This is a genomic window from Azospirillum endophyticum (assembly GCF_016595245.1).
GTDB classification, from domain to species: Bacteria; Pseudomonadota; Alphaproteobacteria; order Azospirillales; family Azospirillaceae; genus Azospirillum; species Azospirillum endophyticum.
Genome location: NZ_JAENHM010000073.1, coordinates 1 through 109,357 on the forward strand (window position 1 = coordinate 1; position 109,357 = coordinate 109,357).

Consider the following 109,357-nt stretch of genomic DNA (forward strand, 5'->3'; position numbering starts at 1 on the left):
TGCCGGGCGACAACGTCGCCATGGAAGTGACGCTGATCGCCCCGATCGCCATGGACGAAGGCCTGCGTTTCGCCATCCGCGAGGGTGGCCGCACCGTCGGTGCCGGCGTCGTTGCCAAGATCGTCGAGTGATGAAGCGTCCGGCGCCGTCCGCGAGGCCGGGGCCGGAAGGAAGGGTAGGGCGGCGGGGTGATCCCGCCGCCGGTCGTGAATGAGACGGGCCGCCTTTCTCGTGCAAGCGGGAAGGCGGCCCGCCCGGTTCTAGCCATCGGGCGTCGGCATTCGGGACCGTCCGCCTGTCGATCCAGCTTCCTCCGAGTGGGAGGGAGAATCAGGATTGACATGCGGGCGCCGAGCGCCTAGAGAATACGCCCTCTGGATTTTGGGTTGGTGGTAGGCAACTTCGGCCTAGACGCAGCCCGAGACGAACGGCTCAGGCGCGCCTCCCAAGGGAGGCGCGCCGTCTGCTGAACGGAACATCCCTTTCGCGCAGTCCGCGCGGGGGATGTTCTTTTTCGTATCGGCTCGTCGCATCGGTCACAGTGTCGCCCGTCGATCCCGCCTCGGTGGTTCGGCGCGCGGCCTTGCGCTGTCGGCGATGCCCCGAAGCAAGCTCGTGGAGTTCCGGTGACGCGTCCGCGTCATCGCTAGAAGGTGCAAGGGACGTTTGGACATGGACAGCCAGAACATCCGCATCCGTCTGAAGGCGTTCGATCATCGCGTGCTCGACCAGTCGACCAGCGAGATCGTCAACACCGCCAAGCGGACCGGCGCGCGCGTGCGGGGCCCGATTCCCCTGCCGACGCACATCGAAAAGTTCACCGTGAACCGTTCGCCGCACATCGACAAGAAGTCGCGCGAGCAGTTCGAGATCCGCACCCACAAGCGCCTGCTCGACATCGTCGATCCGACGCCGCAGACCGTGGATGCGCTGATGAAGCTCGACCTCGCCGCCGGCGTCGATGTCGAGATCAAGCTCTGATTTTGGTTGGTAAGGGACCTCTCCGGTAATCGGATGTCCCTGGTCAGGAGATAAAGAACAATGCGATCCGGTTTGATCGCGCAGAAGGTCGGCATGACCCGCGTCTTTACGGACGACGGCCAGCATGTTCCGGTCACTGTGCTGAAAGTCGACAGCTGCCAGGTCGTCGCCGTTCGTACCGAGGAAAAGGATGGCTACACCGCCGTCCAGCTCGGCGCGGGCGCCATCAAGGTCAAGAACGTCAACAAGCCTGAGCGCGGGCATTTCGCCAAGGCGCGCGTGGAACCGAAGCGCAAGCTGGTCGAGTTCCGCGTCGATGCCGATGCCCTGATCGAGGTCGGTGCCGAGCTTTCGGTGTCGCACTTCGTTGCCGGCCAGTTCGTCGACGTCACCGGCACCTCCATCGGCAAGGGCTTTGCCGGTGCGATGAAGCGGTGGAACTTCGGTGGTCTGCGCGCCACGCACGGCGTGTCGGTGTCGCACCGTTCGCACGGTTCGACGGGTAACCGTCAGGATCCCGGCAAGGTCTTCAAGAACAAGAAGATGGCCGGTCACCTCGGTGACGAGCGGGTCACGGTCCTGAACCTCCAGGTCGTCTCCGTCGACGAAGCCCGTGGCCTGATCCTGCTCAAGGGTGCCGTCCCCGGTGCCGAGGGCGGTTGGCTGCGCATCCGTGACGCCGTCAAGAAGAAGGCTCCGGAAGGCCTGCCCTTCCCGGCCGGCATCAAGACTGCTCCGGCGGCGGAAGCCCCGGCCGAGACGCAGGAGTGAGCGCCATGAAGGCCACGATCAAGAATCTGAACAACGAAGCCGTCGGCGAGATTGAGCTGTCGGACGCCGTGTTCGGTCTGCCGGCCCGCACCGACCTGCTGGCCCGCATGGTGAACTGGCAGCTGGCCAAGCGCCGCTCCGGCAACCACAAGACCAAGGGCATCAGCGAGATCAGCGGCACGACCAAGAAGCCCTATGGGCAGAAGGGCACCGGCCGCGCTCGTCAGGGCTCCATCCGTTCGCCGCAGTTCCGCGGCGGTGCGACCATCTTCGGGCCGGTGGTGCGTTCGCACGCCCACGACCTGACCAAGAAGGTCCGCAAGCTGGCGCTCAAGACCGCCCTGTCGGCCAAGGCCGCCGAGGGCAAGCTGATCGTCCTGGAGGCCGCGGCCGCCGAGACGCACAAGACCAAGGAACTGGCGGCCCGTCTCGCCACCCTCGGCCTGACTTCGGCGCTGATCATCGATGGCTCGAACCTGGACGACAACTTCGCCAAGGCTTCGCGCAACATCCCGCTGATCGACGTGCTGCCGGAGCAGGGTGCGAACGTCTACGACATTCTCCGCCGCGACACGCTGGTCCTGACCCGCAACGCGGTCGAGCAACTGGAGGCTCGCCTGAAATGAGCAAGCAGTCGAAACCTGCGGTGAGCCAGGAGCGGATGTACGACCTGATCCTCGCTCCCGTCATCACCGAGAAGTCGACGTTGGTGTCGGAGCATAACCAGGTCACGTTCCGCGTGCCGCTCACGGCCTCCAAGCCGGAGATCAAGGCCGCCGTTGAAGGTCTCTTCAACGTCAAGGTGACCGCGGTCAACACCCTGGTTTCCAAGGGCAAGACCAAGCGGTTCCGCGGCACCATCGGCCGTCGCTCGGACTTCAAGAAGGCCGTCGTCACCCTCGCCGAGGGTAACAAGATCGACGTGACCACGGGCATCTGAGCGGGAGTGTGATCCGATGGCTCTGAAGCAATACCGCCCGATTACTCCCTCGCTCCGCCAGCTGGTCATCGTTGACCGCTCGGAGCTGTGGAAGGGCAAGCCGGTCAAGACCCTCACCGAGGGCTTGACCAAGTCTGGTGGCCGCAACAACACCGGCCGCATCACTGCGCGCCGGATGGGTGGCGGTCACAAGCGCACCTACCGTCTGGTGGACTTCAAGCGTCGCAAGTTCGACGTTCCGGCCACCGTCGAGCGGCTGGAATACGATCCGAACCGCACGGCCTTCATCGCGCTGATCAAGTACCAGGATGGGACGCTGTCCTACATCCTGGCGCCGCAGCGCCTGAAGGTCGGCGACACGGTCGTGTCCGGCGAGAAGGTCGACGTGAAGCCCGGCAACGCGATGCCGCTGAAGAACATCCCGGTCGGCTCGATCGTGCACAACGTCGAGCTGAAGGCCGGCAAGGGTGGTCAGGTGGCTCGTTCCGCCGGCACCTACCTGCAGCTGGTCGGCCGTGATGGCGGCTACGCCCAGCTCAAGCTGCCCTCGGGCGAGCTGCGCATGGTCCGTGGCGAGTGCATGGCCACCCTGGGTGCCGTGTCCAACCCGGACCAGATGAACACCAACCTGGGCAAGGCCGGCCGCAACCGCTGGCTGGGCAAGCGTCCGTCGGTCCGTGGCGTCGCCATGAACCCGATCGACCACCCACACGGTGGTGGTGAGGGTCGCACCTCGGGCGGCCGTCATCCGGTCACGCCGTGGGGCAAGCCGACCAAGGGCAAGAAGACTCGTCACAACAAGAAGACGGATGGCCTGATCCTGCGCCGCCGTCATTCGAAGTAAGGAGGTCGAACGATGGCACGCTCCGTTTGGAAGGGCCCGTTCGTCGACGGCTATCTGCTGAAGAAGGCGGACAAGAGCCGGGCTTCGGGCCGCAACGAGATCATCAAGATCTGGTCGCGTCGTTCGACCATCCTGCCGCAGTTCGTCGGTCTGACGTTCGGCGTCTACAACGGCCACAAGTTCCTGCCGGTTCTGGTTACCGAGCACATGATCGGTCACAAGTTCGGCGAGTTCGCTCCGACGCGGACCTTCTATGGCCACGCGGCGGACAAGAAGGCGAAGAGGAAGTAAGCCATGGGCAAGTCTGCCAATCCCAGCCGGATCGCGGAGAACGAGGCTCTGGCCCGCAATCCGATGATCCGCACCAGCCCGCGGAAGCTCAACCTCGTCGCCCAGCTGATCCGGAACATGGATGCCAGCCGCGCCGTGGCCGAGCTGACCTTCTCCAAGCGCCGCGTCGCCGGCGAGGTGAAGAAGGTTCTGCAGGCCGCGATCGCGAACGCCGAGAACAACCACCAGCTCGACGTCGACCGTCTGTACGTGTCGTCGGCGACGGTCGGTCGCGCTCTGGTGATGAAGCGTTTCCACGCCCGTGCCCGCGGTCGCGGCGCCCGGGTCGAGAAGCTGTTCAGCAACCTGACGATCATCGTTCGCGAGCGTGACGCCGCCGTTGCCGAAGGGGCCGAGTAATGGGTCAGAAAATCAATCCGATCGGGCTGCGCCTCGGCATCAATCGGACCTGGGACAGCCGGTGGTTCGCCAAGCGCGACTACGCCAACCTGCTGCACCAGGACCTGAAGCTGCGCGGCTACCTGCAGGGTCGCCTGCAGCAGGCCGGCTGCTCGCGCGTCGTCATCGAACGTCCGGCCAAGAAGGCCCGCATCACCATCCACTCGGCTCGTCCGGGCGTGGTGATCGGCAAGAAGGGCGCGGACATCGAGAAGCTGCGTCTCGAGCTGTCGAAGATGACCGGCAGCGAGGTGAGCCTGAACATCGTCGAAATCCGCAAGCCGGAAATCGACGCTCGCCTCATCGCCGAGAACATCGCCAGCCAGCTGGAGCGCCGCGTGGCGTTCCGCCGCGCCATGAAGCGCGCCGTGCAGTCCGCCATGCGTCTGGGCGCCCAGGGCATCCGGATCAACTGCTCCGGCCGTCTCGGCGGCGCGGAGATCGCCCGCATGGAGTGGTACCGCGAGGGCCGCGTTCCGCTGCACACCCTGCGCGCCGACATCGATTACGGTGTGGGTACCGCCAAGACCACCTACGGCACCTGCGGTGTCAAGGTGTGGGTGTTCAAGGGCGAGGTCATGGCTCACGACCCGATGGCGCAGGACAAGCGCATGGGCACCGAGCCGGTGTCGACCGACGGCGAGCCGCGCCGCGATCGTCACGATCGCCGCGACCGTCGCGAGCGCTCCGAGCGCTCCGAACGCGAGTAAAGGGGCCGAGCGATGCTTTCTCCCAAGCGCACGAAATACCGCAAGGCCCACAAGGGCCGCATCCATGGCAACGCCAAGGGCGGTACCGATCTGAACTTCGGCTCCTTCGGCCTCAAGGCCCTGGAGCCGGAGCGCATCACCGCCCGGCAGATCGAGGCGGCCCGCCGCGCGATCACCCGCGCGATGAAGCGTCAGGGCCGCGTCTGGATCCGTATTTTCCCGGATCTCCCCGTCTCCACCAAGCCCGCCGAAGTCCGCATGGGCTCCGGTAAGGGTTCGCCGGAGTACTGGGCGGCCCGCGTCAAGCCGGGTCGCATCCTGTTTGAGCTGGACGGCGTGCCGGCCGATGTGGCAAAAACCGCCTTCGCTCTGGCGGCCGCGAAGCTGCCGATCAAGGTGAAGCTGGTGACCCGCCTGGGCGGTGTCGAGGAGACCGCGGCATGAAGGCCGTAGACATTCGTACGAAGAGCGCGGATGAGCTGAACGATCAGCTCATCCAGCTCAAGAAGGAACAGTTCAACCTGCGTTTCCAGAAGGCCTCCGGCCAGCTGGAGAATACCGCGCGGGTGACCACGGTGCGTCGCGACATCGCCCGCATCAAGACCATCCTCGGCGAGCGCGCCCGCTCCGCCGACGCCGGCAAGTAAGGGGGATCATCCATGCCTCGCCGCGTTCTGCAGGGCACGGTGGTCAGCGACAAGTGCGACAAGACCGTTACGGTTCTTGTCGAGCGCCGTGTCATGCACCCCGTGTACAAGAAGTTCATTCGTCAGTCGAAGAAGTACGCCGCCCACGACGAGGGCAACCAGTACAAGGTCGGCGATACCGTTTCGATCATCGAATGCCGTCCGATCTCGAAGTCCAAGCGCTGGACGGTCGTGACGGAGTCCGCCGCCGACAGCGGCGCCGCGTGATAACGAAAGGTCATAAACCATGATCCAGATGCAAACCAACCTGGAAGTCGCCGATAACAGCGGGGCGCGCCGGGTGCAGTGCATCAAGGTGCTTGGCGGGTCCAAGCGGAAGGTTGCGACCGTGGGCGACGTCATCGTCGTCTCGGTCAAGGAAGCCATTCCGAAGGGCCGCGTCAAAAAGGGCGACGTGCATCGTGCCGTCATCGTCCGCACCGCGAAGGAACTGCGTCGGGAGGACGGGTCGGCGATCCGTTTCGACCGGAACGCCGCCGTGCTCATCAACAAGCAGGGTGAGCCGATCGGCACCCGTATTTTCGGGCCGGTCACTCGTGAGCTTCGCGGCAAGAAGTTCATGAAGATCATCTCGCTGGCGCCGGAGGTGCTGTGATGGCCGCCAAGATCAAGACAAAGGACAAGGTCGTCGTCCTGACCGGCCGTGACAAGGGCAAGACCGGCGAAGTTCTGAAGGTTTTCCCCAAGGAGAACCGTGCCGTTGTGCAGGGCGTGAACGTGGTGAAGAAGCACCAGCGTGCCAGCGCCCGTTCGCAGGGTGGCATCATCGAGATGGAGGCGCCGATCAACGTCTCGAATCTCGCTCACGTCGACCCCAAGGATGGCAAGCCGACCCGCGTCGGCTTCAAGATCCTTGAGGATGGCCGCAAGGTGCGTGTCGCCAAGCGGTCCGGCGAAGTCATTGACCTGTGAGGGCCCGGGCATGACCGCACGTCTCAAAGAAGTTTACGATTCCAAGATCCGCGCCGCTCTGAAGTCGGAATTCGGCTACAAGAACGACATGGAAGTTCCGCGGATCGAGAAGATCGTGGTCAACATGGGTGTCGGCGAGGCTGTCGCCGACTCCAAGAAGATCCAGCTCGCCGTGGCCGAGATGGCCGCCATCACCGGCCAGCGGCCGGTGGTGACCAAGTCGCGCAAGTCGATCGCCCAGTTCAAGCTGCGCGAAGGCATGTCGATCGGCTGCAAGGTCACGCTGCGTCGCGACCGCATGTACGAGTTCCTGGACCGTCTGGTGACGATCGCGTTGCCGCGCGTCCGTGACTTCCGCGGTATCCCGGGGAACAGCTTCGATGGCCGTGGCAACTATGCCATGGGCGTCAAGGAGCAGATCATTTTCCCGGAAATCGATTACGACAAGATCGATCAGATCCGCGGCATGGACATCATCATCGTCACCTCGGCGAAGACGGATCAGGAAGCCAAGGCTCTCCTGAAGGCCTTCGACATGCCGTTCGTGAGCTGAGGCTGGAGCACGACCATGGCTAAGACCAGTGCCATCGAAAAGAACAAGCGTCGCGCCAAGCTGGCCAAGCAGTACGCCAACAAGCGTGCGCGCCTGAAGGCCATCGCGAACGACAAGGCCCTCCCCCCGGAAGAGCAATTCGCCGCCCGCCTCAAGCTGGCCGAACTGCCGCGCAACTCCTCGAAGGTGCGCGTCCGGAACCGCTGCGAAATGACCGGGCGTCCGCGCGCGTTCTATCGCAAGTTCAAGCTGTCCCGCGTCACCCTCCGCGAACTGGCCTCGACCGGCCAGATTCCGGGGATGACGAAGTCGAGCTGGTAAGGAGGGTCCGAGAATGTCTTTGAGCGATCCGCTCGGCGATATGCTGACCCGCATCCGCAACGGTCAGCACGCCCGCATGTCTGTTGTGGTTTCCCCGGCGTCCAAGCTGCGCGTCAACGTCCTGGACGTGCTGAAGCGTGAAGGCTTCATCCGCGGCTGGTCCGAGGAAGAGCTGCGCCCCGGCGTCAAGAACCTGAAGATCGAGCTGAAGTATCACGAAGGCGAGCCTGTCATTAAGCAGATCGCCCGTGTGTCCAAGCCCGGCCGTCGCGTCTACTCGAAGATCGCCGACCTGCCCCGCGTCTACAACGGGCTTGGTCTGTCGATCCTGTCGACCCCGCGCGGCGTGATGTCGGACAACGAGGCCCGCGCCGCCAACGTCGGCGGCGAAGTCCTCTGCCGCGTGTTCTAAGGGGGATTGGCAGATGTCGCGCATTGGCAAGCATCCCGTGCCGGTTCCGGCTGGCGTCGACGTGAAGGTCGACGGCCAGCAGGTGACGGCAAAGGGCAAGCTGGGGCAACTCAGCATGACCCTGATCGACGACATCACCGCTGCGCTGGAAGACGGCAAGGTGGTGGTGAAGCCGGCAAATGACAGCAAGCGCGCCCGCGTCATGTGGGCGACCTCGCGCACCCTGATCAACAACATGGTCACCGGTGTCAGCCAGGGCTACACGATCAACCTCGAGATCAACGGCGTCGGTTACCGCGCGTCCGTGCAGGGCAAGGAGCTGGTCATGCAGCTCGGCTTCTCGCACGACGTGAAGTACCCGATCCCGGAAGGCATCACGATCAAGTGCGACAAGCCGACGGCCATCTCGGTCAGCGGCTACGACAAGCACAAGGTCGGCCAGGTTGCCGCCGAGATCCGCGGTTGGAAGAAGCCGGAGCCCTACAAGGGCAAGGGCATCAAGTACGAGACCGAAACCGTCCTGCGCAAGGAAGGTAAGAAGAAGTAACCGCCATGCTGAAGCCAAAGCAACTCCACGAGCGCCGCAAGCAGCGCGTGCGCGCGCAGATTGCCAAGAAGGCCGGCGGGCGCGTTCGCCTCTCGGTCTTCCGGTCCAATCTGCACATCTACGCCCAGATCATCGACGACGAAAACGGCAAGACGCTCGCGTCCGCCTCGTCGCTCGAGAAGGAGCTGCGCGAGCAGCTCAAGCACGGCGGCAACGTCGATGCTGCCAAGCGCATCGGCGAGCTGATCGCCGAGCGCGCCAAGGCCGCTGGGGTTACCGAGGTCGTGTTCGACCGCGGTGGGTACATTTACCATGGCCGGGTCAAGGCCCTGGCCGACGCCGCCCGTGAGGGCGGGCTGTCGTTCTAAGGAGGCCCGGATATGGCACGTGAACGTGGGGAGCGGGACAACCGCGACCGGCAGCCGCGCGAGCGGGAAGAAAGCGAGCTGATCGAAAAGCTCGTCGGCATCAACCGCGTCGCCAAGGTGGTCAAGGGTGGTCGTCGCTTCGGCTTCGCCGCTCTGGTCGTCGTCGGTGACGGCAAGGGTCGCGTCGGCGTCGGCTCGGGCAAGGCCCGCGAGGTCCCGGAAGCCATCCGCAAGGCGACCGATCAGGCCAAGCGCGGCATGATCCGCGTCCCGCTGCGCGAAGGCCGTACGCTGCATCACGACACCAACGGCCACTTCGGTGCCGGCAAGGTCGTGCTGCGGGCGGCCCCGGCCGGTACCGGCATCATCGCCGGCGGTCCGATGCGCGCGATCTTCGAGGCTCTCGGCGTCGCTGACGTCGTGACCAAGTCGATCGGCACGTCGAACCCGCACAACATGATCAAGGCGACCTTCGACGCCCTGACCCAGGTCACCAGCCCGCGTTCCGTCGCGGCGCGCCGTGGTCGTCGCGTGAGCGACATCCTCGGTCGTCGCGAGGCCGGCGCCGGTCAGGAGGCCTGATCATGAGCGAGAAGAAGACCGTCGTCGTGACCCAGATCGGCAGCCCGATCGGCCGCAAGCACGACCAGCGCGAAACGCTGGTCGGTCTGGGTCTCAACAAGCTGCACCGGACCCGCGAGCTGGAGGATACTCCGGCCGTGCGGGGCATGATCGCCAAGGTCGCGCACCTGGTCCGCGTCGAGAACGAGGGCTGAGATCATGACCAAGCTGAATGACCTGCGTGACAACGCCGGTGCCCGCAAGGCGCGCATGCGCGTCGGTCGCGGTATCGGTTCGGGCAAGGGCAAGACCGCTGGCCGCGGCGTGAAGGGTCAGACCTCGCGCACCGGTGTGGCGATCAACGGCTTCGAAGGCGGGCAGATGCCTCTGCACCGCCGCCTGCCGAAGCGCGGTTTCCGGAACATCTTCGCCAAGGAATACTCGGTGGTCAATCTGGGCATGATCCAGAAGGCCATCGACCTCGGCAAGCTGAATGCCTCGGAGACCATCGATGCCGCGGCGCTCAACGCCGCCGGCGTCACCGGCAAGGTGAAGAAGGACGGTGTCCGTCTGCTGGGCAAGGGCGAGCTGACCGCGAAGGTTTCCTTCACGGTCGCCGGCGCGTCCAAGTCGGCGATCGAGGCCGTCGAGAAGGCGGGTGGCAGCGTCACGCTGACCGCTCCCGCCGCCGAAGCCGCCGAGTAAAGTTCCGCGTCAAGCCCGCGCTTGCGCGCGGGCTTTCGTGGCACTACAAAAAGCGATGTCGCGAGGGGCGGCCTGCGTCATGCAGTGCCGCCCCGTTCGCGCTTACGGGACAGGGATTGGACCATGGCATCAGCGGCCGAGCAGCTTGCCGCCAACATCAATTTCGGGGCTTTCTCCAAGGCGACCGAGCTGAAAAAGCGGATTTGGTTCACCTTGGCGGCCCTGATCGTCTATCGGCTGGGCACCTACATCCCGATTCCGGGCATCGATCCGCACATCCTGCAAGACGTGTTCAAGCAGCAGGGCAGCGGCATCCTCGGCATGTTCGACATGCTGGCCGGCGGTGCGCTCCACCGCATGACCATCTTCGCGCTCAACATCATGCCGTACATCTCGGCATCCATCATCGTGCAGCTGCTGACCGCCGTGTCGCCGCAGATGGAGGCCATGAAGAAGGAAGGCGAAGCCGGGCGCAAGAAGCTGAACCAGTACACCCGGTTCGGCACGGTGGCGCTCGCCACGGTCCAGGCCTACGGCCTCGCGGTCGGTCTCGAATCGATGCGCGGCTCCACGGGTGCCGCGGTGGTCGACCCCGGCCTGTTCTTCCGCATCGCCACCGTCATCACGCTGGTCGGCGGCACCATGTTCCTGATGTGGCTGGGCGAGCAGATCACCGCCCGCGGCATCGGCAACGGCACCTCGCTGATCATTTTCGCCGGCATCGTCGCGGAGCTGCCGCGCGCGCTGGTCAACACGCTGGAACTCGGCCGCCAGGGCGCCCTGTCCACCATCTTCATCGTCCTGATGCTGGTGATGGCGGTCGGCGTGGTGTTCTTCATCGTCTTCATGGAACGCGCCCAGCGCCGCCTGCTGGTCCAGTATCCGAAGCGACAGGTCGGCAACCGGGTGTTCGGCGGCGAAGCGTCGCACCTGCCGCTGAAGATGAACACCGCCGGCGTCATCCCGCCGATCTTCGCGTCGTCGCTGCTGCTGCTGCCGCTGACCGCGGTCGGCTTCGCCGGCGGCGAAGGACCGGGTTGGCTGCAGGCGGTGTCGCGCTACGTCGCGCACGGCACGCCGCTCTACATGCTGCTGTACGCCTCGCTGATCGTGTTCTTCTGCTTCTTCTACACCGCCATCGTCTTCAACCCGACCGAGACGGCCGACAACCTGCGCAAGTACGGCGGCTTCATCCCCGGCATCCGTCCGGGCAAGAACACCGCCGATCACATCGACTACGTGCTGACCCGGCTGACGGTCATCGGCTCCGGCTACCTTGTGGCGGTTTGTCTCCTCCCCGAAATCCTGATATCCCAGCAATCGGTTCCGTTTTATTTTGGCGGCACCAGCCTGCTGATCGTGGTCACCGTCACGATGGACACGGTCGCGCAGATTCATTCCCATCTGCTGGCCCACCAGTATGAGGGATTGATCAAGAAATCGAAGCTTCGGGGGAGAAAGTAATGAACCTCATACTGCTCGGTCCGCCGGGCGCCGGGAAGGGGACCCAGGCGCGCCGTCTGGAAGACACTCGTGGTCTGGTGCAGTTGTCGACCGGCGACATGCTCCGCGCCATGGTGGCGGAAGGCGGACCGCTCGGGCAGCAGGCGAAGGAGATCATGGCCGCCGGCAAGCTGATGCCGGACGAGCTGATGGTCAGCATGATCGCCGAACGCATTTCGAAGCCCGACGTGAAGAACGGCTTCATCCTCGACGGGTTCCCGCGCACCGTCGCCCAGGCGCAGGCGCTGGACCGGATGCTCGACGAGAAGGGCCTGAAGCTCGACCATGTGATCGAGATGCGGGTGGTCGACGACGTGCTGGTGGAGCGCATCACCGGCCGCTACACCTGCGCCAAATGCGGCAAGGGCTATCACGACAGTTTCGAGAAGCCGAAGGTGGACGGCGTCTGCGACGTCTGCGGCAGCACCGAATTCAAGCGGCGCGCCGACGACAATGCCGAGACGGTGACCACCCGCCTTGGCCAATATCATCAGCAGACGGCTCCCATCCTGCCCTATTACCAAGGGCGCGGGGTGCTGAAGGTGGTGGACGGCATGGCCGACATCGATGAGGTGACCAAGCAGATCGAGGCGATCCTCACCAGCTGAGGGACGCCTTCGCGCGCATGGAAAAAGGCCGCAGCCTCCTTCGAGGATGCGGCCTTTTTCTTGCTGGTCGGCCGAAGCGAAGCCGAGCGTCCGGTTCGGCCGCCGGGGTCAGGCGCTCGGTGTCCCGGAGGAGGGCGGGGCGCCCGCAGGTATGGCGGGATGACCGGAGGCGGGGTGGTCTGACATGGTGCGGTAGCGCGCCAGGATCCAGCCGAGATGGGCGGTGACGGCGTTGGCCGCCGCGTCGGGATCGCGGCGTGCGATGGCCTGCGCGATGGCGCGGTGATGTTCGATCATCAAGGCCTCATGGTTCTCCATGAAGGGCTCGGTATGCTTCATCTCGACCATGTTGCCGAGGATGTCGCGGATCGTCGACAGCAGGTGCAGATAGACCGGGCTGCCCGACGCCTGGGCCACGGCGACATGGAAGTCCATGTCGTCGGCCGCGCGGCCGCCGTCGCGATCGGTCTCGCTCATCGCCGCCAGGATGCGGCCGATGGTGTCGATCTGTTCCTGCGTCGCCCGTTCGGCGGCGCGGCGGGCGGCCCAGCTTTCGAGCGCCATGCGGATTTCGACGAGGTCGCACAGATTCTGGTGGGTGCTGCGCACCATGGCGGTCAAGGCGCCGTCCATCATGCCGGCCGACGACACCACCCGGGTGCCGCCGCCTTGAACCGCAGTCAGGAAGCCCTGGGTCTTCAGCTTCTGCAGGGCGGCGCGGACGGACACGCGGCTGACATGCAGCTGTTCGGCCAGCTGGCGCTCGCCCGGCAGACGCTCCCCCGGCACCAGCTCGCCGCGGGCGATGCGGTCGAGAAGCTGTTGCGCCACCCACTCCGAAATGCGCTGCGAGGAGGAGGGGACGTGAGCGCTGTCGTCGGTGCCGGGCACGGGTTGTTCCCCTTTGAGCGGAAAGCGGTTCATCGATGGCTGGTCATACCGGTAGCGATCCCGGCCCGTGCGGTCAATGGGCCACGGGCATGCCGCGGCGCCTTGCCCGCGGGACGGAAATAGAGGCGCCCGATCGTGCCGTTCCGCAGGCTTAACGGCTGCCGCGCCGGGCCAGCAGGATGCCGACCAGGATCACCGCGGCGCCCACCGCCTGCAGGGGCCCCAAAGGTTCGCTCAGCAGGACCCAAGCGAGGATGGCCGCCGCCGCCGGCTGCAGGAGCAGGCTGACCGATGAGAAGGACGTGGGCAGATGGGCCAGCGCGTAGGCGATCAGGCTCTGTCCGCCGGCATGGCTGAACAGGGCGAGGCCGGCCAGAACCGCCCATCCGGTACCGCTCGCCGGCAGCATCGCCTCGCCGTCGGCGAGGCCCAGGGGCAAGAGCAGGACGGCGGTGATGGCGCCGCTCCAGGTCATGATGGTCGCGGTCGAGAATTCTGCGCGCAGGCGTCCGACCGACAGGATGTAGCCGGCATAGAAGGCCGCCGTCAGCAGACCCAGCGCGTCGCCGAACAGGTGGTCGGCGCTGAGCTGGAAGCTCTGGCCCATCAGTACGATGGCGCCGGCCAGCGCCAGCAGCATGCCCAGGACGAAGCGGCCGGTGATCCGTTCCTTGAACAGGAACCATGCGGCCGGGGCGACGAACAGCGGCGCGAAGTTCGCCAGCAGGGTGGAGTTGGCGACCGAGGTGTAGCGGATCGAGGTGTGCCAGATCGCGAGGTCGCCGGCGAAGAACAGCCCGGCCAGCGACAGGCGGCCATAGTCGGCGAACGAAGAGGGACGCCGGCTGGCTCGTCCGCTCCGCTGCCGCGACTCTCCGGCCATCCACAGCGCCAGGACCGGTGTCGCCAGCGCCGTACGCCAGAATCCGGTGGCGACCGGCCCGACTTCGGACAGGCGGACGAAGATAGGAGCGAAGGCGATGCCCAAAGCGCCGACCAGCAGCGCGATCAGGGCGATGCGCTGCGTCCGGTGCGCATGGTCGATGGGGAAGGCACTGGCGTCTGGCATGTGCCGCTTATATCCGCCGGCCGTCTGGCGGGCCAGCCGGGCGCGCGTCATGGCTGCCGTGCGCGCCAGGATTTTCCGTCTACGTTGTCGCCGGCCTCACCGGGGGCGGATGCGGCGCAGCGACACCGACTCGTCGTCTTCCGATCCGAAGTCGTCGTAATGGACCGGGCAGCGGCCATCCTTGCGCGGCCTGTCCTTCACCGTGGCGGGATACCACTCGCCCTTCCATTCCACCGACACGCGCATGCCGGGCTGGCAAAGCGAAGCGCCCGCCGGGTAACCACCGGTGGCATTGGCGGGAGCGGGCGCCATCGCGGCTCCCGGCGGCAGGGGGCTCAGCATCGGTGCCGCCGCGGGAGCCGCAGCCGGCTTCTCCTGGTCGCAGAAGGCGGTGCAGACGCGTTTGGCGATCACCTGCCCACCGCAGCTTCCGCCGAAGCAGTCGCGATAGTCGGACTCGCACCGCGCTTCGCAGCTGCTGTTGCCGCAGGAGTAGGAGCGGTCGAAATCGCCGACCGACTTCTTGATCGGCTTCTTTTCGGCTTGCTGCCGGTTGACATAGGCCTGGTATTCGTAGAGCGCGCGGGACCGCGCCTCGTTCACGCAGGCCTGCTGCGACATTCCGCAATTCTGCCGGCAGTAGTTGCGGTTCTGCTGGCACTGGTTGACGCACAGCCGACCCTCCGCCGACGTCGGCGGGACGAGGCTGTATTGGGTCTCGTAGACGGGACCGCAGGCGCTGAGCAGCGCCATCACGGCAAGGCAGAGGGTGAGCAGGCGGAGCATGCGGCGTGTCTTCCGGGTGGGGTCGCGCGGGAGAAGGAACCGAAGGGTAGCAGCTTGCCGTTCGAGCTACCACCATCGGCCGCGCTTCCGCCCGGCGTGGCGGTTGCGTTAGGGTGGCACATGGTTGCCTCACCCCCCGAACATCACCGCCATTCAGCGACGGACGCCACAGAGGGGCCCGCGGAACACCGCCAGCCGGTCACCGCTCCCGCACCGGCTCCGCGCGTCGCGACTCCGCTGCTGGGACCCGACGATCCGCCGCCGGCGACGACGCTGAACCAGGATGCCGACGGGCCGCTGCTTCTGGTCTGCGACCATGCCTCGCGTGCGATCCCCCGGCTGCTGGGCGATCTCGGCCTGCCGGAAGAGCAGCTCTGCCGCCACATCGCCTACGACATCGGCGCCGCGGAGGTGACGCGGCGGCTGGCTGACCGCTTCGGCGCTGCCGCGGTGCTGTCGGGCTTCTCGCGGCTGGTGATCGACCCGAACCGGGACCTGGACGATCCCACCGCCATTCCGGTGGTCAGCGACGACGTCGTGATCCCCGGCAACCGCGCGCTCGATGCGGAGGCGCAGGCGCAGCGGGTGGAGGCGCTGTTCAAGCCCTACCACGCCGCGGTGGCGGCGGCCGTGTCGGCGATCCGCGCCCGCGGTCAGGTGCCGGTGATGGTGTCGGTGCACAGCTTCACCCCGGCCATGCGCGGGGTGGCGCGCCCCTGGCACATCGGCGTGCTGTGGGACAACGATCCGCGCCTGCCGGTGCCGCTGATCGAGGCGCTGAAGACCGATGGACGCTGGTGCGTCGGCGACAACCAGCCCTATTCCGGCCGCGGCACGCTGGGCGGCACGGTAGAGACCCACGCGACCCCCGCCGGCTATCCCAACGTCCTGCTGGAGGTGCGGCAGGACCTGATCGCCACGCCGGAAGGCGCCGCTCTGTGGGCGCAGGTGATCGGCGACGCGCTGGAGCCGCTGCTGGCCCTGCCGTCGCTGGCGACCATCCGCCATTATCCCCGGGCCTGAACACCGAATGGAAAGCGCCGTGACCGAACCGTCCTTCACCTTGGGCCTGGAAGAGGAATACCTGCTGATCGACCGCGGCACGCGCGACATCGTGCCCAGCCCGCCGGACGAGATGCTGGAAGCCTGCCAGGAGCAGGCGCCCGGCCGTATCCAGCCGGAATTCCTGCGCTGCCAGATCGAGGTTGGGACGCCCGTCTGCAAGACGCTGGACGAGGCGCGGGCCGAGCTTGCCGCCCTGCGGGCCACCGTGGCGGGGGTGGCCGACCGCTACGGGCTGGCGCCGATCGCCGCTTCCACCCATCCCTTCGCGGCGTGGGAGCCGCAGAAGCACACCAACCGCGACCGCTACAACATGCTGGCCCGCGACCTGGGCGCCCCGGCGCGCCGGCTGATGATCTGCGGCATGCATGTCCATGTCGGGATCGAGGATGACGATCTGCGCATCGACCTGATGAACCAGGTCCGTTATTTCCTGCCGCATCTGCTGGCGCTGTCGACCTCCTCGCCCTTCTGGCGCGGGCGCGACATGGAGCGCCGGTCCTACCGGCTTAGCGTGTGGCACGAGCTGCCGCGCACCGGCATGCCTGCCGGTTTCCAGAGCTTCGGCGAATACCAGAGCCATGTCGCGGTGCTGGTGAACGCCGGGGTGATCGAGGACGCCAGCAAGCTGTGGTGGGACATCCGCCCGTCCTCGCGCTTCCCGACGCTGGAGATGCGCATCACCGACATCTGCACCCGGCTGGACGATGCGGTGACGGTGGCCGCGCTCTATCGCTGCCTGCTGCGCATGCTGTGGCGGCTGAAGCTGCGCAATGTCACCTGGCGGCCCTACAAGAACTTGCTGATCGAGGAGAACCGCTGGCGGGCCCAGCGCTACGGCCTCGACAGCGGGCTGGTCGATTTCGGCCAGGGCCGCATCGTGCCCTATGCCGACCTGCTGGACGAGATCATCGACCTGACCCGCGAGGATGCCCTGCATTTCGGCTGTACCGCCGAGGTCGGACGGGCGCGCGAGATCGTCGAGCGTGGCACCAGCGCTCATCGGCAGATCGAAATCTTCCAACAGGCGCTTGCCGGCGGAGCCGGCGAGGACGAGGCGCTTCGCCGGGTGGTGGACTGGTTGGCGGAAGAGACGATGGTCGGGGTGCGCGACGAGCCGGCGGCGGTCGAAGGTCCTTGACCCCGCCGGCCGCCACCGTCAACGGAATGGCGCCTCGAAGAGATGGGCCTCGCCCTGGACGAGGATTCGCACCCGGCTGCCCGGCCGCGGCAGGTCGAGGCCGGAGTGGCGCAGAAGCAGCGGACCGGGTTGGCCCGGCGCGTCTCCCAGCGAGACGGCGACCTTGCACACCGCTCCGCCGAACTCGACGTCGGTGACGCGCCCCCAGCCTTCGGGACCGCCGCCCTGGCCGCGGGGCGGAAGGTCGGCGTCCTCCACCACCAGTCGGAGCTGTTCCGGGCGCAGCATGATCTCGGCCGCGCCCTGCCGGGCGCCGGAGGCGACCGCCAGCCGGCCGAGGCTGCAGGTCGCCCAGCCGTTCTCGACCTCCGCCGACAGGATGACGGCATCGCCCAGGAAGGTGGCCGTCTCGCGGTCCCGCGGCCGGCGATACAGCTCCTGGGGTGGGCCGACCTGGGCGAGGCGGCCTTCGCGCATCACCGCCACCTGATCGGCGAAGGACAGCGCCTCGCCCTGGTCATGCGTGACGAGGATGGTGGCGATGCCGGCCTCGCGCAGCACGCGGGCGACGGTGCGGCGCATCGACTCGCGCAGGCCGGTGTCGAGCGCCGAGAAGGGCTCGTCCAGCAGCATCAGTGTCGGCTTGCGGGCGAGCGCGCGGGCGAGCGCCACGCGCTGCTGCTGGCCGCCCGACAGCTCGTGCGGCCGGCGCTCCAGCATCTGCCGATCGAGTTCGACCGCCTCCAGCAGATCCAGGATGCGGCTCCGGCGGTTCGCGTCATGGCGGTCGAGCCCGAAGCCGATGTTGTCGGCGATGCTGAGATGCGGAAACAGGGCGCCGTCCTGCGGCACATAGCCGATGCCGCGGCGGTGGGCCGGCACCACGCCGCCTCCCTCCCTGCCATTTCCCATGCCGCCGCTCTCCACCAGCGGGCGCCCATCAAGGATGATCCGGCCGTGGTCGGCGGTCTCGAAACCGGCGATGATGCGTAGAAGCGTGGTCTTTCCCGAACCGGAGCGGCCGACGATGGCGGTACGGCTGCCGGCGGACACCGACAGGTCGACGTCCTCCAGGGCCACCGCGTTGCCGTATCGTTTTCCTAGTCCCTGAACCTGAAGGAAGCTCATCGTCCGGCGGCCCGCTTGGATTGGATGTGGAGGAGGACGGTCATCGGCAGCGAGGCCGCCACCATCATCAGGGCGTAGGGCGCCGCGCCCGCATAGTCGATCTCGCTGGTCAGCGCCCAGAATTCGGTGGCCAGCGTGCGCGTGCCGCTGGGGGCCAGCATCAGGGTCGCCGTCAGCTCGTTGGTGATGCCGAGGGCGACCATCGCCATGCTGGCGGCCGCACCGGGCGCGGCCAGCCGGAAGGTGATCTGGCGCGCCGCCTGCAATGGCGTCCGGCCGAGCGCCATCGCCGCCCGCTCCAACTCGACCGGCGCCTGGGCGATGCTGGCCCGCAGCCCCACCAGCGCCCGCGGCAGGAACAGCAGCATGTAGGCCAGCAGCACGGTGCCGACCGTCTGGTAGAGCGGCAGGGCGACCCGCACGGTGATCGTCACCAGCGCCAGGGCGACGACCACGCCCGGCAGCGAGCCGACATAGTAATGGCAGGCTTCCAGCACCCGCTGGAGCCGGCCGGGCGCGCGCACGGAAAGCCAGGCCATCGGCGCGGCGGCGAGGGTGGTCAGCAGCGCGCCGGACAGCGCCAGCGCCACGGTCTGAAGGACGGCGCCGCCGATCTCGTCGGCCTGCCACACCCGGGCGCCGCCGATGGCGATCCAGCGGCCGAGCGTCAGCAGCGGCACACCCAGCGAAAGTGCCGCGAACAGCAAGGGAATCAGCAGGCAGGGCAGGGCGGCCCGGCCGAGGCGCACCGACGGAGCCTGGCGCGCGGCGCCGCTGCCGACGCGAGCGTAGCGCTCCCGGCCGCGCAGAAGGACCTCGCCGCCCATCAGCCCCATGCAGAGCGCCACCAGCACACCGGCCAGCATGTTCGCCGCCGGACCGTTGTAGGCCGATTGGAACTGGTCGACGATCGCCGTCGTGAAGGTGTCGAACTGGATCATCACATAGAGGCCGTATTCGGCCAGCAGATGCAGGCCGATCAGCAGCGACCCGCCGCAGACGGCCAGCCGCAGCTGGGGCAGCACCACCGTCAGGAAGACCCGCCAGGGCCCACGGCCCAGCGAGGCGGCGACGTCCTCCATCGTCGGATCGAGCCGGCGCAGCTGTGCCGCCACCGGAAGGTAGAGGAACGGCGAATAGGCAAGGACCGAGACCAGCACCGCGGCAGCCAGCCCGTGCATGCCGGGGGCGACGGTCACCCAGGCATAGCTGTGGACGAAGGCGGGAACCGCCAGCGGCGCCACCGCCAGCCAAGCCCAGAACCGCCGGCCGGGCAGGTCGGAGCGTTCGGTCAGCCAAGCCAGCGCCACCGCCACCACGACCGACAGCGGCAGGGTCAGCGAAACCAGCAGCAGCGTGTTCACCAGCAGCTCGCCGACCTTGCGGCGGAAGACCAGCTCGACGACCGTGTCCCATCCGGTCTGGATGGTGATCCAGACGACGAAGGCGAGCGGCATCAGGGCAAGCGCCGCAACCAGCGCCGTCACGGCAAGGACGGGCAGCGGCGCGCGAGCGCTTCCCGGCACGGTGGCGAAGGGCGCCGCCACGCGCAAGGCGGATCGGCCGTGGTCAGGTGGAGAGTGCGGGCAGGGCGGATGAAGAGCGATGACGATGAACTCCGGGTCCGTTCCCTTGGGCTCCACCCACTTGGGCGGAATCGGACCGACGTCGCCCGCGGCCCGATGCCGCAGGCGACGGCAGAAGGGATTACAGCAGGCCGGCCGCCGTCATCAAGTCGGTGACGGCCTTATTGTTGAGCGCCTCCGGCTTGACCTTCGGCGCCTGGAGCTTGTCGAGCGGTTCCAGCTTGGCATTGGAAGCGATGCCGCCGGCGACGGCGTATTCATAGGAATCGCCGTCGCGCAGGACTTCCTGCCCGCCCTTGCCGGTCAGGAACTTCACGAAAGCCTCGGCCTCGCGCTTGTTCTTGCTCGATGCCAGGACGCCGGCGCCGGAGATGCTGACGAAGGCGCCCGGATCGCCGTTGCGGAAATAATGCAGGGCGACGTTCTTGCTGTTCTCGCCGCCGGTCCGGGCCTGATCGCCGATGTAATAATAATGGTAGATCACGGCGCCCTCGACCTCGCCGGCATTCACCGCCTTCATGGCGACGCTGTTGCCGCGGTAGGGCTTGGCGTTCTCCTTCATCGCCTTCAGCCAAGAGGCGGTGGCGGCCTCGCCCTTGAGCTGGAGGAGAGCCCCGACGATCGCCTGGAAATCGGCCCCGGCGGGCGAGGCGGCCCAGCGGCCCTTCCAGCTCGGATCGGCCAGATCGAGCAGCGACTTCGGCAGCTTGTCCTGGGTCAGCTTGCCGGTGTTGTAGGCGAAGACGGTCGAACGGGCGGCGATGCCGACCCAATGGCCGTTGGCCGGGCGGAAGCTTTCGGGCACCGGAGCCAGCGTCTCGGCGCCGAGCGGCGCGAACAGCCCGGCACTGTCCACCAGCGCCATCGCCGGCGAATTTTCGGTCAGGAACACGTCGGCGGGGGAGGCGGCTCCCTCCTGCACGATCTGGTTGCCCAGCTCCATGTCGCTGCCGTTGCGCACGGTCACCTTGATGCCGGTCTCGCGGGTGAAACGCTCCACCCATTCCTTGGTCAGGCTGGCGTGCTGGGCGTTGTAGACCGTGATGCCATCGGCGCCCGGCGCGGTCTGGGCCAGTGCCGGGCCGGTCAGAGCCGCGGCCGGCAAAGCGGCCAGCGCGGTGGCGAGGGCGAGCGAACGGACGAACTGGAATCGGGTGATGGTCATTCCAACCTCTTCTGCAAACGGCACCGCCTGTCGGGCGGCACCGATCCGCCTTTTATTCTCTTCGGAAACTTGTTGCAACTTGTTCTCATTCGCGGATTTTCTCCTGCCATTCTTCCTCCCTACCGCCTTGACGTTCACGTCAGGTCTCCATACGCTTCCGCACCGTCGATGCCGCTGGAATGCGGGTTGAACAGGGCTGGCAAACAAGACGCCGAAAAGCGCGGGAGGGCCGCTCGACCATAGGCGGCCCTCTTTTAAAAATTTCGGCATCAATCCGAAGGGGAGGGGGGAGCATGGCCGGCGCCAAGTTCCTGAAGTTCGATACGCAGAGCCTGCATGCGGGGCAGAAGCCCGATCCGGCGACCGGGGCGCGGGCGGTTCCGATCCACCTGACCTCCTCCTACGTCTTCAGCGACGTCGATCAGGCGGCCGCGCTGTTCAACCTGGAACGGCCGGGGCACATCTATTCGCGCATCTCCAACCCCACCGTCGCGGTGCTGGAGGAGCGGCTGGCGACGCTGGAAGGCGGGGTGGGTGCCGTCTGCACCGCCAGCGGCCAGGCGGCGCTGTCGCTGGCGATCATGACGCTGATGGGGGCGGGCGGGCACATCGTCGCCTCCTCCTCGATCTATGGCGGCAGCCGCAACCTGCTGGCCTACACGCTGCCGCGCTTCGGCATCACCACCAGCTTCGTTCATCCGCGCGACCTCGACGGCATCCGCGCGGCGATCCGCCCCGAAACCCGGCTGGTCTTCGGCGAGGTGCTGGGCAATCCGGGGTTGGAGGTGCTGGACGTGCCGAAGGTCGCGGCCATCGCGCATGAGGCCGGCATCCCGCTGCTGATCGATTCGACCTTCACCACCCCCTATCTCTGCCGGCCGTTCGAGCATGGCGCCGACCTGGTCATGCATTCCTGCACCAAGTGGCTGGGCGGGCACGGCACCGCCATCGGCGGGGTGGTGATCGACGGCGGCAGTTTCGACTGGGAGGCGTCCGGCCGGTTCCCGACCCTGACGGAGCCCTATGCCGGCTATCACGGCATCGATTTCGCCGAGGAATACGGCCCCGCCGCCTTCATCGCCCGCGCCCGTGCCGAGGGACTGCGCGATTTCGGCGCCTGCATGAGCCCGATGAACGCCTTCCAGATCCTGCAGGGGGTGGAAACGCTGCCGCTGCGGATGAAGTGCCATATCCACAACGCCCGCAAGGTCGTCGGTTTCCTGGAAGGAGAGCTGTGTGCCGGGAAGGGGGCGGTCGCCTGGGTCTCCTATCCGGAGCTGGTGGACCATCCCGACCATGCGCTGGCCGCCCGGCTGCTGCCGCATGGCGCCGGCTCGATCATCTCCTTCGGCATCCGCGGCAGCGGGCAGGGCGGCAGCCGCGAGGCCGGGCGCCGCTTCATCGAGTCGTTGAGCCTGTTCTCGCATCTCGCCAATGTCGGCGACGCCAAGTCGCTGGTGATCCACCCCGCCAGCACCACCCATGCCCAGCTGGACGCCGAGGCGCTCGCCGCCGCCGGGGTGGGGGAGGACATGATCCGCCTGTCCATCGGGCTGGAGGATTGCGAAGACCTGATCGACGACCTGAAGCAGGCGCTGCGCGCCGCCACCAAGGGCTGAGGGCCGCGCCATGCAGCTGACCGTCAACGGAACCCCCGTCTTCGTCCACACCGGCGGCCGGGAGATCGACCCCGCGCGCCCCGCGATCGTTCTGATCCACGGCGCCGGCATGGACCACAGCGTGTGGAGCCTGCAAAGCCGCTATCTCGCCCATCATGGCCGCTCGGTGCTGGCGGTCGACCTGCCGGGCCATGGCCGCTCCGGCGGCGAAGCGCTGGGCAGCATCGCCGCCATCGCCGACTGGGTGATCGCCCTGCTGGACGCCGCCGGGCTGGAGCGGGCGGCGCTGGTCGGCCATTCGATGGGCGCGCTGGTGGCGCTGGACGCCGCCGCCCGCCATGGCGGGCGCATCGGGGCGATCGCCCTGCTGGGCGTGGCGGAGCGGATGCCGGTCCATCCCGACCTGCTGGCCGCCGCCCATGCCGGCGAACCGTCGGCCATCGAGATGGTGGTCGGCTGGGGCTTCGGCCCGCGTGGCCATGGCGGCGCCCAGGGTGGCGGCTGCCCGACGCCGGGGCTTGCGCTGATCCCCGGCGGACGCCGGCTGATGGCGTCGGTGCGGCCGGGCGTGCTGGGCGTCGACCTCGCCGCCTGCAACGACTATGCGCAAGGGGCGGAGGCCGCCGCGGCGGTCTCCTGCCCGGCGCTGTTCCTGCTGGGGGCGCTCGACAAGATGACGCCGGCGAAGGCTGGGCGGTCGCTGGCGGCCTGCGTCAAGATTTCGCAGGTCGTCGTCCTGCCGCAAACCGGACATATGGTGATGACCGAAGCCCCCGACGCAGTGCTGGAAGCCTTGGAATCCTTCCTTTCCTTGCGTCGGGGATAGGGCTTTCCACGCCGTAGCCTTCGGCTGATGGTCGGGTTGTTCCTGACATGAGCCATCGACCACCCCTGAATAGTCTGCCCGGCGGAATCGAAGCCATCCCGCCGATCGCGGCGGAGCCGGGGAGGGATCATTTTGCAGAATGGCGAGCATGGCGCCGCCGAGCGTGGGGGCGACGGAATTGGACCGGCGGCCCTTGCTTCCGGCAGGACAGGGGCCAGCCAAGCGCGCTGCCGCAACTTGGCGGATGCGGTGCCGGTCGGCGGACCGCGGGCCGAGGCCCTGCGGCTGTCGGAGGTACGCAACGAAGCGATTCTCGACAGCGTCGCCGACGCGATCCTGACGATCAACGAGGCGGGCGTGCTGCTCGGCTTCAACCGCGCGGCGGAGGCGATGTTCGGCGTTCCGTCCGAGGAACTGCTGTGGCGTCCGCTCGACCGCCTGATCCCGCTGGCCGACCTGCGGGAGGAGGGCGGCGTCCGGCTGGAGTTCGCATCCGGCCAGACGACGGCGCTGGTGGCCCGCGACCGGGCGGCGGAGGCGGAGCGTGCCGACGGTACCCGCTTTCCGGTGGAACTGTCGGTCAGCGTCAGCGAGGTCGCGGGGCGGCGGCTCTACACCGCCATCCTCCGTGACGTGTCCGGGCGCCGCCGGGTGGAGGCCGAACTGCTGGCCGCCAAGGAAGCCGCGGAAGCGGCCGACCGTGCCAGGTCGATCTTCGTCGCGACCATGAGCCATGAGCTGCGCACCCCCCTGAATGCGGTGATCGGTTTCTCCCAACTGCTGGAGGCCCGCGCCGGGCAGGTCGGAGGAGAGGGGCAAACACAGGGGGACGAGCGGCTGCGCAGCTGTGTCGGCGCGATCCGTCAGGCCGGCGAACGGCTTCTGGCGATCATCGACGACATTCTCGACATGGCGCGCGTCGATACCGGCGGGCTGTCGCTGACCGATGGGGCGGTGGATCCGTCGGTCCTTGCGGAACGGGCCGTGGCGGACCTGCGGTTCCATTCCACCCGCCAGGGGGTGACGGTGGAAGTGGTGGCCTGCCGCCGGTCCGCGGCGACGAGCGGCGCCTGGGTCAGGCGCTGGGCAACCTGCTGTCCAACGCCATCAAGTTCAGTCCCCCAGGGTCTGCCGTGACCTTGGCGGCGGGGCTCGCCGCGGACGGCTGGCTCGAACTGTCGGTCCGCGACCACGGCGTCGGCATGCGGCCGGAGGACATCGCGACGGCCTTGTCTCCCTTCGCCCAACTCGATCAGGGTGTCACCCGCCGCCATGAGGGTGTCGGGCTCGGCCTGCCGCTGGCGGTCCGTCTGGTGGAGGCCCATGGCGGCACGCTCGTGCTGGACAGCGCGCCGGACCAGGGCTGCACCGCCACGATCCGCTTGCCGCCGTCGCGCATCATGACCATCGAAGAGCTTCTGGCGGTGATGTGCTGATCTGGCCTGCGCCGCCCGGATGTGCCAGAAGCTGTCGCAGAGAGTCCGCCGGTGTGCGGACGGCTTCGGAAAGGCAGGTGTGTGATGGCGGATCAGGATAAGCCGAGGGAAACGCAGAGGGATGCGGTCGTGCTGGTCAGCGGCGGGCTCGATTCCACGACGGTGCTCGCCATCGCCAAGGCGGAGGGCTACCGCGTCAATGCCCTGAGCTTCCGCTACGGCCAGCGTCATGCGGTGGAACTGGAGGCGGCGCGGCGGGTGGTCGCGGCGATGGGGGTGGAGCGGCATGTGATCGCCGACATCGACCTGCGCGCCTTCGGCGGCTCCGCCCTGACCGACGCCATCGACGTGCCGAAGCACGGCAACGCGGCCGAGCTGGGGGAGGGCATTCCGGTCACCTATGTCCCGGCGCGCAACACCGTTTTCCTGTCCTTCGCGCTGGCCTGGGCGGAGACGCTGGGGGCGTCCGACCTGTTCATCGGCGTCAATGCGCTGGATTACTCCGGCTATCCCGACTGCCGCCCCGAATACATCGCCGCCTTCGAGACGCTGGCGAACCTTGCCACCAAGGCGGGGGTGGAAGGGTCCAGCCGGTTCAAAATCCATGCGCCGCTGATGACCCTGGACAAGGCCGCCATCGTCCGCCGCGGGCTGGACCTGGGGGTGGATTACGGCCTCACCCATTCCTGCTACGACCCGACGCCAGAGGGGCTGTCCTGCGGCGCCTGCGACAGCTGTTTGTTGCGCCTGAAGGGCTTCGCCGAAGCCGGAACGACTGACCCGATTCGTTACGGTGCCGCATCGAAATCGTAACGGACGGGATCGTTTCGGAATCCGTAAGTACGTCCATGGCGTCTCTTCACAGGTGGCAAGTGGGGAGGTTCGGGCCGGTCTAAGCGGACGGTGCCTGCTTGCGACAACGCTGCGCGGATCGACCACCGATTGTCGAGCCTGTGAGGAAATCGGACTCTTATGAAAAAGCCCTGATTTGGCAGGCGCTCACATCTCCCACTCGTCATCCCCGCGGAGGCGGGGAACCAGGATTTCCAACACAAGTGCTTGTGAGGGCTGGATTCCCGCCTTCGCGGGAATGACGTCCGAGAAAAGCGCGCGATACGATCCAACGCGGCGTTGCTCGAACTTGGGACTTTCTCGGCAAGTCGCCGATTTCTTCACAGGCTCAGTCGCAGGATTCGCTCTTGCTGAACAAGATAAAATTTTATATAAAAGCATATCGATTTGTCCGGAATGATCAGGGAGCGGATCATGGCCGTCGCCGCCTGGATGGGACAGCGCCTGAACACCGCCGCGTGGGCGGCGCGTCGCGAGCGTCGCCTTGCGACCGCCCGCAAACGTGGCCGGTCCCGCGACATCGCCCGCCTGATGCTGGTCGCTTCCGTCCTCGTGCTGGGCGTTCTCGCGGTGGAGATCGGGCGCAAGGCCGTCACCATCCTCAGCCACAGCGCCGGCCAGAACTCGGTCGAGATCACCGGCTGAAGGAGCGATCAGGGAAGCGCTAGAGGATGCCGGTCAGGGCAGCACCACCACATAGCGCTTGGTGGTCGCCGCCACCACCGTCCAGCTTCCCTGGAAACCGGGTTCGATGACGAAACGGTCTCCCGCCTTCAAGGTCCATGACCGGCCGTCCTCATGGGCGACGACGCTTTCGCCCTCCAGGATCTCGCAATATTCCCACTCGTCATAGACGATGCGCCAGGAACCCGGCGTCGATGCCCAAATGCCGGCGAAGCGCTTGCCGTCGGCCGATTCGTAGCCGTTCCAGGTGGTGAAGACCGGCGCCCCCGACAGGATGCGGTCGGCCGCCGGGGCGCCGGTTTCCGGCGTGACGCCGTCGAGGTCGGGCAGGGGAAACAGGGTCATCGTCAAGGTTCCTCACCAATCCGCCAGCAGGGCCGGCAGGTCGCGGATCGACTCCAGCCGGCGATAATGCTCGTCCGGCACCTCCGCCTCCTCATGCGCCCAGGTGATGGCGTAGGGAATGTGGACGGCATGGGCGCCGGTCGCCAGCACCGGCAGGATATCGGAGCGTACCGAATTGCCGACCATCAGGAAACGCGCCGGGTCGATGCCATGGCGCTCCATCACCCGGCGGTAAGTGCCCGGATCCTTCTCGCTGACGATCTCCACCGCATGGAACAGCTCCGACAGGCCGGAGCGGGCGATCTTGCTTTCCTGGTCGAACAGGTCGCCCTTGGTGATCAGCACCAGCCGGTGACGGCCGGCCAGCGTCTCCACCACCTCGGCCACGCCGGGCAGCAACTCCACCGGATGCTCCAGCATCGCCTTGCCGAAGTCGATCAGGCTCTGCAGGTCGCGGGCCGCGACATGGCCGTCGGTGACGGCGATCGCCGTCTCGATCATCGACAGCACGAAGCCCTTGATGCCATAGCCATAGACGCGGAGGTTCGCCCGCTCGGCCTCCAACAGGCGGCGGTCCAGGTCCGTCGGGTCGGCGGCATGGGCGAGCAGGGCGCGGAAGCGGTCCTGCGTCATCGAGAACAGCGATTCATTGTGCCAGAGCGTGTCGTCGCCATCGAAGCCGATGGTGTCGAAGCCGTGTCGGCTGCCCTGATCACCGGCGTCGGGTATACCGCTCATATGCCTGTCCGCCCTTCCGCCCGATTGATCCGTAAGTAAAACAATATATCCCCCAAGTCAGGTTATCTTGTCCAGGGGATGCCGGAGTGGAAGTCCTTTATTGTCAGTCTAGCGAACCGTAAGTATCCGCAATGACGTTTCTGCCACAGATCGGTGACATTCCACGGCGAGTTCTTCGCTGCCTGCAAAGCGGGCATGTTGCCGTCGGGGGTGGCAACATGGCTCAAAGAAGCATAATTATATTTCCACACAAGGGGGACGTGATCGCCGACCGGCGGACCCTCCATAACAAGACATCTCAGGAATCTCCATCATGGCAACCCTTCTGCATTCGGCCGAAGCCGGCCGCACCTCCTCCCCCTTCGCCCATGTCGTCGAAATGGCGTCGAACCTGCTGGGCCTGTGGCGCCAGCGCGTCGTGACCCGCCGCGAGCTGGGTTATCTGGACGACCGCATGCTCCAGGACATCGGCTTCAACCGTCTGGATGCCGAGCGCGAGATGTCGAAGCCGTTCTGGCGCGAATGACCGCGTGTACGCCGATCGGCGAACGCACCGAGAAAGGCCGCTTCCGTTGATCGGAAGCGGCCTTTTTCTTGGGTGAACACTTGAGTTGCCTAAAAAATGGGCCTGCATGAAAATGCGGCCGATGTGAAAACGAGAAAGCCCGCCGCCGGGGTGAACCGGCAGGCGGGCTTTTTCTTGGCGGAACCGGGGAAGGGCGGGGCATCGCCCCGCCGCATCCTCAGATGCAGTAATGCTTGAGCGGCTCGAAGCCGTTGAAGCAGACCGCCGAATAGGTCGTCGTATAGGCGCCCGTGGCGTGGATGCGCACGCGGTCGCCACATTTCAGGTCCGTCGGCATCTTGTAGTCGGCGCGCTCGTAGAGCACGTCGGCCGAGTCGCAGGTCGGGCCGGCCAGGATCACCGCCTCGCGGTCGCTCTCCAGATCATCGCCCAGCACCTCGATCGGATACTGGATGGCCTCGTCCATCGTCTCGGCCAGACCGCCGAACTTGCCGATGTCCAGGTAGACCCAGCGCTTGGGATCCTCGGCCGACTTGCGCGACACCAGGACCACTTCGCTCTCGATGATGCCGGCGCTGCCGACCATGCCGCGGCCGGGCTCGACGATGGTCTCCGGCAGATGGTTGCCGAAGTGATTGCGCAGCGAGTCGAAGATCGCCTGACCATAGGCCGTGCATTCCGGCACGTCGGTGCGGTAGCGGGTGGGGAAGCCGCCGCCCAGATTGATCATGCCGAGGTCGACGCCCAGCACCTCAAGCTCGCGGAACAGCTGCGCCACCTGGAAGATGGCGTGGTCCCACTGCATCAGGTCCTTCTGCTGCGAGCCGACATGGAAGGACACGCCATAGGGCTGCACGTCCATGTCGCGAGCCTTCAGCAGCAGCGCGCGGGCCATCGCCAGATCGCAGCCGAACTTGCGCGACAGCGGCCATTCGGCGCCCTCGCCCGACGTCAGGATGCGGCAGAAGACGCGGGCGCCGGGGGCAGCGCGCTCGATCTTCTCCAGTTCCGGCTCGCTGTCGAAGGCGAACAGGCGCACGCCCAGCTCGAAGGCGCGGCGGATGTCGCTTTCCTTCTTGATGGTGTTGCCGAAGGAGATGCGGTCCGGCGTGGCGCCGGCGGCCAGCGCCATCTGGATTTCCGGGACCGAGGCGCAGTCGAAGGCGGAGCCGAGACGGGCCAGCAGGCTGAGGATTTCCGCCGCCGGGTTCGCCTTCACCGCATAGAAGATGCGGGCGTCGGGCAGGGCGTCGTGCAGATCGTTGTAGTTCTGCTCGACGACATCCAGGTCGATGACGAGGCAAGGGGTCTGCGGGCGCTGCTCTTCGAAAAAGCGCGCAATCTTCTGGGTCATCTCAGTCTCCTGGGACGCAAGATGATGGAACGGAACGGGTGAAGTCGGGGGCACGGAGCGGCCGGGCGGGCCGATCAGCAACTGAAAAAGCTGATCAGGCGCTCAGGCCGCCGATACTGGATTGCCCCGTACAGAACCCTGTTCTGTCCGTATGGTCCAGGAGCGGCAGATTTCGGAGACGGGTGAGCACGCGCCCACCCACAACAACATCAACCATCGTAACCTCCAAGTCGCCGCCTTGTTTAAGGGACGGTCGGGGATCACGCGTTACGTCGTTGCATAACCACATCTCGGAGACGCCGAGGGGCGGGCCAGCGGCACGTGCGCTTGCGAGTTCGCGTTACATAGATCCAACGTGATCGAATGCAAAGTGAAAAATGCGGTCCGCCCCAAAAAAGTGGCAGGCCGTTTGGGAGGCAGAAAAACCGGAGCGATTTCATGGGCTTGACCACGGTTCTGACTGCGGAGGAGATTGGGCTGCGGCTGCTGGCGGCGGCCTTCTGTGGTGTGTTGCTCGGACTCGACCGCGAGATGCGCGGCAAGGCGGCGGGGCTGCGCACGCATACGCTGATATCCATCAGCTGCGCGCTCACCACGCTGGTTGCATTGGAGCTTTATGTCGGGCTGCAGGCGACCGGGGACGAGCGGCCGAGCGACCCGGTGCGGGTGATCCAGGGCGTGGCGCAGGCGGTCGGCTTCATCAGCGCCGGCGTGATGTTCCGGTCGGGCGACAGCGTGCGCGGGGCGACCACCGCGGCGGTCATCTGGGTGGCCGGGGCGCTGGGGATCGCCTGCGGCGCCGGATATTTCATGCTGGCGGGCATGACGCTCGGCCTGTGCCTGATCGTGACGATCCTGTTCACCGTCCTGCTGGACCGCTTCCCGCAGCTGGGAAAGGATGACGAGGACAGCAGGGCGCGGGAACGCCGCCGCGCCTCCCGCCACTCTTCTCCACGGGGCCGGATCAGGCGGATCGCCCGCTCGTCGCGGGAATGACCAGCAGCCGGTGCGCCAGCAGCGCGCCGAAGCCGACCAGCCCGATCGCCCCCATCATCGGCAGGGCGGTACCGTCGTTCAGGTGGCCGACGACGATGCCGATCGCCGCAGCGATGGACATCTGGGCGAAGCCCAGCAGCGAGGAGGCCAGCCCGGCCATGGTGGCATAGGGGCCGACGGCGTTGGCGGTGGCGTTGGGCAGGGTCAGCCCGGTGCCCAGGATGAACAGGAAGACCGGCACCACGATGGCCAGCAGATGCAGCACCCCGGCCAGCGCCAGCGCCCCTCCCGCCAGCCCGCCGGCCAGCGACAGCAGCGTGCCGATCCGGATCATCCGCGCGCCGCCCAGCCGCGGCGTCAGCCGCCCGGCCAGGAAGGTGCCCAGCATGTAGCCCAGCACCACCGCGCCGAAGCTGGCGCCATACTGCGCCGGGGTCAGGTGCAGCCGCTCGATCAGCACGAAGGACGAGCCGGAGATGAAGGAGAAGATGCCGCTGTAGGAAAAGGCGACCACCAGCACATAGCCGACGAAGCCGCGGTTGCGCAGCAGAAGCAGGTAGTTGGCCACCAGCCGGGCGGGCCGCAGCGCCTCCTCGTCGCGGTGCGCGTTGGTCTCGCCCAGCATCGACCACACGGCGGCCAGGATGCCGCAGGCGAAGATGGTCAGCAGCACGAAGTTGGCGCGCCAGCCGAACCATTCCGTCAGCACGCCGCCCAGCATCGGACCCACCGCCGGGGCCAGCGCCATCGCCATCGACATATAGGCCAGAACCGTCGCCGCCCGGTCCCGGCCGAAGACGTCGCGCACCACGGCACGCGCCACCACGGGTCCGCAGCAGGCCCCCAGCGCCTGGAAGAAGCGGGCGGCGATCAGCGCCTCGATGCTGCTGGTCATGGCGCAGACCGCGCTGGCCGCCAGATAGATCGCCACCCCCACCAGCAGGGTCGGACGCCGGCCGAACCGGTCGGACATCGGGCCATAGACCAGTTGCGACACCGCGAAGCCGACCAGGAAGATTGACAGCGTCATCTGCACCGTGGCGACGTCGGTGCCGAACACCCGCACCAGCGTCGGCAGCGACGGCAGATACAGGTCGGTGGACAGCGGGCCGAAGGCGACCAGGGCCGTCAGCAGGACGCGGATGGTCAGGGAGTCGGGGCGGGGCATTGATGACTTTGGAGCGAAGCGGAGACGGGACGGCACTGTATCAGATGAAACCACTGCCGCCAGCGCGGATCGCGCGCGGCTTCCCGAGCCGCGGCACCCTGCACCCGATCACTTTGCCGGCAGCACCATGCGGATGCAGCGCGACAGAACCGTGTTGCCGGTCATCTCGCGGTAGTTCTGGATGATGATCGGCTCGGCCGCCTTGCATTGCTCCAGGCTGGCGAATTCCAGCGTGGTCGGGCCGCCCTGGTTCAGCATGAACAGAAGCATCAGAACGCGTTCCATCCCTTTGGCCCCCCACCGGCCCTTCCGGTCAGCCGGCCGCCAGCACGGCGCGGGCGGCGGCGGCATCCTGCACGATCTGGTCCTTCAGCGCGGCGAAGCTCGGGAACTTCATCTCCGGCCGCAGGAAATCGATCATCTGTACCCTGAGATGCAGGTCGTAGAGGTCGAGGTCGACGTCGAACAGGTGGGCCTCCAGCCGGGCGACCGTGCCGTCGACGGTGGGGCGGGCGCCGAGATTGGCCACGCCCGGCAGCCAGACGGTCTCGCCGCCGCGGTCGACGCCGGCGCGCACCGCATAGACGCCGAAGGCCGGGCGCAGATACTCGCCCAGCTCGATGTTCGCGGTCGGGAAGCCGATGGTGCGGCCGCGCTGGTCGCCGTGGACGACGCGCCCCTCGATCTCCCAGGAATGGCCCAGCACATGGGCGGCCTCGCGCGGACGGCCGGCGGTCAGCGCGTCGCGCGCACGGGTGGAGGAGTAGACGCCGCCCTGCTCGTCGGACACCGGCCCGACCTCGGTCACGCCGAAGCCCCGGGCGCGGCCCGCCTGCAGCAGGAAGGCCGGGTCGCCCGAGCGCTTGTGGCCGAACAGGAAGTCGTAGCCGCAGACGACATGCCGCACGCCGAGCCCACCCACCAGGATCTCGTCGACGAAGGCCTGCGCGGTCTTGTGGCGGAAGCCGTCGTCGAAATGGCAGACGATCAGCTGGTCTACGCCCAGCGCCTCGATATGGCGGGTCTTGACCCGGAAGGGGGTCAGGCGGAAAGGCGGGTCGTCGGGGCGGAAAACGCTGCGCGGGTGCGGCTCGAAGGTGACGACGGCCGATGGAACGCCCATCTCGGCCGCGAGGCGCTGGGCGGTGCCGATGACCGTCTGATGCCCGCGATGGACGCCGTCGAAATTGCCGAGCGCCACGACGGCGCCCCGCTCTTCGGCCGGCAGGTCGGCGGTGTGTCTGTACAGTCGCATGCGCGCCCCGGTGCTGTGGGCGGACCCCGGCGGGCCCGCTTGCTCGGGCGTCTATATAGACCGACGCCGGCGTGCGGTAAACGCGCCGGCGTCGTTTTGCGGTTCGAAGCCGGACTTCAGCCGCGGGAGGGGACCATCAGCAGCGCTTCGCCCTCGACCACCACGGTCTCGCCGACGGTGCAGACGGTCTTGATGACGCAGCGGCGCTTTTCCGGGATCAGTTCGGTGATGGTGGCGCGGGCGGTGACGGTGTCGCCGGCACGGACCGGGGCCTTGAACTTCAGCGTCTGGCTCATGTAGATGCAGCCCGGCCCCGGCAGCTTGGTGCCCAGAACGGCCGAGATGAAGCCGACCGTCAGCATGCCGTGGGCGATGCGGCCCTGGAACATGGTGGTGGCGGCATATTCCTGGTTGATGTGGACCGGGTTGGTGTCGCCTGAAATGCCCGCGAACAGGACGATGTCGGCTTCCGTCACCGTCTTGGCGAAGCTGGCCGTCATGCCGACGGACAGGTCTTCGATGCAGTAGCCCTCGGTATCCTTGCGGACCTGACGCACGTCGTCCATCGCAGCAATCCCTCTTTCTCTCGGTGCCTGTTCCGGCGTCTGGCGCCCGGGCGCCGCGCCGTTCGCTGCAGTGCATCGTGTGCGCCGCAGCGAGGGGAATGGCACCACGTCTCCTCCAAAAATGCAAAAAAATCTCTAACGGCCCCTGCAAGTCGGCGAAAGCGGCGGTCGCTCTTGTCGGGAGGCTTCGCCGCAATGAAAGCAATGGGACGAAAGCAGATTACTTCGAGACCAAGGTATAGAAGTAAGAATGATGCCGGATCAGTGGTTTACCAAAAATCTGAGGGGCGATGTCCAGGGGGCGCGCCATTTGCGTGACTTTCAGCGGCCGGGCGTGGCCGCGGCGAAGAAGTCCGCTTCATTTCAATGGCCTGACCCTCCAATGACTGTGGGTTCGGCGGCGTCGTGGAATTCCGGCAGCGGGCGCGGCGAATCGGAAACCGACTTCGCCGCGCCGCAACATTACTTGCCGGAGCCGGAGTGCGACACTGTGTCGCTTCTGCTGCTTCCAGCACTGCCGCCATTCCTGCGGGCATCGCCCTGGGCGACCTGGCTGTCGGGAGTGAGCTGGTCGACCTTCTCCTCCACTTTCTCGCGGGCGGTGTCGGTCGGCTGCTCCGACGGCTTGACCTCCACCTTCACCGGTGCGGTGCCGTCTTCGATCATGTCCAGCTTCTTGGCGGCGGATCGCGACAGGTCGATCACGCGGCCATCGACATAGGGACCGCGGTCGTTGACGATGACGTCGACGCTCTTGCCGTTCTCCTGGTTCGTCACGGTCGCCTTGGCACCGAGCGGCAGAGCGCGCGACGCGGCGGTCGGCTTGTTCTGGTTCATCGTTTCGCCGTTGGCCGTGGTGCGGCCATGGAACTTCTGGCTGTAGAAAGACGCTTCCCCCTTGTGGACGAGGATCTCCTCGCCATCCTCATGCTCGACATGCACGGGCGGAACCTTGGCCTTTCCATTCGCCAGCACCGGGACGGCAGTCCCGCTCAGGGTCGCGGCAGCAAGCGCCAGGACGATGATACGTGTTGTCTTCATCGGTACACCTCCAACGGCGGACCAACGGCATTCAAGGAAAAGAGTTCCCTCGCAAAGCCGATACAAGATACCGTCACTATTTCTGGTTTCCGATATCTTGACGAATTCGGAATGGGTGGTTCCTCCGGGCATTGGTCCGGTCTACAATGCAACGATCAGGGGAGAAAGCATGGCTGATGATGCCGCTTGGACTGCATCCGAATTCGCGGTGTCCGGATCCATGATGGACCTTGCCGCCGGCGGCGCCACAAGCGATGCCGCCGCTCCGGCCACCGTTCCGGTGGAGATGCGCCATGTGGCGATGGGCGACGGGGTGCGGCTGCGCGTCGCCATCTGGCCGCTGCCGGAGCGGGTTCGCGGCACGGCGCTGGTGCTGACCGGCCGGGCGGAGTTCATCGAGAAATATACCGAAACCATCGAGGCGCTGGCAGCCCGCGGTTTCCGGGTGGTGGCTGTCGATTGGCGCAACCAGGGTCTCTCCGACCGGCCGCTGCCCAACCGCCAGATCCATCATCTGACCGACTTCGCGACGCTGGTGGACGATCTCGACGAAATCCACCGGCGGGTGGTGGCGCCGGTCGCGGCGGAGACGGGAGGGCCGGTGATCCTGCTGGCCCATTCGATGGGCGGGCTGGTGGCGACGATGGCGCTGGCCCGCCATGCCGACGATGATCCCGACCGTTACGCCGCCGTCCTGCTGTCGGCGCCGATGTATGCCATCCACAGCGGGCCGCTGCCACGCTGGCTGGTGCGGGTGCTGGCCAGTCTCGGCGTCGGCTGCGGCTGGGGCGCGCGCTATGCGCTGTGGCAGGGCGATTACGATCCGGCGGATGGGCGCTTCAGCCCGGACAACAAGATCACCGCCGATCCGCGGCGGTATGCCGCCTACCACGGTCCCTTTGCCGAGCGGCCGGAGTTGCGCGTCGGTGGGGTCAGCTTCGCCTGGGTCGCCGCGGCCCTGGATGCGGAGGACGCGCTGCGCCGGGGCCTGCCGCTGGAGCGCGTGCGCACGCCGGTCCTGCTGCTGATCGCGCCTGACGACCGGGTGGTGCGGGCGGAGGCGCACCGTTCGGTGGCCGCCCGGCTGGGCAACGCCCAGCTCGTGGAGTATCCCGGGGCGCGGCACGAGGTGCTGATGGAATGCGACGCCATCCGTGACCGGGTTTGGGCGGACATCGACGCCTTCCTCGCCAAGACCCTTGCGCCGGCCGGCGGCTCCATTGTCGGATAGATTGGGCGTGGGATAGATCGGATCGCGTGAAATCGGAATCGGCTTGAAGCGTGACTCCGATCTGCAACCACAGGCCTTCTGGACCAAAGGTGCCCAGCAGCATGACCGATTTCTGGACGGCGTCCGGCTTCCACCTGTTGACGCGCGACGCCGACGACCATCTGGCGGTGACGCCCGATTTCCTGCGCGCCTACCTGCTCCGGCCCGAGATGCGCCCGCCGGAAGAGGCCTGCGACGCCGAGCGCACGCTGCACGCCGCCCTGCTGGACGATCCGGCCCGAACCGTGCCGGCGCCGCTGCTCGACGCCATCGCCGATCCGGACGCGCGGGAGAATTTCCAGGTCTGGCTGGCCTTCCGCGACCGGCTGCTGGCCGCCGGAACGTTGGAGGGGTGCTATATCCGCCTGTTCCGCGAGGGTGCCCGCGGGGTGCCCGGCCTGTTCGTCGACCAACTGGTCCATGCCATCCTGCGCGGCATCCTCGACGACACTCCGTCCGGTCTGCGTGCACGGGCCGGCGAACTGTTCTTCCGCGAGCAGACGGTGTCGGTCGAGGACGGCCGCGTCCGCCTCGCCGATGCCGAGACGGTCGAGACGATGGCGGCATCCGGCGGCTTCGGCTCGCTGGGCCGTCTGGTGGTGGAGTCCGGCACCGCGCCCCGTTCGGTCGAGCTGGACATCCTGGACGAGACCAACCACCCGCTCTATTGGGGCCGCGACGCCCGGCACGACACGGTGCTGGACATCACCTTCGCCTCGGCCGGACTGGACGCGCTGGCCCGCGTCCTGGAGGCGTGGGTGGCGCATTTCCTGGACGTGACGGTGTCGATCCAGCCGGTGCAGACCATCCGCGACGACCGCTGGGTCTGGCATGTCGGGCTCGACGGCTCCGCCACCGCGATCCTCAACGATCTCTACAACGGGGTGGAGGTCGGCGAGGACCGGCTGGCCCGCATCCTCGCCCTGTTCCGCCTCGACTTCGCCGATCCCGCCGCCATGCGCCCCGACCTCGCCGGCCGGCCGGTCTATCTCGGGCTGGCGATGACGGAAGGGCGGCGGCTGAAGCTGAAGCCGCAGAACCTGCTGGTCAACCTGCCGCTGGCTTCGGTGGCGTAAGACCAATGCGGCGGCGCGACAGGACGCCGAAGCTCTTGATCCTGACAGGTCGGGATCAAGAGCCTATGCGGAGCGCGCCGCTCATTCTCCCAGCAGCGCCCCCACCGGCTTCAGCGGTTCGTGCGCGTCGAACAGGATCTTCAGGATCGCCAGGATCGGCACGGCCAGCAATGCGCCGGGGATGCCCCACAGCCAGCCCCAGAACAGGATCGACACGAACACCGCGATGGGGTTCAGCGACAGCCGCCGGCCGACGATCATCGGGGTGAGGAAGTTGCCCTCGATCGTGGTCAGCGCCACGAAGGATAGCGGCGGCAGGATGATGGTGCCGATGCCGTCGAAGGTCAGGACCGACACCAGGAAGAACACGCCGGTCATCACCGCCGGGCCGATGAAGGGGATGTAGTTGGCCAGCGCCACCATCACCCCCCACAGCGCCGGGTTGGGCAGTCCCCAAAGCCACATCACCAGCCCGGTCGCCAGCCCCAGGATCGCGTTGATGAGGGTGATGGTCAGCAGATAGGCGGCGATGTTCTGCTGCAATGTCGCCGCGACCATGGCGTAATGCACGCGGTCGTCGACGTTGCGCATGGTGCCGATCAGCGCTTCCAGCGAATTCCGGCCGCGGGCGAGGAAGAAGTAGAGCAGAACCAGCAGGATCACGACATTCGCCAGGACCGTCTCGACCTGGCTGACCGCCTGTTCCATCAGCGTCGGGCCGCGAACCACCACTTCACGCACCGGTCCGGCCGCGTTGCCGGATTCCTTGGTGATCTGCTCGATCTGGCGCGACGCCTCGCGGGCGCGGTCGATGCCGGCGCGGATGTCGCCCAGCTTGAACTCCAGCTCATGCATGACCCGCGGCATGCGGTTGACCCACTCCGCCGCCGGGCCCGACAAGGTGTAGACCGCCAGCAGCACGCCGCCGAACAGCGTGATCACCATGATGGCGGCGCCGATCCCCTCCGGCACGCGGGCGCGGTAGAGCGCGCGGACCAGCGGCCGCAGCAGGAAGCTGAGGATCAGCGCCAGCATGATCGGCAGCAGCACGTCGCGTCCGAAATACAGGGCGAACAGCACGGCGATCACGAACAGCCCGACGACGGCGATGGTCAGCGGGTCGCGGCGATGGCCGGGTGGGGGCAGCGGCTCGGTCACTGGTGGCGGTGTTCCGGGCAGCGGAGCTTCCGGGGCGGGAGGGAGCGCAGGGGGAATCGAGGCGAACTGGCTGCGGTCTGTCATCGCGGTGGCCGGATCTCCGAAGGACGACGCTTGACGGTAGCGCCCGACCCTCCGATCTAGGGGAATGCTTTTCGGACCGTGCCGCTCGCGGTCCCCGCCCGTCCTTGCCGGAGACCCAGTCGCGATGCGCAGCCCGTTTCCCCTGATGAACGTTTCCACCGCCCTTTTGGTTCTGGGCCTGCTGACCGCCGGGCTTCCGCTGCGCACGGCGGCGGCGGCCGACGATGTGATCGGCCGCTTCTCCAACGACTGGACCGGCAACGGCCTGCAGGTCCAGGCGATCGAGGACCCCAAGGTGAAGGGCATCACCTGCCATCTGGTCGATTTCGACCGCAGCCTGATCGACCGGTTGAGCAAGGGCAACTGGTTCGAGGATCCGTCCAACGCCTCCATCGCCTGCCGCCAGACCGGGGCGGTCACCGTCGGCGACATCGAACTGTCGCAGAAGGGGGAGGAGGTCTTCTCCGAACGGAAGAGCCTGATCTTCAAGTCGATCGCCATTCGCCGCATCTACGACCGGCCGAACGACACGCTGGTTTATGTGGTGTACAGCCGACAGGTGAAGGAGGCTTCGGCGAAGACCTCGATCTCCACCGTGCCGCTGTTCGGCGCCAACGCGACCTGGACGAAGGGCAAACCGGCGGTCAAGTGAGGGCGTTGGCGACTTGGGAGGGTCGCCGCTTTGGGGGCAAGATCAATACGGATGTCACGGATTTAGACACGGATTGCACGGATTTTTCTGATCTTTCGGACGCTCCGGCTTGTTCCGCAAGCCCAGGCATCAAGGATGCCGCATCCGCGAAATCCGTGTTTTATCCGTAAAACCCGTGTCGACCTTGCCCGCACCCGCAGGATGCAGCAAGGATCGACCAACCTCACCCGACGATCCGCCCCAGCCGCACCGCGGTCTGGCCGGATTTCACGCGGCGGGCGGGCATGATCAGGACGCAGTCGTCATGGGGAGTCTGGATCGCGCGGCCGTCGTCCCAGCCGATGACGGTGCCGGCGCGGCCGATCACCTCCATGCCGACGAACGGGGCGGTGAAGCGGAAGCGCTCGCTCGACGCGGTGATGGCGTCGGTGACCTCGACCACCCGCTGCGGATCGGCGCGCGGGCGCAGGCGCGGACCGGTGGCCGGCAGGCCGATCATCTCCAGGCCGAGAAGCAGGCGCAGGCAGCATTCCAGCGCCACCGTCGCCGTCTCGGTCCGCCAATGCTGGCCGCATTCGACCAGGATGGCGGTGCGCGACCCTTCCGGCTCGGCGAAGCCGCCGTAATCGATCAGCCGCTTGCCCCCGGCATGCCCGCCATCCGCCACCACCCAGGCCGGATAGCGGAGGCCGAGCGCGAGGTCGCGCCCGCGCGTGGTCCGGCCGCACAGGGTCAGGGGCGCGGTGTCCGCCGTCATCGAATGGAGGTCGAGCAGCAGGTCCGCCGATTCATAGACCGGGCGCAGGATGCGGGCGCGCCGCAGCTCCGCGCTGTCGCGGCGGCCGTCGAGAAGGTCGGGCGACCACAGCCGGTTGAAATCCTCGTCCAGATAGCGCGAGGCATAGGGGTTCTGGCGGTCGAAGGTGGCGTAGGCCGCCGTGTTGGCGAAGACGAAGGTCAGCCTTCCGCGTGCCGGCCGCAGGTCCTTCCGCAGCAACGCGTCGAGTGCGATGGCGCCGCACAACTCGTTGCCATGGACGAGCGCGTTCAGCACCACATGCGGCCCCGGCTCGGCCGCCGACAGGCTGGTGACATGGTCGATGCCGGTGTTGCCGCGCCGGTAGGGCGCGATGTCCGGCGGGGTGAGTTCGACGGGGGCGAAGAGCGGGTCGGTCAAGCGGCAAGCTCGCCAGCGGTGGGCGCTCCGGACAGTATGGCGAACCAAGCGACTCCATGCCAGTGCGGGCCGGGCGGATGGGACGGATTTTTTGGCTGATCCGCCTCAGGGCAATGTTGCGGCGGCATGGCAGGATCATGATGAATTGCCGTCGACGGGGACTTGACGCCTGGGTTATAGGATCTGTCGGATCAATCTAGTCGGCGGTCTAACTTGCGGTTGTCACTGTCAGGTCGTCTGGTCGGAGCCGGTCGATGAGCTTCGTGATCGATGACGTTCTTGTCCGCAACGACCCGGCCGGCCTGCGCCTGCCGGTGCTGTTCGATTCTCCACACAGCGGCAGCGTCTATCCCGCCGATTTCCGGGTGATCTGCCCGCATCCCCTGCTGCGCCAGGGCGAGGACACCCATGTGGAAGAGCTGTTCGCCACGGCTCCCGACCATGGCGCCACCCTGCTGTGCGCGCTGTTCCCCCGCACCTGCATCGACGTGAACCGCGCGGTCGACGACATCGACCCGGCGATGATCGACGGCGACTGGCCGCTGCCGTTGCGCCCGACCCCGCGCAGCACGCTAGGCATGGGGCTGATCCGCAGCATGCTGCGGCCGGGTGTGCCGCTCTATGACGGGAAACTGCCGGCGGCGGCGGTGGCCGACCGCATCGACCGCTATTACCGCCCCTACCATGCCCAGATGCGACTGACGCTGGATGGGCTGGCGGAGCGGTTCGGCGCGGTGTGGCACGTCAACTGCCATTCGATGCCGTCGTCGCTGCGGCCGGACGGGCGTGACCCGCTGGCGGTGGATTTCGTCATCGGCGACCGCGACGGCACCACCAGCGAGTCGGGATTCGTCCGGCTGGTGGCGGAGACGCTGCGCGGCTTCGGCCATCGCGTGGCGATCAACGATCCGTACAAGGGGGTTGAACTGCTGGCGCGCTATGGCGAGCCGGCCCGCGGCCGTCATTCGATCCAGCTGGAGATCAACCGGCGCCTCTACATGAACGAGGAGACGCTGGAGCGCCATGACGGTTTCGCCCGGCTGAAGGGCGAGATCGACATGCTGATACACCGCATCGCCGACTATGCCGGCCAGCGCGTCCTGCGGCGCGCGGCCGAATAGGCGGCCCGCCGCCGCATCCGCGGCAATGGCGGTGGGCGGCGGGTCCGCAGGACACCGGCGTCAGGCTTCCGCAGGACACCGGCGTCAGGCTTGCGTCACCCGCTGGCGCGCGATGTCCAGGAAATGCGCCATCTGCTTTTCCACCCGGTGGTCGGAGATGTCGACCCCGCGGGCATGCAGGTCGGCGCACAGCCTGTCCCGGATGTCGTGCGGGCCGGGTGTGGCGATGTCGGTGTCCACGATCTGGCGGGCATAGGCCTCGGCCTCAGCCCCGGACAGCCCCATCAGGTCGGCGGCCCATTCGCCGGCCAGCCGATCGCGCCGGGCGCGGATGCGGAAGAGCAGGTCCTCGTCGTGCTGGAACTTGTTCTCGAAGGCCTTTTCGCGGTCGTCGAAGGTCGTCATGGTGACCCAGGCTCCTTATTGGTTTCGCTCCCGTTTGGATGATTATATAGCCTGGGAGCGGTTGCCGTCACCGTCCCGCCGCGTCGCAGCCGCGGATATTCTGCAGAGTTCGCTCACGGTGCCGGGACAGCCTTGGGCACCACGAAAGACGCAACGAAGGACAGGCCATCGTATGTGCAGCGTGATCCTCCTGCGGCGACCGGACGCAACCTGGCCGCTGGTCGTCGCCGGAAACCGTGACGAGATGACCGGGCGTCCCTGGCTTCCTCCGGCCCGTCACTGGCCCGACCGGCCCAACGTGGTCGCCGGGCTGGACGAGCTTGCCGGCGGCTCCTGGATGGGGCTCAACGACGAGGGGGTGGTGGCGGTCGTCCTCAACCGCTTCGGCACGCTGGGACCGGAGGCCGGCAAGCGGTCGCGCGGCGAACTGGTGCTGGACGCGCTCGACCATGCCGACGCCGCCGACGCGGCGCGCAGTTTCGCCGATCTCGACATCCGCGCCTATCGTCCCTTCAATCTGGTGATCGCCGACAACCGCGACGCCTATCTGGTGGTCCACCGCGGCGCCAACCCGCGCCATCGGCCGGAGGTGTCGTCGATTCCCGCCGGCGTCCATATGCTGACCGCCTTCGAAATGGACGACCCGCAGGACCCGCGCACCGCCTTCTACCGGCCGCTGTTCGCCCATGCGACACCGCCGGCCACCGACGCCCCCGACGCGGAGTCCTTCGCCTGGGGCGGCTGGCCGGAGCTGATGGGAAGCCGCATCTGGGAGGGTACGCGGGACGAGCGCGGCGCCATGGACTTCCTGCTGCCGAGCGGCTTCGGCACGTCGTCCAGTTCGCTGCTGGCGGTGCCCAGGGTCGAAAGGCCGGACCTGAACCCGATCTGGCACTTCGCCCCCGGCCGTCCGCACGCCGTGCCTTATGCGCCGGTCGAACTGTGAGGGGAAGGCGATTGCCGGGTCTGTTGCGTATCGGTGGGCAAGATTGACACGGATGTCACGGATTTAGACACGGATTATACGGATTTCTCTAGGCTTGGCATCGCTTCGGCCTTTTGTGAAATAGCCGCTTCGGGACGCCACATCCGTGAAATCCGTGTCTAAATCCGTGTCTAAATCCGTGACATCCGTGGAGATCTTGTCCCCAAAGCCGTGCCCCACGGGATCCGCGACCGCACAATCCTGCCCTCCCGCCCCCGTCGTTGTGTTCGTGCACCCGGCTTGCTATATCACTCAGGCACATTCCTGGGCCGGCAAGCTCGCTTGACCGGTCCTTACGTATTTGGACGAAGACGCGATGACACGACGCCGGCGCATCTACGAAGGCAAGGCCAAGGTACTCTTCGAAGGGCCGGAGCCGGGCACCCTGGTGCAGTACTTCAAGGACGATGCCACCGCCTTCAACAACCAGAAGAAGGGCGTCATCACCGGCAAGGGGGTGCTGAACAACCGCATCTCCGAATATCTGATGAGCCGCCTGTCCGAGATCGGCGTGCCTACGCACTTCATGCGCCGCCTGAACATGCGCGAGCAGCTGGTGCGCGAGGTGGAGATCATCCCGATCGAAGTGGTGGTGCGCAACGTCGCCGCCGGGTCGCTGTCGCAACGCTTCGGCATTCCCGAAGGCACACCGCTGCCGCGTTCGATCATCGAGTATTACTACAAGTCGGACGAGCTGAACGACCCGATGGTCTCGGAGGAGCACATCACCGCCTTCGGCTGGGCGGCTCCGCAGGATCTCGACGACATGGTCGCGCTGTCCTTGCGCGTGAACGACTATCTGTCCGGTCTCTTCCTCGGCATCGGGCTCAAGCTGGTGGACTTCAAGCTGGAGTTCGGCCGGCTCTGGGAGAACGAGGAGATGCGGATCGTCCTGGCGGACGAGATCAGCCCCGACAATTGCCGGCTGTGGGACGTCAAGACCAACGAGAAGCTGGACAAGGACCGTTTCCGCCAGGATCTGGGCCGTGTCGAGGAAGCCTATCAGGAGGTCGCGCGGCGCCTCGGCATCCTGCCGGAAGGCGGTCCGAGCGACGTCAAGGGCCCCAAGACCATCCAGTAACCATTTGCCATCCCCCTTCCACCAACACTCCAAAGCGAGCGGACATCCGATGAAGGCCAAGGTTCACGTCACCCTCAAGCGCGGCGTTCTCGACCCCCAGGGCAAGGCCATCGCGCACGCGCTGCACACGCTGGGCTTCGACGGCGTCGAGGACGTCCGCGCCGGCAAGGTGATCGAGCTGCAGCTCAAGAGCACCGACGAGGCGGCCGCCCGCAAGGAAGTGGAAGCGATGTGCAGCAAGCTGCTCGCCAACACCGTGATCGAGGACTACGCCATCGAGCTGGTGGCCTGATCCAGCGGTATTCAGGGCGGTCTTCAGGGATGAGAGCGGCCGGTGAGCGTGCATGAGCGTTGAACATCTGGCCGCGCTCGATCCCATTTTCGCCGAATGCCTGCGCGTCGGCGGCCCGGTGATCCGTGACTTCACCCGGCCGACCGGCTTCGTCGGCCTGCTGCGCATGGTGATGGAGCAGCAGCTCTCCACCAAGGTGGCGCTGGCGCTGTGGGCCAAGCTGCAGGACCGGCTGGGCGGCGCCGTCACCCCCGACGCGATCCTCGCGCTCGATGACGAGACGTTGCGCGCCTGCGGCTTCTCCCGGCAGAAGATCGGCTATGCCCGCGGCCTCGCCGAGGCGGCAGCGAGCGGCCGGCTCGATTTCGACATCATCCATGGCCTGCCCGACGAGGAGGCGATCGCGCAGCTCGTCGCGCTGAAGGGCATCGGCCGCTGGAGTGCGGAGGTCTATCTGATGACCACGCTCGACCGGCCGGACATCTGGCCGATCGGCGACCTGGCGATCCAACTGGGCGTCCAGCGGCTGAAGGGCTGGGCGGACAAGCCGACGGCGAAGCAGCTGATCGACGTCGCCGAACCCTGGCGGCCGCACCGTTCGCTCGCGGCGCGGCTGGTCTGGCACCATTACGTGGCGCTGCAGGAGCAGGCGAGGGCGGCGAGAGGCTTGCCGCCGTCGCGGTGACGTCTCCGCCTCACCCCGCCAGAACCGGCAACCGCCACCCGGCCAGCGCGATCTCCACCGGCAGGCGCGCCAGCACATCGCCATCCCCTTGCACGGCGTCGGCGAACAGCCCGTCGCCTGCCGGGCCGTCGATCCGCACACGCTTCGCCGTCACCACCCGGTAATCCGGAAAGCGCGCCAGCCGCCCGGCGGTGACGCCCCAGACATAGCGCAGCGCGTTCAGCCGTCCGCCGCGCGGAAACAGGCAGACATGCAGCAGCGGTTCGGTCAGCCGCGCATCGGGCGCGCAGATGAAGCGGCCGCCGTAGAAATGCCCCTTGGCGACGATGACCGACGCCACCTCCTGCGGCTCTGCGTCGTCCAGCGTGACGCAGTAGCGGTGGTCCGGCCGGGTCGCCAGCTGCACCAGCGTTTCCGCCACATAGGCGCCCTTGCCGATCAGCCGCTTCACCCTGGGATCGACCCGCTCGACCACGCGCGCGTCCAGCCCGGCCCCGGCCATCAGCGAGAAGACCCGCCCATTCGCCAGTGCCGGCCAGATCATCGTCCGCCGTCCGCCGGCGATCGCCGCGGCGAGGCGCTCCGCGTCCATCGTCAGGTCCAGTTCGGCGGCGAGCACGTTGGCGGTGCCCATCGGCACGATGCCGAGCGGCAGCGGCCTGCCGGACTTGGCATGGTTCGCAAGACCGTTGATGACCTCGTTGATGGTGCCGTCGCCACCGGCCGCGACCACGGCGTCGATGCCGTCCGGATCGGCCTCGCGGGCGAAGGTCTCCGCATCGCCGCGCTTGCCGGTCGGTTTGACGGCGACGCTCACCCCGCGCGCCTCCAGCGCCGCTACCACCGCGCGCAGCCGCCGTGCCCGCCGCCCGCCGGCCGTCGGGTTGTGGATCACCAGAATCCGCCGCACATCGAGCGCCGCATCGTTGACGCCATCGCCATCGTCGCCCGTACCTACCACCGGGCTCTCGTCCATCACCACCGTGTCGCGCACCGATTCGCTCTCCCTGGTCGGCGCTTGGAGCGCCTTCTGTTGCAGAATCGTGAAGGGCTCGCGGCGGTTCTGTTGCAGTAAAACTGCAACGTCATGACGATAGCCCAAATAGCTGTGACGAATAGGTGCGGGCGTTCCAAATCGTTGTCAAGATGCTGTCCTTTCCTTTATACGGCAGTTGTCTTGATGGCCATCGGCCATGGCGACGACGGAGCTGAAGATGGACGCCGTCCCAGCGGTCAAGCGCTACCGCAGCATTTGGATATCCGACGTTCATCTGGGAACGCGCGGCTGTCAGGCGGAGCTGCTTCTCGATTTCCTGAAGCATACCGAATCGGATCACCTGTTCCTGGTCGGCGACATCGTCGACGGCTGGCGGCTGAAGAAGAGCTGGCATTGGCCGCAGGCCCACAACGACGTGGTGCAGAAGATCATGCGCCGCGCCCGCAAGGGGGTGGAGGTCTATTACATCCCCGGCAACCATGACGAGGCGGCGCGCGATTACGTCGGGCTGCAGTTCGGCGGCGTGCATGTGGTGGACGAATGGGTCCACACCACCGCCGACGGCCGGCGCCTGCTGATCACCCACGGCGACAAGTTCGACGCGGTGGTGCGCTATGCCAAGTGGCTGGCCCTGTTGGGCGACCACGCCTACGTCACGCTGCTGCACGTCAACACCCTGTTCAACTGGGTGCGGCGCAAGCTGGGTTTCAATTACTGGTCGCTGTCGGCCTACGTGAAGCACAAGGCCAAGACCGCGGTCGAGTTCATCGGCAAGTACGAAGAGGCGTTGGGCGAGGAAGCCCGTCGCCGCAAGGTTGACGGCGTCGTCTGCGGCCACATCCACACCGCCGAGATGCGTGATATCGAAGGAATCCTCTATTGCAACGACGGCGATTGGGTCGAGTCCTGCACCGCCTTGGTCGAGCACGACAGTGGCGTTCTGGAGATCATCCACTGGACGGAGGTCATGGCGCAGCGGCTTCCGGTCCCCGGTCCCAATGCGGACAAGGTCACGGCGAAGGAACGGGAAGCGGCGTGAACATCCTGATCGTCAGCGACGCCTGGCACCCGCAGGTGAACGGCGTCGTGCGCACCATCGGCACCGTCCGCAACGAGCTGGAGGAGATGGGGCACAGCGTCGAGGTGATCGGCCCCGACCGCTTCCGCACCCTGCCGATGCCGAGCTACCCGGAAATCCGGCTGGCGGTCGGGGCGAAGCGGCGGCTGTGGGCGATGATCGAGGGGATGCGGCCCGACTGCATCCACATCGCCACCGAAGGGCCTCTCGGCTTTGCCGCGCGATCCTATTGCCTGAAGCATGGCAAGCCCTTCACCACCGCCTATCACACGCGCTTTCCCGAATATGTGCGCGACCGCGCGCCGATTCCGCTGGCGCTGTCCTATGCGGTGGTTCGCCGATTCCACAAGCCGTCCTCGGCGGTGATGGTGGCGACCCAGACCATCGAGGACGCGCTGAAGGGCCGCGGATTCGGCAACATCCGCCGCTGGACCCGCGGCGTCGACACCGAGTTGTTCCACCCCCGCGACAAGGGCTTTCTCGATCTGCCGCGCCCGGTGTCGATGTATGTCGGCCGCGTGGCGGTGGAGAAGAACCTGGAGGATTTCCTGCGCCTCGACCTGCCCGGCACCAAGGTGGTGGTCGGCGACGGTCCGGCGCGGGAGGAGTTGCAGCGCAAATACCCGGCCGTCCACTGGGTCGGCGCCAAGCATGGCGAGGAGCTGGCGAAGCATTACGCCGCCGCCGACGTCTTCGTCTTCCCGTCGCGCACCGACACCTTCGGGTTGGTGCTGCTGGAGGCGCTGGCATCCGGCGTGCCGGTGGCGGCCTATCCGGTGCCGGGACCGCTGGACGTGGTCGACGGCTCCGGCGCCGGCTGCCTGGACGAGGATCTGAAGCGTGCGGTCGAAGGCGCGCTGGCCATCCCGGGGCAAGCCTGCCGCGACTATGCGCTGGGCTATTCCTGGCGCCGATCGGCCGAGCAGTTCCTGTCGAACCTGCGACCCTTCACGCAATAGGCGGCGTCTCGGCGTGCCGGTCCCCGGCGCGCCGATGTCGCGCGCCGGTCCTGACGCGCTGGCGCAGCAGCAGCCGCGTCCGCGTCCGCGCATCGTCCACCAGCGGCACGATGGCCAGCAGCACCAGGAAGCAAGCCAGCGGCACCGTGCTGATATAGCCCACATATTTGAATCCGGCCGCGCCGATGGCGCCGCCGCCGCAGAAGGCGGTCAGCAAAGCGAACAGGACGCCCAGCCGCGGCCAGTTGGCACGTACCGGCTGGTATCGCGCCGATTCCTTGCCGAGGTTGATGTAGACCAGCTTGCCCACCTCGATCCCGATGTCGGTGACGACGCCGGTCATGTGGGTGGTGCGGATCTCCGCGTTGGAGACCTTGGTGATGATGGCGTTTTGCAGCCCCATGATGAAGCACAGCAGCAGGACCGTCGCCGGCGTGAACAGGGCCCGGTGTTCGTCCAGGCTGTTGCCCAGCAGCCCGAAGCCCAGCAGCAGCAGCGCCTCCCAGAACAGCGGGTAGGCATAGGCGCTGTGCATCCGGTGGTGTCGGCCCCAATTGATGAGGATGGTCGAATAGGCCGCCCCCGACACGAAGGACACCACCGACGCCACCCCCGTCGCCAGCGCCACGAGATTCCCCAGCACCAGATTGTCGGCGATGGACGAGACGATGCCGGACATGTGCGAGGTGTATTGCAGCACCGCCAGCAACCCGCCCGCATTGATCGCCCCGGCGACGAAGGCCAGCGACACGCCGAGATGGATGTTGGCGCGTCTGGTTCGCTTGGCCTCCGAGAGTGCACGGAGATATGAGACCGGCATGCTGCACCGCGAGGCAGGGGGAACGGCGCAGGATAGCGGATCGACGGGGTGGGGGACAATGCGGCGGGATGGCGGCTGGGATGCCGTGAGGGAGGGGATGGGGACGGCCGGTTCCGGTGTTCGTTCCTCTTGGCCCGGCTCCGGCGTCATGGTTCCATGTCCATCATCCCGCCATCCGTCCGAGGTTTCCGGCCATGACCTCCGTCCTGACACCCGAGTTCCTCATCACCTCCCTGATCGTCGTCGCCTCGCCCGGCACCGGGGTGCTGCTCACGCTGGCGGCGGGCCTGTCGCGGGGCGCGCGGGCCAGCGCGGTGACGGCCTTCGGCTGCACGCTGGGGATCGTGCCGCACATGGCGGCGGCGGTGCTGGGGCTCGCCGCCCTGCTGCATGCCAGCGCCGTGGCCTTCCAGGGGCTGAAGATCCTGGGCGTGCTCTATCTGCTCTACATGGCCTGGGCGACGCTGAAGGAGCGGGGGGCGCTGAGCGTCGAGGCGGATGGCACGCAGCAGACGACCGGGCGGATGATCCTGCGGGCGGTGCTGGTCAATGTGCTGAACCCGAAGCTGTCGATCTTCTTCCTGGCCTTCCTGCCGCAGTTCGTCAGCGACGCCGATCCGCGGCCGCTCGTCCGGATGCTGGAACTCGGCGGCGTGTTCATGGCGCTGACCTTCGTGGTCTTCGTCGTCTACGGCCTGTTCGCCGCGGCGGTGCGCGATCAGGTGGTCTCGCGCCCACGGGTGATGGCCTGGATGCGCCGCAGCTTCGCCGCCGCCTTCGCCGCGCTCGGCGCCAAGCTGGCGCTGGCGGAACGGTGAGGTGGGATTTGGCGGGGATGAAGATCGGGACTATCATCGGGCGTGACCATGGTCAGGGCTGCCGACATGAACGCGAACGCTCTCGATGAAACCAAGGACCGGCCCGTCGAACTGATTGCGCAGGCTGAAGCGGGAAAGATTGTCGTGGATCATGAGGCGGGGGCAGCCCGTTGCGCAATCGACTGCGATGCGCCCTGCTCGCCGCCCGATTTCCCTGGCTGAACTTCAGGCGGTTACCAACCTCATGCCGATGTCGGTGGAAGGCGCCGGGGACGTCGTCCGTGCCATGCGTGACGGCGACCGTTATTGAACGGCCATCTCGACACGTCGTTTGCAGAGGCCAGCCCGATGACCCGCGCACGTCCGTCGCACCGGCCCCTGTTACGGAATGGTTGCCGCGTGCTAAGGTGCCGCCGGGCGCGTGGCCGGTGTTCCGTATCAGGGGACCGGCACCGCGCCCGTTGTCGTAAGTCTCCTGTTCCGGACCTTGATGCTGCATTCCCTCTACCGCGGCCTGACGACCGTTGCCGGACCGGCGGTGCGCCTCTATCTCGACCGTCGCCGCGCCGTCGGCAAGGAAGACCCCGCGCGCCAGGCGGAGCGGTTCGGCACGCCGTCGCGCGCCCGGCCCGCCGGCCCGCTGGTCTGGATCCATGCGGCCAGCGTGGGGGAGGCGAACTCGGTCCTGGTGCTGGTCGGCCGGCTGCTGGACGGCGCGCCCGACCTGACCGTGCTGATGACCACCGGCACCGTCACCTCGGCCGAACTGATGGGGCGGCGGCTGCCGGAGCGCGCCATCCACCAATATGTGCCGGTCGATCTGCCGGGTGCCGTCGATTGCTTCCTCGACCATTGGCGGCCTGACGCGGTGCTGTGGACGGAGTCGGAGATCTGGCCGAACCTGCTGGCCGGCATCCGCGCCCGCTCGATCCCCGCCGCCCTGGTCAATGCCCGCATGTCCGAACGCAGCTTCTCGCGCTGGCGCAACGCGCCGGGCCTGATCGGCGGCCTGCTGTCCACCTTCCAGATCACGCTGGCCCAGACCGAAGGCGATGCGGACCGGCTGCGCCGGCTGGGAGCCCCCGGCGTCGCCAGCGTCGGCAACCTGAAATTCTCCGCCGAACCGCCCCCCGCCGCGGCCGACGCGATGGAGCCGCTGCGTGCCGCGCTGGCCGGCCGGCCGGTCTGGCTGCTCGCCAGCTGCCATCCGGGAGAGGACGAGATCGCCGCGAAGGTCCATGCCGCGCTGGCGCCGGTCCTGCCCGGCCTGCTGACGGTCGTGGCGCCACGTCATGCGCATCGCGGTGATGCCGTCGCGGAGCTGATGCGGGCGCATGGGCTGCCGGTGCTTCAGCGCACGACCGGGCATCGGCTGCCGGGGCCGGAGCATGCCGTCTACGTCGCCGACACCATGGGAGAGCTGGGGCTGTTCTACCGCGCCGCGCCGGTGGTGTGCATGGGCGGCTCCTTCATCCCCCATGGCGGGCAGAACCCGGTGGAACCGGCGCAGCTGGGCTGCGCGGTGCTCTATGGCCCGCACATGTTCAATTTCGGCGAGATCACCCACATGCTGGAGGCCGCCGGCGGCGCCCTTCCGGTCGCCGACGGCGACGCGCTTGCCCGTGAGACCCGCCGGCTGCTGACCGACGGGCGGGCGCGCGACCGCATCGTCGCGGGTGCCGCACGGGTGACGTCGGACAACCGGCGGATCATCGACCGGGCTTTGGCGGCGCTGGCTCCGGTGCTGGGTGCCGCCGGCATCCGGACCGCCGCCTGAGGGAACGTGCCGCTGTGAAGACTCCCGCCTTCTGGTACCGGCCGCCCGGTCTGGCCTCCACCCTGCTGGCGCCGCTGGGAGCGCTCTATGGGCTGGCGGGGCGGCGGCGCATCGCCGGGACCGTTCCGCACCGGGTCGCGGTGCCGGTGGTCTGCGTCGGCAATCTGGTGGCGGGCGGCGCCGGCAAGACGCCGGTCGGGCTGGCGCTGATCGCGGCCTTGCAGGCCCGCGGCGTCGCCGTCCACGCGCTGACCCGCGGACATGGCGGGCGGGAGGCGGGTCCCCTGGCGGTCGATCCCGGCCGCCACGGCGCCGCCGACGTCGGTGACGAGGCGATCCTCCTGGCCGGGGCTGCGCCCTGCTGGGTGGCGCGCGACCGGGTGGCGGGGGCGGAACGCGCGGTTGCCGCCGGGGCCGGCGCCATCGTCATGGATGACGGGTTCCAGAACCCGGCCCTGCACAAGGATCTGGCGCTGGTCGTCGCCGACGGCGCGGTCGGCTTCGGCAACGGCCGGCTGATACCCGCCGGACCGTTGCGCGAGCAGGTGGCCGACGGCCTCGCCCGCGCCGACGCGCTGGTGATCCTCGGCGAGGATCGCCACGGTCTGGCGGCGCTGGCCGGCGGGGTTCCGGTGCTGGCGGCCCGGCTGGAGCCCGATCCCGCCGCCGCGGCCCGGCTCGCCGGCCGGGAAGTCCTGGCCTTCGCCGGGATCGGCCGGCCGGAGAAGTTCTTCGCGACGCTGAAGGCGCTCGGCGCCCGCGTGGTGGAGCGTGTCCCCTTCGCCGACCACCATCCCTACCGCCCGGCCGAGGTGGCGGCCCTGATCGACCGCGCCGCGGCGTCGGGGGCTATGCCGGTCACCACCGCCAAGGATGCCGTGCGCCTGCCGGCCGATCTGCGGACGAAGGTCGCCGTCCTGCCGGTGTCGGTGCGCTGGGGGGACGAGGAAGCGCTCGCCGCGCTGCTGACGCATCTGTTGCTGAAAGGAAGCCCCGATGGCCAAGCCGCGTAGTCCGCTGCAGCGATGGCTGACGCGCCGGATCGGGTATCCGCTGGAGGCGGTGCTGGTCCTTGGTGTCTGCCGGCTGTTCCGGGCGCTGCCGCTCGACCGCGCCTCGGCGCTCGGCGGCTGGATCGGGCGCACGGTCGGGCCGTGGCTGCCCAACAGCGCCCGTGCCCGGCGCAACCTGACCCGCGCCTTTCCGGAGAAGGGCAGTGCGGAGATCGAGGCGATCGTTCGCGGGATGTGGGACAATCTCGGCCGGACCATCGCCGAATACCCGCATCTGGAGCAGATCGGCCGCGAGCGGGTCGAGGTGGTCGGCGCCGAACACGTCGACAGGCTGCGCGAGGACGGCAAGGCCGGCATCATCGTTACCGGCCATCTGGCGAACTGGGAGGTGCAGCCGGTCGCCGCCCGCCTGCATGGGCTGGAAGTGGGCGTGGTCTACCGCGCGCCCAACAACCCAATTGTTGGCGAACTGCTGCTGAAGCTGCGCGGGGTGGCGTTGGGAACCCAGATCCCCAAGGGACCGGACGGCGCGCGCATGCTGCTGCGCCATCTGACCAGGGGCGGCCATGTCGGCATGCTGATCGACCAGAAGATGAACGACGGCATACCGGTGCCCTTCTTCGGCCGCGATGCGATGACCGCTCCGGCGGCGGCCGTCCTCGGCATCAAGCTGAACCTGCCGCTTTGCCCCACACGGACCGAACGGCTCGACGGCGCCCGTTTCCGCCTCACCGTCCTCCCGCCGGAGGAATACCCGACCAGCGGCGACCGCAATGCGGATGCGCGAATTCTGATGGAACGGCTGAACCGCCTGTTGGAGGATTGGATCCGCGACAAGCCGGCGCAATGGCTGTGGATCCACCGCCGATGGCCTGACTGAGCGCTCACCGTACCGTCCGAAGGCGCGCCCCGCGATGACCCTGCCGCTCGACCCCCATCTGCTGCAACTCTATGTGATCGCCGTCTGCGTCCTGGTCCTGGCGCCGGGGCCGGATTCGCTGCTGGTGCTGACCCGCAGCATCGCCGACGGCCGGCAGGCCGGGGTGGTGGCGACGCTGGGGATCTGTGTTGGCAACACCGTTCATTCGCTGCTGGCCGCAGCCGGGATCTCCGCGCTGATCGCGGCGTCGGCGTCGCTGTTCGACCTGCTGCGTTATGCGGGGGGCGCCTATCTGGCCTGGATCGGCCTGCGGTCCCTGTGGGGGGTCTGGGCCGGCCGCGGTGCCGAACCCGCTGAGGCGATCGAGGCGGCGGCACCGGCGCCGGCGGCCCGCGTCTTCCTCCAGGCGCTGCTGACCAACCTGCTGAACCCGAAGATCATCCTGTTCCAGTTGGCCTTCGTGCCGCAGTTCATCGCCCCGGACCTGGGCCATGTGGCCCTGCAGACCTTCATCCTCGGCAACATCATCTCGGTGCTGGGCGGCCTCTATCTGGTCGGCATCGCCGCGCTCAGCGCCGGGGCCGCGCGGCGGGTGTTGTCCAGCCCGCGGGTGCGGACGGCGCTGGATGGCATCGCCGGAGTGCTGTTCCTGGGTTTCGCGGTGCGGCTGCTGCTGACCGACCGCAAGTTCGCGTGAGGCCGGGGGCTTTCCCCGACCTCACCGCAAACCGTCACCACAGATCGTCCTCGTCCTCCGCCCCGGTGTCGACGTCGAAGGTGGCCGTCTGCCGGACGACCGGATGGCGGCCCTTCCATTCCTCGAAATCCGCCACCAGCGCCGGGCGGATGCCGAGCGCCAGCACCGGGCAGCCGCCGCCGCGGCCGGCGTCCAGGCGGTAGAGCAGCTTCTTCATCCAGGTGGTGCTGGCGCCGTACTTGTTCTGGAAGTTCTTCATCTCCACCCGCCGCGCCACCTCGGTGAACAGCGGGATCAGTTCCGCGCTGCGGGTCAGCAGGACGCCGGCATTGATGATGCCGCATTCGTAGAAGGTGCGGGCGGCATAGAGGTCGCGATCGAAGGTCTGGTCCTTGCTGTTCCATTCCAGGTCGAAGGACACGCGCTCCTTCACGAAGTCGATCTTGTGCCCGTCGATGAAGCCGTTGACCTTGTACAGCTCCTCGCGCTGGCGCTGCTCCGTCACGGTCTGGCCGCGGTTCTTGCCGGCGACGCGGCGCTTCTCCTCGTGCGTCACGATCATCTTGGTGATGAACAGGTCGCCGCGGATTCGCGTCTCGTTCCAGCCCAGCGGGTTCAGCATCCGCTCCATCGTCTTGGCGATCTGCGACTTGTTGCCGCCCGACGCCACGATGTCCTCGGTGCGGATGCGGAACTCCATCAGCTTTTCGGTGATCTCGCGGAACTCGGGCGTGCAGGCATGGGCCAGGATGCGCGCCGCGTTGCGGTAGCTGTGCACCTCGTACAGGTCGAGGAAGCCCGGCGGGAACAGGTCGCCCAGGTCGGGATCGCGCGCCTCGATCAGCGGGGCCTTGTCGTGGATGCAGGCAAGCAGGTTCATGACGGCACATGCGCGATGGAAAGCGGCGCCACCATGGCGTCTGCAGTCCGGCAAATCCATCCTTTCCGGCCGAGGATGCCATCGGGGGCCGAACTGGCGGCCATTCCTGCACCTATGGTAAGGTCGCCCGCGCGCCGGGGTGGAAAATGCGCGGCCAGTTCGCCGGGGGACCGTGATGAGCGACGAATTCCTGTTCGCGGAGGAGGAGCCCGCCGCCGAGGTGGCGGCCGAGGCTGCCGGACCGGTCGAACCCTGGCTGATCCTGATCGTCGACGACGACCCCGCCATCCACGCCACCACCAAGATGGTCCTGCGCGGCTTCACCTTCGAAGGGCGCCCGGCGCAGTTCCTGTCGGCGGCCACCGCAGCCGAGGCACGCGGCGTGTTGCGGGACAACCCGATGATCGCGGTGATCCTCCTGGACGTCGTGATGGAATCCGACGATGCCGGCCTGCGCCTGGTCCGCTATATCCGCAGCGAGCTGAACAACCGCCGTGCCCGCATCATCCTGCGCACCGGCCAGCCGGGGCAGGCGCCCGAGCGCGACGTCATCCTCAGCTACGACATCAACGACTACAAATCGAAGACGGAACTGACGGCGCAGAAGCTGTTCACCTCCGTCGTCGCCGCCCTGCGCGGCTATCAGGACATCACCGCCATCGAGGACCACCGCGAGGGGCTGGAGCGCATCCTGGATTCCTCGTCCACCCTGCTGGGCAAGCGGACGATGGCGGAGTTCGTGCACCATGCCGTGGAGCAGATCGTCGGCGTCTGCCCGCCGGGCGACGGGGTGGCGCTGGTCAGCCGCCTGCGCGACGGGCCGTGGCCGGCGACGCCGCTGGTGCTGGGCGGCGCCGGCTGCCATGTCGGGATGGACGGGACGCCGCTGCTGCTGGCTCTGCCGCCGGACGCCGTGCAGGCGGTGACGTCGGCGCTGGCCGATGGCCGCAACCGGTACGAGCGCGGCCACAGCGTGCTGGTCTTCCGCTCCGCCACCCGTCGCCACGACACCGTGGTCTATCTCGGCCATGGCCGGGCGCTGACGGCGGACGAACGGCGGCTGCTGGAAGTGTTCTGCGCCAAGGTCGCCATCGGCTTCGACAATGTCCACCTGTACGAGGAACTGACCGAGCTGAACCGCAGCCTGGAACGGCAGGTGACGGAGCGCACGCAGGATCTGGTGGCGGCGCGCGAGGCGGCGGAGGCGGCGCGGTCGGAGGCGGAAGCGGCCAACCAGGCGAAGTCGCTGTTCCTGGCGACCATGAGCCACGAGATCCGCACGCCGATGAACGGCATCCAGGGCATGCTGGAACTGCTGGAGCACACCAGCCTGACCGGCGACCAGCGCGAACTGGTCAGCGTGGTGCGGGAATCGGCGGGTGCGCTGCTGACCATCATCAACGACATCCTCGACTTCTCGAAGATCGAGGCCGGCCGGCTCGACCTGGAGCGGGTGCCGGTCTCGCTCGCCAACGTGGTGGAGGGGGTGGCCGACACGCTGGCGCCCGGTGCACGGGCCAAGGGGTTGTCGCTGGTCACCTACATCGACCCCGATCTGCCGGCGGAGGTGATGGGCGATCCGGTGCGCATCCGGCAGGTGCTGTTCAACATCGCCGGCAACGCGGTGAAGTTCACCCAATCCGGTTCGGTGACCGTGCGGGTGGAACTGGCGCGTTTCGACGGCGACCGCCTGACCATCCGCGTCGCGGTGACCGACACCGGCATCGGCATCTCGAAGGAAAACCAGGGCTGCCTGTTCCGCCCCTTCACCCAGGCGGAGGTGTCGACCACCCGCCGTTTCGGCGGCACCGGGCTGGGGCTGTCGATCTGCCGGCGCTTGGCCGAACTGATGGGCGGCGATATCGGCGTCAGCAGCGAATTGAATGCCGGTTCCACCTTCTGGTTCACCTTCGCCGCCGATCTGGTTCCGGCGGCGGAGGAGCCGGTCCCGGCGCAGCGGGCGCCCCTGGAGGGGGTGACCGTGCTGCTGCTGGCGGCGGACGCGGAGGAGCGGGGCTTTCTCGCCCGCTACCTCAACGCCGATGGCGCCCAGGTGGTGGAGGCGACCGATGCCGGCGCGGCCTTGCGCACCCTGCTGCCGACCGCAGCCTGCGATGTGCTGGTCTCCACGCTCGACACCGACATCGCGGCGCTGGACAGCGATCCGCGCGGGCGGGTGCGCGGGCGGGTGCTGGTTGGCGGCGACGCGGCGAAGCTGGGGGGGGCCAGTGCCGGAAGCCTCGTCCTGGGCCGGCCGCTGCGCAGGAGCGGGCTGGTCCGCGCCGTGCTCGCAGCGGCCGGGCGGGTGGCGGCCGGGGAGGGAGGACGGAGCGACCTGCGGCCCGACCCGGAACCCTCCGCCCCGGCGGCCGGCCGCCGACGCCTGCCGACCGTGGAGGAGGCGCGGACACAAGGCCGCCTGATCCTCGTGGCGGAAGACCATCCGACCAACCGGCAGGTCATCCAGCGCCAGCTGACCCTGCTCGGCCATGTGATGGAAACGGCGGAGGATGGCGTCCAGGCGCTGGCCCTGTGGCGGGCCGGTGGCCATGGCCTGCTGCTGACCGACTGCCAGATGCCGGAGATGGACGGCATGGAACTGGCCCGCAGCATCCGTGCGGCGGAAGCGGCCGGCGGAGGTCCCCGCCTGCCCATCGTCGCCATCACCGCCAACGCGACGGAGAACGAGGCCCAGCTCTGCCTGCTCGCCGGCATGGACGACACGCTGGCCAAGCCGGTCAGCCTCGCCGACCTGCGCCGGGTGATCGACCGCTTCCTGCCTTTGCCGGACGGCGAAGTCTGGGAGGGGGAGGAGCCCGGCGAACCGCAGCGGGACGCCCGGGACGACGCTGCGCCGGTGACCGTCGAGTTGCAGCAACCTGACGCTCAACCAAATCTTCAACCCGCTCCCGTCATTGCCGACCTGCCGCCGCTCGACATCGAGGCGCTGACCACGTTGTTCGACGGCGACGGCGAGTTCGTCCGGCATCTGCTGGGCGAGTTCGTCACCTCCAACAGCACCTCGCATCGCTGGCTGACCGATGCGCTGGCCGGGGAGATTTGGGACGAGGTCCGGCAGGCGGCCCACAAGCTGGCGGGCTCCTCGCGCACCGTCGGCGCCCGCGACCTGGCCGCTGCCGCCGATGCGGTGGAACTGGCGGTGATCGACCGCCGGCTGGAAGGAATCGTCCCCCTGGTCGCCCGTGTCGGCGTCGAGCTGGACCGGGTCATCGCCCATATCGAGGCGGTCTGAACCCGCACCCGCGCAGGCTGTAGCGAAACCGACATGAGCGTCGCCTTGTCGCCTTTGCGACAAGTGCGCGGCTTGTCCTGCCTTTCAGGAAAATTCAATGATTTCTGCGAGTTAGGAGGATTCTTCCGGCTGGCACGCCGCTTGCTGTCCTGGGGATATCCCGGCCCGGTGCCGGCCCCAACCCACATGCACGCCACAGCGAGAGCGGAAGCCAAGGAGAACGGGATGCACATCGTCGTCTGTATCAAACAGGTGCCCGACAGCGCCCAGATCCGCATCCATCCCGTCACCAACACCATCATGCGGCAGGGCGTGCCCGCCATCATCAACCCGTTCGACCTGTTCTCGCTGGAAGAGGCGTTGCGGCTGAAGGACAGGGTGGGCGCCCGCGTCACCGTGCTGACCATGGGGCCGCCGATGGCGGAGACCTCGCTGCGCAAGGCGCTGTCGCTGGGGGCGGACGACGCGGTGCTGCTGACCGACCGCAAGTTCGCGGGATCCGACACGCTGGCGACCTCCTACGCCCTGACCTCGGCCATCCGGAAGCTGGCGGAGGAGGAGCCGGTCGACATCGTCTTCTGCGGCAAGCAGACGGTGGACGGCGACACCGCCCAGGTCGGCCCCGGCATCGCCACCCGCCTCGGCTTCGAACAGCTGACCTACATCACCAAGATCGAGGATCTGGACACGGCGTCCAACGAAATCGTGGTGCAGCGCCGGTCCGAGGGCGGCGTTCAGGTGCTGAAGACCAAGCTGCCCTGCATGATCACCATGCTGGAAGGCACCAACACCATCCGCTTCGGCAAGATGGACGACCTGTTCCGTGCCGCCCGCTACGAGCTGAAGACCTGGAGCCGCGACTTCACCGGTGCCGAGGAGGGCCGCGTCGGCTTGAAGGGCTCGCCGACCGTGGTGTCGAAGGTGTTCGTGCCGAAGCCGCGCGCCGAGAAGGCGAAGATGATCCAGGCCGACACCGATACCCCCGATGCGCAGGCCGCCGCCGCCATCGACGCCATCTTCGGCGCCCAGCCCAAGCTGGCCGACGACCTGCTCGCCCGCGCCGCGGCCGGGCTTTGACGATCCATCCGCGGGAGATCCGACGATGAGCGAACCGAGCAAGCCCCAGGGCCGCAAGTTCCAGCTTCCCGAACACCTGAAGGTTTACCAGAACGTCTGGGTGATCGTGGAGCAGGAGCGCGGCATCGTCCACTCCGTGTCGCTGGAACTGCTGGGTGAAGCCCGCAAGCTGGCCGACAAGCTGGGGGTGGAGGTTGGTGCGGTGGTTCTGGGCGCCGAAAGCCCCGACCTGAACCGCATCTGCGGCGATGCCATCGGCTACGGCGCCGACATCGTCTACAAGGTGACCGATCCGGCGCTGGCCGACTACCGAACCGATCCCTATTGCCGGGTCATGACCGAGGTGGTGAACACCCACAAGCCGGAGATCGTGCTGCTGGGCGCCACCACGCTGGGCCGCGACCTGGCCGGCGCCATCGCCACCACGCTGGCGACCGGCCTGACCGCCGACTGCACCGAACTGGACATCTACGCCGACAACCGCTCGCTGGCCGCCACCCGGCCGACCTTCGGCGGCACGCTGCTCTGCACCATCCAGACCTTGGCCTACCGGCCGCAGATGGCGACGGTGCGCCCGCGCGTCATGGCGATGCCGGATCGCGACGATGCCCGCACCGGCCGGGTCGTCGAAATCCGGCCGGTCCTCCGCGAAGAGGACATCGTTACCAAGGTCCTGAACTTCATCGCCGACCGCGAGCAGAACGAGGCGCAGCTGGCCTTCGCCGACATCATCGTGTCGGCCGGCAAGGGGCTCGGCAAGGTCGAGAACATGAAGCTGGTCTTCGACCTCGCCCGGGTCCTGGGGGCCGAGGTCGGGGTGACCCGCCCGCTGGTCCAGGCCGGCTGGGCGACCAACGACCGTCAGGTCGGGCAGACCGGCAAGACCGTCCGTCCGAAGCTGTACATCGCCGCCGGCATCTCCGGCGCCATCCAGCATCGGGTCGGCATGGAGAAATCCGACCTCATCCTGGCGATCAACACCGATCCCAACGCGACGATCTTCGACTTCGCCCATCTCGGGCTGGTCGGCGACGCGCTGAAGATCCTGCCGGCGCTGACCGATGCCTTCGGCCGCCGCCTGTCCGTCAACCGCATGGCCGGCTGACCGCCGGACGAGAAAGGAGCCTGTCGAGATGGTCGAAAAGTTCGACGCCATCGTCATCGGTGCCGGCCCGTCCGGCAACGCCGCAACCTATACCCTGGCCAAGCAGGGCCTGAAGGTCCTGCAACTGGAGCGCGGCGAATATCCCGGCGCCAAGAACGTCCAGGGCGGCATCATGTACGCCCATGAACTGGAGAAGATCATTCCGGATTTCCGGGAGGATTGCCCGACCGAGCGCCACATCATCGAGCAGCGGGTCTGGCTGCTGGGCGACGACAGCTATGTCGGCACCAACTACCGTTCGGAATCCTTCAACAGCGACAAGCCGAACCGCTACACCATCATCCGCGCCAACATCGACAAATGGTGGGGCGAGCAGATCCGCAAGGTCGGCGGTCTCCAGATCTGCGAGACCACGGTGACGGAACTGATCCGCGACCCGTCGGGCAAGGTGATCGGCGTCCGCACCGACCGCGAGGGCGGGGAAATCCTGGCGGATGTCGTCATCATGGCCGACGGCGTCAACGCGCTGCTTGCCAAGCGCGCCAACCTTCAGACCGAAGCGGCGCCGGAGAATGTGGCGCTGGCGGTCAAGGAAATCCTTTTCATCGATCCGGAACTGATCCAGCAGCGCTTCGGCATCAAGGAGGACGAAGGCGTCGTCATCGAGATCATGGGCAAGGTGACCAAGGGGATGGTCGGCACCGCCTTCCTCTACACCAACAAGGAATCGCTGACGATCGGGATCGGCTGCCTGATCTCCGACTTCAAGAACGGCGATTGTCCGCCCTACCGGATGCTGGAGGATTTGAAGAACCACCCCGTCATCAAGCCGCTGATCGAAGGGGCGGAGATGAAGGAATATGCCGCCCACATGATCCCGGAGGGCGGTTACAAGGCGGTTCCGCAGCTCTACGGCGACGGCTGGATGGTGGTCGGCGACGCCGCCCACTTCAACAACGCCGCCCACCGCGAGGGCTCCAACCTCGCCATGGCCTCGGGCCGCATGGCGGCGGAGACGGTGCTCGAACTGAAGGCCGCCGGCAAGGGCTTCACCGCGTCTAATCTCGCGGCCTACAAGAAGAAGCTCGACGACAGCTTCATCATGAAGGACCTCAAGAAGTATCGCGAGCTGCCCGGCATCATGCACGGCAACAAGCAGTTCTTCGGCACCTATCCCGACGAGATCACCGCGGCGGCCCACAATTGGTTCACCGTGGACAGCGTCGACAAGAAGTCGAAGGAGAAGCAGATCATGAAGTCCTTCATCAAGCGGCGCTCGGTGATGGGACTGGTCGGTGATGCAATCAAGCTGGTGAGGGCCGTACGATGAGCATCGTGGTGAAGGTCGAAGAGAAGCTCTATCAGAACCGCTACATCGTCGACGAAAGCCGGCCGCACATCCAGATCAAGAGCGAGGAGGCCTGCAAGAGCTGCGACCGCCAAGCCTGTACGGTCTGCTGCCCGGCCGCCTGCTACAGCAGGAACGAGACCGGCGGCGTCACGCTGGTCACCGACGGCTGCCTGGAATGCGGGACCTGCCGCGTCGTCTGCCAGGACAAGGGCAACATCGCCTGGGATTATCCCCGTGGCGGCTACGGCATCAGCTACAAGTTCGGCTGATCGGCGGCCTCCGGCATTTCCTCGAGTTCTCCATCGGCCTCCGCGCTGCGATGCGCGGAGGCCGATTTGTTGTCTGGCGGGTGGGCCTGCGGCGGAGACCCTTATCCCTCCGTCCGCAACAGCTTGGCCGCCTGGTCCAGTGCCCTTTGCAGTTCCGCCGGGAAGTAAGGCTTGCGCACGAAGCCGAAGGGATCGCATTCCGCGGCGCGGTGACGGGTCTCGGGGTCGGCGAAGGCGGAGGTGAAGATGCAGCGGATGCCGGTGCGTGCATGGATCGCCGCCGCGGCCTCGATCCCGTCGCGCAGCCCGAGCAGGCGGATGTCCATCATGACGATGTCCGGCCGCAGCCTTTCCGCCGCCTCGATCGCGGCATCGGCATTGTCTTCGATCCCGACGACGGCGAATCCGAGCATCCCCAGGACCTCTTCCAAGGCCATGGCGGCGAGGCTCTCATCTTCGACGATGAGGATGCGAACGGGCGGATCTGAAACGGAAGAAAAATCTGTCATCTTGATCGCAAGGGTCCTGTCACAGAAATCCTACAGGACCAGCACACTCGGCGAACCCTAAAAGCGTGGGATTATGACCAATGGCGCGGTCTGCGCCGGATGCATGGGTCTCGGTACGGAGGCGTCACACCGATCGTCGCGATGCCCTTGTTTTTCACCCGCACGGCGTACCATCTCTATCTCAGGACTGTTTAAACGAGCGAACATTGCGGACCGGCCCCTGTCCTTTGTGGACCATTGACGGGGGCGCTCCCTTTCAACCGCTCCCTATTCCATGAGGAGGCCGATGATGGACCTGCGCGTCTGTTTCGAGAACATGGAGAGCGTCAACGTCAACGACGCGGCGATGATGAAGCATTACACCAAGAGCTATCTGGCGGATTTCGATCCGGAATGGGCCGGATTCATCATGCTTCCCCACGACGAGACCATGCGCGCGACGATGGAGCCCGCTTGGCAGGTGTTGATCCGCGACGCCACCCCGCGGACGGAGCAGGAGCTGCTGCGCTACATCGATGAAAATCCGATGGCGGCCTACCATGTCCACGTCTATCGGCGCGACGTCGGCAACGAGCGCAAGGTCCATTGACCCTGCGCACCCTTGCGAAGCGCCCGCCGCAAGCGGTCTGCGCTTCGCCGGGGCGTAGCGGTCCCTGGGACCGGGAGTTCAGCCGCCCCAGAGCCCGGCGGCGTCGGGATCGAACGACGCTCCCGACAACGCGACGCGTGCCGCTGCGATCGAAGCGGTGTATTTCGCATCGTAGCGGTAGGTGCTGTCCGAATTGTAACCCGGATCACCCTTCAGCAGGTCGGTGATCGACAGTTTGAGGATGCGCTCGAGGACCGAGAAGAATTGCGGACTCGGCGATTTGTAGCGCTCGACCAGGCTGGCGTTGTTCATCTTGCCCCACCAGGTCTTGACCTTGCGGATGTTGGCGATGTCGTCGGACACGGCCTTGGCCGGATTTATACCGCCACCGACATCGCCGGAACCGCCGAGATTGACCACGCCGAGAACATCCAGCGTCGCGGTGACGGTACCGCTTTCCTTGCTGGTGGTCATGAAGCGGTCGTAGATGAACAGCGCCTTGCGCTTGCTGGGCGCGGCCTTGAACTGCTGGACGCATTGCCAGCAGAGGAAGGTGGAGGCGTCCCACACCATCGGGCTGGCGAACCAGCAGAACGCCTTGTGACGCGCCGCGGACGCGCCGGTGCCGACCGGGCCGAGAAGCGTTTCCAGGCCATCATAGTTGCGGATACGTGCCATGCCCTGCTCCCGACGGCTTCAGGCAAACCGTGTCATGGTGACGCGGCGCCAAGCGCTTGAAGCGTAGGCAGAGCAATTTCCCGTTTGAAAGCCGCAATGCCGTATTGGCTGGCCATATGCGCGCCGGTGGGGCGGGACAGTGGACCAGGGGCGGGTCAGGGCGAGCCCAGCAAGCTGTCCAGCGGCACGAAACGGTCGGCCATCTTGCGCGCCTCTTCCTTGTGGACCTTGAAGGTCTTCTCGGCGATGGCGTTGGAGACGACGAAGTCCAGATAGGCGCGCTCCAGATGGACGCGGTAGCGGGAGGACATGCCGTTGTCGTCCAGGCTCTCCACGTCGCCGTCGGCCGACAGGTAGTCGTGGAACCGCTGGAGGATGTGCAGCCGGTTCACATTCACCACGCGCTGGTCGTAGGTGACGTGGAAATAGCGCAGGAAGTCTTCCGCGGTTTCCAGATCATCGAGGTCGTCGGTGAAATCGCTCATCGTCGGAGGTTCCTCACGCGTTCTGCTGGGTGGAAGGGGAGGGGGTGCAGCCCTCCTGGTCGCAGATGTCGCCGCAGGACCTGCAGGCGACACCGTCCAAACGGATATCGTCGAGCCGAATGCCCGAAAGACGGATATCCATATCACCGATTCGTGACGATCCCGTTGCGGTCTCGGCCGCGGTGTGCGCTTCCAGCCGGGCTTCGATGCGGTTGATGTGGTCGATCAGGCAGGCGATGGCCCTGCCCACCGGGTCGGGCATCAGGTGGTGTTCCAGGTCGATGCCATGGTCGGACAACTGGCGCTGGGCTTCCGGCCGGACGACCCGGCCGGGAATGCCGACCACGGTCATGCCCGCCGGAACCGGCTTGGTCACCACGGAATTGGCGCCCACCCGGGCGTTGGCGCCGACGGTGATCGGACCCAGGATCTTGGCCCCGGCCCCGACCAGCACGCCGTCCATCAGCGTCGGGTGGCGCTTGCCCTTGTTCCAGGACGTGCCGCCCAGCGTCACCCCATGATAGAGCGTGACGTCGTCGCCGATCTCGGCGGTCTCGCCGATGACCACGCCGGCGCCATGGTCGATGAAGAAGCGGCGGCCGATGGCGGCACCGGGATGGATGTCGATGTTGGTCAGCGCCCTTGCCAGATAGGAGAGGAACCGCGCCGGCCAGCGCAACCTCCGCCGCCAAGCCGCATTGGCGACGCGGTAGATCACCAGCGCATGGATGCCGGGATAGCAGGTCAGCACATCGCCGAGATTGCGCGCCGCCGGATCGCGGTCGAACACGCAGGCGACGTCCTCGCGCAGCAGGGCGACGATTCCGGGGGCAGTCATCCCGCCCGGTCCCGCAGGCCCCGTGGCCGTCCCGCGGTGCGGATCGGCGTCGATGATCGCCATGCCTCGGCCCTCCCGATGCGGCTTATCGATATGGAAGACGGTGGGGTCATGCGACGACCGGCAGCGGGACCGCGGCCTCCAGAAAGGTGTGCAGCTCTTCGGCGGTCGGCGGCCGTTTGGCCCGGGTGGCGAGCGCCCGCACCTGCGGCAGCACCGCCTGTGCCGTGGCGTCGTCGCAGGCGATGCCGAGCCTCTCGTAGGCCAGCTTCACCGCCGCGGTGCCGGAATGCTTGCCCAGCACGATGCGATGTTCACGCCCGACTTCGGCCGGGTCGAAATTCTGGTAGGTGGCGCGGTCGCGCAGCAGCCCGTCGACATGGATGCCGGCCTCGTGGGTGAACACGGCGGCGCCGACGATGGACTTGTTGACGGCGACCGGCCGGTTGGAGGCCCGTTCCACCAGATCGCTGATGGTGCCGAGCGACCGCGTCTCCACGCCGGTGTCGATGTGGTAGAGGTGCTTCAGCGACACCACCACCTCCTCCAGCGGGGCGTTGCCGGCGCGCTCGCCCAGCCCGTTGACCGTGGTGTTGACATGGGTGGCGCCGCCCAGCACCGCGGCCAGGGAGTTGGCGTTGGCGAGGCCCAGATCGTCATGGGCGTGGATCTCGATCTCCAGGTCGGTGGCCCGGCGCAGCCGTTCGATGCAGGCGCGCGTCTGGAAGGGATCGAGCACGCCCAGCGTGTCGGCGAAGCGGAAGCGGCGGGCGCCGGCGGCCTGGGCCACGGTGGCGGCGGCGATCAGGAAATCCATGTCGGCGCGGGAGGAATCCTCGCCGCCGACGCTGACCTCCAGCCCATGGTCGCGCGCCTGCTTCACCTTGCGCTCGATCTCCGCCAGCGCCCAGGCGCGGCTGCGCTTCAGCTTTTTCGTGATGTGGATGTCCGACACCGGCATCGACAGGTTGACGAAGCCGACGCCGCAGGACAGCGCCGCCTTCAAGTCGGTGTCGTGCATGCGGCACCACACCATCAGCCGGCCCTTCAGCCCCAGCGAGGCCACGGCGCGGATGCCCTCGCGCTCCTCCTCGCCCATGGCGGGGATGCCGACCTCCTGCTCCGGCACGCCGGCGGCGTCGAGCGCGCGGGCGATGGCGATCTTCTCGTCCAGCGTGAAGGCGACGCCGGCGGTCTGTTCGCCGTCGCGCAGCGTGGTGTCGTTGATGGTGGCGAAGGTGGTGGGCATGGGGGCACCTCGCATCGTCGTCGCCGATTGCCCCCACCCCATCCCTCCCCCGCTGGGCGGGGGAGGGGCAGGAGCTTTGCGGAGGCCATTGCAAAGGAGCGGCGGAGTTGTTCCCTCCCCCGCTCAGCGGGGGAGGGTAAGGGTGGGGGCAATCGCTGCCCCATCAGAAGTGTCGCAGGCCGAGCCGGGAACCCGTCCCGACGGGGTGTCGTCGGGCGGGGTGCCGGGACGGACCACCGGCCCGGCCTGCGATTCCGGTGTTACGAATAGACGGGTGCGAATTCCTTGGGCTTGGCCGCCCCCTGCTCCCAATAGGGTGACAGGCTGCGCAGCTTGGCGATGATGCCCGGCACCACGGCGATGACGTGGTCGATCTCGGCATCGGTGGTGTCGCGCGACAGCGAGAAGCGGGTGGCGCCGTGCGCCGCGGTGTAGGGCACGCCCATGGCGCGCATCACGTGGCTCGGCTCCAGCGATCCCGAGGTGCAGGCCGATCCGGAGGACGCGGCGATGCCCTGCTCGTTCAGCAGCAGCAGGATGGCCTCGCCCTCGATGAACTCGAAGGCGATGTTGCAGGTGTTGGGCAGCCGGTGCTCCGGGTTGCCGGTGACGAAGCAGGCTGGCACGGCGGCCAGGATCGCCTGTTCCAGCCGGTCGCGCTGCGCCTTCACCCGCGTGTTCTCCTCGCCCATGTGGGTGAGGGCGAGGTGGGCGGCGGCGCCCAGGCCGACGATGGCCGGCGCGTTCTCGGTGCCGGCGCGGCGCGAGCGTTCCTGGTGGCCGCCGCGCAGCATCGGGCGGAAGCGCAGGCCGCGCTTGACGTACAGCGCGCCGATGCCCTTGGGGGCGTGCAGCTTGTGGCCGGACAGCGACAGCATGTCGACGGCGCTGTCGGCGAGCTTCATCGGGATCTTGCCGACCGCCTGGACGGCGTCGGTGTGGAAGACGGCGCCGACCGCCTTGGCCATCTGCGCCAGTTCCTCGATCGGGAAGATCGTCCCGGTCTCGTTGTTGGCCCACATGATCGAGACGATGGCGACCTGATCCGACAGCGCCGCCCGGTAGGCGTCGATGTCGAGGTCGCCCCTGTTGTCCACCGGGATGCGGTGGATCTTGTAGTCGCGCTTCTTCTCCAGATAGTCGCAGAGCGCCAGCACGGCGGGGTGCTCGACCACGCTGGTGACGATCTCGCGCTTCTTCGGATAGGCCTCGATGATCGACAGGATCGCGGTGTTGTCGCTTTCCGTCCCGCCCGAAGTGAAGATGATCTCGCTGTCATGCGCAGCGCCCAGCAGGGCCTGGACCTGCTTGCGTGCCCATTCGATCTTGCCGCCGACCGCGGCGCCGAAGGCGTGCATCGAGGACGGGTTGCCGAAATGCTCGGTGAAGAGCGGCAGCATTTCCGCCAGCACGTCGGGGTCGACGCGGGTGGTGGCGTTGTTGTCGAGATAGACGCCCCGGTTGGGAACGGTCACGTTCGGAATGGTCATCGCCGGTTCCTCCCCTTAGCCCGCATGGGCCGGCATGAGGGACGCCGGCTTGACGCGGACGAATTCGCCGAGCGCCTCGACCAGCTTCATCTGCACGCCCATCATCGTGCCGGCCGACTGCGAACAGCCGGAGCAGGCACCGGTCAGCCGGACGTAGATGTCCTTGCCGTCGATGTCGACCAGTTCCACATCGCCGCCGTCGCGCTGGATCTGCGGGCGCATCTCCTCGATCGCGCCCATGATCGCCTGCATCCGCTGCACGTTGGTCAGCTTGGGCGCGGCGGCCGGTTCCGGCTTGGCCGGCAGCGGCTTGATGGCGTCGAGGCCGACGGTGCCGGGGGTGTGCTTCGCGGCGGGTTTCAGCGCGCCGGTCTTGGCCATCACCGCTTCCAGCACCTCCTCGATCTTCTCGTGGCAGGTCTGGCAGGAGCCGCCGGCCTTGGTGTAGTGGGTGACTTCCTCCAGCGAGGTCAGGCCATTGACGGTCACCGCGCGCTCGATCATCGCGGCGTCGACGCCGAAGCACTTGCAGATCAGTTCGCCTTCCTCGTGGTCGTCGACCCACTCCTCGCCCTTGTAGTTGGCGATGGCGGCGCGCAGCGCCTCGGCGCCCATGACCGAGCAGTGCATCTTCTCCGGCGGCAGGCCGCCGAGATACTCGGCGATGTCGCGGTTGGTCAGGACCAGCGCCTCGTCCACCGTCTTGCCGATGATCATCTCGGTCAGCGCCGAGGAGGAGGCGATGGCCGAGCCGCAGCCGAAGGTCTGGAACTTGGCGTCCTGGATGATCTGGGTGTCGGGATCGACCTTCAGCATCAGACGCAGCGCGTCGCCGCAGGTGATGGAGCCGACCTCGCCCACCGCGTTGGCGGTTTCCAGGACACCGGAGTTCTTCGGGTTGAAGAAGTGTTCCTTGACCTTGTCGGTGTAGTTCCACATGTCGCTGCTGCCTTTCCGTGGGGGCGCGCCTAGGGGAAGAGCTGTCCGGGGGGATCAGTGGACCCAGTCAGTGGGTCGAGTAGGGAGCCGAAGACCCGCAACTGGACGAGGACGTGGAGCAGGAGCCGCCGCCTTCCCCACTCGCCGAGAAGGACTTGCCGCAGCCGCAGCTGCTGGTCGCGTTCGGGTTGTCGAACTTGAAGCCGGAGCCTTCGATGCCCTCGACGAAATCGACGACCACGCCGGACAGGAAGGGCTGGCTGTTGGCGTCGACGAAGATGGTGACGGGACCGAAGCTGAGCACCGTGTCGTCGTCGCCGGCCGCCGCCTCCAGGCCCATCTGGTATTTCAGGCCGGCGCAGCCGCCGTCGGTCACGGCGATGCGCAAGCCGGCGGCTGCACCGCCCGACTTCACCAGGACCTGTTCCAGGGTGGAAACCGCCGCATCCGTCAGTGTCACCATGTCCCGCCTCCTCAAGCCGCGCTGCCGGGGGTGCCGGCCAATCTGACGAGGAGTACAGCAAGAGGTGTGCCAATATCGTAAGTTATTGAATTCAAAAGAATGTCGTATTGGGATGGCTTGGCGATAGTCCGACAAAGCTTCGTGCACAAATGTTTTTGTCGGCTTTGGCGCGTGTCGGCTTTGCGACAGGTGCGACACTTCGCCGCGCAAAATTATTGTGGTCTTTCCGCGGGCCCGCGCGCGTACCATGAGGCGTCGTCGGTGCATCGGATGGTTGATTTTCTCAACAGAAAATCGAAGCAGCGGAAAGGTGAGGAATGAGATGAGCGACGAGCCGATCGAACTCAGAATGTCGAACGGCCGCATGGCGTTCGGCGACGTGCCCGAACAGATCGACGACATGCTGCAGGAGGCGGTGAAGGCCCGCGACGTCCCGGACGCCTGCGAGGCGCTGCTGTGGGAGGCCCATCGCGCCGGGCCGCGCGTGCTGCCGGTCTTCTACGCGCTCTATAAATTCTACTTCAACCGCAAGAAGCTGGCGGAGGCGGAGCGGGTGGCCCGCATCGGGCTGGATGCCGCGGCGCTCCAGGGCGGCTTTTCCGCCGACTGGTCGCAGCTGACCACCGGCTCCGCCGATTGGACGGCGGCCGGGCCGGCGCGTTTCTTCCTGTTCACCATGAAGGCGTTGGCCTTCATCGAACTGCGCCGCCACAACCGGGACAAGGCGCTGGCGATCCTTGCCAAGATGGCGGAGATCGACCCCGTGGATCAGGTCGGCTACGGCACCATCGCCGCGCTGGCCCGTGGCCTGGACGGCGGGTTGGATGGAGAGGGCGGGGCGGCGTAACGGCCCAGCTCATACAAAAGCAGCCCCATAAAAAAAGTCCCCCGGCCCAGGGGGGAACCGGGCCGGGGGCAGCGGGGATTTGCGTCTCACGACGCACTCACGACGCGCTCTCACGTCGAGAGGGACTGCGGCTCCGCCGGGGCAGCGGGGCCGCAAACCGGTCAGGCGGCGACGGACTCCAGGGCCGGGTAGTCGGTGTAGCCCTTGGCGTCGCCGCCGTAGTAGGTGGTGCGGTCCGGCTCGGCCAGCGGCGCATCGGCACGGAAGCGCAGCGGCAGGTCCGGGTTGGCGATGAAGGGCTCGCCGAAGCTGACCGCGTCGGCCTCGCCCTTGGCGAGCGCCGCAGCGGCGTCGCCGCGGCTGTAGCCGCCATTCAGGATGAACGGTCCCTTGAACGCGGCGCGCAGGGCGGATGCCACATGCGGCGCGCCGTCCGGCGGAGCCATATGGTGGCCGGGCTGCCCTTCGATCACATGCAGATAGGCGAGGTTGAAGGGGTTCAGGGCCTTGGTGACCGCCAGGAAATGCGGCAGCGGGTCGCTGTCGCCCATGTCGTTGAACACGCCGGTCGGCGACAGGCGGACGCCGATGCGGCCGGCGCCGACGGCATGGGCCGTGGCTTCCAGGATCTCCAGCAGGAAGCGGCAGCGGTTCTCCACCGTCCCGCCATACTGGTCGGTGCGGGTGTTGGTGCGGTCGCGCAGGAACTGGTCGATCAGGTAGCCGTTGGCCGCGTGGATCTCGACGCCGTCCAGGCCGGCATCGTACACGGCGCGCTTGGCCGCGTCGGCGAAGTGGCGGACCAGACCGGGGATTTCGGCGGTCTCAAGGGCGCGCGGCACCGGGAAGGGCTCCATGCCCGCACCGGTGTAGAGCTGGCCCTTCGCCGCGATGGCCGAGGGGGCGACCGGGACGGCGCCGTTCGGCTGGAAGCGTTGATGGGAGATGCGGCCGACATGCCAGAGCTGGGTGACGATCCGCCCGCCGGCATCGTGAACCGCGTCCGCCACCACGCGCCAAGCCAGCGTCTGGGCATCGGTGTGGATGCCCGGCGTGCTGGGATAGCCCTGGGCGGTGTCGCAGACCTGCGTCGCCTCGGTGATGATCAGGCCAGCCGAGGCGCGCTGGGCATAATATTCGGCGGTCAGCGCGGTCGGGCAGTTGCCTTCGCCGGCGCGGCTGCGGGTCATCGGCGCCATGACGACGCGGTTCGGCAGCTCGATCGCGCCGAGGCGCAAGGGAGTGAACAGGTCCGGGGCGGCCTGCGTATCGTTGCGGCTCGTATCGCTGATCTGCGGCATGGCGGAAATAACCCCCTGTTGGGCAATCGGCTTTCTGGGTGGCCGGCTTGTATGTATGTGAGTACATACTTGAACCTCAGGCTGCCGCTTGTCAAGTATGTATCTGCATACTTATTATCGGGCCGGCGGGATCGACGGGGAGGAGCGGGTTTTGGACTCACGCAAGGATGCCGATGGCTGTTGCCCCGGCAATGGCGTCGGCGACGGCAGCTGTGACGGGGGAGCGCGCAAGCGCGACCGCGCCGCGACCGAGAGCGCCCTGCTCGACGCCGCCAAGGCGGTGTTCGCCGAGCGCGGCTTCGATGCGGCGACCACGCGCGAGATCGCCGGGCGGGCCGGGGTCAACGAACAGCTGATCCAGCGCTATTTCTCCGGCAAGAGCGGATTGCTGCTGGCGGTGGTGGAGCATTATTGGCGCGAGGAATCGGGCGGCTGCGACATGCCGCCGCCGGACGAGGATCTGGAGACCGACCTTGCCCGTTTCCTGCACGCGCAGCTGAAGCACAGCTGGAAATGCCGCGACTTCACCCGCGTGGTGCTGGCCCGCGCGCTGGTCGATCAGGCGGTGGCGGACGAGATGGCCCGCACCCTGTCGCAAAGCCGCATCCCCTGCCTGCTGAAGCGTCTGGAGGGCCATCGCGACCGCGGCGCCATCGCCGCCGATGCCGACATCGTCAATGTGGCAGCCGGGATCGCGACGCTCAGCTTCGGGCTGGGCTTCCTCGACCAGGTCGTGTTCGGCCGCGACGATGCCGGCATCTGCGCCATGGTCGGCACGCTGGCCCATACCATCGCCCACGGCCTGACGCCGCGCCAACCGCTACCCTGAGTTACTCCGCGGCGGCAGCGGCGCGGGTGGTGGAGCGGTGGCTGTGGACCGCATCGGCGGTGAAGACGGCGAGCGCCACCCAGATACAGGCGAAGGTGATGGTGTGGCTGCGGGTGAAGGCCTCGCCATAGACCAGCACGCCCAGCAGGAGCTGGCCGATCGGCCCGACATATTGCAGCAATCCCATGGTGGTCAGCGTCAGCCGCGCAGCACCGATCATGAACAGCACCAGCGGCACCGCGGTCATCGGCCCGGCCAGCACCAGAAGGGTGCTTTCCCCCCAGCCATGCCCGAAGGCGCCGTCGCCGCCCAGCCACAGCAGATAGCCCAATGCCGCCGGCAGCAGCAGGGCGGTTTCCACCAGAAGCCCGATCACCGGATCGATCGCCGCCTTCTTGCGCACCAGGGCGTAGAAGCCGAAGGACAGCGCCAGCGACAGGGCCACCCAGGGCACGGCGCCGTAGCTGACGACGAGGCTGCCGACCCCGGCCCCGGCGATGGCGACCGCCAGCATGCGGCCGCGGCTGAGCCGTTCGTTGAGGAACAGAACGCCCAGCAGGACATTGACCAGCGGATTGATGAAGTATCCCAGGCTGGCCTCGACCAGCCGGCTGTTCACCACCGCCCAGATGAACACGGTCCAGTTGATGGTGACCAGCAGGGTGGTGATCACCAGCACGCCCAGCCTGCGCCAGTTTCCCACCGCGGCGACGACGGCCGCCGGTCCGCGGGTCGCCAGCACGATGGCGCCGACCAGCACCACCGTCCACACCACGCGGTGCGCGACGATCTCCACCGCCCCGACACCGCCCAGCGATTTGAAGAAGACCGGGTTGACCAGCCCCCAGATCAGGTATGAGGCCAGCGCCGCGGCAAACGCCGCGGTTGTGGAGGTCGGGGCCTTGGCGGGCGGCGAGGTCTGAACCATACCGTCGGTTTAGCACATTGTTTGTGCAACTCGGCAGCGGGGGGCCGGGCATGGCCGGGCTGCGCGGCCGGCATCGCTGGGTGGCGGAACTATGGCGCCAGCAGACGTTCGCTGCTCATCATCCGGTCGGTCCAATGGACATGCGGCTCGAAACGTCGCTCGAACAGCCGCCACATGCCGGGTTGGCCGCTACCCGTCTCGATGACGGCGACCGCATCGCCGCCATGGCGCGCGGCCAACCGTTCCGCTCCCTCGGCATAGGCGCCCATCAGCCAAGCGCGGCGATCGAAGGGTGGGCGGACCCAGCCGACGGGAAAGAACCAGCGCGACAGGTCCGGCTGATGCACGCACAGCGCCCAGCCGACGATTTCGTCCCCTGCGTCAGCCCCGTCGCCGGCCTGGCCGCCGGCTGCGCCGATGACCAGCGACAGGTCGGGGTCGAGCATGGCGCGCCAATGCGAGGGCTGGGCCCAGGCCGGCGCTTCGTTGCGGCCGGTGGCGAGCGCTTCGGCCTCCGCTCCGCGTTCCCGCCAGGACCATAGCCGCAAGCCTTCCGCCTTCATGCGCGTCATCAGCGAGTCGCGGTCTCGGAAAACCGCCACGGTGTCGCGAACGGCACCGCAGATGCGTAGCCGCGATGGTTCGGGAGGAGGCCAGCCGGCGGCGCGCAAGGTCGCGGTGAAAGCGTCGGCAGCCGGCAGGCGGCTGGAATAGCTGACAGCCAGGTGCCGGACGCCCAGCGCCGGCAGGGCCTGTTCCAGCGCCGCCAGCAGTCGCAGCGCCAATCCGTGCCTGCGCCAGGGCCGGGCGACGCTCAATGACAGCAGCGTCTGCTCTCCCGCCTCCAGAGGCCGGCCCGGCGAAACCGCGGACAGGGTGAGGCCGGCCGGGCGGTCTCCATCCCAGGCGGCGACGGCGCAGGGCCGGCACAGCCGCCTCGCATCCGGGTCGGCGAGCGACAGGAGCGAGCGGTAGGAGGCCCAGGTCAGCGGAGCCAAGGCGTCGGCCTCGTCCAGGGAGACCGGACGGATGATTTCTCGCTGGGGGTGCATCGGTTTCATTCCTGCGCCGCCGAAAACACCGTGCCTGTTAGCGCAATATTATTTCAGCTTGTCGGGCCGTCTATTGCCCGTATATAGCGATCCTATTGCCGCGTCTATGCTTGCCGAACCGCTGCATCGATACGGTTTCAGCTTCTAAGTAATTTTGGAAAGGTGGCTTATGACTTCGCAAGCTGGTGCCGATCCGCTGCTGCAACTCCGCCGTCAAGCCGAGGCCGCCCTGGTGGATCGGGCGCAGTCCGACGCTGCATTTCGTGCTTTGCTGGTCAGGGACCCGCATGCAGCGCTGAAGACCCTGTTGGGCACCGATCCGATACCCGGCTTGGCGATCAAGGTGGTGGAGGAACAGCCCGGCGAAATGACCCTGGTCCTGCCCGCCACCGATCAGAGCGAGCTGCCGGACGATCTGCTGGACCTCGCCTCGGGCGGGATCAAATTTTCCGCCTTCATCCAGCACGGCCCGAACAACATACCGCAGAAGCCGAAGGCGTAACGGCGCGAATGCGAAAAGCCCCGCCGAAGCGGGGCTTTTCCATTCCAGCCAAGAGCCGTGGCGCCGTCAGGCAGCGGCGCTGGCGACACCCTTGTCGGCCATCAGGGTCTGCAACTCGCCCGATTCGTACATCTCGCGGACGATGTCGCAGCCACCGACCAGCTCGCCCTTGACGTAGAGCTGCGGGAAGGTCGGCCAGTTCGAGTATTCCTTCAGACCCTGGCGCAGGCCCGGATCCTCCAGGATGTTGACGCCCTTGAACTTGACGCCGGTGTGGCTCAGCACCTGGACGACGGCGGCGGAGAAGCCGCATTGCGGGAACACCGGGGTCCCCTTCATGTAGAGCACGACATCGTTGTTCTTGATGTCCTGCTCGATGCGCTCGACGACGTTCTGATCGACCATGACTTGGATAACCCTTCCGATGCGGTCCGGCGGCGCCGGAGCCTTGTCCATTGCGACGTGTGTTCAGGCGCCTTCCGGCAGGGCGGTGGTCAGCGCCAAGGCGTGCAGTTCGCCGCCCATCCTGCCCTGCAGGGCGGCATAGACCATCTGGTGCTGCTGCACCCGGCTCTTGCCCTTGAAGGCGGCGGAGGTGACGAGCGCGGCATAGTGGTCGCCATCGCCGCGCAGGTCCGCGATCTCCACGATCGCGTCCGGGATGCCTTCCTTGATGAGCTTTTCGATCGTGGCGGCTTCCATCGCCATGGGTACGGTCCTCGCTCTGTTCAGGATTGCCCCGCCCGGGCACATGCTTCTCGAGATAGAGTAGGTGCGGCCGGGCCGTTTGTCATCCACCGGCAAGTAATTGCCGCCCTGCGGAAGACGCCGTAACGGCCCGGTTCCCCCACGGTCAACACGGGCGTCCGCTCACTCGCCGAACACGCGCTTGAACACCGTGTCGACATGCTTGGTGTGGTAGGTCATGTCGAACATCGGCTCCAGCTTGTCGCGGCCGATATGCCTGGCGATGTCGGCGTCGTTCGACAGCAGGTCCAGGTAGTTGCCGCCCTTCTCCCACACCTGCATGGCGTTGCGCTGCACCGCCTTGTAGCTGTCCTCGCGGCTCATCCCGGCCTGGGTCAGCGCCAGCAGCACCCGCTGCGAGAAGACCAGCCCGCCCAGATCGTCCAGGTTCTTCTGCATGCGCTCCGGATAGACCACCAGCTTGTCCATCATGCCGGTCAGTCGCACCAGGGCGAAGTCGAGCGTGACGGTGGCGTCGGGGCCGATCATGCGCTCGACAGAGCTGTGCGAGATGTCGCGCTCGTGCCACAGCGCGACGTTCTCCAGCGCCGGGACGACGGCCGACCGCACGATGCGGGCCAAACCGGTCAGGTTCTCCGACAGGACCGGGTTGCGCTTGTGCGGCATCGCCGACGAGCCCTTCTGGCCGGGGTGGAAATACTCCTCCGCCTCACGCACCTCGGTGCGCTGCAGATGGCGGATTTCCGTCGCCAGATTCTCGACGCTCGACGCGATCACCCCCAGCACGGAGAAGAAGAAGGCGTGGCGGTCGCGCGGGATGACCTGGGTCGACACCGGCTCCACCGACAGCCCCAGCTTGGCGGCGACATGCTCCTCCACGCGCGGGTCGATGTTGGCGAAGGTGCCGACGGCGCCGGAGATGGCGCAGGTGGCGATGTCCTTGCGCGCCTCGACCAGACGCTCGCGCCCGCGGGCGAAGGCGGCGTAATGCCCGGCCAGCTTCAGGCCGAAGGTCGTCGGCTCGGCATGGATGCCGTGGCTGCGGCCGATGGTGACCGTGTCCTTGTGCTCGTAGGCCCGGCGCTTCAGCGCCGCCAGCAGGGCGTCCATGTCGGCCAGCAGCAGGTCGGCGGCCTGGGTCAGCTGGACGGCCAGGCAAGTGTCCAGCACGTCCGACGAGGTCATGCCCTGATGGACGAAGCGGGCCTCCGGTCCGACATATTCGGCGAGGTTGGTCAGGAAGGCGATGACGTCGTGACGGGTCTCGCGCTCGATCTCGTCGATGCGGTCGATCTCCCACTTGCCACGCTCCCACACGGCCTTGGCAGCCTCCTTCGGGATCACGCCCAGCTCGGCCTGCGCGTCGCAGGCGTGCGCCTCGATCTCGAACCAGATGCGGAAGCGGTTTTCCGGCTCCCAGATGCGGGCCATCTCTTGGCGGGTATAGCGGGGGATCATCGGCACTCTCCGGAGGATACGGGCGCTGGATTGAGGTGGGGCGGCAGATCTCGCGGCAGATTTCATAGCACGCGCGCGCGACCATAGCGGTGCCGGGAGGCGTTTTAAAGCCTTGCGATGAACGGGCTCCCCGCCCGTCGAACCTGCTTCTCCCGCCGCCCGGCCTTGGTCGGGCGACGGGCGTGGTCGCGGAGCCGCGTCTGCATCGTTCCGATTGGCTTGCAGTTGAATCCCTGAGGTTACTAAGCAACACTCGTACAGCGCATCGAGGGCCGGGCTTCCCGGTTTGCGCGAAGCCCATCCGAAGGGAGCCCTTCTTGCCCGACCCTGTCGCCGAGCTGGCCCGTGCGCCGTCGCGCCAGTCCGACGAGGCCCGGCTGTACCGCCTGCAGTTCCTGGCGTCGATGGCGCTGGTTTCGGCGCTCGTCCTCGGGCTCGGCTTCTACTTCGTCTGGCAGCATTGGACCGACCTGGAGCACGACCTGCGGCAGAGCGAGGCGCGCTACGTCGAGGAGCAGCGGCAGGCCCTGGTGCAGGAGGTGGAGAACGCGCAGTCCTATCTCGCCTACATGCGCTCGCGCGTTGAACCGGTTCTGAAGGAGCAGCTGCGCGCCCAGGTCGGCGAGGCCCATGCCATCGCCCGCAGCGTCCATGGCCGCGAAAAGGACATCCTGCCGGAGAGGTCGGTGAAGGAGTCGATCAAGGAGACGCTGCGGCCGCTGCGCTTCTCCGGCGGGCGCGGCTACTACTTCATCAACGACCTGAACGGTGGGGCGGTGCTGATGCCGATCGACCCGTCTTGGGAGGGACGATCACCCTTGGCGGAGTCCGATCCGCAGGGAGCCGCGGTGGTGCGCGAACTGATGCGGGCGGTCCAGGACCCCGGCCTGGGCGGTTTCGCCCGCTACCGCTGGCGCATGCCGGACGGCCCGACGCGAACGGTCGACAAGCTGGCCTTCGTCCGCCGGTTCGAGCCCTACGACTGGGTGATCGGCGCCAGCGACTCGCTGGACGCGGTGGAGGCACGGCTGCAGCACGAGTCGCTGGAGCGGCTGCGGGCTTTCCGCTTCGGCGAGACCGGTCATATCGGCGTGCTGCGCCAGGACGGGCAAGTGCTGTTGTCGCCCACCGCCCCGGCGTCGGAGGGAATGAAGGCCCACGACCTGCCGTGGAGCACCGAACGCGACCTCGTCACCCGCCTGCTGGACCTCGGGCGCCAGGGCGGCGGGGATCTGCGCTACGACTGGATCCATCCGGTCACCGCGCGGCCGACGCCGAAGATGGCCTATGTCTCGGCGCCCGGCGTCTGGGGCTGGATCCTGGTGGCCGGCTTCTACGTCGACGATGTCGGCAAGGAGATGGAGGCCCGCCGCGCGGAGATCAGCCGCGGTGTCGACCGGCGGGTCTGGACCACCGTCGCGGTGCTGGGCGTGGCGCTGGCCGCATCGGTCGGCATGTCGTGGCTGGTCACCGGCTGGATCCGGCGCATCGTCGGCAGCTACCAGCTCCGGGCCCGGCACAGCGACCGCATGCTGCGTGAACGGGCGCGCCAGCTCTATCTCGCCAATTTCTTCGTCGACCATGTCTCCGAGATCGTCGTGCTGGCCGACGCCGGCCTGCGCATCGCCTACATCAACCCCTTCGGCCGCAAGATGCTGGGCGTGACGCCGGAGGAGACGGGGCAGGCCGACCTGCTGAAGCGCTTCGCCGCCGAGGGCGAGGATGCCGCCGGCCATTACGAGACCATCTATCGCACCGCCGACGGCCGCATGCTGGAGCTCGAGGTCACCGCCAGCCGGATCAGCTACGAGGGCGACGTCTATTACTCCGCCATCGCCCGCGACATCGGCGAGCGCAAGCGGGCGGAATGGCAGCTGCGGCTGTCCGCCAAGGTGTTCGAAAACGCGGCGGAAGGCATGTTCGTCGCCAACGAACACCGGCAGATCGTCGCCGCCAACAATGCCTTCGTCCGCATCACCGGCTATGAGCGGGAGGAGGTGCTGGGCCGCGGCCCGGAATTCCTGCGCTCCGACTGCAATCCGCCGGGCTTCTACGAGGAACTGTGGGCGCAGCTGCGCGCCGACGGCCATTGGGCCGGCGAGATCTGGAGCACCCGCAAGAGCGGCGAAGTGTTTCCGGAATGGCTGAGCGTCACGCTGGTCAGGAACGAGGACGGCGCCGCCGCCAACTACATCGCCGCCTTCACCGACGTCACCGAAACCCGCGCGCAGGAGGAACGCATCCGTCATCTGGCGCAGTTCGACTTCCTGACCGACCTGCCCAACCGCTTCCTGCTGCGCGACCGGCTGGAACGCGCCATGCTGTCCGCCGGGCGCCACGGCAGCAAGTTGGGGCTGTTGTTCGCCGATCTCGACCGTTTCAAGACCATCAACGACAGCCTGGGCCATCAGGTCGGCGACGGCCTTCTGCGCGAGGTGGCGAAGCGGCTGACCACCACCGTGCGGGCCAGCGACACGGTCAGCCGGCAGGGTGGCGACGAGTTCATCATCCTCATCAGCGACATGGACAGCCCCGATGCCGCCGGCATCGTCGCGCGCAAGGTGCTGCACGCCCTGTCGGAGCCCTACGTGATCGACGGCCACGCGTTGCAGGTCACGCCTTCCATCGGCATCGCGATCTATCCCGACGACGGCACCGGCATCGACAGCCTGCTGAAGAGCGCGGACATGGCGATGTACGCCGCCAAGAAGGCCGGCGGCGCCACCTACCAGTTCTTCACGCCGGAACTGAACCGTCGCGCGTCGGACCGGATGTGGACCGAGAACAACCTGCGCCGAGCGCTGGCCAACGACGAGCTGGAACTGCATTTCCAGCCGCAGTTCTCGCTGGACGGCCGCCTGCTGATCGGGGCGGAGGCGCTGGTGCGCTGGCGCCAGCCCGACGGCACGCTGATCATGCCCGGACAGTTCATCCCGGTGGCCGAGGATACCGGCCTGATCCTGCCGCTGGGCGACTGGGTGCTGGGCGAGGCCTGCCGCCGCGCCGCGGAACTGCTGCGCCACCGGACCCTGCTGATCGCCGTCAACCTGTCGGCAGTCCAACTGCGCCGCCCCGGACTGGCGGAGCGGGTGGCGGGCTGCCTGTCGGCCTTCGGCATCCCGCCGTCGGCGCTGGAACTGGAGGTGACGGAAAGCGTCCTGATGGACGAGTCCGACCTGGTGTCGGAAACCTTCTCCCGGCTGCGCGGGATGGGCGTGTCGCTCGCCATCGACGATTTCGGCACCGGCTATTCCTCCCTGGCCTATCTGAAGCGCTTCCGCGTCGACAAGCTGAAGATCGACCGCAGCTTCGTCAGCGGCCTGTGCGCCGGCAATCCGGACAGTGGCGCCATCATCGAGGCGATCACCGGCATGGCCCGGTCCTTGCGCATGCAGACGCTGGCCGAGGGGGTGGAGACGGAGGAGCAGTACCAGTGCCTCGCCAAGCTGGGCTGCGACCAGGGCCAGGGGTATCTGCTGGGTCGTCCGATGCCTTACGACGACTTCCTGGCTTTTGTCCGGCGCGAGGCCCGTGCGCCCGAGCCACGGCTGGCGGAGACGGTGGAATAGGGCGAGGGCTCGCCCGCGCCTCATCCGTATCGCAGCAGCCGCGTCCCATTCGCCTTCAGCCAGGCTCGCGGCCAATCGACATTCCGGCCGGCGGTCAGGCTGGCGCACAGCGCCCAGAAGCGCGCGGAATGGTTCATCTCGCGCAGATGCGCCACCTCATGGCCGACGACATAGTCCAGCACCGCTTCCGGCGTCAGGATCAGGCGCCAGGAGAAGGACAGCCGGCCGGTGGAGGAACAGCTGCCCCAGCGGCTCTTGGTATCGCGGATGGTGACGGCGGCGACGCGGGCGCCGATGCTCCCGGCCTTGAGGCGGGCGCGGACCGCCAACTCGCGCTTGGCCTCGGCGGTCAGGAAATCGCGGATGCGGCGGGAGACATGCTCCGGCTGGCCGCCGACCAGCAGCACGCCGTCCTCGATCCGGGTCGGGCCGCGCAGGGCCGGGTCATGACGGATGACATGCTCGACGCCGAGATAGGGCACGCTGGCGCCGTCGGCGAAGGGCAGGGAAGGCGGCATCGCCGCCAGCCGCGCCCGCAGCCAGCCGTCATGCCGGCCGACGAACTGGCGGGCGTCGGTTTCCGACACGCCGACCGGCACCACCACCTGGACCAGCCCGCGGCCGGGATCGACCCGCAGGGTCATGCGGGTCGCACGCGCGCTCTCGCGCAGTTCCAGCGGCATCGGCAGGCCGGATATCTCCAGCGCCCGCGGAGGCTGGGGCGGCGGGGCGGCGGATCGCCTGCGGCGACGCGGCAGGGCGGGAAGGGGGGAGGGGCGGCGTTGCACCATGGCGTCTTATAGCGCGGGCACCGCCGGATGCGGAAGCATCCTCGGCCGGTCGTCGCAACGGCGGAACGGTGCAGCTTCGGCTTTAAGCATTAGGGCCTTCGAACGAACCTAGGCCATGGGGTTGACTGAGGTCACATTTGACACGATCGATCGGAGCACAAGATAAAGCAGTGGTAACGCGGTGGTCGGAACCTCCCGTTTCGCCGCAAGGTCCGTCGCCGGTTTCCCTATGGTTTCGTCTTCCCCGTAGTCTAACCGAGTATAGGCCGATGCCCCTCATCCAAGGACCGACCCTGACGCGTGAGGATTGGCTGGATGCCCTGCTGTCGGTCGACGGCACTCCTCGAGCGCTGCTCGATGACGGCGGGCGCCTGCTGGTGGCGAATCGTGCCTTTGCCGAACGTTTCGGCCTTGCGCCGGACGCGGTGGAAGGGCGGACCCTGGCGGAGGCCGGGCTGCCGGCCGATGTTGCGGACGGGATCGACGGGCTTTGGCGCCAGGTGATGGCGACCGGCATACCGGGCAGCGCCGCTGGTCCGCTTCCAGGCTTGGGGTGTGCGCTGGCGCTGACGCCGGTTCCGGATGCGGACGGCAGGGTCCATGCGGTGGCTCTGGTCGCCGATGCGCGGGCCGCCGCCCTTGCCGAGGCCCGGGCGGAGACGGCGCAGGCCAGGGCCGACGCCGAGCGGGCCCGCACCGCCAAGGGGAAGTTCCTGTCGGCGGCCAGCCACGACCTGCGCCAGCCCTTCCAGGCGATGCACCTGTTCCACCATCTGCTGAGCGGCCGGCTGACCGATCCCGCGTCCATCGAACTGGCGAACAAGCTGGAGCAGTCGATCATCGGCGGCGAGACCCTGCTGCGTGCCCTGCTTGACGTGTCGGCGTTGGAGGCCGGGCTGGTCATCGCCAAGCCCCAGATCTTCCCGATCAACGACCTGCTCGCCAAGATGCTGGAGGAGTTCGGGTCCGAGGCGGAGACCAAGGGGCTGCGCTTCAACGTCCACCCGCTCGACGCCGAGGTGACGAGCGATCCCGCGCTGATGGAAAGGCTGCTGCGGCCGATCCTGGCCAACGCCCTGCGCTACACGCTGAAGGGCGGCATCCTGCTGGCGGCGCGGCGGCGCGGCGGCAATCTGAGGGTCGAGGTGTGGGATAGCGGCGTCGGGATCGATCCGTCCAACCATGCCGCGATCTTCGAGGACTTCCACCAACTCGGCAATCCCGGACGCGACCGCAAGCAGGGGCTGGGCCTCGGCCTCGCCATCGTGCGGCGGCTGGCGCAGGTGCTGGGGCATCCGGTGACGGTGCGCTCCAAACCCGGCAAGGGCTCCGTTTTTGCGGTGGAGGTGCCGCTGGCCGGCAACGACGGCGACCGCTCGGGGGATGAGTCGGCCGACAGCGAGCCTGAACCGGCGGCCGGTCAGTCCGCTTCCGCCGGAGGCGGCGATCCCGTGGTGGCAGGCACGGTGCTGGTGATCGAGGATGACGCCATGCAGTTGGAAGGGATCGGGCTGCTGCTGCGGGGCTGGGGCTATGCCGTCATCCCCGCGCGCGGCATCGTCGAGGCCTGTGCCGGGCTGGACGGCGGTGCCGCGGCCCCCGATCTGGTGCTGTCCGACCTGCGCCTGTCGGGGCCGGAAACCGGCATCGACGCCATCCAGGCAGTGCGTGCCCGTTGCGGCCGGCGGGTGCCGGGGGTGATCGTCACCGGCGACACCGATCCCGACCGGCTGCGCAGCGTCGACCGCAGTGGTTTTTCCCTGGTCCACAAACCCTGTGATCCTGCCGCCTTGCGACGTCTGCTCAGCCGCTTGAAAGCCGGGAGAAGCCCCGCTCCCGCCAGCCTGAAATCGCCGGACGCGGTTTGGCAGCGTTAGCCGTTCCGCGCCGGCTTGCTTTCGCTCCGCAACATTTGGGCCGAGTCGCTTTTCACGTCATAAAACTGTAATGCGGCGTCTTGACAGAGTTTGGTATGCGTGCGCAGTGTGACGATTAGAGCAACCAAACAGTTTCGGAAGCGATCATCGTGTCGCCGGTCTTTTTCGCGAACGCATACAACGCCTGCAAATGGCGCTCGATGCGTCTGCCACCAAAACTTCACGAAAACGTCGCGGGACGGCAACCCGTTGCCCTCATGACAACCGCGCACCATACCGGGACAGGGAGACCCACCGCATGTTGACCCGCCGCAAGCTTGCCCTCCTGACGGGCGCCGCCGCCACCTCCGCCCTGCTGTTCGCCGCCGCCCTGCCGGGCGCCGCGCTGGCACAACAGAAGACGGTGGTCGATTTCTGGCACGGCCTGCCGCAGCCGCTCGGCGGCCAGCTGGAGCAGATCGTCAAGGACTTCAACGACAGCCAGCAGGCGGTCCAGGTCAACGCCTCCTACAAGGGCAGCTATCCGGAGACGATGCAGGCGGCCATCGCCGCCTTCCGCGCCGGCAACGCGCCGCACATCGTGCAGATGTTCGAGGTCGGCACCGCCACCATGATGGCCGCCGGCCCGGCGGTGAAGCCGGTCTACCAGCTGATGCAGGAGACCGGGGCGTCCTTCGACGCCAACGCCTACATCCCGGCGGTGAAGGGCTATTACTCGTCCAAGGACGGGAAAATGATGGCGCTGCCGTTCAACAGCTCCACCGCCATCATGTTCTACAACAAGGACGCCTTCCAGAAGGCCGGCCTCGACCCGGCCAAGCCGCCGGCGACCTGGCCGGAACTGGTCGACGCGGCGAAGAAGCTGAAGGCGTCGGGATCGAGCTGCCCCTTCACCACCTCCTGGCCGACCTGGGTGCAGCTCGAGCAGCTGGGCGCCATCCACAACACTCCCTTCGCCAGCCAGGCCAACGGCTATGGCGGCCTGAACGCCGAGCTGAAGATCGACGCCCCGCTCTACGTCAAGCATGTCCAGACGCTGATCGACATGCAGAAGGACGGGCTGTTCAAGTATGGCGGCCGCGACAACAAGCCGGACGCCCTGTTCCCGTCGGGCGAGTGCGCGATGATCCAGGGGTCGTCCTCCCTGCGCAGCCGCATCCTGAAGGAGGCGACCTTCGCCTGGGGCGCCGCGCCGCTGCCCTACTGGCCGGAATTCGCCAACAACGACCCGAAGAACGGCATCATCGGCGGCGCCGCCTTCTGGGTGATGACCTCGCCCAAGCGCACGCCCGCCGAATACAAGGCGGTGTCGCAGTTCTTCACCTATCTGGCCAAGCCCGAGGTCGACGCCAAGTGGCACATGGACACCGGCTATGTCCCGGTGACGCTGAAGGGCATCGAGATCGCCAAGGCCCAGGGCTATTACGAGAAGAACCCCGGCGCCGACGTGCCGGCGGCGCAGCTGACCCGGACGCCGACCACCGAGAACAGCATGGGCCTGCGCCTGGGCAACCTGCCGGAAATCCGCAACATCATCCAGGAAGAGCTCGAGAAGGCCTTCCAGGGCCAGCAGGACGCCAAACAAGCGCTCGACGCCTCGATCAAGCGCGGCAATACCGTGCTTCGCAACTTCGAGCGTGCCAACAAGGGTTGATTGGCCGAACCACGCCATCCCCTCTCCCCCCCGGGGAGAGGGTTAGGGTGAGGGGGATGCGCGGCGTGGCTTCGATCTGTTGAAGCGCGCCTCGCATACCCCCCAATCTACCCTATGCTTCCCCCTCACCCCGACCCTCTCCCCGGGGGGAGAGGGGGAAGCAGGGGCTCCCAAGCGTCACGCACAACCGACGAAAGACCATCCTTTGCAGCGTCGCGTCACCTTCGACAACCGGCTGTTGCCCTACCTGCTGCTGGCGCCGCAGGTGGCGGTGACGTTGGTGTTCTTCATCTGGCCGGCGGCCCAGGCGATCTGGCAGTCGGTTCATCTCCAGGACGCCTTCGGCATCCGCAGCGAGTTCGTGTGGTTCGAGAATTTCACCCATGTGCTGGGCGACCCGAACTATCTCGACACGCTGAAGGTCACGATCGTCTTCAGCGTCGCGGTGACCGTGCTGGCGATGGGGGTGGCGCTGCTGCTGGCGGTGCTGGCCGATTCGAAGATCAAGGGGGCCCGCGCCTACAAGACGCTGTTGATCTGGCCCTACGCCTTGGCGCCAGCCGTCGCCGCGGTGCTGTGGATGTTCATCTTCAACCCCGACATCGGGTCCTTCGGCCGGGCCTTGCGGGCGCTCGGCTATGATTGGGACTACCGGCTGAACGGCGGGCAGGCGCTGGTGATGGTCATCATGGCCGCCAGCTGGAAGCAGGTGTCCTACAACTTCATCTTCTTCCTGGCCGGATTGCAGGCGATCCCGCGCTCGGTGATCGAAGCGGCCAGCATCGACGGTGCCGGTCCGGTGCGGCGGTTCTGGACCATCACCTTCCCGCTGCTGTCGCCGACCACCTTCTTCCTGCTGGTGGTCGACATGGTCTACGCCTTCTTCGAGACCTTCGGCACCATCCACGCCCTGACCCAGGGCGGGCCGGGCAAGGCGACGGAAACGCTGATCTTCCGCGTCTACCAGGACGGCGTGGTCAACAACGACCTCGGCGGGTCGTCGGCCCAGTCGGTGATCCTGATGGTGATCGTCATCGCGCTGACCGCGGTGCAGTTCCGCTTCGTCGAGCGCAAGGTCCACTACGCATGAAGACGACCCGTGTCATCGACCTCGTGCCGCACATCGTCCTGATCGCCGGCGTCCTGATCTTCGCCTATCCGATCTACGTGACTTTGATCGGCTCCACCTGGGATTCCGGCACCATCGGCCGCGGCGGGCTGCCGCTGTGGCCAGGTGGGCAGGGAGCGGCCAACTACGCCCAGGCCTGGGCGGGCGAGGCCGGCGACCGCGCCATGTACACGCCCGTCCGCACCATGATGCTGAACAGCCTGGTGATGGCGCTGTCCATCGCGCTGGGCAAGATCGCCATCTCCATCCTGTCGGCCTATGCGGTGGCCTTCTTCCGCTTCCCGCTGCGCATGGCCTTCTTCTGGCTGATCTTCATCACGCTGATGCTGCCGGTGGAGGTACGGATCATCCCGACCTACAAGGTCGTCGCCGATCTGGGCCTGATCAACACCTATGCCGGGCTGGCCATTCCGCTGATCGCCTCGGCGACCGCGACGCTGCTGTTCCGCCAGTTCTTCCTGACCATCCCGGACGAGCTGCTGGAGGCGGCGAAGATCGACGGCGCCGGGCCGGTGCGCTTCCTCATCGACGTGGTGCTGCCGCTGTCGCGCACCAACATCGCCGCCCTGTTCGTCATCCTCTTCATCTATGGCTGGAACCAGTATCTCTGGCCGCTCCTGGTCACCAGCAGCGGCGATATGGAAACCATCGTGACCGGCATCACCAAGATGATCGGCACCGGCGAATCGGCCAACGACTGGCACATCATCATGGCGACCACGGTGCTGGCGATGCTGCCGCCGGTGGCGGTGGTGGTGCTGATGCAGCGCTGGTTCGTCAAGGGTCTGGTCGATAGCGAAAAATAATGGACAGCGAAAAGTAAGCGCGGGCGAAGGGAAAGAAGAACAATGGCAACCGTCGAAATCCGGAACGTCCGCAAATCCTATGGGCCGGTCGAAGCGATCAAGGGCATCGACATCGCGATCCAGGACGGCGAGTTCCTGGTCCTGCTGGGGCCGTCGGGCTGCGGCAAGTCCACCCTGCTGCGCATGGTCGCCGGGCTTGAGGGCATCACCGGCGGCGAGATCGCCATCGGCGGGCGCGTGGTCAATCATCTGGACCCCAAGGATCGCGACATCGCGATGGTGTTCCAGAACTATGCGCTCTACCCGCACATGACGGTCTTCGACAACATGGCCTACGGCCTGAAGATCCGCGGGATCCCCAAGGCGGAGATCCGCGCCCGCGTCGACAAGGCGGCGGAGATCCTCGAACTCGGCCGCTTCCTCGACCGCCGGCCGAGCCAGCTGTCGGGCGGCCAGCGCCAGCGCGTCGCCATGGGCCGGGCCATCGTGCGCGAACCGGCCGCCTTCCTGTTCGACGAGCCGCTGTCGAACCTGGACGCCAAGCTGCGCACCCAGATGCGGGTCGAGATCAAGCGGCTGCAGGACCGGCTCGGCATCACCAGCCTCTACGTCACCCACGATCAGGTGGAGGCGATGACGCTGGCCGACCGCATCCTGGTGATGAACCATGGCGTCGCCGAGCAGATCGGCACGCCGCTGGAGGTCTACCAGCGGCCGGCCAGCCTGTTCGTCGCCGGCTTCATCGGCTCGCCGCCGATGAATGTGCTGGACGGCCGCATCGACGACCGCGGCGAGGCTGTGCTGGTGCCGGGCGGCCAGCGCCTTCCCTTGCCGCGGCCGCGTCCGACCGACGCCGGCCGTCCGGTGAAGCTGGGCATCCGGCCGGAACATATGGCCGTCGCCGCAGCGGGCTTCTCGATCGAGATCGAACTGGTCGAGGCGCTGGGCGCCGATACGGTGGTCTATGGCCGTCTGCCGGATGGCGAGACCCTGCTGGTCCGCATGGCCGGCATCCCCACCGTGCGCGAGCGCGACCGGCTGACCGTCGCCCCGCAGGACGGCGCCCTGCACCTGTTCGACGCGGTGACGGGACGCCGGATAGAGTGAAGGATCAGATCAGAAATCCGAACAGCGCCCTTTGAACTCCCAGTCACCATAGCGGGTCGGCTCCGGCCCCTTCGGGCCGCCGATCTCGCCCGGCTTCTGTTCGGGACCCTTGGCTTCCGTCCCATCGGGGGCTGTTTTGGCGGTCACCGTCTCGGCGGCGTCCTGTTGCGGCTTGGTCGGTTCGGTCATCATGTCCATCGCGAAACTACGGGCATCTCGGGGGGCATCTTGAACGCGGGCGCGGACCGGACCCATATCTCGGTCATGTCCGGGATCGGGGCGGGTTACCCCCGCTTCGGCCCATCCTGAACCGATATGGCGATCATGACCAGCTATCTGAAGACCACCATCCTCCTTGCCGGCCTGACGGCGATCTTCATGGCGGTCGGCTTCCTGCTGGGCGGCAAGACCGGCCTCGTCATCGCCTTCGTCGTGGCGTTGGGCATGAATCTGTTCAGCTATTGGAATTCGGGCGACATGGTTCTGTCGATGTACGGCGCCCGCGAGGTCGATGCCTATTCCGCACCCGAATTCCACGGCATCGTCGCCCGACTGGCGGAGCGTGCCGGCCTGCCGATGCCGCGCGTCTACATCATCCAGAACGACCAGCCCAACGCTTTCGCCACCGGCCGCGATCCGGAGCATGCGGCGGTCGCCGCCACCACCGGCCTGCTGCAGCGCCTGACGCCGGAGGAGATCGCCGGTGTGATGGCGCATGAGCTGGCCCATGTGAAGAACCGCGACACGCTGATCATGACGATCACCGCGACCATCGCCGGCGCGGTATCGATGCTCGGCAATTTCGGCCTGTTCTTCGGCAGTTCCAGCAACGACGAGCGCGGCGGCAACCCGCTCGGCATGGTGGGCGCGATCCTGGCCGCCATCCTGGCCCCCATCGCCGCGACGCTGGTGCAGATGGCGATCAGCCGCACCCGCGAGTTCGAGGCCGACCGCATCGGCGCCGAGATTTGTGGCCGTCCCAACTGGCTGGCCGACGCGCTGACCAACATCCACAACAGCGCCAACCACATCCCCAATTATCAGGCGGAGGCGCACCCGGCGACCGCCCACCTGTTCATCGCCAACCCGCTCAGCGGCGCCAGCATGGCCAGCCTGTTCTCCACCCACCCCGACATGGGCGAGCGGGTCGCGCGGCTGCGCGCGATGGCGGCCCGAACCGGCAGCTTCGGCGGCGGGTTCGGGGGCGGTTTTGATGGCGGCCGCACCCCGCCCCGCGACGGCCGCTCGCCCTGGGGCGCACCGCCGCAGGGGAGCCCGGCTGGGAGCCCGGCTGGGAGCCAGGGCGGCGGCTTCATGCCGCAGAACCGCCGCGGCCCCTGGGGATGATCTCCGTAACGGTCCTCCGGTAAAGCATTGCGTGCCGAAGGGGTAGGCGACTACCTTTCCGGCACGCGCTCACCCATGACGGCCGCCAGGGGAATCTTGCATGTCCGACGCCGCGAAATACCGCCTCGTTACCCGGTCCGACTTCGACGGGCTCGTCTGCGCCGTCCTGCTGAAGGAGCTGGGCATTCTCGACGAGATCAAGTTCGTCCATCCCAAGGACATGCAGGACGGCAAGGTCGAGATCACCGGTCGCGACATCACCACCAACCTGCCTTATGTCGATGGCGCCCATCTGGTCTTCGACCATCACCTGTCGGAAACCATGCGCGTCGGCGGGAAGCCGAACCACATCATCGACCCCAAGGCCCCGTCCGCCGCCCGCGTCGTCTATGACTATTATGGCGGGAAGGAGCGCTTTCCCACCATTTCCAACGAGATGATGGCGGCGGTCGATCAGGCCGATTCAGCCCAGTACGAGCGCGAGGACATCCTCAACCCCACCGGCTGGACCCTGCTGAACTTCATCATGGACGCGCGCACCGGGCTGGGCCGCTTCCGCGAGTTCCGGGTGTCGAACTACCAACTGATGATGGACCTGATCGACTATTGCCGCAGTCACAGCATCGAGCAGATCCTCGACCTGCCGGACGTGAAGGAGCGGGCGGACCTCTACACCCAGCATGCCGAGCTGTTCGTCGACCAGATCAAGCGCTGCGCCACCGTGCGCGGCAATGTCGTCGTCCTCGACCTCCGCAAGGAGGAGACGATCTATGCCGGCAACCGCTTCATGATCTACGCGCTGTTCCCGGACACCAACGTCTCGATTCATGTCCTGTGGGGCCTGAAGCAGCAGAACACCGTACTGGCCTGCGGCAAGTCGATCCTGGATCGCAGTTCGAAGACGGACATCGGTCCGCTGATGCTGCAATATGGCGGCGGCGGCCATCAGGCCGCCGGTACCTGCCAGATCGACAACGACCGGGCCGAAGAGGTGCTGGAGGCCATCGTCGCCCGCATGCGCGCGGACGGCTGAGCGTCATTGATCGGGTCTTGAGCGTTTGAGCGTCTTTCTTCCCTTTCCCGGGGGTGCCCTGTTCGACGCCGGCTGGCTGTCCGCCCTGTCGGACGAGGTGCCGCGGGCGGAGGCTTTCGACCGCGCCCGCCCGGTGGTGGCGGACGCCATCGCCCGCACCGACGCGGCCGGCGCGCTGGCGCTCACGCGCATCGACGCCTTGGTGGCGGGGGCGGCGCTCGACGTCATTCCGGCCCTGCTGGCGGCGGAGGCCGTGGACGTGCCGGCCGCCGCCGCGGCGAGCGAACGCTCGATCCACGATCTGATGAGCCGCGTCGCCTACAAGCGGCGCGAGCTGATGCCGCTTTTCCCGGATCTGATCGCGCATGTCGCCGCGGTCCACGCCGCTGCGGTTCATGCCTGCGGCGCGGCGCGCTGGCGGCTGATGGCGATGCGGGCGCGGATGCAGCCCGGCCGGCCGTCCAGTCCGATCCAGGGCGGCGGCACACGCTATGTGAAGAGCGACCGTTTCGACGCCCGCGCCGCCGAGAGCCTGCCCGCCATCGACCGTACCCGTGCCGACCGCATCCTGAAGCGGCTGGGCGAGGTGCCGGTGCCGGACGAACTGGAGCTTCGCCCGCTGGACGGCGGAGACGATCTCTGGACCATCAGGGCCGGCGGGATCAGCCGCTTCATCCTGCGGGTCGAGCGCGACCGGCGCGGGCCGTTCTACATGGTGGAGGATGTCGGGCCGCAGGCGGCCTGACGGCTGTCGGCTCAGGACGCCTGTCGCGACCGCATCTGTTCGCGATAGAAGATGTAGACGCCGCTGCCGACGATGACGGCGGTCCCGAGGATGGTCGACAGGCGCAGGTCCTCACCGAACAGCATCAGCGAATAGACCGCCGCCCAGACCAGTGTCGTGTAGCCGAAGGGAGCCACGGTGGCGGCGGGAGCAGCGCTGTAGGCGCGGATCAGGCAGAAATGGCTGATGCCGCCCAACGTCCCCAGCAGGACCATCAGGGCCGCGGCCGTCAGGTCCGGCGTCACCCAGTTGAAGGGCAGGGCCAGCGTACAGACCAATGTGCCGGCCATGCCGGTGTAGAAGATGGTCGTCGTCGGCGAATCCGCGCTCTTCAGCTTGCGCGTCGCGATCTGGTACAGCGCGTTGCAGAAGGCCGCGGCCAGCGGCAGGGCCAGGGCCCATTGGAAGGTGCCGCCCACCGGCCCGACGATGATCAGCGCCCCCGCCATGCCGGCCAGCACGCCGACCCAGCGCCGCCAGCCGACTTTCTCGCCCAACAATGGCACCGACAGCGCCGTGATCAGGACCGGCACCGCGGCGGCGATGGCCTGCACCTCGGCAAAGGGAATGCTGCGCAACGCCAGGATGGCGAACAGGGTGGTCGCCAGCAGCAGGCAGGAGCGGACGAGTTGCAGGGGTAGCCGGTGCGACACCATCAGGTGCGGGCTGCGCCACGCGACGACGATCCCCACCAGCAGCATGTGGACGGAGAACCGCGCCCAGGCGACTTCCATCACCGGATAGCTCTTGGTCAGAACCCGAATGGTGGCGTCCTGGCTGACGAACAGCAGCGTGGTCAGCATCATCCAGAAGATGCCGGTCCGGCCCGACCGCCGCTCCGCCAAGGATCGTTCCGCCGAAGAAAGCCCAACCTGCGCCGCGTCACCGGCCGCGGCCGGCGTGCCGGCGTCCGATGTCGTCTCCCCCGTACTCATGGTCCCCGCTTCCCCTGCCTCGCCATACCAGTATATGGGCGATGGAGGGGCGGTGCCCTGCCAAGGGCGTGACATTGACGTGCCCGCCGCGCAGGGCTGCCGGGGGTCAGATCCCCGCCACGCCCCACAGCAGCAGCGCCACCAGCCCGACCAGCAGCAGGGCGGCGACGGCGGCCAGGGCCAAAGCGCGGCCGATGTCGGCGGGGATGGCGCGGGCGCGGCCGTCGCCGATCCAGCTCTCGGTGATGACCACGCCGCCATCGCGGTGCGGCCCGCCCAGCGCCAGCCCCAGCGCGCCGGCCATGGCGGCGATGGGCCAGCCCATGTTCAGGGACGGGTGCTTGCGTGCGTCGCGGCCCAGCGCCCGCAACCCGGCGCCGGCCTTGGCGGTGCCGATGAAGGGGGCCGCCAGGGCCAGCAGCAGCCCGGCCAGCCGGGCGGGCAGGGCGTTCAGCGCGTCGTCCAGCGTCGCGGCGGTCGATCCGAAGCGGCCATGGCGGACGCCGGGACTGCCCAGCGCGGCGTCGGCGCCGTCCATCGCGGTCCAGACGAACAGGCCGGGCACGCCGAGCAGGGCATAGCCGAAGACGGGCGCCACCAGCTTGCGGTCGAAGGCGCGGGCCGCGGCCTCCACCGCCGCGCGGGCGATGCCGTGCTCGTCCAGGCCGTAGACATGGCGGCGGGTCAGCGACTGGATCGCCTCCTGGCCGGCAACGACCCCGCCGCTTTCCAGCGCGCGGCGCACCGCGCGCACGCGGGTCCAGGCGGCCCGGCCGCGCAGGCCGCACAGCAGGGCCAGCAGTTCCACCATCCAGCCGCGGCCGATGGAGCCGATCCACTCGACCAGCAGCCCGGCCGCCACGGCGATCAGCACCAGGGCCAGCACGACCAGCGCTCCGCGGATCAGCTGGGCCGATTTCCCGCGCTCCGCCCGGTTCAGCCGGGCGTCGGCGACGTTGCAGAAGCGCCGCGCCAGCCCCGCCGGGTCGGGAAGGATGCGGTCCAGCCAGTCGCCGAACAGCGCGTCGATCCCCAGGGCCAGCAGCAGGAGCAGCAGCGGGCCGGGACCGCCGAAGGCCGAACCGAACATGGAGTCTCCGGAGGCTGGCTTGGGGGCGGGCGGTTCGGCGTCAGCGGGCGCCGGCCTGGCGCAGCAGGGTGCCGACGCGGGGGTTGCGGCTTTCCTGCGACCAGTTCAGCGCGGTGCGGCCGGTGAAGTCGGAGCGGTCGACCTTGGCGCCAGCCTTCAGCAGCCGGTCCACCACGTCGGCCCGGCCGCTGCGGGCGGCGACCATCAGCGGGGTCATGCCTTCGCGGTTCTCCATGTCGACCTTGGCGCCCTTCTTCAGCAGCAGGTCGATCATCTCCGGGTTGCCGTTCTCGGCCGCGGTCAGCAGCGGGGTGTTGCCGGCCTTGTCGGCACGATTGACGTTGGCGCCGCTGTCGAGCAGCAGGCTGGCGATCGCCGGGCTGGAGCGGTCGACGGCGGCCAGCAGGGCGGTCTTGCCGTGGATGTCGGCCTGGTTCGGGTTCTCGCCCCGCAGCAGGGCGCCCTTCGTCTTGGCGACGTCGCCGTCATTGACCGCCTGCATCAGGCCGGTGTCCTGGAACAGGCTGATCTGGGCGAAGGCCGGCGCGGCGGAGCCGGCGGACAGCAAGACGGCGAGCAGGGGAGCGAGCAGGAGCCGCTTCATGGCGGGTATCCTTCCTTGACGGCATGGGTGCCGGATACTAGCCAAAAGACCGGTGCTTTTGCCAGATCGGCCTTCGTCGCCACACCCGCCGCCGGGGCTGGGCTGCCTCCACCGGGCCGCATCGCCGCCGCGACCGGAACCTTGCCTGCGCATTCCGGTTAAATCCGGATCGTTCGGATTTCCCGCGAAGCGAAAGGGTGGAAGGCATGATCGAGAGCCGCGACCAGAACCCGACCACGATCGATTCCAGTGCCTGGACGGGAGACGCCGGAACCGTCGGCACCGATGCGACGGTGCGCGAGGCCGTGGCCGTCTTCGACAGCCGCGACGCCCTGCAGAACGCCATCGACGACCTGACCCTGGCCGGCTTCCAGCGCCACGAGCTGAGCCTGCTGGCCAACGACGAAACGATTCGCGAACGGCTGGGCGACGTGCCCCGCGATGTCGGCAGCCTCGCCCATGATCCCGACGCGCCGCGGCAGGCCTACATCTCGCCGGAAGATGTCGGCAGCGGCAAGGGGGTCGCGGTCGGCTTCCCAGCCTATGTCGGCGCGATCATCGCCACCGGTGCGGTGCTGGCCACCGGCGGCACGGCGCTCGCCGCCGCAGCGGCGGCGGCAGCGGCCGGGGTGGGCAGCGGGGCGGCGGGGTCCTTCCTGTCGCAATGGATCACCGACAAGCGCAACGAGCCGATGCTGCAGCATCTCGACAAGGGCGGCATCCTGCTGTGGGTCAATGTCGGCGACGCGGCGCGTGAACGCATCGCGCTGGAGGTCCTGAACCGCCACGCCGCCCGCCCGGCCGAGGTCCACGAGGTCCGGCAGACCGGATCGATGTAGGCGCCGGGGGCTCGTCACCCCCGCCTTCCGCGACGGACCAGGGCGTCGGGGGTGAAGTCTTCCTGCTGCAGCGGAGCGCCGAAGACCGGCGGGGCCAGACCATTGTCCAGGCCGCGGGCGGCATAGCGGTCGGCGGTCAGGTCGAAGACGAATTCCACCGCCGGCACCAGGGCCGGAACCTGCCAGTGCGGCAGCGGATGCGCCTCGGCGTAGCGGAGAAGGTCGCCTTTGCCGTTGTAATGCTCCGACGCCAGGATCTGCCAGCTGTCCTCGTCCAGGTAATAGGTGCGGTCGGGCAGGGCATGCTGGAAGTTCGGCTTCAGCCGGGCGTCGACGACCCAGACCCGGTGCATCTCATAGCGCAGGAACTGCGGGTTGGGATGGCCCGGCCACAGGATGTCCCGCATCGTCAGGTTGGGATTGGACAGCCGGTGGGCATTGTAGGGCATGTACATCTCGCGCCGCGTCACCAGCGTGTAGTCGAAGCGGTCGAGCGCGCCGCCGAACATGTCCAGCATGTCGGCGGTGCAGATGCCCGCCGTTACCGGGTCCGGCGTGTCATAGGCGAAGCCGGGCGCCGGTGTCACCCGGCCCCGCTCCCCCTCCCGCGCCCAGGCGCGGGTGCGCGTCGCGACCGGGTCGAGGGTTCCCTGGACGATCAGGCTGCCGCCGGCCTGCTCCTTCGGCTCCAGGATGGTGCGGCGATAGAGCAGCGGCGGTGCGGCCATGTCCCCGGCGGCATAGGGGGAGGCGAACTCCTCGCGCAGCTTCGTCTGGCTGCGGGTGCCGTCGCCGGACTGGACCACCGTCAGGCTGGTGCGCGATACGCTCCCGCCGCGCCAGCGCAGCTTGTGGTTCCACATCGCCTGGACGCCGTTGGCCGGGATGGGGAAGGGCATCCCGACCGCGGCGTCGCGCAGCGCCAGCCCGTTCTCTCCCAGCTTGGCGCGGTCGGCATTCGCCAGCGAGGCGTCATAGATGCGCTGGGGCGCCGCGGCACTGCGGCGGCAGGGAAACAGCGCCAGTTCGAAGCTTTCCGGGAATTTCGCCAGCAAGGCCTGTTGCCCGGCGGTCAGCCGCAGCTTGTAGCGCTCGACGTCGGCGGCACCGACGGTGAACCAGCGGACATCCTCGATGTAGGGGTCGGGCGACGGGCGGCCGGGCACATAGCCACGCGGCGGCTCGGTCAATCCGCCGGTCCAGGTCGGGATCGCCCGCGTGCGGTTGCCTGCCCGCACGGCGCCGAACGGTGTCAGCTCCTCGCCCAGCCGCGGCACCCCGACAGCGCGTGCGGCATCGGGCGGAGCGTCTTGTGCCGATGCCCCGGTCGTGGAGGTGACGGCCGTCGTGGCGGCTGCACCCAGCAACAGGCCGAGAGCCTGCCGCCGATCGGGACGGAACGCCATCGGGCCGCTCATGCCGTCGGCCGCTCCGTGCCGGCCAGTTCCCGTTCGATGGCGCCGCAGGTCGCGGTGAAGGCGTCGCGCAGCCGATCGGCCGCCGTCGTCAGCAGGGCATGCGGGGCGCCCTCCGCCGCGGCTTGCTCCAGAACGCGCGCGGCCTCCGCCAACGGCTTGGCGCCGGCATTGCGGGACGACCCCTTCAGATTGTGGGCGCAGGCCCGCACCCAGTCGCGATCGCCATTGCCCAACGCCGTGCCGAGGTCGTCGATCACTCCGCGCCCGATGGTGACGAAATCGGCCAGCAGCTCCGCCAGCATCGCCGCGTCGCCGCCGCACAGCGCGCGCAGGTTGCCGAGTTCGACCAGCAGGTCCCGATCCGCAAGGCGGCCGGCGGACGGTCCCGGTGGAACCGGAGGAGACGGCGGTGGAACGTCATCGGCCGAAACCGGCGGCATCCAGCGCGAGAGCGTCATCGCCAGTTGCGACAACTCCAGCGGCTTGCTCAGCACATCGTCCATGCCGGCCGCGCGATAGCTTTCGATGTCGGCCGGTGCGGCATTGGCGGTGATGGCGACGATCGGGAGGCGGCCCGTGCCGGCGGCGGCCTCGTCGCTGCGGATCCGCCGGGTCAGTTCGAATCCGTCGACCTCGGGCATCTGGATGTCGGTCAGCAGCAGGGCGTAGCGGTGCCGGGGCTGCCGATCGAGCGCCGCCAGCGCCTCCGCCCCGCCGGTCGTCATTTCCACGGCATAGCCCAACCCCAGCAACTGCATCAGCAGGACCTTGCGGTTCACCGGATTGTCTTCCGCCACCAGGATCAGTTGCCCCTGGTCCATCGCCTCCGCCACGCCGGGCGGGCAGGCGGCGGTGCCGGCCGTGGTCCCCGCAGCGGCGGGAGGGGAAAAGGGACGGGGCAAGACGGGCGGGGAATGGGGCGGGGCGGCCTTCCGGGGAGGTTGGCGCCCCGCGGCGACGGCGACCGCACGCAGAAATGCCAGCCGCCGCAGCGGTCGGCTCAGCATCAGGGGGCCGGGGTCCAGTCCCTGCCCAGCGGACGCGGGAGAGGCGCTTGGCATCCCGTTGCCGTCGTGGCAGAGCAGGACCATCGGTGGCCGGGCCTCGCCGCTGCGGCGTCCCGGTTCCGCGGGCGCATGGGCGCCGCCGGGGATGTGCAGTCCCTCGTCGATGGTGACGACGTCGACGGCAAAGCCGGCTTCGCGCGCGATGCGGGCCTGGGCCGCCAGTTCGGGCGGGGAGGCGGCGGGCAGCGCCCGGGCGCCGGCCTGCTCCAGATAGCGGGCGAGAAAGCCGCGTTCCGTATCGTCGGGCACGCCAAGCAAGACCGTCAGCCCATCCAGCTCGACGGTATCCTGAGGCGCCGTCGCCGATTGGGGCGCCGCGGCACCGGCCAGCGGCAGGCGCAGCCAGAAGGTGGAGCCGGCGCCGGTCTCGCTCTCGACCCCGATCTCGCCGCCCATCAGCTCCGCCAGCCGCCGGCTGATCGACAGTCCCAACCCGGTGCCGCCGAAGCGCCGGGTGGTGGAGCTTTCCGCCTGGGTGAAGGGTTGGAACAGGCGCGGGAGCATGGTCTCGGCGATGCCGATGCCGGTGTCGCACACGCTGATGCGCAGCACAGGCTCCGCCTTCTTCTCCGGCGCAGCCGGTTCGAGTTCGGCGCGCAGCACGACGCGGCCGGCCTCGGTGAACTTGATGGCGTTGCCGGCCAAATTGAACAGGATCTGGCGCAGCCGCACCGGATCGCCCAGCAAAGCCTGCGGAATTGCCGGGTCCACATAGGTCAGCAGCGCCAGTCCTTTGGTCCCGGCGGCGGGCGCCAGGGCTTCCGCCACCCCTTCGACCAGGGCTGAAACCGATAGCGCCTCCCGTTCCAGGTCCAACTTCCCGGCCTCGATCTTCGAGAAATCCAGGATGTCGTCGATGATCCGTAGCAACGCATTGGTCGACTCGCGCATGGTACCGACGGTGTCGCGCTGCTGCTCGTCCAGCTCCGTCCGTTCCAGCAGGCCCAGCATTCCCAGCACCCCGTTCATCGGCGTCCGGATCTCGTGGCTCATGGTGGCGAGGAAGGCGGACTTGGCCTTGGTCGCCTCCTCCGCCTGCTCGCGGCTTTCGCGCAGCTCGCGCGTGCGCTCCGCCACCCGGGTTTCGATCGACTGGATCTGCTCGAATGCGCGCAATGCCGCGATCACGGCGGTGACCAGGCTTTCCGCCGACAGGTCGGCCTTCGGCTTGTAGTCGTTGATGTCGTAATCGACGATCACGTCGCGCTGGGGTGCCTGACCGGGCTGGCCTGTGCGCAGGATGATCCGGACGTCACGGTTTCCCAGCTCGTCGCGGATCCAGCGCACCAGCTTCAGGCCGGAATCGTCCTCCTCCATCATCACGTCCAGCAGGATCACGGCGACGTCGCGCCTGTGTTCCAGCAGGGTGCGGGCGTCCGCCGCGGTGAAGCAGCCGATGAGGTCCAGCCGCCGCCGCTGGAAGGTGACGTCGGTCAGCAGCAGCCCGGTCATGGAATGGATGTCGGACTCGTCATCCACCACCAGGACGGGCCAGGGCGGTGCCGACGAAGCGCCCTGGCCCGCGCGCGCGGCCGCCTCCTCGCCGGCACCGGGCGCGGAACCGTCCTCCTCGTCGGCGAACAGGATCTCGTCGTCGTCGGCGCCGGTGCTCATGCGGGGTCGGTCTCCAGCGATACGGGCGTCGGCGCAGGGCCGGGGACAGGGTGGGGCGATTGCGGGTTGGCGGCGATCTTCGGGATGCGCAGGGTGAAGGTAGTTCCATCGCCGGGAACGCTGTCAACCGAGATCCGTCCGCCCAGCGACTGGGTGGTCAGATTGAACACGATGTGCAGCCCCAGCCCGCTGCCGCCCGCGCCGCGCCGCGTGGTGAAGAAGGGTTCGAAAACCCTGGGCAGGTTTTCCGCGGCGATGCCGATCCCATCGTCGGCGAAGCGGATCTCCACTTCGCCTTCCGCCGCTTCGTCTACGTCGATGACCATGTGTCCCCTGCTGTCGGCCGGAAAGGCGTGGGTCAGCGCGTTCATCATCAGATTGGTCACCACCTGGCTCAGCGCGCCGGGGAAGCTGTCCATGACGATGCCGGGCGAGCAGGCGACGGCGACCCGATGGGGGCTCTTGCGCAGGGTGGGGCCGAGCGAGGTCACCACCTCCTCCAGATAGGCCAGCAGGTCGAAGCGGCGCCTCTCCTCGCTGGTCTGATCGACGGCGACCCGCTTGAAGCTCTGGATCAGCTCGGCCGCGCGGGTCAGGTTCTGCTCGATCAGGCGGGAGGACTCGCCGGCGGTGGCGACATAGGCGGCAAGGTCGGATTTTCTCATCGTCCCGCGCTCGAACGCCTCGGCCAGCATCGCGGTCCGACCCGACAGATGGGTGGCGCAGCCGAAGGCGATGCCGATGGGAGTGTTGATCTCGTGCGCGACCCCCGCCACCAGCAGGGCGAGCGAAGCCATCTTTTCCGCCTGCACCAGACTGGCCTGGGTCTCCTTCAGGTCGGCATAGGCGTGTTCCAACTGCTGCATCGCATCGAAGATCTCCTCGGCCGACCGGGCTTCCACCGTCACGTCGGTCAGGGTGCGGACGAAGCCGCCCTCGGGCAACGGGTTGGTGCGTATCTCGACGATGCGGCCGTCGCGGCGGCGGCGCTTGAAGGTGAAGGGCTGCCCGATCGCCCCGGACGCGTTGCCCGGAGGGGCGGCCGATCCGCCGGCATGGCCGGCTTCCCCGCCTTCCGTATCGAGCCCGTAGTTCAGATGCAGGTCGGGATCGTCGGCCATCTCGCCGAATTCGCCCCCATGGCGCTGGATCGCCACCAGTTCGGCGAAGCGCGGAGTGCCGGCGAGGACCTCCGGCGGAATGTTCAGCAATTCGGCGGCCCGGCGGTTCGCCGTCACCACGCGCCCATTGCCGTCGACCTTGATGATGCCCTGGTCGGTGTTGTCCAGCGTGACCTGCAGCACATTGCGTTCATGAGCCAGATCCAGTTCCGCCTGCACCCGTTCGGTGACGTCGGACATGGTTCCGGTCAGGCGCAGGGCGCGGCCGTCGGGATCGCGCTGGGCGGTGGCACGGTCCTCGATCCAGGCCCATCGGCCATCGCGCCGCCGCATGCGGTAGACGGCGGCGTAGGCCATGGCGCGGTCACGCAGCCGCCGCCGCGACTCGGCCATCACCCGCTCCACCTCGTCGGGATGCAGGAGCGAGGACCAGGTCGCCGAGGTCATCGGCAGTTCGGTTTGTCCGTAGCCGAGCAGGGTCGGGAATTCCTTCGACCACCAATATTGCCCGCTGTGCAGGTCATAGTCCCAGACGGAGGAGCGGGTGGCGGTGATCGCCAATGCCAGCCTTTGTTCGCTCTTGCGCAACGCGGCCTCCTCCTGCCCCAGCCGGGCGAGCATGGCGTTGTGCGCCTGGATCACCCGCCCCAGTTCGTCGGCCGCCCGCCAGTCCACCGGCCGGTGTCCACCGCCCCGTTCGGATTCCAGGATGGAAGCGATCAACCGTCCCAGCGGCCGCCCCACCGTCAGCCGCAATGCCGTCAACGCCGCCGCGATGGTGCCGCCCAGCGTCAGCAGAAGCAGGACGGCGGTGTTCACCATCTCCTGCCGGAGCTGTTCGCGCGCGACGTCTTGGCTGTAATGCAGGGTGATGGTGCCGATCTGGAGGTTCTGCACCCGGATCGGCCGCCGCTCGATGCGCGTGCCGTCATCAGCCGGGCAGTTCGCTCCCGGCCAGGCGAACAGGCCGCCGGCCAGATCGTCGCTCACCTCGATGCAGACCAGCTCCCGGTTGGCACCGATGGCCTGGATGACGTTGCGGATGGTCTGGACGTCGAAGGTCCACAGAGTGTTCGACAGCGCGGCGGCGTTGATGTCGGCGATGGTCGCTACCTTTTCGCGCAACGCCGCCTGCAGATCCTTGTAGCGGTCATGGAAGAACAGGGTCGAAAACAGCGAAACGGCGACGACCAAGCTCGGCACCAGGATCAGCAGGAACTTGGCCGATACCGTCGGGATCCGTCGCCACGCCTCAGCGATCCTGGTCATGCATTGACGTTCCGGACGTTCGTTGGTGAGAGCAGGTGGCGCTCGGCGGGATGTCTGGTGTGGGCTGCGCCCGGCACGCTCGCCGTCCTAAGCAGGTTTGTCCAGATCGGGCCACAGGCCCGGCCTGGAGAAACCTGCGGATTCTATGGTTTTGCAGGTTTTCCGAGCCCGCCCATCTGTGGGCGGAGTTCGGAAAACCTGCTTAGAGCCTTCTACCGTGTCGGGGGAGCCTCGTCCACCGGCGCGAGGCCTGGAAAGACGCATGGGAGGAGACGATGCGCGCATTGGAAAATGCTGCGAAGCGGCATAATCGACTATTGAGGTATTGGGATATGCTGAACTACCATGCATAGGTGAGGGAGCATGGTTTCACGCGCTTGTGTGGGACTGCCAGGACAGTGGATCGGTTGAGAGGACTCATGGATTTCCAGGCGACAGATACAGGCGACACGACCGAGGTCAGGCTGATGGGCCGCCTGGAGTTCACGGATCATGACCGGCTGCGTGACATCGTCGGGCTGGTTGAGCGGTCCGATATGGCACGTTTCGTCATTGATCTGTCGGCATTGGAGTTCATCGACTCCGCCGGCCTCGGCATGCTGCTGATCCTTCAGGAGGAGACCGAGACCCGCAACGTCAGGATGATCGTCCAGGGTGCCGCAGGCGACGTGAAGCGGTCGATCGACCTCGCCCGGCTGGGCGAGATCATCACCATAGCCTCCTGAAAGGCCGGTCTCTGTCCCAGGGGAGTCCGCCGTATGGACGCCATCCGACATGATCACACCGCCGACCCGGCTTTCCGGAGCTTCAGCCTGTTGCGCGACCGGGTGCCTGCCGACATGGCCGCCCGCGTCGCGGCGCGCTTCGGCGGAACGGCAGGGGACGAGGGGGACGGTCCGGCGGTGCCGGCCGGACACGTGGCCGCCCGGATGGTGGAAGCGTTGCTGATGGGGCAGGCGAGCCGCGACCGGCTGCGCGCCGCCTTCGACCTCGCCCCCGCCCTGATGGTGGAGTTGGGGGAGGGCGCCGACGAGACCGCGGCCCTGCTGGACGACTGGTCGGGTGCGCCGGCGGCCGACCTTCCGAACCTGCCCGGATTCTATCTGTCGCTGACCACCGCCACCGCCTATGGCCTGCAATGCCCGGTGCTGGTCTGCGACGAGCTGGTGCGGCGCGGCGTGCTGGATCCGCAACGCCGCTCGACCGTGGAGCTTTGTCTGCATGAAGCCGTCGCCAATGCCATCGTCCACGGCAACCTCGGCCTGTCCAGCGCGGTCAAGAGCGAGCCGGGCGGCTACCGCCGTTTTAGCGAGATGATGCGCGACCGGCTGGGCGACCCCGCCGTGGTGCGGCGGCGGCTGGATATCTTCTGCCGCTGGAACGAGCGCGGCATCGCCATCGCGGTGGTGGACCAGGGCGGCGGCTTCGATGCCGAGGCGACTCCCGCGATCGCCGGAAACGATGCGCGGTCGGGACGCGGATTCGTCTTCATGCGCACGCTGGCCTCTCGGGTAACGGTGACCGACGGCGGGCGCTGCACCGTCCTGCAATTCGACCGCTGACGGGACACGCCTCCATGGCCGTGCGCGCCCTGTCGCTGTCGGACTGCCGCGTCCTGATCGTGGACGACAACGAATTCAATCGAAAATCGCTTGCCCTGGTGATCCGCCGCGCTGGCATCACCGACATCGCCTTCGCCGAGAACGGGCGGGAGGGGCTGGCGGCCGTCGACCGGTTCCGGCCCGACCTCGTCCTGCTCGACGTCGACATGCCGGTCATGAACGGCTTGGAGATGTGCGAGACGCTGCGCCGCAATGCCGCCCATGAGCAGCTTCCGGTGCTGTTCCAGACGGCGCTGGACAGCGACGAGGAGCAGGTGCGGTGTTTCGAGGCCGGAGGCAACGATTTCATCTCCAAGCCGATCAAGCCCGGCGAATGCGTGGCCCGCGTCCGCCACCAGTTGGAAAAGCGCAAGCTGTTCACCGACCTCGCGGCCTTCCGCGAGCGGGTCCAGCGCGAGTTGACGCATGCCCGCGCCATGCAGACGTCGCTGCTGCCGGAGAGTCGGCGGCTGACCGAGGTGGCGGACCGCTACGGTCTGACCCTGGATGCCCATTTCGAGACGTCGTCGGAACTGGGTGGCGATTTCTGGGGGCTCTATCCTCTGGGCGACCGCCGGCTCGGGCTGCTGATGGTCGATTTCGCCGGGCACGGCATCACGGCGGCGATCAACACCTTCCGTCTGCACACGCTGATCGACCGCTTGCCCATGCAGCACATGGCGCCGTCGCAATGGCTGGTGCAGTTGAACGCCGCGCTGAAGGACGTGCTGCCGACGGGGCAGTTCGCCACCGCCTTCTTCGGCATCCTCGATCTTGCCACCGACCTGTTGACCTTCGCCGCAGCGGGCTCGCCCAACCCGGTGCTGGGGACGCCGGCCGCCCCCGGGGGCGATGGCCCACGCATCCGCCTTCTCGACTCGGCCGGTCTGGTGCTGGGCGCCTCGCGCCGGGCGCAGTATGTCGACCAGAGCCATCGCCTGCCGCGCGGCGGCTTTCTGTTCCTGTACAGCGACGCCCTGATCGAATGCGGCGGCGACGAACTCGGTCCGCTGGGGCAGGACGCCGTTCCGGATTTCGTCCGCGATGCGCTGGCCCGCGACCGCCAGCATCCGCTTCGTCCGATGATGGAGGATTTCTACGCCCGTGCCAGCCTGCCGCTGCGCGACGACCTGACCGCCGTCTGGGCCGCCAGACGGGCATGAGGGATGTGGGCGTCAGGGAGCGAACTGTTCCTTCAGGATCCGCTCCTCGAAGTTCAGCTCTGGGTCGAACAGCAGGGTCAGGCCGACGTCGCGGCATTCCTGCATCTCGACCCGCAGGACCTCGCGCACCTCGGTGAAGTCGGCGACGGCGCTGACCGGGCGCTTGGTTTCCTCCAGCACGTCGAAGCAGATGCGGGCGGCATGGGGAAGCAGGGCGCCGCGCCAGCGCCGCGGGCGGAAGGCGCTGATCGGGGTCAGGGCCAGCACTCCGGCGTTCAGCGGTATGATCGGTCCATGGGCCGACAGGTTGTAGGCGGTGCTGCCGGCCGGCGTCGCCACCAGGGCGCCGTCGCAGATCAGTTCCGGCAGCCGCACCACCCCGTCGATGGTGATGCGCAGCTTGGCCGCCTGCCGAGTCTCGCGCAGCAGCGAGACCTCGTTGATGCCCAGCGCCTCCACCCGTTCGCCATTGACCCGGGTCGCCACCATGCGCAGCGGATGCAGGCGGACATGCTGGGATTCCACGATGCGCTCGGCCAGATCCTCCTCGCGGTAGGCGTTCAGCAGGAAACCGACCGACCCGCGATTCATGCCGTAGACCGGCGTCGGCCGTTCCCGGTTGCGCGTCAGTGCACGATGCAGCGTTTCCAGCAGGAAGCCGTCGCCGCCCAGCGCCACGATCACGTCGGCCTCGTCCAGGGTGGCGTTGCCGTAGCGATGGACAAGCCGGGTGCGGGCGGCGCGTGCCTCGTCCGTGTCGGCACAGGCGAAGGCGATGCGCAGCGCGTCGGGCGCAGGCAGCAGGGGCGCCTGCTCATCTGCGGTCTGAGGGACGGCGGGTGCAGTGAGGGCCTGCGTGGCGGCGGGATCGGTCATGGCGCGACCATACCCCAGTCCGACCTTCGCGCAAAAGTATCGCGCGGTGACGATGTGACGCAAAAGGGCGCTTTCGCGGGGAGGGCAACGAAAAGGGGGCCGCGAACGGGCCCCCTTTTTTACGATGTGAAAGCTATGGCCGGCTTACTCGACCATCTCCGACACCATTTCCTCATCGTCGTCGCCAGCGGTGCGCTTCGGCCTGTTGCCTTCGGTATACTCGAAGGCCGGCTTGTCGTCCTTGACGGTGACCTTGACCAAGCCGCCCTTGCTGAGCTTGCCGAACAGCAATTCCTCCGCCAGCGGCTTCTTGATGTACTCCTGGATGACGCGCCCCAGCGGACGGGCACCGTAGAGCGGGTCGTAGCCCTTCTTGCCCAGCCACTCCCGCGCCTCTTCGTTCAGCTCGATGGACACGCCGCGGTCTTCCAGCTGCGCTTCCATCTGCATGATGAACTTGTCGACCACGCGGTTGATCACCTCCTGCGTCAGCGGGGCGAAGGGAATGATCGCGTCCAGGCGGTTGCGGAACTCCGGCGTGAACATCTTCTCGACCGCTTCGATGTCCTCGCCGACCCGGCGGTCACGCTCGAAGCCGATGGCGGGCTTGGCCATGTCGGCAGCCCCGGCATTCGAGGTCATGATCAGGATGACGTTGCGGAAGTCGACGATCTTGCCGTTGTGATCGGTCAGCTTGCCGTGGTCCATGATCTGCAACAGGATGTTGAACAGATCCGGGTGGGCCTTCTCGATCTCGTCCAGCAGCAGCACGCAGTGCGGGTGCTGGTCGATGGCGTCGGTCAGCATGCCGCCCTGGTCGAAGCCGACGTAACCCGGAGGAGCGCCGATCAGGCGCGACACGGTGTGCCGCTCCATGTATTCGGACATGTCGAAGCGGGTCAGCTCGATGCCGAGCGTCATGGCGAGCTGGCGGGCCACCTCGGTCTTGCCGACACCGGTCGGGCCGGTGAACAGGTAGTTGCCGATCGGCTTCTCGGGCTCGCGCAGGCCGGCACGCGCCAGCTTGATCGCGGAGACGAGGTTGTCGATCGCCTTGTTCTGGCCGAAGACCATGGTCTTCAGGTCGCGCTCCAGGTTCAGCAGCGTTTCCTTGTCGTCGCGGCTGACCGACTTCGGCGGGATGCGGGCGATCTTGGCGACCACCGCCTCCACGTCCTTCACGCCGATCTTCTTGCGGCGCTTGTTCTCCGGCAGCAGCATCTGCGCGGCGCCGACCTCGTCGATGATGTCGATCGCCTTGTCCGGCAGCTTGCGGTCGCCGATGTACTTGGCCGACAGCTCCACCGCGACGCGGATGGCGTCGTTGGTGTAGGTGACCTTGTGATGCTTCTCGTAGTAAGGCTTCAGGCCCTGAAGGATCTTGATCGCGTCCTCGACCGACGGCTCGTTGACGTCGATCTTCTGGAAACGCCGGACCAGCGCCCGGTCCTTCTCGAAGTAGCTGCGGTATTCCTTGTAGGTCGTCGAGCCGATGCAGCGCAGCGAACCGGAAGCCAGCGCCGGCTTCAGCAGGTTCGAGGCATCCATCGCGCCGCCCGAGGTGGCGCCGGCGCCGATCACCGTGTGGATCTCGTCGATGAAGAGGATGGCCCCCTCCGTCGCCTCGAGTTCGGACACGACGGCCTTCAGCCGCTCCTCGAAGTCGCCGCGGTAGCGCGTGCCGGCCAGCAGCGAGCCCATGTCGAGCGCGAAGATGGTGGCGTTGCGCAGCACTTCCGGCACTTCCTGCTGGACGATGCGGCGGGCGAGGCCCTCGGCGATGGCGGTCTTGCCGACGCCGGGATCGCCGACGTAGAGCGGGTTGTTCTTCGACCGCCGGCACAGGATCTGGATGGTCCGTTCGACCTCCTGCTCCCGGCCGATCAGCGGGTCGATCTTGCCGCCGCTGGCCTTCTTGTTCAGATTGACGCAATACGCATCGAGCGCTTCGCTGCCTTTTTTCACGACCTTCTCCGCCGCCGCCTCGTCGTCAGCGCCCGAGACACGCTTTGTTTCCGAGCGGCCCGGAGCCTTCGCGATTCCGTGAGAGATGTAGTTGACCGCGTCGAACCGGGTCATCTCCTGCTCCTGCAGGAAATAGACTGCGTGGCTCTCGCGTTCAGAGAACAAGGCGACGAGCACATTTGCTCCCGTCACCTCCTCACGTCCCGACGACTGGACGTGGATGGCCGCACGCTGCAGAACCCGCTGGAAACCAGCCGTCGGCTTGGCGTCGTCGGGTCTGTTCGTGATAAGGTTCGCCAGTTCGTTGTCGAGGTAATCCGACAGTTCCGCGCGCAGTCGGTCGAGATCGATCCCGCAAGCGCGCAAGACGGCGGTAGCATCGGAGTCTTCGGTCAACGCGAGAAGCAGATGTTCGAGCGTCGCGTATTCATGCCTGCGCTCGTTCGCGTGGGCCAGGGCTCGGTGCAGCGTCTGTTCCAGGTTACGCGACAGCATGTGTGGGTCTAATCCTTTTCTAACGTGCATTGCAGCGGATGCTGGTTCTGGCGCGCAAAGTCCATCACCTGCGTGACTTTCGTCTCCGCCACCTCGTAGGTGAACACGCCGCACAACCCCACACCCCGCCGGTGCACATGCAGCATGATCTGGGTCGCTTCCTCCCGCGATTTGCTGAAGAAGCGTTCGAGAACGAGAACGACGAACTCCATCGGAGTATAATCGTCGTTCAGCATCAAGACCTTATACATCGACGGCTTCTTGGTCTTTGGCTTGGCCTTGACGACCACGCCGCTGTTTGTGCCGTCGTTGCCCTGCTTGTCAGAGTCGGCCATGGTCCCAGTCGAATGTCATCGCGATGCACTGTGTTCAGGAATGATATGGTCATTTCGGGCGCGGTGGGAAGGGGCCGTTTTCGGTCTCCCTCCATTTGGCAGGCCCTCCTTTGGTCCGGTCGGCCTTCCGCCACCCCGAAATAGGAGAGACCTCTTCCAGCCGGGCCGCAATCGGCGGGAAACCCTATGCCCCTTTGCCGGGCATGCCTGCCGTCCGCCGGCCGCACTCCCGGGCCCGCATGCAAAACGGCCCGGCATCCCTGTCCGGGATGCCGGGCCGTCGCGATACGGTCCCGAAGGTGGGCAGGGGATGCCCGCCGGTCAAGCCGTTCAGGCGGCGACCGGCTTCTTCGACAGGGCCTCGACCGTGGCATTGACGCGGGCGCTCAGCGGGGCCAGCGCCTCGTTGGCGATCTTGACGGTCAGCTCCTGCAGCTTGGTGCTTTCCGACACCAGCGCATCGATGCTGGACTTGGTGTAGGCGTTCTGCAGCTCGACCAGTTCCTTGATCGTCTTCACCGCCAGCAGGGCCTTGGCGTTCGACACGCCCTTCTCCAGCGAGGACTGGGTGAAGGCGGCGACCTGCTTGCCGGCCTCTTCCGCGCCCTTGGCGACGACGGTGCCGGACTTCACGAGCGCATCGACATTCTCCTTGGTGAGAACGGTCAGCTCGTCATAGCCCTTCAGCACCTGGGCGGAGGCCTTCTCGATCTGCTCCTGCTGCGCCTTCACCAGACCTTCCAGGTTCTGCTTGGCGGTGGCAACGGCGTCTTCGACGGACTTGGTGACGGCGGCGATCTGATCGGACATGGCTATGCTCCTCACGCTCTCTCAAGGGGGTGGCCGCGCGGCCCCGACGATGCGGCAACCCGGCGCGGACTGGATTTCCACTCCTCGGACCCCGGTAGGACGGGCGCCCGAAGTATGCTGCACTGCAACATAAGGCGAATATATGGAACGCCGGAGAGCGAGTCAATGGGAATTGTGCGGTGCACAAAACCTCGGAACGTGTAGGAGGCGGGATCGCTGAACGCAAACGGCCCGGCAACCAGTTGGGTTGCCGGGCCGTCCGGGCCTTGGGGATCAAGGCTGATCCCCGGATGTCGCATGCCGTGCGATCAGGCGGCGATCGGCTTGGAGAAGGTTTCCACCGTGGCGGTGACGCGGGCGTTCAGCGGGGCCAGCGCGTCGTTGGTGACCTTGGTGGTCAGCTCCTGCAGGCGGCTGGTCTCGGCCAGCATCGAGTCGAAGCTGGACTTCAGGAAATCGTTCTGCAGTTCCACGACTTCCTGCAGGGTCTTGGCGGTCAGCAGCGCCTTGCCGGTGGTGATCGTCTTGTCCAGCGCCGACTGGCCATAGGCGACGACCTCACGGCCCAGATCCTCGGCGCCCTTGGCGGCGATGGTGCTGCTGGCGATCAGGGCCTCGACGTTGGCCTTGCCGGTGGCCTGCAGGTCCTCATAGCTCTTCAGCAGTTGGGCGGTCGTCTTCTCGAACTGTTCCTTGGCGGCGGTCGCGGTCTGCTCGAACTGCTTGACGGTCTGCTCCTGGCCCGCCTTCACCAGGCCTTCATACTGTTCCTTGGCCTGGGCGGCGACGTTCTCGAGCGACTTGGGCGTGAACTGGTTCATGATGTGCGTTCCTTCCTGGCTGATGCCGGCATTTGGAGAGGGAGCCCTGCCGCCGCGAAGCGTGGCACGAAGCCTGCCGGCAGCGGTGTGCGTTGCGTTTTTTATGTTGTGCAGCCGTTACCGCGGATCTCCTGGAAGGCGCGAGGCAGGACCAGGAAATGCTGCACTGCAATATGAGGATTTTATGGACTAAGCACGGGGCGGTGTCAACTATCCGTTCGGCGAGTGCCGGGCCTACCCTGTTGCCTCGGTCCCGCCCCGCGATTGCGCGATGTTGCGGTTGGGGCGTCGCCGTCGCCGCCGCTGTCCGGCACGGGGGCCGCGGAACCGACGGCAAGTCTTTGACGAGGTATGCTCTTAACGAAGACTTTACCGGCGCTGGGACAAGTGTAGCGTGGCCGCGGGCGGGATTCGCTTCGGCCAATGGTCAGGTGCGGCGCTTGGACGCGCCGCGCCTGACCATCCGCTCTTCCGGCCGCATCCACGGGACCATTTCGATCATGACCTACTGCCTTGGCATCAAGACCCGCGACGGCCTGATCGGTCTGTCGGACGGCCGAATCACCAGCGGATCGCAACTCTCGTCGGCGCGCAAGGTGACGATGATGGGCAGCGGCAGCGACCGCTTCTTCATCATGAATTCCGGCCTGCGCAGCGTGCGCGACAAGACGCTGGCCTATCTGCGCCGCGACATGCAGAAGCGCCGCGGCGAGGCCTATGGCACCATGCTGGACGCCGTATCGGCCTTCACCGCTTGCCTGCGGCAGGTCGCCACGGAGGACCGGGAGGCGCTGGAGGCATCCAAGCTGCATTTCAACCTCCATGCCATCATCGGCGGCCAACTGGCCGAAGATCGCGAACCCTACATGTTCCTGATCTATCCGGAGGGCAACTGGATCGAGGTGGACGAGCGGACGCCCTACCTGTCGATCGGCGCCACCGCCTACGGCAAGCCGATCCTCGACCGCGCCCTGACCTATGGCACCGACATGCAGACGGCGCTGAA

General features: G+C 67.5%; 120 protein-coding genes (1 of these 120 cut by a window edge). 73 read left to right on the forward strand and 47 right to left on the reverse strand.

Going from position 1 to position 109,357, the window contains the following annotated elements:
- From JHL17_RS26840 to JHL17_RS26955, 24 genes are all read left to right on the forward strand, one after another.
- Positions 1–131: EF-Tu C-terminal domain-related protein (locus tag JHL17_RS26840; protein ID WP_486598860.1), on the forward strand; the 131-nt coding region annotated here is incomplete at its 5' end.
- Between the two features lie 541 nt (positions 132–672).
- Complete coding sequence (gene rpsJ / locus JHL17_RS26845; RefSeq protein WP_012973204.1) at positions 673–981, forward strand: 30S ribosomal protein S10; 309 nt, start codon at positions 673–675, stop codon at positions 979–981.
- Positions 982–1,041: 60 nt separating this feature from the next.
- Positions 1,042–1,752: a 50S ribosomal protein L3 gene (gene rplC / locus JHL17_RS26850; RefSeq protein WP_098740494.1), complete on the forward strand. Its 711-nt coding sequence runs from the start codon at positions 1,042–1,044 to the stop codon at positions 1,750–1,752.
- Between the two features lie 5 nt (positions 1,753–1,757).
- Positions 1,758–2,378 carry a 50S ribosomal protein L4 gene (gene rplD / locus JHL17_RS26855; protein ID WP_109051340.1) on the forward strand — a complete coding sequence of 207 codons (621 nt, stop codon included), beginning with the start codon at positions 1,758–1,760 and terminating at the stop codon, positions 2,376–2,378.
- Positions 2,375–2,692: a 50S ribosomal protein L23 gene (locus tag JHL17_RS26860; RefSeq protein WP_012973207.1), complete on the forward strand. Its 318-nt coding sequence runs from the start codon at positions 2,375–2,377 to the stop codon at positions 2,690–2,692. Before rplD ends, JHL17_RS26860 begins: the two co-directional genes overlap by 4 nt.
- Positions 2,693–2,708: 16 nt before the next feature.
- Entirely contained in the window at positions 2,709–3,536 is an 828-nt protein-coding gene (gene rplB / locus JHL17_RS26865) for a 50S ribosomal protein L2 (RefSeq protein WP_200197748.1), read from the forward strand.
- 12 nt (positions 3,537–3,548) lie between these two features.
- A complete protein-coding gene (rpsS, locus tag JHL17_RS26870) occupies positions 3,549–3,827 on the forward strand; it encodes a 30S ribosomal protein S19 (protein ID WP_012973209.1) in 279 nt (92 codons plus the stop codon).
- Between the two features lie 3 nt (positions 3,828–3,830).
- Entirely contained in the window at positions 3,831–4,226 is a 396-nt protein-coding gene (rplV, locus tag JHL17_RS26875; RefSeq protein WP_109110121.1) for a 50S ribosomal protein L22, read from the forward strand.
- A complete protein-coding gene (gene rpsC / locus JHL17_RS26880) occupies positions 4,226–4,975 on the forward strand; it encodes a 30S ribosomal protein S3 (protein WP_098740491.1) in 750 nt (249 codons plus the stop codon). Before rplV ends, rpsC begins: the two co-directional genes overlap by 1 nt.
- Positions 4,976–4,987: 12 nt before the next feature.
- On the forward strand, positions 4,988–5,419 hold the full coding sequence (rplP, locus tag JHL17_RS26885) for a 50S ribosomal protein L16 (RefSeq protein ID WP_200197749.1): 432 nt from the start codon (positions 4,988–4,990) through the stop codon (positions 5,417–5,419).
- A complete protein-coding gene (gene rpmC, locus JHL17_RS26890; RefSeq protein WP_200197750.1) occupies positions 5,416–5,622 on the forward strand; it encodes a 50S ribosomal protein L29 in 207 nt (68 codons plus the stop codon). The genes rplP and rpmC overlap by 4 nt, the downstream gene beginning before the upstream one ends.
- A 12-nt stretch (positions 5,623–5,634) precedes the next feature.
- The gene (gene rpsQ / locus JHL17_RS26895) at positions 5,635–5,889 is read left to right on the forward strand and encodes a 30S ribosomal protein S17 (RefSeq protein WP_012973214.1); all 255 of its coding nucleotides are present in this window, start codon (positions 5,635–5,637) and stop codon (positions 5,887–5,889) included.
- A gap of 19 nt (positions 5,890–5,908) precedes the next feature.
- Entirely contained in the window at positions 5,909–6,277 is a 369-nt protein-coding gene (gene rplN / locus JHL17_RS26900; RefSeq protein WP_012973215.1) for a 50S ribosomal protein L14, read from the forward strand.
- The gene (gene rplX / locus JHL17_RS26905) at positions 6,277–6,594 is read left to right on the forward strand and encodes a 50S ribosomal protein L24 (protein ID WP_014246896.1); all 318 of its coding nucleotides are present in this window, start codon (positions 6,277–6,279) and stop codon (positions 6,592–6,594) included. The genes rplN and rplX overlap by 1 nt, the downstream gene beginning before the upstream one ends.
- A gap of 10 nt (positions 6,595–6,604) precedes the next feature.
- Positions 6,605–7,147 carry a 50S ribosomal protein L5 gene (gene rplE, locus JHL17_RS26910; RefSeq protein ID WP_200197751.1) on the forward strand — a complete coding sequence of 181 codons (543 nt, stop codon included), beginning with the start codon at positions 6,605–6,607 and terminating at the stop codon, positions 7,145–7,147.
- 15 nt (positions 7,148–7,162) lie between these two features.
- Positions 7,163–7,468, forward strand: coding sequence for a 30S ribosomal protein S14 (gene rpsN, locus JHL17_RS26915; RefSeq protein ID WP_200197752.1), 306 nt, complete (start codon positions 7,163–7,165; stop codon positions 7,466–7,468).
- Positions 7,469–7,481: 13 nt separating this feature from the next.
- Positions 7,482–7,880: a 30S ribosomal protein S8 gene (gene rpsH / locus JHL17_RS26920; RefSeq protein WP_045581817.1), complete on the forward strand. Its 399-nt coding sequence runs from the start codon at positions 7,482–7,484 to the stop codon at positions 7,878–7,880.
- 13 nt (positions 7,881–7,893) lie between these two features.
- On the forward strand, positions 7,894–8,427 hold the full coding sequence (rplF, locus tag JHL17_RS26925) for a 50S ribosomal protein L6 (protein ID WP_200197753.1): 534 nt from the start codon (positions 7,894–7,896) through the stop codon (positions 8,425–8,427).
- Between the two features lie 5 nt (positions 8,428–8,432).
- A complete protein-coding gene (rplR, locus tag JHL17_RS26930; RefSeq protein WP_012973221.1) occupies positions 8,433–8,795 on the forward strand; it encodes a 50S ribosomal protein L18 in 363 nt (120 codons plus the stop codon).
- Between the two features lie 12 nt (positions 8,796–8,807).
- Positions 8,808–9,377, forward strand: a complete 570-nt coding sequence (gene rpsE / locus JHL17_RS26935; RefSeq protein ID WP_014246902.1) for a 30S ribosomal protein S5 — start codon at positions 8,808–8,810, stop codon at positions 9,375–9,377.
- Between the two features lie 2 nt (positions 9,378–9,379).
- Positions 9,380–9,571: a 50S ribosomal protein L30 gene (gene rpmD / locus JHL17_RS26940; RefSeq protein WP_042694084.1), complete on the forward strand. Its 192-nt coding sequence runs from the start codon at positions 9,380–9,382 to the stop codon at positions 9,569–9,571.
- Positions 9,572–9,575: 4 nt separating this feature from the next.
- Positions 9,576–10,061: a 50S ribosomal protein L15 gene (gene rplO / locus JHL17_RS26945; RefSeq protein ID WP_200197754.1), complete on the forward strand. Its 486-nt coding sequence runs from the start codon at positions 9,576–9,578 to the stop codon at positions 10,059–10,061.
- A 123-nt stretch (positions 10,062–10,184) separates the two neighbouring features.
- Positions 10,185–11,525, forward strand: a complete 1,341-nt coding sequence (secY, locus tag JHL17_RS26950) for a preprotein translocase subunit SecY (protein WP_200197755.1) — start codon at positions 10,185–10,187, stop codon at positions 11,523–11,525.
- The gene (locus JHL17_RS26955; protein ID WP_200197756.1) at positions 11,525–12,172 is read left to right on the forward strand and encodes an adenylate kinase; all 648 of its coding nucleotides are present in this window, start codon (positions 11,525–11,527) and stop codon (positions 12,170–12,172) included. Before secY ends, JHL17_RS26955 begins: the two co-directional genes overlap by 1 nt.
- 108 nt (positions 12,173–12,280) lie before the next feature.
- Here JHL17_RS26955 and JHL17_RS26960 read toward each other — a convergent pair whose 3' ends face one another.
- The 3 genes from JHL17_RS26960 to JHL17_RS26970 form a co-directional block, all read right to left on the reverse strand.
- Positions 12,281–13,063 (reverse strand): FCD domain-containing protein, encoded by a 783-nt coding sequence (locus JHL17_RS26960; protein WP_200197757.1) that lies wholly within the window; start codon positions 13,061–13,063, stop codon positions 12,281–12,283.
- Between the two features lie 151 nt (positions 13,064–13,214).
- Positions 13,215–14,132: a DMT family transporter gene (locus tag JHL17_RS26965; protein ID WP_200197758.1), complete on the reverse strand. Its 918-nt coding sequence runs from the start codon at positions 14,130–14,132 to the stop codon at positions 13,215–13,217.
- A 96-nt stretch (positions 14,133–14,228) separates the two neighbouring features.
- Complete coding sequence (locus JHL17_RS26970) at positions 14,229–14,918, reverse strand: MBT domain-containing protein (RefSeq protein ID WP_200197759.1); 690 nt, start codon at positions 14,916–14,918, stop codon at positions 14,229–14,231.
- Between the two features lie 120 nt (positions 14,919–15,038).
- On the opposite strand from JHL17_RS26970, the gene JHL17_RS26975 reads away from it, so the two are divergent.
- Entirely contained in the window at positions 15,039–15,941 is a 903-nt protein-coding gene (locus tag JHL17_RS26975) for an N-formylglutamate amidohydrolase (RefSeq protein ID WP_200197760.1), read from the forward strand.
- 19 nt (positions 15,942–15,960) lie between these two features.
- Positions 15,961–17,121 (forward strand): carboxylate-amine ligase, encoded by a 1,161-nt coding sequence (locus JHL17_RS26980; RefSeq protein ID WP_200197761.1) that lies wholly within the window; start codon positions 15,961–15,963, stop codon positions 17,119–17,121.
- An 18-nt stretch (positions 17,122–17,139) separates the two neighbouring features.
- Here JHL17_RS26980 and JHL17_RS26985 read toward each other — a convergent pair whose 3' ends face one another.
- The 3 genes from JHL17_RS26985 to JHL17_RS26995 all read right to left on the reverse strand — a co-directional run bounded on the left by JHL17_RS26985 (position 17,140) and on the right by JHL17_RS26995 (position 21,000).
- A complete protein-coding gene (locus tag JHL17_RS26985) occupies positions 17,140–18,249 on the reverse strand; it encodes an ABC transporter ATP-binding protein (protein WP_200197762.1) in 1,110 nt (369 codons plus the stop codon).
- Entirely contained in the window at positions 18,246–19,796 is a 1,551-nt protein-coding gene (locus JHL17_RS26990; RefSeq protein WP_345773886.1) for an ABC transporter permease, read from the reverse strand. Before JHL17_RS26990 ends, JHL17_RS26985 begins: the two co-directional genes overlap by 4 nt.
- Positions 19,797–19,956: 160 nt before the next feature.
- Complete coding sequence (locus JHL17_RS26995; RefSeq protein WP_200197763.1) at positions 19,957–21,000, reverse strand: iron ABC transporter substrate-binding protein; 1,044 nt, start codon at positions 20,998–21,000, stop codon at positions 19,957–19,959.
- A 293-nt stretch (positions 21,001–21,293) separates the two neighbouring features.
- Here JHL17_RS26995 and JHL17_RS27000 point away from each other — a divergent pair, with 293 nt between their 5' ends.
- From JHL17_RS27000 to JHL17_RS27020, 6 genes are all read left to right on the forward strand, one after another.
- Positions 21,294–22,619 (forward strand): O-acetylhomoserine aminocarboxypropyltransferase, encoded by a 1,326-nt coding sequence (locus JHL17_RS27000; RefSeq protein WP_200197764.1) that lies wholly within the window; start codon positions 21,294–21,296, stop codon positions 22,617–22,619.
- 10 nt (positions 22,620–22,629) lie between these two features.
- The gene (locus tag JHL17_RS27005) at positions 22,630–23,445 is read left to right on the forward strand and encodes an alpha/beta fold hydrolase (protein ID WP_200197765.1); all 816 of its coding nucleotides are present in this window, start codon (positions 22,630–22,632) and stop codon (positions 23,443–23,445) included.
- Between the two features lie 132 nt (positions 23,446–23,577).
- The gene (locus JHL17_RS27010) at positions 23,578–24,582 is read left to right on the forward strand and encodes a histidine kinase dimerization/phospho-acceptor domain-containing protein (RefSeq protein WP_247893848.1); all 1,005 of its coding nucleotides are present in this window, start codon (positions 23,578–23,580) and stop codon (positions 24,580–24,582) included.
- Entirely contained in the window at positions 24,552–24,881 is a 330-nt protein-coding gene (locus JHL17_RS37315; RefSeq protein WP_345773915.1) for a sensor histidine kinase, read from the forward strand. Before JHL17_RS27010 ends, JHL17_RS37315 begins: the two co-directional genes overlap by 31 nt.
- An 84-nt stretch (positions 24,882–24,965) precedes the next feature.
- Positions 24,966–25,694: a 7-cyano-7-deazaguanine synthase QueC gene (gene queC / locus JHL17_RS27015; protein WP_200197766.1), complete on the forward strand. Its 729-nt coding sequence runs from the start codon at positions 24,966–24,968 to the stop codon at positions 25,692–25,694.
- Between the two features lie 453 nt (positions 25,695–26,147).
- Entirely contained in the window at positions 26,148–26,378 is a 231-nt protein-coding gene (locus tag JHL17_RS27020; protein ID WP_200197767.1) for a hypothetical protein, read from the forward strand.
- A 33-nt stretch (positions 26,379–26,411) separates the two neighbouring features.
- Here JHL17_RS27020 and JHL17_RS27025 read toward each other — a convergent pair whose 3' ends face one another.
- Together JHL17_RS27025 and JHL17_RS27030 are read right to left on the reverse strand one after the other, a co-directional pair.
- Positions 26,412–26,762: a cupin domain-containing protein gene (locus JHL17_RS27025; RefSeq protein WP_200197768.1), complete on the reverse strand. Its 351-nt coding sequence runs from the start codon at positions 26,760–26,762 to the stop codon at positions 26,412–26,414.
- Positions 26,763–26,774: 12 nt separating this feature from the next.
- On the reverse strand, positions 26,775–27,500 hold the full coding sequence (locus tag JHL17_RS27030; RefSeq protein ID WP_200197769.1) for an HAD family hydrolase: 726 nt from the start codon (positions 27,498–27,500) through the stop codon (positions 26,775–26,777).
- A gap of 313 nt (positions 27,501–27,813) precedes the next feature.
- Here JHL17_RS27030 and JHL17_RS27035 point away from each other — a divergent pair, with 313 nt between their 5' ends.
- Positions 27,814–28,026, forward strand: a complete 213-nt coding sequence (locus JHL17_RS27035; RefSeq protein ID WP_200197770.1) for a DUF1127 domain-containing protein — start codon at positions 27,814–27,816, stop codon at positions 28,024–28,026.
- Positions 28,027–28,243: 217 nt separating this feature from the next.
- On the opposite strand, the gene JHL17_RS27040 is transcribed toward JHL17_RS27035, so the two are convergent.
- Positions 28,244–29,380 carry a type III PLP-dependent enzyme gene (locus tag JHL17_RS27040; RefSeq protein WP_200197771.1) on the reverse strand — a complete coding sequence of 379 codons (1,137 nt, stop codon included), beginning with the start codon at positions 29,378–29,380 and terminating at the stop codon, positions 28,244–28,246.
- Positions 29,381–29,818: 438 nt separating this feature from the next.
- Between JHL17_RS27040 and JHL17_RS27045 the strand changes: the two genes are divergently transcribed.
- Complete coding sequence (locus JHL17_RS27045; RefSeq protein WP_200197772.1) at positions 29,819–30,376, forward strand: MgtC/SapB family protein; 558 nt, start codon at positions 29,819–29,821, stop codon at positions 30,374–30,376.
- Here JHL17_RS27045 and JHL17_RS27050 read toward each other — a convergent pair.
- The 5 genes from JHL17_RS27050 to JHL17_RS27070 all read right to left on the reverse strand — a co-directional run bounded on the left by JHL17_RS27050 (position 30,345) and on the right by JHL17_RS27070 (position 34,406).
- Complete coding sequence (locus tag JHL17_RS27050; protein WP_200197773.1) at positions 30,345–31,544, reverse strand: multidrug effflux MFS transporter; 1,200 nt, start codon at positions 31,542–31,544, stop codon at positions 30,345–30,347. The two genes, JHL17_RS27045 and JHL17_RS27050, sit on opposite strands and share 32 nt — an antisense overlap.
- Before the next feature lie 108 nt (positions 31,545–31,652).
- Positions 31,653–31,814 (reverse strand): hypothetical protein, encoded by a 162-nt coding sequence (locus JHL17_RS27055; RefSeq protein WP_200198536.1) that lies wholly within the window; start codon positions 31,812–31,814, stop codon positions 31,653–31,655.
- A 43-nt stretch (positions 31,815–31,857) separates the two neighbouring features.
- Positions 31,858–32,799 (reverse strand): bifunctional riboflavin kinase/FAD synthetase, encoded by a 942-nt coding sequence (locus JHL17_RS27060; RefSeq protein WP_200197774.1) that lies wholly within the window; start codon positions 32,797–32,799, stop codon positions 31,858–31,860.
- A 116-nt stretch (positions 32,800–32,915) separates the two neighbouring features.
- Positions 32,916–33,365 (reverse strand): MaoC family dehydratase, encoded by a 450-nt coding sequence (locus JHL17_RS27065; protein ID WP_012973248.1) that lies wholly within the window; start codon positions 33,363–33,365, stop codon positions 32,916–32,918.
- Positions 33,366–33,827: 462 nt separating this feature from the next.
- On the reverse strand, positions 33,828–34,406 hold the full coding sequence (locus JHL17_RS27070) for a septal ring lytic transglycosylase RlpA family protein (protein WP_200197775.1): 579 nt from the start codon (positions 34,404–34,406) through the stop codon (positions 33,828–33,830).
- A gap of 220 nt (positions 34,407–34,626) precedes the next feature.
- Between JHL17_RS27070 and JHL17_RS27075 the strand changes: the two genes are divergently transcribed.
- On the forward strand, positions 34,627–35,637 hold the full coding sequence (locus JHL17_RS27075; RefSeq protein WP_247893849.1) for an alpha/beta hydrolase: 1,011 nt from the start codon (positions 34,627–34,629) through the stop codon (positions 35,635–35,637).
- A gap of 101 nt (positions 35,638–35,738) precedes the next feature.
- Positions 35,739–36,752, forward strand: a complete 1,014-nt coding sequence (locus tag JHL17_RS27080) for a DUF6352 family protein (RefSeq protein WP_200197776.1) — start codon at positions 35,739–35,741, stop codon at positions 36,750–36,752.
- Positions 36,753–36,833: 81 nt separating this feature from the next.
- On the opposite strand, the gene JHL17_RS27085 is transcribed toward JHL17_RS27080, so the two are convergent.
- A complete protein-coding gene (locus JHL17_RS27085; RefSeq protein WP_345773887.1) occupies positions 36,834–37,910 on the reverse strand; it encodes an AI-2E family transporter in 1,077 nt (358 codons plus the stop codon).
- A 208-nt stretch (positions 37,911–38,118) separates the two neighbouring features.
- On the opposite strand from JHL17_RS27085, the gene JHL17_RS27090 reads away from it, so the two are divergent.
- Positions 38,119–38,646, forward strand: a complete 528-nt coding sequence (locus JHL17_RS27090; RefSeq protein WP_200197777.1) for a CreA family protein — start codon at positions 38,119–38,121, stop codon at positions 38,644–38,646.
- 223 nt (positions 38,647–38,869) lie between these two features.
- On the opposite strand, the gene JHL17_RS27095 is transcribed toward JHL17_RS27090, so the two are convergent.
- Positions 38,870–39,823, reverse strand: a complete 954-nt coding sequence (locus JHL17_RS27095) for a M14 family metallopeptidase (RefSeq protein ID WP_200197778.1) — start codon at positions 39,821–39,823, stop codon at positions 38,870–38,872.
- Positions 39,824–40,077: 254 nt separating this feature from the next.
- On the opposite strand from JHL17_RS27095, the gene JHL17_RS27100 reads away from it, so the two are divergent.
- A complete protein-coding gene (locus JHL17_RS27100; protein WP_200197779.1) occupies positions 40,078–40,944 on the forward strand; it encodes an N-formylglutamate amidohydrolase in 867 nt (288 codons plus the stop codon).
- Positions 40,945–41,028: 84 nt separating this feature from the next.
- Here JHL17_RS27100 and JHL17_RS27105 read toward each other — a convergent pair whose 3' ends face one another.
- On the reverse strand, positions 41,029–41,349 hold the full coding sequence (locus JHL17_RS27105) for a DUF1476 domain-containing protein (protein ID WP_200197780.1): 321 nt from the start codon (positions 41,347–41,349) through the stop codon (positions 41,029–41,031).
- Positions 41,350–41,521: 172 nt separating this feature from the next.
- Between JHL17_RS27105 and JHL17_RS27110 the strand changes: the two genes are divergently transcribed.
- The 4 genes from JHL17_RS27110 to JHL17_RS27125 all read left to right on the forward strand — a co-directional run bounded on the left by JHL17_RS27110 (position 41,522) and on the right by JHL17_RS27125 (position 44,392).
- On the forward strand, positions 41,522–42,295 hold the full coding sequence (locus tag JHL17_RS27110) for an NRDE family protein (protein WP_200197781.1): 774 nt from the start codon (positions 41,522–41,524) through the stop codon (positions 42,293–42,295).
- A 355-nt stretch (positions 42,296–42,650) separates the two neighbouring features.
- Complete coding sequence (purC, locus tag JHL17_RS27115; RefSeq protein WP_200197782.1) at positions 42,651–43,415, forward strand: phosphoribosylaminoimidazolesuccinocarboxamide synthase; 765 nt, start codon at positions 42,651–42,653, stop codon at positions 43,413–43,415.
- 49 nt (positions 43,416–43,464) lie between these two features.
- Positions 43,465–43,707, forward strand: a complete 243-nt coding sequence (purS, locus tag JHL17_RS27120; protein ID WP_014239518.1) for a phosphoribosylformylglycinamidine synthase subunit PurS — start codon at positions 43,465–43,467, stop codon at positions 43,705–43,707.
- A 52-nt stretch (positions 43,708–43,759) separates the two neighbouring features.
- Positions 43,760–44,392, forward strand: coding sequence for a DNA-3-methyladenine glycosylase family protein (locus tag JHL17_RS27125; protein ID WP_200197783.1), 633 nt, complete (start codon positions 43,760–43,762; stop codon positions 44,390–44,392).
- Between the two features lie 10 nt (positions 44,393–44,402).
- Here the strand turns inward: JHL17_RS27125 and JHL17_RS27130 are convergent, their stop codons facing one another.
- Positions 44,403–45,386: a YegS/Rv2252/BmrU family lipid kinase gene (locus JHL17_RS27130; protein ID WP_200197784.1), complete on the reverse strand. Its 984-nt coding sequence runs from the start codon at positions 45,384–45,386 to the stop codon at positions 44,403–44,405.
- A 220-nt stretch (positions 45,387–45,606) separates the two neighbouring features.
- On the opposite strand from JHL17_RS27130, the gene JHL17_RS27135 reads away from it, so the two are divergent.
- Both JHL17_RS27135 and JHL17_RS27140 read left to right on the forward strand, forming a co-directional pair.
- The gene (locus JHL17_RS27135) at positions 45,607–46,428 is read left to right on the forward strand and encodes a UDP-2,3-diacylglucosamine diphosphatase (RefSeq protein ID WP_200197785.1); all 822 of its coding nucleotides are present in this window, start codon (positions 45,607–45,609) and stop codon (positions 46,426–46,428) included.
- Complete coding sequence (locus JHL17_RS27140; RefSeq protein ID WP_200197786.1) at positions 46,425–47,426, forward strand: glycosyltransferase; 1,002 nt, start codon at positions 46,425–46,427, stop codon at positions 47,424–47,426. Before JHL17_RS27135 ends, JHL17_RS27140 begins: the two co-directional genes overlap by 4 nt.
- On the opposite strand, the gene JHL17_RS27145 is transcribed toward JHL17_RS27140, so the two are convergent.
- Positions 47,416–48,246 (reverse strand): YoaK family protein, encoded by an 831-nt coding sequence (locus JHL17_RS27145; RefSeq protein ID WP_200197787.1) that lies wholly within the window; start codon positions 48,244–48,246, stop codon positions 47,416–47,418. The genes JHL17_RS27140 and JHL17_RS27145 overlap by 11 nt on opposite strands.
- A 194-nt stretch (positions 48,247–48,440) precedes the next feature.
- On the opposite strand from JHL17_RS27145, the gene JHL17_RS27150 reads away from it, so the two are divergent.
- From JHL17_RS27150 to JHL17_RS27175, 6 genes are all read left to right on the forward strand, one after another.
- A complete protein-coding gene (locus JHL17_RS27150; RefSeq protein WP_247893850.1) occupies positions 48,441–49,064 on the forward strand; it encodes a LysE family translocator in 624 nt (207 codons plus the stop codon).
- Positions 49,065–49,106: 42 nt separating this feature from the next.
- Positions 49,107–49,286: a hypothetical protein gene (locus JHL17_RS37320; protein ID WP_247893851.1), complete on the forward strand. Its 180-nt coding sequence runs from the start codon at positions 49,107–49,109 to the stop codon at positions 49,284–49,286.
- A 268-nt stretch (positions 49,287–49,554) separates the two neighbouring features.
- The gene (locus JHL17_RS27160) at positions 49,555–50,841 is read left to right on the forward strand and encodes a 3-deoxy-D-manno-octulosonic acid transferase (protein ID WP_200197788.1); all 1,287 of its coding nucleotides are present in this window, start codon (positions 49,555–49,557) and stop codon (positions 50,839–50,841) included.
- Positions 50,842–50,855: 14 nt separating this feature from the next.
- Positions 50,856–51,854: a tetraacyldisaccharide 4'-kinase gene (gene lpxK / locus JHL17_RS27165; protein WP_200197789.1), complete on the forward strand. Its 999-nt coding sequence runs from the start codon at positions 50,856–50,858 to the stop codon at positions 51,852–51,854.
- Entirely contained in the window at positions 51,838–52,734 is an 897-nt protein-coding gene (locus tag JHL17_RS27170) for a lipid A biosynthesis lauroyl acyltransferase (RefSeq protein WP_200197790.1), read from the forward strand. Before lpxK ends, JHL17_RS27170 begins: the two co-directional genes overlap by 17 nt.
- Positions 52,735–52,768: 34 nt before the next feature.
- Positions 52,769–53,431, forward strand: a complete 663-nt coding sequence (locus JHL17_RS27175; protein WP_200197791.1) for a LysE family translocator — start codon at positions 52,769–52,771, stop codon at positions 53,429–53,431.
- Between the two features lie 34 nt (positions 53,432–53,465).
- Here the strand turns inward: JHL17_RS27175 and JHL17_RS27180 are convergent, their stop codons facing one another.
- Complete coding sequence (locus JHL17_RS27180) at positions 53,466–54,311, reverse strand: BglII/BstYI family type II restriction endonuclease (protein ID WP_247893852.1); 846 nt, start codon at positions 54,309–54,311, stop codon at positions 53,466–53,468.
- A 175-nt stretch (positions 54,312–54,486) separates the two neighbouring features.
- On the opposite strand from JHL17_RS27180, the gene JHL17_RS27185 reads away from it, so the two are divergent.
- From JHL17_RS27185 to JHL17_RS27205, 5 genes are all read left to right on the forward strand, one after another.
- A complete protein-coding gene (locus tag JHL17_RS27185) occupies positions 54,487–57,564 on the forward strand; it encodes a hybrid sensor histidine kinase/response regulator (protein ID WP_200197793.1) in 3,078 nt (1,025 codons plus the stop codon).
- A 225-nt stretch (positions 57,565–57,789) separates the two neighbouring features.
- Positions 57,790–58,641: an electron transfer flavoprotein subunit beta/FixA family protein gene (locus JHL17_RS27190; RefSeq protein WP_200197794.1), complete on the forward strand. Its 852-nt coding sequence runs from the start codon at positions 57,790–57,792 to the stop codon at positions 58,639–58,641.
- A 25-nt stretch (positions 58,642–58,666) separates the two neighbouring features.
- Positions 58,667–59,746 carry an electron transfer flavoprotein subunit alpha/FixB family protein gene (locus JHL17_RS27195; RefSeq protein ID WP_200197795.1) on the forward strand — a complete coding sequence of 360 codons (1,080 nt, stop codon included), beginning with the start codon at positions 58,667–58,669 and terminating at the stop codon, positions 59,744–59,746.
- A 28-nt stretch (positions 59,747–59,774) separates the two neighbouring features.
- Positions 59,775–61,076, forward strand: coding sequence for an FAD-dependent monooxygenase (locus JHL17_RS27200; RefSeq protein ID WP_200197796.1), 1,302 nt, complete (start codon positions 59,775–59,777; stop codon positions 61,074–61,076).
- Complete coding sequence (locus JHL17_RS27205) at positions 61,073–61,366, forward strand: ferredoxin family protein (protein WP_200197797.1); 294 nt, start codon at positions 61,073–61,075, stop codon at positions 61,364–61,366. Before JHL17_RS27200 ends, JHL17_RS27205 begins: the two co-directional genes overlap by 4 nt.
- Before the next feature lie 101 nt (positions 61,367–61,467).
- Here the strand turns inward: JHL17_RS27205 and JHL17_RS27210 are convergent, their stop codons facing one another.
- The gene (locus JHL17_RS27210) at positions 61,468–61,875 is read right to left on the reverse strand and encodes a response regulator (protein ID WP_200197798.1); all 408 of its coding nucleotides are present in this window, start codon (positions 61,873–61,875) and stop codon (positions 61,468–61,470) included.
- A 286-nt stretch (positions 61,876–62,161) separates the two neighbouring features.
- Here JHL17_RS27210 and JHL17_RS27215 point away from each other — a divergent pair, with 286 nt between their 5' ends.
- Positions 62,162–62,464: a hypothetical protein gene (locus tag JHL17_RS27215; RefSeq protein ID WP_247893854.1), complete on the forward strand. Its 303-nt coding sequence runs from the start codon at positions 62,162–62,164 to the stop codon at positions 62,462–62,464.
- Between the two features lie 78 nt (positions 62,465–62,542).
- Here JHL17_RS27215 and JHL17_RS27220 read toward each other — a convergent pair whose 3' ends face one another.
- The 7 genes from JHL17_RS27220 to JHL17_RS27250 form a co-directional block, all read right to left on the reverse strand.
- The gene (locus tag JHL17_RS27220; protein ID WP_200197799.1) at positions 62,543–63,142 is read right to left on the reverse strand and encodes a hypothetical protein; all 600 of its coding nucleotides are present in this window, start codon (positions 63,140–63,142) and stop codon (positions 62,543–62,545) included.
- A gap of 155 nt (positions 63,143–63,297) precedes the next feature.
- Positions 63,298–63,627 (reverse strand): nitrogenase-stabilizing/protective protein NifW, encoded by a 330-nt coding sequence (gene nifW, locus JHL17_RS27225; protein WP_200197800.1) that lies wholly within the window; start codon positions 63,625–63,627, stop codon positions 63,298–63,300.
- A 13-nt stretch (positions 63,628–63,640) separates the two neighbouring features.
- A complete protein-coding gene (cysE, locus tag JHL17_RS27230) occupies positions 63,641–64,528 on the reverse strand; it encodes a serine O-acetyltransferase (protein ID WP_247893855.1) in 888 nt (295 codons plus the stop codon).
- Between the two features lie 46 nt (positions 64,529–64,574).
- Positions 64,575–65,714, reverse strand: a complete 1,140-nt coding sequence (gene nifV, locus JHL17_RS27235; protein ID WP_200197801.1) for a homocitrate synthase — start codon at positions 65,712–65,714, stop codon at positions 64,575–64,577.
- Between the two features lie 260 nt (positions 65,715–65,974).
- Positions 65,975–67,204, reverse strand: a complete 1,230-nt coding sequence (gene nifS / locus JHL17_RS27240) for a cysteine desulfurase NifS (RefSeq protein ID WP_200197802.1) — start codon at positions 67,202–67,204, stop codon at positions 65,975–65,977.
- 15 nt (positions 67,205–67,219) lie between these two features.
- Entirely contained in the window at positions 67,220–68,143 is a 924-nt protein-coding gene (gene nifU / locus JHL17_RS27245; RefSeq protein ID WP_200197803.1) for a Fe-S cluster assembly protein NifU, read from the reverse strand.
- Between the two features lie 67 nt (positions 68,144–68,210).
- Complete coding sequence (locus tag JHL17_RS27250) at positions 68,211–68,606, reverse strand: HesB/IscA family protein (RefSeq protein WP_200197804.1); 396 nt, start codon at positions 68,604–68,606, stop codon at positions 68,211–68,213.
- Between the two features lie 322 nt (positions 68,607–68,928).
- Here JHL17_RS27250 and JHL17_RS27255 point away from each other — a divergent pair, with 322 nt between their 5' ends.
- Positions 68,929–69,453 carry a hypothetical protein gene (locus JHL17_RS27255; protein ID WP_200197805.1) on the forward strand — a complete coding sequence of 175 codons (525 nt, stop codon included), beginning with the start codon at positions 68,929–68,931 and terminating at the stop codon, positions 69,451–69,453.
- 161 nt (positions 69,454–69,614) lie between these two features.
- On the opposite strand, the gene JHL17_RS27260 is transcribed toward JHL17_RS27255, so the two are convergent.
- A complete protein-coding gene (locus tag JHL17_RS27260) occupies positions 69,615–70,754 on the reverse strand; it encodes an alkene reductase (protein WP_200197806.1) in 1,140 nt (379 codons plus the stop codon).
- A gap of 151 nt (positions 70,755–70,905) precedes the next feature.
- Here JHL17_RS27260 and JHL17_RS27265 point away from each other — a divergent pair, with 151 nt between their 5' ends.
- Positions 70,906–71,583: a TetR/AcrR family transcriptional regulator gene (locus tag JHL17_RS27265; RefSeq protein ID WP_200197807.1), complete on the forward strand. Its 678-nt coding sequence runs from the start codon at positions 70,906–70,908 to the stop codon at positions 71,581–71,583.
- 1 nt (position 71,584) lies between these two features.
- On the opposite strand, the gene rarD is transcribed toward JHL17_RS27265, so the two are convergent.
- Complete coding sequence (gene rarD, locus JHL17_RS27270) at positions 71,585–72,511, reverse strand: EamA family transporter RarD (RefSeq protein WP_200197808.1); 927 nt, start codon at positions 72,509–72,511, stop codon at positions 71,585–71,587.
- An 89-nt stretch (positions 72,512–72,600) separates the two neighbouring features.
- On the reverse strand, positions 72,601–73,563 hold the full coding sequence (locus JHL17_RS27275; RefSeq protein ID WP_200197809.1) for a GNAT family N-acetyltransferase: 963 nt from the start codon (positions 73,561–73,563) through the stop codon (positions 72,601–72,603).
- Positions 73,564–73,732: 169 nt separating this feature from the next.
- Between JHL17_RS27275 and JHL17_RS27280 the strand changes: the two genes are divergently transcribed.
- Entirely contained in the window at positions 73,733–74,065 is a 333-nt protein-coding gene (locus JHL17_RS27280) for an NHLP leader peptide family RiPP precursor (protein WP_200197810.1), read from the forward strand.
- Positions 74,066–74,131: 66 nt separating this feature from the next.
- Here JHL17_RS27280 and grxD read toward each other — a convergent pair whose 3' ends face one another.
- From grxD to purB, 3 genes are all read right to left on the reverse strand, one after another.
- Positions 74,132–74,470 (reverse strand): Grx4 family monothiol glutaredoxin, encoded by a 339-nt coding sequence (gene grxD / locus JHL17_RS27285; protein WP_200197811.1) that lies wholly within the window; start codon positions 74,468–74,470, stop codon positions 74,132–74,134.
- Positions 74,471–74,533: 63 nt separating this feature from the next.
- Positions 74,534–74,773 carry a BolA family protein gene (locus JHL17_RS27290; RefSeq protein WP_200197812.1) on the reverse strand — a complete coding sequence of 80 codons (240 nt, stop codon included), beginning with the start codon at positions 74,771–74,773 and terminating at the stop codon, positions 74,534–74,536.
- 162 nt (positions 74,774–74,935) lie between these two features.
- Positions 74,936–76,231 (reverse strand): adenylosuccinate lyase, encoded by a 1,296-nt coding sequence (gene purB / locus JHL17_RS27295; protein WP_200197813.1) that lies wholly within the window; start codon positions 76,229–76,231, stop codon positions 74,936–74,938.
- A gap of 317 nt (positions 76,232–76,548) precedes the next feature.
- Between purB and JHL17_RS27300 the strand changes: the two genes are divergently transcribed.
- The gene (locus JHL17_RS27300) at positions 76,549–79,800 is read left to right on the forward strand and encodes a bifunctional diguanylate cyclase/phosphodiesterase (RefSeq protein WP_200197814.1); all 3,252 of its coding nucleotides are present in this window, start codon (positions 76,549–76,551) and stop codon (positions 79,798–79,800) included.
- 20 nt (positions 79,801–79,820) lie between these two features.
- On the opposite strand, the gene JHL17_RS27305 is transcribed toward JHL17_RS27300, so the two are convergent.
- On the reverse strand, positions 79,821–80,591 hold the full coding sequence (locus JHL17_RS27305; protein ID WP_200197815.1) for a M48 family metallopeptidase: 771 nt from the start codon (positions 80,589–80,591) through the stop codon (positions 79,821–79,823).
- A 269-nt stretch (positions 80,592–80,860) separates the two neighbouring features.
- Between JHL17_RS27305 and JHL17_RS27310 the strand changes: the two genes are divergently transcribed.
- From JHL17_RS27310 to JHL17_RS27330, 5 genes are all read left to right on the forward strand, one after another.
- A complete protein-coding gene (locus JHL17_RS27310; RefSeq protein WP_200197816.1) occupies positions 80,861–82,468 on the forward strand; it encodes an ATP-binding protein in 1,608 nt (535 codons plus the stop codon).
- A 298-nt stretch (positions 82,469–82,766) separates the two neighbouring features.
- A complete protein-coding gene (ugpB, locus tag JHL17_RS27315; RefSeq protein ID WP_200197817.1) occupies positions 82,767–84,122 on the forward strand; it encodes a sn-glycerol-3-phosphate ABC transporter substrate-binding protein UgpB in 1,356 nt (451 codons plus the stop codon).
- A 205-nt stretch (positions 84,123–84,327) separates the two neighbouring features.
- Positions 84,328–85,212 carry a sn-glycerol-3-phosphate ABC transporter permease UgpA gene (gene ugpA / locus JHL17_RS27320; protein ID WP_200197818.1) on the forward strand — a complete coding sequence of 295 codons (885 nt, stop codon included), beginning with the start codon at positions 84,328–84,330 and terminating at the stop codon, positions 85,210–85,212.
- The gene (gene ugpE / locus JHL17_RS27325; protein WP_200197819.1) at positions 85,209–86,057 is read left to right on the forward strand and encodes a sn-glycerol-3-phosphate ABC transporter permease UgpE; all 849 of its coding nucleotides are present in this window, start codon (positions 85,209–85,211) and stop codon (positions 86,055–86,057) included. Before ugpA ends, ugpE begins: the two co-directional genes overlap by 4 nt.
- Positions 86,058–86,099: 42 nt before the next feature.
- Positions 86,100–87,164 (forward strand): sn-glycerol-3-phosphate import ATP-binding protein UgpC, encoded by a 1,065-nt coding sequence (locus JHL17_RS27330; RefSeq protein ID WP_200197820.1) that lies wholly within the window; start codon positions 86,100–86,102, stop codon positions 87,162–87,164.
- 9 nt (positions 87,165–87,173) lie between these two features.
- Here the strand turns inward: JHL17_RS27330 and JHL17_RS27335 are convergent, their stop codons facing one another.
- Positions 87,174–87,362 (reverse strand): DUF1674 domain-containing protein, encoded by a 189-nt coding sequence (locus JHL17_RS27335; protein ID WP_200197821.1) that lies wholly within the window; start codon positions 87,360–87,362, stop codon positions 87,174–87,176.
- Positions 87,363–87,479: 117 nt separating this feature from the next.
- Here JHL17_RS27335 and htpX point away from each other — a divergent pair, with 117 nt between their 5' ends.
- The 3 genes from htpX (at position 87,480) to JHL17_RS27350 (ending at position 90,289) form a co-directional block, all read left to right on the forward strand.
- Entirely contained in the window at positions 87,480–88,511 is a 1,032-nt protein-coding gene (gene htpX, locus JHL17_RS27340; RefSeq protein ID WP_200197822.1) for a zinc metalloprotease HtpX, read from the forward strand.
- Positions 88,512–88,611: 100 nt separating this feature from the next.
- Positions 88,612–89,544, forward strand: a complete 933-nt coding sequence (locus JHL17_RS27345; protein WP_200197823.1) for a DHH family phosphoesterase — start codon at positions 88,612–88,614, stop codon at positions 89,542–89,544.
- A 25-nt stretch (positions 89,545–89,569) separates the two neighbouring features.
- Entirely contained in the window at positions 89,570–90,289 is a 720-nt protein-coding gene (locus tag JHL17_RS27350; protein WP_200197824.1) for a hypothetical protein, read from the forward strand.
- 11 nt (positions 90,290–90,300) lie between these two features.
- Here JHL17_RS27350 and JHL17_RS27355 read toward each other — a convergent pair whose 3' ends face one another.
- The 3 genes from JHL17_RS27355 to JHL17_RS27365 all read right to left on the reverse strand — a co-directional run bounded on the left by JHL17_RS27355 (position 90,301) and on the right by JHL17_RS27365 (position 92,957).
- A complete protein-coding gene (locus tag JHL17_RS27355) occupies positions 90,301–91,263 on the reverse strand; it encodes a DMT family transporter (RefSeq protein ID WP_200197825.1) in 963 nt (320 codons plus the stop codon).
- A gap of 106 nt (positions 91,264–91,369) precedes the next feature.
- Entirely contained in the window at positions 91,370–92,353 is a 984-nt protein-coding gene (locus tag JHL17_RS27360; protein ID WP_200197826.1) for a CobD/CbiB family cobalamin biosynthesis protein, read from the reverse strand.
- 40 nt (positions 92,354–92,393) lie between these two features.
- Positions 92,394–92,957, reverse strand: a complete 564-nt coding sequence (locus tag JHL17_RS27365; RefSeq protein WP_200197827.1) for an ankyrin repeat domain-containing protein — start codon at positions 92,955–92,957, stop codon at positions 92,394–92,396.
- Between the two features lie 206 nt (positions 92,958–93,163).
- Here JHL17_RS27365 and JHL17_RS27370 point away from each other — a divergent pair, with 206 nt between their 5' ends.
- Complete coding sequence (locus JHL17_RS27370; RefSeq protein WP_200197828.1) at positions 93,164–93,796, forward strand: hypothetical protein; 633 nt, start codon at positions 93,164–93,166, stop codon at positions 93,794–93,796.
- 14 nt (positions 93,797–93,810) lie between these two features.
- On the opposite strand, the gene JHL17_RS27375 is transcribed toward JHL17_RS27370, so the two are convergent.
- The 3 genes from JHL17_RS27375 to JHL17_RS27385 are packed head-to-tail and all read right to left on the reverse strand — an operon-like array spanning position 93,811 to position 100,285.
- The gene (locus tag JHL17_RS27375) at positions 93,811–95,214 is read right to left on the reverse strand and encodes a DUF1329 domain-containing protein (protein ID WP_200197829.1); all 1,404 of its coding nucleotides are present in this window, start codon (positions 95,212–95,214) and stop codon (positions 93,811–93,813) included.
- Positions 95,211–97,895: a response regulator gene (locus JHL17_RS27380; RefSeq protein WP_200197830.1), complete on the reverse strand. Its 2,685-nt coding sequence runs from the start codon at positions 97,893–97,895 to the stop codon at positions 95,211–95,213. Before JHL17_RS27380 ends, JHL17_RS27375 begins: the two co-directional genes overlap by 4 nt.
- Positions 97,892–100,285 carry an ATP-binding protein gene (locus JHL17_RS27385; protein WP_200197831.1) on the reverse strand — a complete coding sequence of 798 codons (2,394 nt, stop codon included), beginning with the start codon at positions 100,283–100,285 and terminating at the stop codon, positions 97,892–97,894. Before JHL17_RS27385 ends, JHL17_RS27380 begins: the two co-directional genes overlap by 4 nt.
- Positions 100,286–100,692: 407 nt before the next feature.
- Between JHL17_RS27385 and JHL17_RS27390 the strand changes: the two genes are divergently transcribed.
- The 3 genes from JHL17_RS27390 to JHL17_RS27400 are packed head-to-tail and all read left to right on the forward strand — an operon-like array spanning position 100,693 to position 103,049.
- On the forward strand, positions 100,693–101,010 hold the full coding sequence (locus JHL17_RS27390; RefSeq protein ID WP_247893856.1) for an STAS domain-containing protein: 318 nt from the start codon (positions 100,693–100,695) through the stop codon (positions 101,008–101,010).
- A 33-nt stretch (positions 101,011–101,043) separates the two neighbouring features.
- Positions 101,044–101,847, forward strand: coding sequence for an ATP-binding protein (locus JHL17_RS27395; protein WP_200197832.1), 804 nt, complete (start codon positions 101,044–101,046; stop codon positions 101,845–101,847).
- A 14-nt stretch (positions 101,848–101,861) separates the two neighbouring features.
- Entirely contained in the window at positions 101,862–103,049 is a 1,188-nt protein-coding gene (locus JHL17_RS27400) for a PP2C family protein-serine/threonine phosphatase (RefSeq protein WP_200197833.1), read from the forward strand.
- Between the two features lie 12 nt (positions 103,050–103,061).
- Here JHL17_RS27400 and JHL17_RS27405 read toward each other — a convergent pair whose 3' ends face one another.
- The 5 genes from JHL17_RS27405 to JHL17_RS27425 all read right to left on the reverse strand — a co-directional run bounded on the left by JHL17_RS27405 (position 103,062) and on the right by JHL17_RS27425 (position 108,351).
- Positions 103,062–103,925 (reverse strand): NAD kinase, encoded by an 864-nt coding sequence (locus JHL17_RS27405; protein WP_247893857.1) that lies wholly within the window; start codon positions 103,923–103,925, stop codon positions 103,062–103,064.
- A 144-nt stretch (positions 103,926–104,069) separates the two neighbouring features.
- Positions 104,070–106,385, reverse strand: a complete 2,316-nt coding sequence (gene clpA, locus JHL17_RS27410; protein WP_200197834.1) for an ATP-dependent Clp protease ATP-binding subunit ClpA — start codon at positions 106,383–106,385, stop codon at positions 104,070–104,072.
- 8 nt (positions 106,386–106,393) lie between these two features.
- Positions 106,394–106,720 carry an ATP-dependent Clp protease adapter ClpS gene (gene clpS / locus JHL17_RS27415; protein WP_014246998.1) on the reverse strand — a complete coding sequence of 109 codons (327 nt, stop codon included), beginning with the start codon at positions 106,718–106,720 and terminating at the stop codon, positions 106,394–106,396.
- A gap of 330 nt (positions 106,721–107,050) precedes the next feature.
- Positions 107,051–107,530, reverse strand: a complete 480-nt coding sequence (locus tag JHL17_RS27420) for a phasin family protein (protein ID WP_200197835.1) — start codon at positions 107,528–107,530, stop codon at positions 107,051–107,053.
- Between the two features lie 308 nt (positions 107,531–107,838).
- A complete protein-coding gene (locus JHL17_RS27425; RefSeq protein ID WP_200197836.1) occupies positions 107,839–108,351 on the reverse strand; it encodes a phasin family protein in 513 nt (170 codons plus the stop codon).
- Between the two features lie 440 nt (positions 108,352–108,791).
- Here JHL17_RS27425 and JHL17_RS27430 point away from each other — a divergent pair, with 440 nt between their 5' ends.
- Positions 108,792–109,357, forward strand: partial view of a proteasome-type protease gene (locus tag JHL17_RS27430; RefSeq protein WP_247893858.1) — the 5' portion only. Its footprint extends 256 nt past the window's final position; the window shows 566 of its 822 coding nt (coding positions 1–566); its start codon is at positions 108,792–108,794; its stop codon lies beyond the right edge, outside the window.

Bases quoted from the DNA above. Each gene is read 5' to 3' on its own strand.
- JHL17_RS27335 (WP_200197821.1), bottom strand. From the start codon at position 87,362: ATGGACATGATGACCGAACCGACCAAGCCGCAACAGGACGCCGCCGAG.
- JHL17_RS27205 (WP_200197797.1), top strand. From the start codon at position 61,073: ATGAGCATCGTGGTGAAGGTCGAAGAGAAGCTCTATCAGAACCGCTAC.
- rpmD (WP_042694084.1), top strand. From the start codon at position 9,380: ATGAGCGAGAAGAAGACCGTCGTCGTGACCCAGATCGGCAGCCCGATC.
- JHL17_RS27090 (WP_200197777.1), top strand. From the start codon at position 38,119: ATGCGCAGCCCGTTTCCCCTGATGAACGTTTCCACCGCCCTTTTGGTT.
- JHL17_RS26860 (WP_012973207.1), top strand. From the start codon at position 2,375: ATGAGCAAGCAGTCGAAACCTGCGGTGAGCCAGGAGCGGATGTACGAC.
- rplN (WP_012973215.1), top strand. From the start codon at position 5,909: ATGATCCAGATGCAAACCAACCTGGAAGTCGCCGATAACAGCGGGGCG.
- rpsN (WP_200197752.1), top strand. From the start codon at position 7,163: ATGGCTAAGACCAGTGCCATCGAAAAGAACAAGCGTCGCGCCAAGCTG.
- grxD (WP_200197811.1), bottom strand. From the start codon at position 74,470: ATGGTCGATCAGAACGTCGTCGAGCGCATCGAGCAGGACATCAAGAAC.
- rpsH (WP_045581817.1), top strand. From the start codon at position 7,482: ATGTCTTTGAGCGATCCGCTCGGCGATATGCTGACCCGCATCCGCAAC.
- JHL17_RS27370 (WP_200197828.1), top strand. From the start codon at position 93,164: ATGATCGAGAGCCGCGACCAGAACCCGACCACGATCGATTCCAGTGCC.
- JHL17_RS27175 (WP_200197791.1), top strand. From the start codon at position 52,769: ATGACCCTGCCGCTCGACCCCCATCTGCTGCAACTCTATGTGATCGCC.
- rplE (WP_200197751.1), top strand. From the start codon at position 6,605: ATGACCGCACGTCTCAAAGAAGTTTACGATTCCAAGATCCGCGCCGCT.
- JHL17_RS27145 (WP_200197787.1), bottom strand. From the start codon at position 48,246: ATGCCGGTCTCATATCTCCGTGCACTCTCGGAGGCCAAGCGAACCAGA.
- JHL17_RS27190 (WP_200197794.1), top strand. From the start codon at position 57,790: ATGCACATCGTCGTCTGTATCAAACAGGTGCCCGACAGCGCCCAGATC.
- JHL17_RS27250 (WP_200197804.1), bottom strand. From the start codon at position 68,606: ATGGTGACACTGACGGATGCGGCGGTTTCCACCCTGGAACAGGTCCTG.
- rplP (WP_200197749.1), top strand. From the start codon at position 4,988: ATGCTTTCTCCCAAGCGCACGAAATACCGCAAGGCCCACAAGGGCCGC.
- JHL17_RS27075 (WP_247893849.1), top strand. From the start codon at position 34,627: ATGATGGACCTTGCCGCCGGCGGCGCCACAAGCGATGCCGCCGCTCCG.
- rpsS (WP_012973209.1), top strand. From the start codon at position 3,549: ATGGCACGCTCCGTTTGGAAGGGCCCGTTCGTCGACGGCTATCTGCTG.
- JHL17_RS27005 (WP_200197765.1), top strand. From the start codon at position 22,630: ATGCAGCTGACCGTCAACGGAACCCCCGTCTTCGTCCACACCGGCGGC.
- JHL17_RS27195 (WP_200197795.1), top strand. From the start codon at position 58,667: ATGAGCGAACCGAGCAAGCCCCAGGGCCGCAAGTTCCAGCTTCCCGAA.
- JHL17_RS27275 (WP_200197809.1), bottom strand. From the start codon at position 73,563: ATGCACCCCCAGCGAGAAATCATCCGTCCGGTCTCCCTGGACGAGGCC.
- JHL17_RS27420 (WP_200197835.1), bottom strand. From the start codon at position 107,530: ATGTCCGATCAGATCGCCGCCGTCACCAAGTCCGTCGAAGACGCCGTT.
- JHL17_RS27025 (WP_200197768.1), bottom strand. From the start codon at position 26,762: ATGACCCTGTTTCCCCTGCCCGACCTCGACGGCGTCACGCCGGAAACC.
- JHL17_RS27080 (WP_200197776.1), top strand. From the start codon at position 35,739: ATGACCGATTTCTGGACGGCGTCCGGCTTCCACCTGTTGACGCGCGAC.
- JHL17_RS27395 (WP_200197832.1), top strand. From the start codon at position 101,044: ATGGACGCCATCCGACATGATCACACCGCCGACCCGGCTTTCCGGAGC.
- clpA (WP_200197834.1), bottom strand. From the start codon at position 106,385: ATGCTGTCGCGTAACCTGGAACAGACGCTGCACCGAGCCCTGGCCCAC.
- JHL17_RS26965 (WP_200197758.1), bottom strand. From the start codon at position 14,132: ATGCCAGACGCCAGTGCCTTCCCCATCGACCATGCGCACCGGACGCAG.
- JHL17_RS27405 (WP_247893857.1), bottom strand. From the start codon at position 103,925: ATGACCGATCCCGCCGCCACGCAGGCCCTCACTGCACCCGCCGTCCCT.
- rplD (WP_109051340.1), top strand. From the start codon at position 1,758: ATGAAGGCCACGATCAAGAATCTGAACAACGAAGCCGTCGGCGAGATT.
- JHL17_RS27030 (WP_200197769.1), bottom strand. From the start codon at position 27,500: ATGAGCGGTATACCCGACGCCGGTGATCAGGGCAGCCGACACGGCTTC.
- JHL17_RS27280 (WP_200197810.1), top strand. From the start codon at position 73,733: ATGACTTCGCAAGCTGGTGCCGATCCGCTGCTGCAACTCCGCCGTCAA.
- JHL17_RS27260 (WP_200197806.1), bottom strand. From the start codon at position 70,754: ATGCCGCAGATCAGCGATACGAGCCGCAACGATACGCAGGCCGCCCCG.
- JHL17_RS27045 (WP_200197772.1), top strand. From the start codon at position 29,819: ATGGGCTTGACCACGGTTCTGACTGCGGAGGAGATTGGGCTGCGGCTG.
- rplC (WP_098740494.1), top strand. From the start codon at position 1,042: ATGCGATCCGGTTTGATCGCGCAGAAGGTCGGCATGACCCGCGTCTTT.
- rplR (WP_012973221.1), top strand. From the start codon at position 8,433: ATGCTGAAGCCAAAGCAACTCCACGAGCGCCGCAAGCAGCGCGTGCGC.
- JHL17_RS27060 (WP_200197774.1), bottom strand. From the start codon at position 32,799: ATGCGACTGTACAGACACACCGCCGACCTGCCGGCCGAAGAGCGGGGC.
- JHL17_RS27220 (WP_200197799.1), bottom strand. From the start codon at position 63,142: ATGGCACGTATCCGCAACTATGATGGCCTGGAAACGCTTCTCGGCCCG.
- nifW (WP_200197800.1), bottom strand. From the start codon at position 63,627: ATGAGCGATTTCACCGACGACCTCGATGATCTGGAAACCGCGGAAGAC.
- cysE (WP_247893855.1), bottom strand. From the start codon at position 64,528: ATGGCGATCATCGACGCCGATCCGCACCGCGGGACGGCCACGGGGCCT.
- ugpE (WP_200197819.1), top strand. From the start codon at position 85,209: ATGAAGACGACCCGTGTCATCGACCTCGTGCCGCACATCGTCCTGATC.
- JHL17_RS26995 (WP_200197763.1), bottom strand. From the start codon at position 21,000: ATGACCATCACCCGATTCCAGTTCGTCCGTTCGCTCGCCCTCGCCACC.
- JHL17_RS27305 (WP_200197815.1), bottom strand. From the start codon at position 80,591: ATGGTGCAACGCCGCCCCTCCCCCCTTCCCGCCCTGCCGCGTCGCCGC.
- JHL17_RS27020 (WP_200197767.1), top strand. From the start codon at position 26,148: ATGGCCGTCGCCGCCTGGATGGGACAGCGCCTGAACACCGCCGCGTGG.
- JHL17_RS27210 (WP_200197798.1), bottom strand. From the start codon at position 61,875: ATGACAGATTTTTCTTCCGTTTCAGATCCGCCCGTTCGCATCCTCATC.
- rplF (WP_200197753.1), top strand. From the start codon at position 7,894: ATGTCGCGCATTGGCAAGCATCCCGTGCCGGTTCCGGCTGGCGTCGAC.
- JHL17_RS27125 (WP_200197783.1), top strand. From the start codon at position 43,760: ATGAGCGTTGAACATCTGGCCGCGCTCGATCCCATTTTCGCCGAATGC.
- JHL17_RS27180 (WP_247893852.1), bottom strand. From the start codon at position 54,311: ATGAACCTGCTTGCCTGCATCCACGACAAGGCCCCGCTGATCGAGGCG.
- JHL17_RS27380 (WP_200197830.1), bottom strand. From the start codon at position 97,895: ATGAGCACCGGCGCCGACGACGACGAGATCCTGTTCGCCGACGAGGAG.
- JHL17_RS27050 (WP_200197773.1), bottom strand. From the start codon at position 31,544: ATGCCCCGCCCCGACTCCCTGACCATCCGCGTCCTGCTGACGGCCCTG.
- htpX (WP_200197822.1), top strand. From the start codon at position 87,480: ATGGCGATCATGACCAGCTATCTGAAGACCACCATCCTCCTTGCCGGC.
- JHL17_RS27135 (WP_200197785.1), top strand. From the start codon at position 45,607: ATGGACGCCGTCCCAGCGGTCAAGCGCTACCGCAGCATTTGGATATCC.
- JHL17_RS26970 (WP_200197759.1), bottom strand. From the start codon at position 14,918: ATGCTCCGCCTGCTCACCCTCTGCCTTGCCGTGATGGCGCTGCTCAGC.
- JHL17_RS27150 (WP_247893850.1), top strand. From the start codon at position 48,441: ATGACCTCCGTCCTGACACCCGAGTTCCTCATCACCTCCCTGATCGTC.
- JHL17_RS27345 (WP_200197823.1), top strand. From the start codon at position 88,612: ATGTCCGACGCCGCGAAATACCGCCTCGTTACCCGGTCCGACTTCGAC.
- JHL17_RS26985 (WP_200197762.1), bottom strand. From the start codon at position 18,249: ATGAGCTTCCTTCAGGTTCAGGGACTAGGAAAACGATACGGCAACGCG.
- JHL17_RS27375 (WP_200197829.1), bottom strand. From the start codon at position 95,214: ATGAGCGGCCCGATGGCGTTCCGTCCCGATCGGCGGCAGGCTCTCGGC.
- JHL17_RS27330 (WP_200197820.1), top strand. From the start codon at position 86,100: ATGGCAACCGTCGAAATCCGGAACGTCCGCAAATCCTATGGGCCGGTC.
- JHL17_RS27360 (WP_200197826.1), bottom strand. From the start codon at position 92,353: ATGTTCGGTTCGGCCTTCGGCGGTCCCGGCCCGCTGCTGCTCCTGCTG.
- purC (WP_200197782.1), top strand. From the start codon at position 42,651: ATGACACGACGCCGGCGCATCTACGAAGGCAAGGCCAAGGTACTCTTC.
- JHL17_RS27185 (WP_200197793.1), top strand. From the start codon at position 54,487: ATGAGCGACGAATTCCTGTTCGCGGAGGAGGAGCCCGCCGCCGAGGTG.
- JHL17_RS27160 (WP_200197788.1), top strand. From the start codon at position 49,555: ATGCTGCATTCCCTCTACCGCGGCCTGACGACCGTTGCCGGACCGGCG.
- JHL17_RS27170 (WP_200197790.1), top strand. From the start codon at position 51,838: ATGGCCAAGCCGCGTAGTCCGCTGCAGCGATGGCTGACGCGCCGGATC.
- JHL17_RS27310 (WP_200197816.1), top strand. From the start codon at position 80,861: ATGCCCCTCATCCAAGGACCGACCCTGACGCGTGAGGATTGGCTGGAT.
- ugpB (WP_200197817.1), top strand. From the start codon at position 82,767: ATGTTGACCCGCCGCAAGCTTGCCCTCCTGACGGGCGCCGCCGCCACC.
- JHL17_RS27200 (WP_200197796.1), top strand. From the start codon at position 59,775: ATGGTCGAAAAGTTCGACGCCATCGTCATCGGTGCCGGCCCGTCCGGC.
- JHL17_RS27385 (WP_200197831.1), bottom strand. From the start codon at position 100,285: ATGACCAGGATCGCTGAGGCGTGGCGACGGATCCCGACGGTATCGGCC.
- JHL17_RS27000 (WP_200197764.1), top strand. From the start codon at position 21,294: ATGGCCGGCGCCAAGTTCCTGAAGTTCGATACGCAGAGCCTGCATGCG.
- clpS (WP_014246998.1), bottom strand. From the start codon at position 106,720: ATGGCCGACTCTGACAAGCAGGGCAACGACGGCACAAACAGCGGCGTG.
- nifU (WP_200197803.1), bottom strand. From the start codon at position 68,143: ATGTGGAACTACACCGACAAGGTCAAGGAACACTTCTTCAACCCGAAG.
- purB (WP_200197813.1), bottom strand. From the start codon at position 76,231: ATGATCCCCCGCTATACCCGCCAAGAGATGGCCCGCATCTGGGAGCCG.
- nifS (WP_200197802.1), bottom strand. From the start codon at position 67,204: ATGACCATTCCGAACGTGACCGTTCCCAACCGGGGCGTCTATCTCGAC.
- JHL17_RS27100 (WP_200197779.1), top strand. From the start codon at position 40,078: ATGAGCTTCGTGATCGATGACGTTCTTGTCCGCAACGACCCGGCCGGC.
- JHL17_RS27105 (WP_200197780.1), bottom strand. From the start codon at position 41,349: ATGACGACCTTCGACGACCGCGAAAAGGCCTTCGAGAACAAGTTCCAG.
- purS (WP_014239518.1), top strand. From the start codon at position 43,465: ATGAAGGCCAAGGTTCACGTCACCCTCAAGCGCGGCGTTCTCGACCCC.
- JHL17_RS27290 (WP_200197812.1), bottom strand. From the start codon at position 74,773: ATGGCGATGGAAGCCGCCACGATCGAAAAGCTCATCAAGGAAGGCATC.
- JHL17_RS27110 (WP_200197781.1), top strand. From the start codon at position 41,522: ATGTGCAGCGTGATCCTCCTGCGGCGACCGGACGCAACCTGGCCGCTG.
- rpsQ (WP_012973214.1), top strand. From the start codon at position 5,635: ATGCCTCGCCGCGTTCTGCAGGGCACGGTGGTCAGCGACAAGTGCGAC.
- rpsE (WP_014246902.1), top strand. From the start codon at position 8,808: ATGGCACGTGAACGTGGGGAGCGGGACAACCGCGACCGGCAGCCGCGC.
- JHL17_RS27040 (WP_200197771.1), bottom strand. From the start codon at position 29,380: ATGACCCAGAAGATTGCGCGCTTTTTCGAAGAGCAGCGCCCGCAGACC.
- rpmC (WP_200197750.1), top strand. From the start codon at position 5,416: ATGAAGGCCGTAGACATTCGTACGAAGAGCGCGGATGAGCTGAACGAT.
- rpsJ (WP_012973204.1), top strand. From the start codon at position 673: ATGGACAGCCAGAACATCCGCATCCGTCTGAAGGCGTTCGATCATCGC.
- JHL17_RS27255 (WP_200197805.1), top strand. From the start codon at position 68,929: ATGAGCGACGAGCCGATCGAACTCAGAATGTCGAACGGCCGCATGGCG.
- rplV (WP_109110121.1), top strand. From the start codon at position 3,831: ATGGGCAAGTCTGCCAATCCCAGCCGGATCGCGGAGAACGAGGCTCTG.
- JHL17_RS27035 (WP_200197770.1), top strand. From the start codon at position 27,814: ATGGCAACCCTTCTGCATTCGGCCGAAGCCGGCCGCACCTCCTCCCCC.
- rplX (WP_014246896.1), top strand. From the start codon at position 6,277: ATGGCCGCCAAGATCAAGACAAAGGACAAGGTCGTCGTCCTGACCGGC.
- JHL17_RS26955 (WP_200197756.1), top strand. From the start codon at position 11,525: ATGAACCTCATACTGCTCGGTCCGCCGGGCGCCGGGAAGGGGACCCAG.
- rpsC (WP_098740491.1), top strand. From the start codon at position 4,226: ATGGGTCAGAAAATCAATCCGATCGGGCTGCGCCTCGGCATCAATCGG.
- JHL17_RS27400 (WP_200197833.1), top strand. From the start codon at position 101,862: ATGGCCGTGCGCGCCCTGTCGCTGTCGGACTGCCGCGTCCTGATCGTG.
- rarD (WP_200197808.1), bottom strand. From the start codon at position 72,511: ATGGTTCAGACCTCGCCGCCCGCCAAGGCCCCGACCTCCACAACCGCG.
- JHL17_RS27365 (WP_200197827.1), bottom strand. From the start codon at position 92,957: ATGAAGCGGCTCCTGCTCGCTCCCCTGCTCGCCGTCTTGCTGTCCGCC.
- JHL17_RS27070 (WP_200197775.1), bottom strand. From the start codon at position 34,406: ATGAAGACAACACGTATCATCGTCCTGGCGCTTGCTGCCGCGACCCTG.
- JHL17_RS27355 (WP_200197825.1), bottom strand. From the start codon at position 91,263: ATGAGTACGGGGGAGACGACATCGGACGCCGGCACGCCGGCCGCGGCC.
- rplO (WP_200197754.1), top strand. From the start codon at position 9,576: ATGACCAAGCTGAATGACCTGCGTGACAACGCCGGTGCCCGCAAGGCG.
- queC (WP_200197766.1), top strand. From the start codon at position 24,966: ATGGCGGATCAGGATAAGCCGAGGGAAACGCAGAGGGATGCGGTCGTG.
- JHL17_RS27055 (WP_200198536.1), bottom strand. From the start codon at position 31,814: ATGCTTCTGTTCATGCTGAACCAGGGCGGCCCGACCACGCTGGAATTC.
- JHL17_RS27065 (WP_012973248.1), bottom strand. From the start codon at position 33,365: ATGGACGACGTGCGTCAGGTCCGCAAGGATACCGAGGGCTACTGCATC.
- JHL17_RS27425 (WP_200197836.1), bottom strand. From the start codon at position 108,351: ATGAACCAGTTCACGCCCAAGTCGCTCGAGAACGTCGCCGCCCAGGCC.
- rplB (WP_200197748.1), top strand. From the start codon at position 2,709: ATGGCTCTGAAGCAATACCGCCCGATTACTCCCTCGCTCCGCCAGCTG.
- JHL17_RS27215 (WP_247893854.1), top strand. From the start codon at position 62,162: ATGATGGACCTGCGCGTCTGTTTCGAGAACATGGAGAGCGTCAACGTC.
- nifV (WP_200197801.1), bottom strand. From the start codon at position 65,714: ATGCCCACCACCTTCGCCACCATCAACGACACCACGCTGCGCGACGGC.
- secY (WP_200197755.1), top strand. From the start codon at position 10,185: ATGGCATCAGCGGCCGAGCAGCTTGCCGCCAACATCAATTTCGGGGCT.
- JHL17_RS26975 (WP_200197760.1), top strand. From the start codon at position 15,039: ATGGTTGCCTCACCCCCCGAACATCACCGCCATTCAGCGACGGACGCC.